Genomic DNA, 115,343 nt, shown 5'->3' with positions numbered 1-115,343 from the left:
ATCGCATCGTCCCTCAGGACGCGTCCAGAATAATTTCTGGTAAAGGAATGCATAATCCACGGGGATGACATCGTCAGACGTACCATGAATGACGAGCACATCACCGCTGAATTTACTAGCCTCTTGGAAAGGCTGGAAGGCCGCCAAAGAATTGAAATATACCGGTGTGAACGAGTAGCCCACGTAATCCGCCGATCCATTCTTCACCGATCGATCATACGCCTCCCGCCCTACGATCTTCACAATATCATTGAAGGGGTAACCCACGGAGGCCCACAGCACGAGATTCTTCACGCGGCGATCACGAATACTTGTCAGAAGCGCAACCGCCCCACCCAGACTATGGCCAATAAGCGTCACACGCTGTGGATCCACATCGGCAGAGCTAATTCCGTAATCAAGAACCGCTCTAGTCTGAGCGATCATCGACTCCATATCCTCACCGCCGTAATTACCGCTGCTCTCGCCGCAGCCCGCATAATCAAATCGAATGACCATATATCCGTCTTGCGCCAGCTCACGAGCTGCTTTGACAAATATCCGATCGACTCCAATCCGGTTACCCACAAATCCATGGCAGATTACAGCTAATGGCAATCTGTCCTTGCAACGTGTGGAAGTTCCCTTCTCTTTACTCGGATAATGGATGCTCGCTGTCAATTCTTCGCCGTTATGCCGAATTACAATATTCCGTTCCATTGCCGTAACCTCCTATATTTAATCATTATTTTAATTTATTAGAATTCCGATTAACTTAGTGTGAATTATATTCTTATTATAAAGATATCGTTCATATTGTCAACAGAAACGGGACAGATCTTAGTAATTTGCAAGAACAAATTCGGAGTATAAACCGGAACGTCAAACAGCCAGTCTCTAATATAATGGAGACTGGCTGTTTTTCAATCGCATGATGAGCTTCCAGGGCCGTCAATCAATCATAGCTGTCGTTAAACATCTCATGGGTTTCTTGACTGCCTTCCCAATCCTTAAGCGCGCCCTCTGTTGCTGGTTCTTCTGTGGAATTCCACATGCTGAATCCATCAGAGCCGCCCCAATCCCCCATTGAATGATTGGGCGTAGGCTCGAAACCGTTGCCCATGACACTGTCCTGTTCTTTCTTGTTCTCATGTTCCATAAAGCTCCCAACCTTTCCCAAAGCTATATTGATCAAGCAACAACATTATCAGTGTTCACTCTTATAAAAGGATTATGCATAGGAAAATAGAAATGCTTGTCCTTGCGCTGACCTGTCAGGCAAACGTATACTCTAGGTTAAAGACTATACCGATTAACACTACTGGAGGTTTACATCCCTATTATGAAAGTGAAAGATATGATTAAGGAAAATAACGCCCTGCGCGAGCAGATGACGCCTTTCAATCGATCCTATTTTGAAGATATGATCCTGACGATGCGGGCCAGTAGGGTAGAGGCTCTCCACGCTGAAGAACTTTTACTGGGTGCAGCCAAGCTGCTTCTGAAAGAACAAAAAAAAGGTAAAAACGCTAAACAGGTGTTTGGCGAGAATCCGGATGATTATTTTAAAGAGATCATAGACAGCGTTCCCACACGCTCAGCACGCAGCAAATGGAACTATTACTTGATGATTCCCTGCGCGGCTCTAACCTGTTTGTTCGGGATCTTTGCTATAGGTGGACTCTTCTTGCAATGGACTAACGGATCACCTGGGATGTTCGGAGAGATTAGCCTCTTCACCCTCTTCGCTGTTGGGGCAGGTTCCATTATCTTGATCGAACTTATTATGAAATGGTTAACCTCCTTGTCTGAGGGGGATGCACCTAAAGCCAAGCCCTTTGATATCAAGGGCCTTGGCGTCTATATCGGAATCGCCGTAGTTGCCGTATTCATTGGCTTGTACTTCGACCGATTGTTTCCGGTCATTACTTTATCCCCGTGGGTAAGCTTAATTGTTTCCCTGATTGGGGCAATTGGACTAAAGTTTATATTTTTTAGAAAATAAAAGTCATGCTCCACCCATATTTCATCCGATAGACAGGGGGAACTTTCATGAATAAGAAGCAATATATTCTCTATTCTGTTCTAGCAGTAACATTGGGACTAGGCGCGGTACCTATAGGAACGATTCAAGCTGAAGGCGCTGCCAGCCCTCCTGTGGGAGGCACTAAGGCAAATGCTTTGACAGCAAACAATAATCATGCGGAGGCTATCTATAAAGCAGCATTGCCGCTGTTGTCTTCCTCTAACAAGTTACCCGAAGCTATTAAATATTTGAACGCCAATATGTATGCGGTAGGTTCGTATCGTGCCACGATAATGACACTGAAGCTTGAGAATTTGCACAAGGCGGCGCTTCCGGCGTGGGAGAGCAAATTCAGTACCAGCAATGTCCAGCGGAAGCTCACTACTATCTATAAGGCTGGCGCTAGTATGAAGACCCTTGCTGATGCCACAGAAGATCTCACTCTGCGCACACTGCTGAAGAGTGCCAGCGAAAATGGATATAAACTGGAGACCGCGGAAGGCACTTTTTTCCCGGTGATCGATTATGAGGCTTACCGCAAATATAAGCTTTATGTCACTGATGATATCAGCGCGTATCTATCCATTATGGCTACGGAGTCTGATCTGCCCTCCTCCAAGGATAACGGGCTGGTCATTGGTTGGACCGATGTAGCTGCACGAGCACTGTCTCAAGAGCAATTTATTCAAAATCATCCGAAATCGAACCGAATTTCAGCCGTGAAATCCTTATATTCTATCTATGTTAACAATACGTTTTACGGCCAGAATAACACGCCCCTTTTCCATTATGACAATCTTGAAATGGACTTGGAGGCGCAGAAAGCCTACTCTAGCATTCTCACCAAGAATAAAGACAACAGCCCATTCCTGCAGAAACTAGATGGCTTCATGAAATTGATGAAGGACAAAGATTATAAACTAACAGATGAAGTCGAACAATACCGTAAGACTGAATTACCTCTCTAGTATGATATACAAAAGGCCCGTCCCCATTCATTCTGGGACGGGCCTTTCTATGTTCATTAACGAAATGATTAAAGTGATGAAAGAAATTAAATAAGGATGTTAAAGAGATTGGAATCCTTATTGATTTCTACATAATCTACACCCTTCTGCTGCATCCGTTCGATAAGTGGTTCATAAGCTTCAATGGACAATAGCTCTATGCCTACAAGCGCGGGACCATTCTCTTTATCATGCTTCTTGATGTACTCGAAACGGGTAATGTCATCCTCTGGACCGAGAATTTCGTCCAAGAACTCACGCAGGGCACCTGCCCGTTGTGGGAAGTTCACCATGAAGTAGTGCTTTAAGCCTTCGTAAATCAGTGACCGCTCTTTGATCTCCTGCATACGGTCAATATCGTTGTTACCCCCACTAATGATACAGACGACCGTCTTCCCGCGGATTTGATCACGGTACTGATCAAGTGCTGCGATAGGTAAGGATCCCGCTGGCTCAACCACTATAGCATTCTCGTTATACAGCTCCAGAATGGTGGTACAAGCCTTGCCTTCAGGTACCATCACGATGTCATCCAGATGCCGGGAACAAATATCATAAGTCAGTCCGCCAACGCGCTTTACAGCCGCTCCGTCCACGAACTTGTTAATTTCTTTTAGCGTTACCACTTCTCCAAGCTTGATCGCTTCAGTCATTGAAGCAGCACCAAGCGGTTCCACACCAATCAACTTAGTAGATGGACTCACCGTCTTCACATAAGTGGCTATTCCTGCTGCCAAACCGCCCCCACCAATCGTTACGAACATAAAATCCGCAGGGTGATCCAGGTTCTCCATCACTTCCATCGCTATCGTTCCATTGCCTGCAATAATTCTCGGCTCATCAAACGGGTGGATCAACGTCATACCATGGTCTATACAAGCTTGCAGCGCTTCATCATAAGCATCATCGAAGGTATCGCCCTTCAGAATGACCTCAACAAACTCGCCACCGAACCGCCGTACTTGTTTGACCTTCTGATTAGGTGTTGTGCTTGGCATATAGACCTTGCCCTTAATTCCAAGTGCCTTACAGGAATAGGCTACACCTTGTGCGTGATTTCCTGCACTCGCGCAGACAATACCTTTGGCTCTATCTTCTGCGGATAGACTACGAATCATATTATAAGCTCCGCGGATTTTAAAAGAACGGACAATCTGCAAATCTTCGCGCTTCAAATATACATCGCAATCATACTTGGCCGATAGTACGGCGTCACGCTGTAGTGGAGTCCGGATGATGACCTCCCGCAGTACGTGATGAGCCCGTACGATATCTTCCATTCCTACGATTCGGTCTTCCTCTTCTCTCATAACCCTCTCGCCTCACTATCATCTATTCATTCTACTTCTTGTAAACATACTCTCCCAAAGACATTTTTTCAAGCATTGTCCGCTGTATGCAATACAATTATTGATGCAAATCTTATACTTTCTTATACATGCAAAAACGCCTTCATCGTCCCTAAAAGGACGGTAAGCGTTTATGCGAGAAATATAAGGTAATTTATAACGTGAAACAAATAAATTCTTATATTTTAAAAAAAGAGACTACAGGAATCTCCCATAGCCTCTTTAAGTTCATGTCCGTCCAAGATCTGAATTCTACTAATCCTGTTGCTTCAGCATCCACTTCAGCAGATCAGGTAGGCTTGTCCACAAACGCGAGTGTACAATAACATATTCGATAGCTTCATTAGCGTCGCCCATTCCCACAAAATCCGGAAGGTTATGCGGCAATCTTTTGATCCCTAACAAATAATCCGGCACATGCTTGTTCACATTCCGCGCTACGCGGTACAACATTTTCAGTTGGGAAGTAATCCCATTCTTCTTATATTCTAAGACCATCCGGTCGTAAGCTACTGTCGCCGCTGCATCATTGCCGAACTTTTCCAGCACCTTTTCTGTCTTCTTGAGCTTGTTGGTGTAGAGATACGCAGCCGTTAAAAGGTAACGCGCACCTGTGTTATCTTCAGGATTCAGCTCTAAAATGTGCTCAAGTACTTTTTGTGCTTCTTCTGCATTTCCGCTAAACCAACAAGAATCGGCGTAGCTTTTGCAAATTCGAATGTATGGACGAGTCTCGTGGAGGTCCCAGAAATGTCCTTTGTTCTCAGCGAAAAAGGCTTCTCCAAGCTCACGTTCACCTGCATCCATCCCTGCTTTTAGAAAAGCACGAGCATCTGCTTCATTCTCTGCTTCCTCAGCCAAAATGAGATACGCATCCGGACTGTCCGGATAAACCTCTAATGCGGCTTCAGCTAACTGTATCCGGCGGTTGGATGAATTGGTTTGCATAGCCTTTTGTAATAGTGCTTGCTCCTGATCCTTCGGACTGCCTGAGATATTCAGCAAAAGTAATTCTTCTTCCGCACCACCCATGCCGTATTCCTCAATGTAATTGAGCATCTCTTTGACTTTTCTAGAGATGGTAGGCGTAGTAACCTCATGTTTGGTAGCAAGATCCGCTTGTGTTAGGGAGAAGCCATATTCCTCAGACAAAATAAATTCGATCGCCGCGCAGAAAGAGCCCATTTTCTTCACAGCAGGCTTAGTCTTACGGGAATAACCATTCCACAGAACTAGAGCTTCCCAAATAAGCTCTCTATCATAGCTTTCTCTCATGCTCTCAATAAGGTGCAGCGCCAGTTGTTCATGTGCTGGATGCTCCCAATTCAGATCACGTGACACTTTTTTTCTGAGCGTAGCAAGAGTTAGCTTCACTTCAGGTTGTGCTACGGGCTCCTGTTTCTCAGCCACAGTCTCGCTAGCTGCCGCTTCTTCCTTGTTTACAAGTTGCATGATGGACTCTACTGCAGAAGTTTCTTTACCAAGGCAGCATTTCTTATATTTTTTCCCGCTTCCGCAAGGACACATATCATTTCTTCCAATCTTACTCAAAACGAATTCCTCCTTAAATCTGTGAGTAGCCATTCGCCATAAGCGTATCGCTAGTATGCACTATAAGTATCATCATTTCCAGGCACGAGGCATCCTTTATAAGGTTACTTCACAAAGTCTGAAGGACTCCGATTTAAAAGGGCCTTCCCATGATCGGAAAGACCCTTATCTGTATATATCCGCACATTTTCCCCCGTACGTGTAGTATTATAGCACTTCTTCTATCACTTGTCAGTCCTTTTTTAGGACTTTAAGCGCAAAAAATGCTAGATACAGTTCTTTATCCTTATACCAAAGCTTTCATAGCGATGTCGCTGCGGCTTTGTTTTCCGGAAAAAGAAATTCCTTCGGCTCTAGCGTAAGCTGCAACACGAGCTTCAGCAATCGTAGCACCTAGGCCTACCACGCCTAGCACCCGGCCACCATTCGTCACCCAGCTTCCGTCTTCACCACGCGCCGTACCAGCATGGAAGATCAGCCCTCCTTGGCTGTCTTCAAGACCTTCAATCGGTACACCCTTTGGATAAGGGCCTGGATATCCTCCCGAAGCGAGAACTACGCATACAGCCGCTTCGTCGCTCCATTCAATGTCGATATCTGCAAGTCTGCCCTCTGTGACCGCCAGAAAGATTTCTAGCAAGTCGCTCTTGAGTCTAGGCAACACGACCTGAGTCTCAGGATCACCGAAACGAGCATTAAACTCAATCGTCTTTGGTTTACCCTCAGGAGAAATCATCAGTCCCGCAAATAGTACACCGCTAAAGGGACGACCTTCGTCCACCATAGCTTTTGCCGTCGGCTTAATGATGGTCTCGATCGCTTCTTGGATAATAGCCTCATCAATATGTGGTAAAGGCGAATAGGTACCCATTCCGCCGGTATTAGGACCTTTATCCCCATCAAATACGGGCTTATGATCCTGGGCAGCAGCCATAGGACGTACCGTCTCTCCATCGACAAAAGCCAGAATCGACATTTCCTGTCCAGCTAGAAATTCCTCAATAACAACCTGAGCGCCTGCCTCACCGAATACCTTAGTGACCATAATATCAGCAAGCGCTTGCTCTGCTTCTTCCAACGAATAAGCAACCGTCACGCCTTTTCCTGCAGCCAGACCATCTGCCTTGATTACGATCGGAAGCGGCTGTTCCCGCAAATAAGTTAGCGCAGCTTCATAGTCGTCGAACTTCTCATAGGCTGCTGTCGGAATATTATATTTATGCAAAAGATCCTTCATAAAGGTTTTGCTGCCTTCGATCTCCGCCGCATTCTTGCGTGGGCCAAACACAGGAATATCCTGTGCTTCAAAAGCATCCACAATCCCAGCAGCGAGTGGATCATCTGGACCGATTACAACAAGACCTATTTCCTTCTCTTTCGCAAAAGCCGTCAGACGATCGAACTCAAATACTCCGATCGGCACACATTCGGCTAACTGCGCAATCCCGGCGTTGCCGGGTGCGCAATAGATTTTACCTGCCTTGGGGCTTTGGGATAGACTCCAAATCATCGCATGTTCCCGGCCGCCGCCGCCAACCACTAAAATATCCATCCGAATATGATCCTCCCAGTGCTCTAGTGTTTGAAATGACGAACGCCTGTGAAGACCATAGCAATACCATACTCATTAGCGACCTTAATTGACTCTTCGTCTTTAATGGAGCCGCCTGGCTGAATCACTGCAGTGATTCCTGCTTTTGCTGCCATTTCAAGCGTATCGCCCATTGGGAAGAACGCGTCGGAAGCGAGTACGGCTCCCTTAGATTTTTCACCAGCTTGTTCGATTGCAATTTTAGCTGCACCAACGCGATTCATCTGTCCTGCACCTACGCCAACGGTCATATCATCAGCAGCCAGCACAATCGCATTAGATTTCACATGCTTTACTACTTTCCATCCGAACAACAATTGTTTCAATTCTTCCTCGGTTGGTTTACGGTCCGTAACGACTTGTAGATCATCTGGGTTCACAGAGTGCACATCGCTCTCCTGTACAACCATTCCTCCATCAATAGAGGTAACTACAAAGCTGCTCTTACGCGCACTAGCCGTACTAAGGTTACCGATTTTGAGCAAACGGAGATTCTTTTTCTTCGTAAGGATTTCCAGTGCTTCTTCCGTAAAGCCTGGTGCCAACACGATTTCGAGGAAAATATCTTTCAGCAGGTTCGCTGTGTCTGCATCAATAATGCGGTTTGCTGCTACAATCCCACCAAAGATAGAAGTTGGATCCGCGTTGTAAGCTTTTTGATAAGCTTCGTATACACTTTCACCCACACCTACACCACAAGGGTTCATATGTTTAACCGCTACGACAGCAGGCTCTTCAAATTCTTTCACGATTTGTAGTGCTGCGTTAGCATCGTTGATATTGTTATAAGACAACTCTTTGCCGTGCAATTGTTCAGCCGCAGTGAGTGTATCCAGTGCCGCCAATGGCTTGCGATAGAACGCCGCTTTTTGATGCGGATTCTCGCCATAACGCAGATCCTGAATTTTCTCATAAGTCACGGTGTAGCGCTCTGGCAGAGGCTCGCCAGTAACGTTAGCCAAATAATCGGAAATCAAGGCATCGTAAGCCGCCGTATGACGGAACACTTTTGCCGCAAGACGTTTGCGTGTTTCTAGCGTTGTATCTCCACCTGCGCGAACCTCTTCAAGTACAGTAGCGTAGTCATTAGCATCCACCACTACACTCACAAAAGCATGGTTCTTCGCCGCAGAACGCAGCATCGTAGGTCCGCCGATATCGATATTCTCGATGGCTTCCTCGTAGGATACGTCAGGTTTTGCGATCGTTTCCGCGAACGGATACAGATTCACAACAACCAGATCGATGTAATCCAGACCAAGCTCCTTCATTTGACGCGTGTGTTCCTCGTTATCACGAACCGCAAGCAATCCACTGTGTACAGCAGGGTGCAAGGTTTTGACACGTCCGTCCATGATTTCTGGGAATCCTGTCACATCGGAAATTCCGATAACTGGAACACCTTCTTTAGCCAAAAGCGTGCTTGTTCCACCTGTAGAGATAATTTCTACGCCTAATGCAGACAACTCGCGGCAAAAATCCACGATACCTTGTTTATCCGATACGCTGACTAGCGCTCTTTTGATACTCACTTTGAATAGTCCTCCTTCAGGTTGTACGTGCCGATTTAATATGAAGAAAACCCACAACGCGACACATAACGCCGCTTATGCAATATTTCCCGAGAAATACCCTGAAACATCTCGGTCTGTCACCAAATGTCGATCCAAAACTTCGAATGGCTGCGGTGCAGCTTACTTTTCGCGGATAATCGTCTTTCTTCCACTCAGTTCCACTTTCCCGCTGGCAAAAGCGCCAACCACTTCGGGATACAGCTCATACTCAACCTTATGAATACGTTCTGCCAATGAATCGGCCGTGTCGTTATCTTGCACAACTACGCTGCGCTGAGCAATAACAGGCCCGGTATCCATACCTCCATCGACAAAATGCACAGTAACACCCGTCAGCTTCACGCCATAATCCAGCGCTTGTCCGATTGCATCTTTTCCTGCAAAAGCAGGCAGCAGCGATGGATGAATGTTAATAATTCGTCCATCATACGGCGTTAAAAGCACTGGCGTAATAAGACGCATGTATCCTGCCAGCACAATCAGCCCGATTTCACGCCGCTGAAGCTCTGCTACAATCTCTGCTTCGTAGAGTTCACGGCTGGCGAAGTCTTTTGGCCGCAGCAAGAGGGAGGGAATGCCCGCATCCTCCGCTCGCTTAGCTACAGGTGCCTCTGGCTTGTCGGATACAAGCAACTCAATATTGCCATCACCAAGCAAGCCTGCTCTCTGTGCATCGATCAGTGCAGCAAAATTACTGCCTTGCCCAGAAGCAAAAACAGCGATTCGACTCCATTGCATCACACTTCAGCTCCAGTAAAGGTTACTTTGCGTTCCCCTTCTGTCACTTTACCAATGATAAAAGCCTCTTCTCCGCTCGCTTTGAGCAGTTCAAGAGCATGTTCTCCATCAGCGCTACTTACTACCAGAACAAGTCCAATTCCCATATTAAAAGTAGTAAACATATCACGGTTGCTTACGTTTCCTTTGTTCTGCATCAATCCGAAGATCGGCAGAATCGGCCACGATCCGTAATTAATCTCCACATCTACACCGTCAGGCAATACGCGCGGGATATTCTCGATGAATCCGCCACCCGTAATATGTGCCATCCCTTTCACCGGAAGCTGCTCCAAGAGCGCCAGCAAAGGCTTCACATAAATCTTAGTTGGTGCAAGAAGTACATCCACAAGCGGAGCTCCAAGCTCCGGAAGCACATCATTCAGGCCATAGCCATCTTCCTCAAGCAAAAGCTTACGCACCAGTGAGAAGCCGTTGCTGTGCACGCCGCTAGAAGCTAAACCAATCACTGTGTCTCCAGCAGCGATGTTAGCGCCTGTTACCAGCTTCGCTTTGTCAGCAACGCCAACTGTGAATCCAGCGATATCATACTCACCCGCTGAATACATGCCCGGCATTTCAGCCGTTTCGCCGCCAATCAGCGCACAACCTGCTTGGTGACAGCCCTCTGCGATTCCTGCTACGATCGCTTCGATTTTCTCCGGTACGACTTTGTCGCAAGCCAGATAATCGAGGAAAAATAGCGGCTCCGCACCTTGCACTACAATGTCGTTCACGCACATAGCTACAGCGTCGATCCCAATCGTGTCATGGCGATCCGCAGCGAACGCGATCTTAAGCTTCGTGCCTACACCATCAGTTCCCGATACGAGCACTGGCTCTTCATATTTATCTTTATTGAGGCCAAACAGCGCTCCGAACCCACCAAGATCCGTCATTACTTCTGGACGGTAAGTACGTTTTACGTGCTTTTTCATGCGTTCTACCGCTTCGTTACCAGCCGCAATATCCACTCCGGCGTTTTTATAAGCTTCCGACACTTGGGACACCTCATCTTTTAATAGTTTAGAGCGCGTTTGGGCGCATTCGGGACCAGTGGTGGTTATTGGAGTTATTCCGAGGAATGTTTGGACTTCCGATCGCTGTTATGTTTGGATTTCCTGATTTAACCGCTCATCGCGGTAGAAATCCAAACATAAAGGCGAACGCTACGCTTCTACAGTTCCAAACTTCCTCTCCATAACTCCCTCTAACCACCAGGTTTCCCCTACTGCAAGCCGCAGTGCGCGCCTTGCGCACGGACCTCAAGACCTCGGTGCATGAGCTGCGCCATGCACCTCCTTAAGCGAAGCGCCGATCTTGGCAAGCCAGTCTCGGCGGTAGCATGCAGACGGAGGGCTAAAACCCTACGCTAGCAGCTGCAGCCGTCTTTCTCTTCCCCGCCAAAATCAACCTGCGTCGGGTAATCATTATCGAAGCAGGAAAGGCATAGCCCGCCTTTGTAATCATCTTTGTTGTGACCACCAATGGAAGTGATTAAGCCCTCCGGTGACAAGAATGCCAAGGAATCGGCATTAATCTCTTCGCACATTTCCGCAATGGACTTGTACGACGCGATGAGATCGCGGCGGTCTGGGGTATCAATGCCGTAGAAGCAAGGATTCTTGAAGGGCGGCGATGTAATCCGCACATGAACCTCTACGGCTCCCGCTTCGCGGAGCAAATTGACGATACGCCGTGAAGTTGTTCCACGCACGATGGAATCATCGATCATGACAACACGTTTGCCATCGACCACACTGCGCACGGCGCTTAGCTTCATTTTCACACCTTGCTCACGCAGCTCTTGGCTCGGCTGGATAAAGGTCCGGCCTGTATACTTATTCTTGATGAGCCCAAGCTCATAAGGAATGCCCGTCTGTTCCGCAAATCCAATCGCTGCCGAGATACTTGAATCCGGTACACCAGTTACGAGGTCAGCATCTACGAAAGCTTCTAATGCCATTCGGCTACCCATCCGCTTACGGGCGGTGTGCAGGTTAGCGCCATTCATATCACTGTCTGGGCGAGAGAAGTAAATATACTCCATCGCGCATAGCGCTTTACGTTTTGGCTCGGTAAAACGGTCCTCTAACAGGCCATTTTTATCAAGCACGAGCAGTTCGCCAGGTTCGATATCGCGAACCAGCTGCGCTCCGATGACTTCTAGAGCGCAAGATTCGGAAGCAAAAATATAGGCGTCGCCGATCCGTCCCATTACAAGCGGACGCAAACCATGGGAATCCGAAGCGACAATTAATTTGTCATTCGTCATAAGCAGAAAAGCAAATCCGCCAACCAGTTGTTTTAGCGCATCCTTAGCCGCTTCAACAAAATCCTTAGACGAACGCGCAATCAGATGCGCCAGCACTTCTGTATCACTTGTGGTTTGGAAGATTGATCCGCTTTGCTCAAGCTGTTTACGAATCAACGGTTCATTTACTATGTTACCGTTCGTAGCAATCGCCAAATCACCGTCACGATATTTGAATACGAGCGGCTGTGCATTGGTTAAGCGGCTGTCTCCGCTGGTGGAATAACGTACATGCCCGATGGACATGTCTCCAACCAGTGAGGCAATTTTGTCCTTGTCGAATACTTCTTTTACTAACCCCATCCCGCGGTGATAGTTGAAATCACGACCATCTGCTACGCAGATGCCCGCACTTTCTTCCCCACGGTGCTGTAAGGCGTGCAAGCCGTAATAAGACATGGACGCCGCTTCCGGGTGTCCGAAGACCCCGAAAACGCCGCATTCTTCTTTTAATGTGTCAAAAATATCTCCCGAGCCCGTTCCTTCATTGTAAAAGTCACCAGTCCACAGGATAGGAGTCTCCTGCTCTTTCCCGGTCTTTATTTCATAAGACATGGAATAGCATCCTCCCAAACGAATTTCAATTCTGCTACAGCTTCATCTAATACGGATGCACCGTCCAGATTTACGCGCAGTCTGTCTCCACCTACAGTTCCAATGATTTCCACTGGAACGCCGCTGGCAGCAATCGCTGCTTTCAGCTCTTCCGCACGCTCAGGCGCTGCCGTCAGCACGATACGTGATTGGCTCTCACTGAACAAAGCTACATCGGATCTAAGTCCATTAGCAGAAAGTTCAACGTTCGCACCAACACCGCCACTGATACAGCTTTCTGCAAGTGCTACAGCAAGGCCGCCTTCGGACAAGTCATGTGCCGAACGCACCAGGCCGCCGCGAATCGAGGTAAGCACTGCGCTCAGCAGTGTTTTCTCAGTAGCCAAATCCAAAGCTGGAGGACGGCCTTCGGTTACACCATGAACAGCATATTGAAATTCACTACCACCAAGCTCAGCTTTTGTTACGCCTAGCAGAAGAATGGAATCTCCTTCTTGTTTGAAGCCTTGAGTCGTAATATGATCCGTATCCGTTACTAAACCAACCATGCCGACAACCGGTGTTGGGTAGATGGATCCCGTCGTATTTTCGTTATAAAGACTGACATTCCCGCCGATAACCGGAGTATCCAGCACACGACAAGCTTCAGCCATACCATCAACCGCACGCTCCATTTGCCAGAACACATCAGGTTTCTCAGGGTTTCCGAAGTTTAGGTTATCGGTAATAGCAAGCGGTTCAGCACCCGAACAAACGATGTTACGAGCCGCTTCGCTGACTGCAATCCGTCCACCCACTTCAGGATCAAGATAAACATAACGCCCGTTACAGTCCGTGGTCATCGCAAGTCCTTTACGTGTACCATGAATGGTAACTACAGCCGCATCAGATCCAGGTCGAACAGCCGTACTAGTCCGAACCATGTAATCATATTGGTTGTATACCCAAGCTTTGCTTGCTACGGTTGGAGATCCAAGAACAGTACGAAGTGCGCCGCCTAGATCTGTAACTTCTGCGTAACGAAGCGTATCTACCGATTCATTTTCTACATAATAAGCAGGAACCTCAGATGGTTTGTTATAGACTGGACACTCATCAACAAGCGCTGTTACTGGCATGTCACCAACAACCTCACCGTGATGGTAGAGCTTCAAACGACCGTCATCCGTAACTTTACCTACCTTACAGCAGATTACACCCCAGCGATCAAAAATCTCTTGCGCCTGAGCTTCATCCTTCGGTTCTACTACGAACAACATCCGTTCTTGCGATTCCGAAAGCATCATTTCATAAGGGGTCATGCCGTCTTCACGTTGTGGCACCTGATCAAGATACAACTCCAAACCATTACCAGCTTTACTTGCCATCTCTGCACTAGAGCAGGTAAGTCCAGCCGCACCCATATCCTGAATCCCAATAACAATGCCGCTGTCGATTAACTCTAGACAAGATTCCATAACGAGCTTCTCCATAAATGGATCGCCTACTTGTACAGCTGTACGTTTAGCTTCTGACTCTTCACTTAGTTCAACGGATGCAAAAGTAGCCCCATGAATCCCATCACGTCCAGTAGGAGGACCTACGTAGAAGACTGGGTTCCCTACACCTTTAGCGACACCGCGCTGGATTTTATCATGATCAATCAGACCAACACACATTGCGTTAACAAGCGGGTTACCGTCATAGCTATCATCGAACATGATTTCGCCGCCCACGGTTGGAATCCCGATACAGTTACCATAACCAGCAATACCCGACACCACATGCTCGAACAAATATTTCACGCGATCGCTTTCCAGCTTGCCGAAACGCAAGGAATTCAGCAGTGCGATAGGTCTTGAGCCCATGGAAAAAATATCACGAATGATACCACCTACGCCTGTTGCCGCACCTTGAAAAGGTTCTACCGCAGAGGGGTGGTTATGACTTTCGATTTTGAATACAACCGCTTGGTTGTCTCCGATATCTACAATCCCTGCGCCCTCGCCAGGTCCCATCAGGACACGTGGTCCAGTAACTGGGAAACGTTTCAACAATGGCTTAGAGTTCTTGTATGCACAGTGTTCGGACCACATTACGCTGAATACGCCGATTTCAGTATAATTCGGCAAACGTCCCATAAAAGACTTGATGAGCTCATATTCGCTGTCCGACACACCGAATTGGCTGTAAATTTTCTGCTCTGCGATCTGTTCTGCGGTCGGTTCCTTAACGGATACTTGCTGCGTCATGACGATCCCTCCAAGTCTTCAGTATAGATGTGAACATTCGTTTGCCATCTTCAGATCCGAGCAAGCTGTTAGCTGCACGCTCAGGGTGAGGCATCATGCCGACTACATTCCCCTGCACATTACTAACACCTGCAATATCAGCTACAGAGCCGTTAGGATTATCGCTATATGTGAACACAATCTGATTGTTAGCTTTCAGTTCTGCTAAAGTCTCTTCATCACAGTAGTAGTTTCCTTCGCCGTGAGCGATTGGGATGATGATTTCTTCATCCTTAGCATAATCAATAGTAAATGGGGTTTCGTTATTAACAACCTTAAGCACTGTATCATGACAACGGAACTTCATGGACATGTTACGACGCAGCGCGCCTGGCAACAAACCAGCCTCAGTAAGAATTTGGAACCCATTGCAAATGCCTAGCACGAATTTCCCTTGCTCTGCTGCTTTAGCAACTTCAGCCATTACAGGAGCAAATCTTGAAATCGCGCCGCAGCGCAGGTAATCACCATATGAGAATCCGCCTGGAACCAAGATGCAATCATACGCCGACAAATCTGTCGCTGTATGCCACACATAATCGACTGGTTCGCCGAGACTGTCCTCTACCGCCTTGTAGCAATCAATATCACAGTTAGAGCCTGGGAAGACAAGTACAGCAAATTTCATGTCGTTTAGTCCTCCAATTCGTAGCGGTAATCCTCGATCACCGTGTTGGCAAGTAGCTTTTCGCACATTTCCTTGAGACGCACTTCTGCTTCAGCACGGTTGTCCGTGTCCAAAGTCAGCTCCATATATTTCCCAATACGCAAACTTTCAACCTCTTGAAAACCTACCGAATGAAGTGCTCCTTGCACTGCTACACCTTGTGGATCGAGAACGCTCTTCTTAATGGTGACATATACCGTCGCTTTTAACATATGCTTGTAGTTCCTCCTAAATTTTTATGTGTATATACTTTCTGAAAGCTGAAACTCTACTAAAAGTAACTCTAGCTTAAAAACATACACTTCATTTATTCCCATGAGTAAACACACAATGTTGAGCTATAGAGACTTGCCAGTAAGACGATGATAAATGTCCAGATAACGGCGCGTTGTTTCTTCAACTACTTCTAGTGGAAGTGGATCAGGTTTGCTATTTTTATCCCAGGAGGATGCAGATAGATACGTACGAACAGGTTCTTTATCCATACTATCAATTTCGATATCAAGAGCGTATTTGTCCTTGGCCCAGAAACGTGAAGCATCCGGCGTAAAAATCTCATCAATCAGAATCACCTTGCCATCCAGCAAGCCGAATTCAAATTTGCAATCTGCAAGAATGATTCCCCGCTCAGCACAATACTCTCTGGCAAAAGAGAACAATTGCAAGCTCTTCTCCTGCAGCTCGAGTGCCAGATCAGCACCGATTAACTCCTGCATCTTTTCAAAAGGAATATCCTCATCATGACCTACATCATTTTTAGCCGCAGGGGTAAAGATTGGCTGTGCCAGCAGCGCATTTTTGCGCAAGTTCTTAGGAAGCTCAATACCATTCACTTTGCCAGTTTCTTGATACTGTCTCCAGCCCCCACCGGTGATGCACCCACGCACAACACATTCGATATCGATGCGCTCTGCTTTGCGTACCACCATAACACGGTTTCTGAGAGCTTCCTTGTCCTTAACGATATCTCCGAGCAGATCCACATCGATATGAACGACATGATTCTCCATTAGCTCTTTGGTCTTTCCGAACCAGAACGCACTCAGACGGTTAAGCACATTGCCCTTTTCAGGTACCGCTGGGTCCAGCACATAGTCAAAAGCAGATATCCGATCCGTGACGACGATCAGTACATTCTCCCCTAAATCGTATAGCTCACGAACCTTCCCTTTGTAGAGCAGCGGCGCATTGATGAGTTCCACTGCTGTGGATACGGCCGACGATGTCATGACCTTTCCTCCCTTGAACTAATGATCTTCCTAAGTTGGGCTGGTCTAGGAGGAAGCACTTCCGAGGAATGTTTGGACTTCCGATCGCTGTTATCCTCAGATTTCTTGATTTGAACCGCTTCTCGCGGTAGAAATCCGAGGATAAAGGCGAACGCTACGCTTCTACAGTTCCAAACTTCCTCTACAGTGCTCCCCCATCCAGCTTTGCATTTATTGCAGCGTTCCTTAGTTCACCACTAACTTATCTTTTTAGGATCTCTAAGGTCTCATTCCGAGGAATTCGTTCCTTATCGACCCAACCATTAACGCACCTATTTTTTAGATAAGCTCTAGCTTGCGGAAGATGGTGTCCACATGCTTAAGGTGCCAAGAAGGGTTAAATGCATCTTCAATTTCTTCTGGGGTAAGAACGTTAGTGATCTCAGGTGTAGCTTCCACGATATCACGGAATTGTTTTTGCTCTTCCCAAGCTTGCATAGCACGCGGTTGAACGGTATCGTATGCTTGCTCACGGCTAAGGCCTTTATCGATCAGTTTGGTCAAGATCCGACCGGAGAAAGGAACACCGAACGTACGGTTCATGTTACGCTTCATATTCTCTGGGAATACAGTCAGGTTCTTCACAATGTTTCCAAAACGGTTCAGCATGTAGTTGAGCAGCATTGTCGCATCCGGAAGGATGATACGTTCCACAGAGGAGTGCGAAATATCGCGTTCATGCCAGAGTGGCACGTTCTCGTAAGCTGTAACCATATGTCCGCGAATGACGCGGGACAGACCGGAAATGTTCTCGCAGCCAATAGGGTTCCGTTTGTGAGGCATAGCGGAGGAACCCTTTTGACCTTTGGCAAAGGCTTCTTCCACTTCACGAATCTCACTCTTTTGCAGAGCGCGGATTTCAGTAGCAAATTTGTCTAACGATGTCGCTACCAAAGCAAGAGCAGCCATGTATTCAGCATGACGGTCACGCTGCAGAGTTTGTGTAGAAATTGGAGCTGGGCTTGTGCCGAGCTTGCGGCAAACGAATTCTTCTACGAAAGGATCGATGTTAGCGTACGTACCAACGGCACCGGAGATTTTTCCGAACTGTACACCGTTCGCAGCATGGCGGAAACGCTCCAGATTACGTTTCATTTCTTCGTACCATAGAGCCATTTTCAGACCAAAGGTAGTTGGCTCGGCATGAACACCATGCGTACGGCCCATCATCGGCGTATCTTTGTAAGCAATAGCTTTATCTTTAAGGATCTCAATAAAGTTGATGATATCCTTCTCTAGAATCTCGTTCGCTTGACGCAGCAAGTAACCCAGTGCTGTATCTACCACGTCAGTAGAAGTAAGACCGTAGTGAACCCATTTGCGTTCTGCGCCAAGGCTCTCGGAAACCGCACGTGTAAATGCGATAACGTCATGACGTGTCTCTTGTTCTATTTCATCAATGCGTGCGATGTCGAATTTAGCGTCTTTACGCAGTTTAGCTGCATCTTCGTGCGGGATAACTCCCAACTCAGCCCATGCTTCACAAGCGCAAATCTCAACTTCCAGCCACGCTTTGAATTTATTTTCCTCCGTCCAAATAGCTCGCATCTCAGGTCTGCTGTAACGTTCGATCATATTCTTTAGTTCCTCCAAAGTTTAGATTGCTCCACCCAGGACAAGCCGTCTCCGGTATCCTTGCAGAGCAGATTGATATGGCCCATCTTTCGGCCGGTCTTACTCTCAGTCTTGCCATATATATGAAGCTTAGGTACAACACCCAGCTTATTATCTTTTTCGCCCTGTGTACAGGTCGCTTTAATGGCGTCATCCAAATGCTGACCTAGTACATTTACCATAACTACAGGTGTCAAAAGCGTTGTATCGCCCAGCGGCAGATTACAAATCGCCCGGACATGCTGCTCGAACTGTGAGGTCGCGCAAGCGTCCATGGTGTAATGTCCGGAGTTATGCGGCCTTGGTGCCAGCTCATTGACGAACAATTGTCCGTCCTCTGTGACGAACATTTCTACTGCCAGCAGTCCAACCGCATCAAGTCCAGCGATTAATGTCTCTGCCAATTCGCATGCTCTCCGCTGAATGTCCTCTGCCACTCTTGCAGGCACAATGGACAGATGCAAAATATTATTCACATGAATATTTTCCGACGGTGGGAAGCTCTTAACCTCACCAGAAGCACTGCGTGCAGCAACAACGGATATTTCACATTTAAAAGCTACAAACTTCTCAAGCACCAGCTCCGGCACAACGGCTCCGGGTGCTACTTGCCGGAAGGCTTCGTCCAGCTCTTCTACCTGACGGATCACGGCTTGTCCCTTGCCGTCATAACCGCCTGTGGCTGTCTTCAGCACACAGGGTAGTCCAAGTTCAGCCGCCGCCACTTTCAGCTCCGCAAGGCTGTCCACCTTCCGGTACGGGGCGACCGGTACGCCTGCCGCCTCGATGGCGGCTTTTTCGCGCAGCCGATGCTGCGTCGTATACAGCAGCGCGCTGCCCTGCGGCACGTACGATTCCTCCGTCAGCAGCGCGGCAACGCCCGCGTCAACGTTCTCGAACTCGTACGTGATGACGTCCGAGCGGCGGGCTAGCTCCCGCGCCGCGTCCCGGTCGTTATACGCCGCTGTAATCTGCGGCGTGACTTGACCGCTAGGCGCATCCGGCGCAGGGTCCAGCGCCACGAAGCGGTAGCCCATGGCGCTGCCAGCCAGCGCCATCATGCGCCCGAGCTGCCCGCCGCCGAGCACGCCGACGGTCGCGCCGGGCAGTAGCGTCCGGACGGTGTCCGTGCCGGACGCATCCATGGCGGCTGGCGAAGTAACGCCGCCAGCCTCCTGCAGCTTCAGCTCCTCCGGTCTCATAAGCTGTCGCTGCTTTCAAGGACTTCGCCCGTGATCGCATCCCGCCGCAGCTGCGCGCGCTGCTGCACTTCTGGATCGAATGCTCCGATAATCTGTGCAGCCAGGAGGCCTGCATTAATGGCTCCTGCCTTACCAATGGCTACCGTTGCCACAGGAATGCCTCCTGGCATCTGCACGATGGAGAGAAGCGAATCCAGCCCATTAAGCGCCTTCGACTGCACTGGTACTCCAATCACAGGCAGGATCGTCTTTGCTGCCACCATACCCGGCAAATGCGCTGCACCGCCCGCTCCTGCAATAATGACGCGAATACCCCGGCCCGCGGCTTCCTCCGCATAGCTGAACATCAAGTCCGGCGTCCGGTGCGCAGATACTACCTTCTTCTCATAAGATAATCCCAGCTCTTCAAGCACCGCACAAGCGTGCTCCATCGTATCCCAATCCGATTTACTGCCCATGATAACAGCTACCTGCACAGACATGATTCGACCTACCTTCCAGTCACTAGTATGGATATCTTTATCTTGTAAATTCGAATAAAAAAAGCCCGATGACCAGACGCATTTTGCTGCGGGAGGATCGGACTAGTAAAGAAATTAGGAAAAAATAATCCGCGTGCCTATCATTAGGCTGCATTAAGCGCGGAAAATGGCATAATGCATCATTCCGTTACCCGGACCGCATTGCCGCATTCTATCATCCTATTTCCTCGTAGTCCGGTAATTTACGGTTCCCGGGTAGAAACTTCCGGGCCATATCCCCGGTTTTATACGAGTTGCTCATGACATCAGTTTAACAATCCCCTACACAGGATGTCAACTCAAACACGAACATTGGTAAATTCCGATTAATAATCGTTCGCTTTTAGGCGTATTTAATTTCTCGATAGCCACTTATTTTGATGATAAAGACTTCTTTCCGTACACTATTAGCTCTAACAACAGATGTTATATTAACTGTAGAATAGGCTTCATGTAGTCATTTCGTTTCTTAATAATCAAGTATAAATGCCTTTGGCGTCCCTGTATGACGGTTAGCGTTTATGCGAGAAATATAAGGATAAAGTATAGTGTGAAACATATACTTTCTTATATTTGAAAAAAGGAACGCCATAAGCGTCCCTTTTAACTTTATATTATTTTACTACTAGCACTGGAATGCGGGCGCTTTGTACTACATTGTGGCTCACACTTCCCAGAACAAACTCACGTATTCCGCCAAGTCCGCGGCTGCCGATAACAATTACATCTATAGCATGTTCTTTAGCATATTTCAAAATCACTTCAGCGGGTGATCCTTGTAATAGCTCAACCTCAGCATTCAAGCCTTCAGCCTCAAGGCGTCCCTTGACTTCTTCCGTAGTCTGCACTGCTAAATCATAATATTCTTTATTTACTGAAGCCGGTAGTGGTGCTAGAGCTTCTCCGATAAAAAATCTTGGAAATTCAAATGCGTGTACGACATGCATCGTAGAGCCCGGAGTTACTTTTGCGAGTTCAATTGCGCGCTCCAATGCTTGATTAGAAGCCTTAGATCCATCATAGGCGAGTAAAATTTTAGAGAATAACATGTACGCCACCTCTTTTTCTAGTTTGTAATCATTAAGACTATCACCTTAAAAAATAGCTGTACAAAAAGATATTCAGCAACAGAAGTAACGGAATTCCGATCCTAAAGGACATATGTCGCGTCTTGTGGCGCTTACGATACATGGCAATCAGCACGCCTAGTGCCCCGCCCATAGCTGCCAGCAGAAAAAGTGTCTTCTCAGGTACACGTTCTCGCCGTTTACGGGCTTTGTTCTTGTCTTCGGACATCACTACATATCCGATAATATTAATTACCACAAACCACAACATTATAACCTTGACCATTCTCCCGGGCTCTCCTCCTTGCTTCCTATCTATCTCTATTATATTCCTCTTTTTCACAAAAAACCAATCATCCTTACACGCTCTGATAACTTCGCTACCTGCCTCTTTCTTTTCAATGCTTCGAATCATTCATCCATATCCATGACAACACCGCAGCCAGCGCCGCCGCAATTCCACCCAGCCAGAACCCTCCGGTCAAGCCATAAAGAGCGCTCATCCAGCCTGCCACGAACGGCCCCGCCGACATACCTATTGCATAAACCGCCTGATAGAAGCCCATAGCTGTTGCACGCTTATATGGATCTACTTCTGACACCGATTTGCCTAGCAACAATGGAAAAATCAGTCCCTGCATAAATCCGTTTCCTACCTGAGTCAGACAGAGCGTCGCTAGCGTCGGCATTGAAGGAATAAGAAGTGTAAACAATGCACTTCCCGCGAAGCCTAAGAGAAGCGTGCCCCGGTCTCCTAGCAGCCTACCAAATGTCCGTGAGCCATAGAGGGTCGCGACAGCATGCGGAATCATAAAAGCGAGCGTCAGCCAGCCCAAGCTTTCTTTACTTGCTCCGATATTCAGAGCTTGGTTTGGCGTATATCCGAACATCGTTATGAATAGCACACAGTGTGCCAACACTGACAACAGAGAAACTCTTACCAGAAGTGGCTCCTTCATAACACCCGCTAAGTCCTTGATCTGGATCGCACTTTGCCGTTTCTCCTGTTTTTGTTCAGGCAGCCGCAGCGCAAGCAGCAGCGCCGCAATCGCTACAAATCCACCAATCAGAAACGGGGTGTTCCAGCCCCAATGCTCCACCATATAGCCACTGATCATCATACTGGTCAATTGGGCAATCACCGTAGTGAATTGCAGCATGCCCATCGCTTTTCCAGCTTCCTCTTTCGGGAAATATCCCGCGAACATCACAGTGTACACAACCCATGCCGAAGCCGCTATACCGGATACCGCACGTGCTGCCAATGCCCACCCAGGCTGTGCTCCCCACATGAAAAGAAAGCAGCTGGCTCCGCTCGCAATCAGTCCCAGGTAGATAAACGGACGACGCCGATTCAAATAATCCGAACCGATGCCAATCGGCAGTCGGAACAGAATCTGCATTAACCCATATACGCCCAGCACCATGCCCACCATAAAATATGATGCTCCCAAATGCTCCACATAAGGGGAAAGCACCGGAACATAAATATAAGAAGAGAACCAAAACATAAATACAATAACGAGAAAGAAAAACTTACTGCCTCCCTGCCCCTCTGGGCTACCTGCTGCTTTTAGTTGATCCACTTGTTGTTCAGCTGCCACCCTAATCACCTGCTCTATGTATTTGCTTAACATTCTAATTCAAAGCCTATCTGTAGACCACAAAAACTTACGTGGACAGAAAAAAGGGCTACTGAGTACACTCAGCAGCCTTTTTATTACGATACATGCGATCCTTTTTACTTATCCTTCTTTTGCCCTTCAAGCGCTGCTTTCAGCAGTTCCCCAAGGTTAGAACCAATGCTTTCTTGCTTACTGTATTGCTGTACCAGCTTTTGCTGTTCGCGTTTATTCACATGCTTATGATCCTTATCCAAGGTTTCTGTGATTCCACAGCCCAAACATTGTACGAACATACCTGCTTTACCCTCTTTGAGCTCCATTTTCTTATGGCACTGTGGACAGCGGCGATTCGATAGTCTTTTCTCTCCGGCACGGGTATAACCACAGTTATCTGCAGGGCATACAAGCAGCTTGCCACGTTTGCTCTTTTTCTCCAGCAGTCTTGTACCGCATTCCGGACAATTACTGTTCGAGACATTATGCGGTTTATATTCTGCTCCACTAGTTTTGACGCCAGTTACCAGCTCCTGTGCCATACTGCGGATGCCTTGCAAGAAGAGCTCCGGCTTGCCTTGACCACGCGCTATTTTCTCCAGCTCGGCTTCCCAGCGCGCGGTTAGATCTGGTGTCCGGAGCTGTGTGGATACCAACTCAATAAGCTGCTTGCCTTTACCAGTCGGATGCAGCAGATTCCCTTGGCGTTCAATGGTGTCGGAGCTAACCAGCTTCTCGATAATATCCGCGCGGGTTGCCGGGGTTCCAAGGCCATGCTTCTCCATTTGCGTCAACAGCGAAGCTTCATTATAACGCTTCGGTGGCTGTGTTCGTCCAGGACGAACCATGCAGCGGCCAATCGTGACAGTTGCTCCTTCGCGCAGCTCAGGTAGCTGCACACTCCCAGCTGCTGGCTCGTCCGATGGTTCCTCGTCATCATCGTTACTCATATCTCCGCCGTACACTTCACGCCAACCGGCATCTTTTACCGTCGTCCCTTTGACATGGAAGCTTTCGCCTTCCACGTTGACGGTGACAGCTACCGCATCATAGCGAGCTGGTGGGTAGAACAAGCTGATAAAACGCCGCACGATCAAATCATACAGCTTACGTTCTTCAGTACTCAAACCATTTAACAATACGGTCTGCTCTGTCGGAATAATAGCATGGTGATCGCTTACTTTGCTATCATCCACGATTCGCTTCGTAATCGGCAGCGGTTTGCGAAGCAGTGGACGTGCCAAAGCTGCATATGGGCCGACAGCTACACTGTCTAATCTTTCCTTGAGTGTGCCCGTCATATCTGATGTTAAGTAACGACTGTCCGTACGCGGGTAAGTGACAAGCTTGTGCTGCTCATATAACCGCTGAAGCACACTGGAGGTCTGCTTCGCGGAGAAGCCGAACTTCCGGTTCGCATCACGCTGCAATTCAGTCAGATCATAAGCGAGTGGATGAGGTTCGCTCTTCTCACTCTTCTGTACCTTAATAATACGGCCGCTGCGTCCAGTAAGCTTATCCTTTAGACTTGCCGTCTTATCCTTTTCAAATATCCGACCATCGCCGTTACTGGCCCGCCATGCCGCTTGGAAATCTCCAAAATCAGCAGTCAGCGTCTCAAAATCAACGGAACGGAAACCCGTAATCTCCTGTTCACGATCCATGATCATCCCTAATGTCGGCGTTTGTACCCGCCCTGCGGAGAGCGGCGAACCGAACTTACATGTCAAAGCTCTCGTGACATTCAGTCCAATCATCCAATCCGCCTCTGCGCGGCACCGCGCAGATTCATACAGACGATCAAAATCGCGACCTGGGCGGAGCTTTGCGAATCCTTCTTTTATCGCTTTATCCGTCTGAGAAGATATCCAGAGCCGCCGGAATGGCTTTTTCCACCCCGCCATATTCATAATCCAACGTGCCAACAGCTCTCCTTCACGAGCAGCATCCGTAGCTACCACAAGCTCCTCAATATCCTGACGCTTCATTAGGTGCTGAACAGCTTTATATTGCTGGTTGGTCTCACGCAGCACCTTCAGCTTTGCCTTCTCCGGCAAAATCGGCAAATCCTCCAAAGCCCAAGTTGCAAACTTTTTATTATAATCTTCAGGCTCTGCCAGGCCGACTAAATGACCCAGTGCCCAGGTAACCACATATTTTGGACCTTCAATATAGCTCTTCTGTTTATTATTACATCCCATGACTCGTGCGATCTCGCGTGCAACAGACGGCTTCTCCGCCAATACTAATGTCTTCATAATGCTCCCCTTTCCACATCAAATTTCATTATATCATTAAATGAATGATAGCAAATATCGTCAGGCCTTACCGGGTCACTCCGTTATACACTAAATAAATTAAACAACGGAAACTCAGTGAGTGAAATCTTCATTCCATTAGAAAAGCCCGTATCTGCTATGCAGACACGGACTTTTTTTGCTTATGGGATTAATAGTTACTCTTGCTCCACCTGAATCGTTTGTTCAAGCTCCGGATAATAATGTTTAACTTGTTTTCCTTCTTCATCTCTTAATGCTTTATGGCTCTCATCAATGGAGTAAGTAAACGGCTTAACTGTAATTGTTTTTGGTGTTTGTGGGAACGGACTGAAATCTTTGTCTCCCATAGGATAGACTATAGCCGGCAAGTTGAATGACCCACTCGAAGAAAATGCATTGCCTAGTTCATCAACAATTTCATAGAACATTTCAGAGGTTGTGTATCCATCCTTTTCTTTCACAGTTGGCGCTTTACCTTCTTCGCTGAGCTGTAATCTGCTTGTGGCTGGAGTTAATTCCAGCTTGGTAATCGTATAACTGAATTCTTCTGCCTCTTTTGTTTGGTTCAGATCAAGCTTGATAATTCCCTCCGTTACTTTTTTCACCGGCACCTTGATTTCAAAAGGCTCTGCGATTTGTGTAACCGGCACAGTGATGCTTAATTCAAATTCATTCCCCAAAGGCTCTACATTATTTAGATTTCTATAATCGTATAAAATAGCATTCTTTTTACCCTCAACATCGCCAAAAGACGACATTTGGCTCTCCAAATTCTTTCCATTCGGCAATTTCACTTCTGCTGAACCCAACAACCCTTTTTCGGACTGGTTCATTGTCACTTTCGCATACTGCTGTTCTTTTAGCGCTGGATCGAATTCAATCGGTTCAATAATCATTTCTGCCATCATCTTATCCTTATCAATGCCTTCCCGTTCAATCGCAAAAGCCAACCGCGAGCCGTCATAATAGGCATCGGTAACCTTCAAGGTCACTCCATCATGGGTAACGCTTTGGTTAGGCGCAGTAGATAATCCTTTTTCTTCAGCAGCATTTAGACCTTTATCGTCAATTCCCTTAAAAATACTTCCTACAACAGGAATCTGTTTTAACGTTTCAGCCATGACTGGGGATATAAATCCGCTACCGATTATTCCCGCACCCAACACTGCTGCTGCCGCGGCAGCCACCAATGATTTTTTCAGAAACTTATTCCCACTTTTTCTTGACGCTCGCTTTTCCATTCCCTCGTCTCCTATTCGCTTCATAATTGAATCGCTGAAACTGTCTACCGGCATTTCATGATTTTGGAATGTTTGACGAATGTGCTCCATCTTCTGACTTTCAGTTGGATCTTGCCATTTCTCCATGAGGGCTTCCTCCTTCATTCATTCTTTGCCGGACTAACTTTTTGCGTAGACGTTCAAATTTCTTGCGTAAAGTAGCTAAATTACAATCCATAATCTGACCCATTTCTTCAAAACTGTACTGCTCTACTACCTTAAGAATCAGAAGATTGCTCTCTTCAGCTGTCAGATCATCCATAAATAACTTCTGCAATGGCTCCTCATCGTTAGGATTATAATAGGCTTTCGGCTGCTGCTCTTTATATAGCGACAACAGACGGTTTCTTCGTTTGCGTTTGCGAACCTGATCCAAACAATGATGATAGGCCACTTTATACAGCCATGAATTAAAAGAGACTCGTTTCTCATAACGTCTGAGTTCCTGATACACTTTTACAAATATATCTTGCACAGCATCCTCTGCTTCTTCATGACTTCTCAAAATATAATAGCAATACGTATAAATCTTTCTTTCATAGGCTTGTATTATAGTTCTATAGGCTTCGCGGTTACCCGCAAGAACCTGATCAATAGCCTCTTCAATTATTGTTTGATTCACTTGGACCCCGGGGCTGCGACGTTCCAAAGAATCACCTCCTTGTTATTGACTACAACTATATAACGATTGTGATCCCTTTAATTGTGACAGGCTCAAAAATTTTTCCAAATATGTTATATACACCATCTGTTTTTCAACAAAAAAAAGCGACTACCCCGATTGATGCTCGGAGAAATCGCTTTTATAATAATATTCCATATTTATAAACTTTTTACTTATTTATATTTTTCAACTCAATACATGCTTCAAAAAATACAATATCACTATTCTGGCCACGGACATATATACCATCATCCGTTACAGCTGAGCGTACAATAGTCAGTTCATCCCCAAACTTAGCTTCTTGTAGATATGTAATCCGGAAGCGTGTGAACTCTGCATTATCCCATTCCGCTAAACTGAGTGCATCACAACATAAATCTCCGTATCGGGCATTATTCAGATGTCCGTTGCTATCCAGCCCACTATATCTTACCTGATACCGATAAGCTTCTTCCATAATAATATCAGTAGGGATCGTTACCTTAACAGGCATATCCCCTACTGAATCGCCATTATAGTGCTTAACCTGAACTGGAAGAGCGTTCGGTCTGAGTATCTTTCTCTTCTCAATATCTACTAAAGCCCATATAGAACGCGCTGTGGCAATCTCTATATGATCTGCATCGAAAATACGATAATCCCGTTGCCATAAAGCCCCTTTAGTACCTTTACTCCAGGTATGTACGCTAAGCACATCATTTGGGCGAGGAATACGCTTAAAATCAAGATCTAACGTAATCATCATCCAGCCCATTCCTGCACTCAGAATTTCTTCCACACTTATCCCCAAATTACCCACTGCGAAGTCTGCCGCACATTGCATGATATCCAGAATAAAGGATAACTTACCCTGTGAACGATAATCCGTGTCGCTCGCATGTACAGAAAAATCTTCTATCCACACAAGATTACTACTGTTGTCCATTGTTTATCCTCCTGCCATGCAAAATATCCTTGCATTTACTTGAAGTATCCACATATACCACTGCTCTATCCACATAAATTGGGGACTACTTTCATTTTTGAATATATTTTATTATTTCATCCACATGTTAGTAACTTTTATTTTTTCGTTATTTCCCCATGACTTATCCACATTATTTAAATTAAGCGATAAAGGGAACAAAAAAGCCATTGTTGATAAATCAACAATGGCTTCGTGTGCTTGGCAACGTCCTACTCTCCCAGGACCCTTCGGTCCAAGTACCATCGGCGCTGGAGGGCTTAACGGTCGTGTTCGGGATGGGTACGCGTGGAACCCCTCCGCTATCGCCACCAAACATGCGTCTGTGAAACAGACGCTGCCGCGTGAAATTCGGTTCATCACCAGAAGTGAGAATGAATTTCTAAGCGTGTTACAGGCTTGATGCCTGAAAACTGAATCCGAATTGAATTTGCGTTTTAAGTATAGGATAAGCCCTCGACCGATTAGTATTGGTCAGCTCCATGCATTACTGCACTTCCACCTCCAACCTATCTACCTCGTCGTCTTCAAGGGGTCTTACTAATTGGGAAATCTCATCTTGAGGGGGGCTTCACGCTTAGATGCTTTCAGCGCTTATCCCGTCCGTACGTAGCTACCCAGCCATGCTCCTGGCGGAACAACTGGTGCACCAGCGGTACGTCCATCCCGGTCCTCTCGTACTAAGGACAGCTCCTCTCAAATTTCCTGCGCCCACGACAGATAGGGACCGAACTGTCTCACGACGTTCTGAACCCAGCTCGCGTACCGCTTTAATGGGCGAACAGCCCAACCCTTGGGACCTACTTCAGCCCCAGGATGCGATGAGCCGACATCGAGGTGCCAAACCTCCCCGTCGATGTGGACTCTTGGGGGAGATAAGCCTGTTATCCCCAGGGTAGCTTTTATCCGTTGAGCGATGGCCCTTCCATGCGGTACCACCGGATCACTAAGTCCGACTTTCGTCCCTGCTCGACTTGTAGGTCTCGCAGTCAAGCTCCCTTATGCCTTTGCACTCTTCGAATGATTTCCAACCATTCTGAGGGAACCTTGGAACGCCTCCGTTACTCTTTAGGAGGCGACCGCCCCAGTCAAACTGCCCGCCTGACACGGTCCCCGTACCCGATTAGGGTACTAGGTTAGAACCTAGATACGATCAGGGTGGTATCCCAACGGCGCCTCCACCGAAGCTTGCGCTCCGATTTCTACGGCTCCCACCTATCCTGTACAGATCGTACCCAAATTCAATATCAAGCTGCAGTAAAGCTCCATGGGGTCTTTCCGTCTTGTCGCGGGTAACCTGCATCTTCACAGGTATTAAAATTTCACCGGATCTCTCGTTGAGACAGCGCCCAAGTCGTTACGCCATTCGTGCGGGTCAGAATTTACCTGACAAGGAATTTCGCTACCTTAGGACCGTTATAGTTACGGCCGCCGTTTACTGGGGCTTCGGTTCATAGCTTCGGGTTACCCCTAACCACTCCCCTTAACCTTCCAGCACCGGGCAGGCGTCAGCCCGTATACTTCGCCTTGCGGCTTCGCACAGACCTGTGTTTTTGCTAAACAGTCGCTTGGGCCTTTTCACTGCGGCCCCCTCGTGCTATTCACACTACCGGGGCACCCCTTCTCCCGAAGTTACGGGGTCATTTTGCCGAGTTCCTTAACGAGAGTTCTTCCGCGCGCCTTAGAATTCTCTTCTCGCCTACCTGTGTCGGTTTGCGGTACGGGCACCTTCTCCTGGCTAGAGGCTTTTCTTGGCAGTGTGAGATCATGACCTTCGCTACTGTAATTTTCGCTCCCCATCACAGCCCAGCCTTAACGATGTGCGGATTTGCCTACACATCAGCCTCACTGCTTAGACGGACATATCCATCAGTCCGCGTCACTACCCTCCTGCGTCACCCCATCGCTCATAGCGGATTACGGTGGTACAGTAATTTCAAACTGTTGTCCTTCGACTACGCCTTTCGGCCTCGCCTTAGGTCCCGACTTACCCTGAGCGGACGAGCCTTCCTCAGGAAACCTTGGGCTTTCGGCGGATCAGATTCTCACTGATCTTTTCGTTACTCATACCGGCATTCTCACTTGTATGCTGTCCAGCGCTCCTTACGGTACACCTTCAACCCACATACAACGCTCCCCTACCCCAGATACATACGTATCTAGCCATAGCTTCGGTGGTGTGTTTAGCCCCGTTACATTTTCGGCGCAGAGTCACTCGACCAGTGAGCTATTACGCACTCTTTCAATGGTGGCTGCTTCTAAGCCAACATCCTGGTTGTCTGTGCAACTCCACATCCTTTCCCACTTAACACACACTTGGGGACCTTAGCTGATGGTCTGGGCTGTTTCCCTTTTGACAATGGATCTTAGCACTCACTGTCTGACTCCCGGCAATAAGTATATGGCATTCGGAGTTTGACTGAGCTTGGTAATCCTTGCGGACCCCGCACCCAATCAGTGCTCTACCTCCACTACTCTTATACCGAGGCTAGCCCTAAAGCTATTTCGGGGAGAACCAGCTATCTCCGAGTTCGATTGGAATTTCTCCGCTACCCCCACCTCATCCCCGCATTTTTCAACATGCGTGGGTTCGGGCCTCCAGTGCGTGTTACCGCACCTTCACCCTGGACAGGGGTAGATCACACGGTTTCGGGTCTACGTCCACATACTAAATCGCCCTATTCAGACTCGCTTTCGCTGCGGCTCCGTCTTCTCGACTTAACCTTGCATGTTAAACGTAACTCGCCGGTTCATTCTACAAAAGGCACGCCATCACCCATTAATAGGGCTCTGACTTTTTGTAAGCACACGGTTTCAGGTTCTATTTCACTCCCCTTCCGGGGTGCTTTTCACCTTTCCCTCACGGTACTGTTTCACTATCGGTCGCCAGGTAGTATTTAGCCTTAGCAGATGGTCCTGCTGGATTCATACGGGGTTTCACGTGCCCCGCACTACTCGGGATCCGTCTCGGAGAGAACACAGTTTAGGCTACAGGGCTTTTACCTCTATCGCGGGCCTTTCCAGACCTCTTCACCTACCATATTCCTTTGTAACTCCATGTGAGACGTCCCACAACCCCTAAGAGCAAGCTCTTAGGTTTAGGCTGTTCCGCGTTCGCTCGCCGCTACTGACGGAATCACTATTGTTTTCTCTTCCTCAGGGTACTTAGATGTTTCAGTTCCCCTGGTCTGCCTCTACATCTCCTATGTGTTCAGAGATGAGTAACTGCGAATTACCACAGCTGGGTTTCCCCATTCGGACACCCCCGGATCAAAGCTTGCTTACAGCTCCCCGAGGCAGTTTCGTTGTTCGCCACGTCCTTCGTCGGCTCCTGGCGCCTAGGCATCCTCCGTGTGCTCTTATTAGCTTAACCTTGATTTTTCCTAAGAAAAATCTCACTAATAACATTTACTTGTTTACACAAGTTGCTAAAAGATGTTCTAAAACGCAAATTCGTTTCGGTATCCAGTTTTCAAGGATCAAGTTTAAAGATGAGAGCTTAAACTCTCAAAACTGAGCAACGAGTGAGTAACAGGCCTAAACCTGAGATTTGGAAGTTTAACTTCCAATTTGAATGTCTTCATTGCAGAAGACTATTCTCCATAGAAAGGAGGTGATCCAGCCGCACCTTCCGATACGGCTACCTTGTTACGACTTCACCCCAATCATCTACCCCACCTTCGGCGGCTGGCTCCCTTGCGGGTTACCCCACCGACTTCGGGTGTTGTAAACTCTCGTGGTGTGACGGGCGGTGTGTACAAGACCCGGGAACGTATTCACCGCGGCATGCTGATCCGCGATTACTAGCAATTCCGACTTCATGCAGGCGAGTTGCAGCCTGCAATCCGAACTGAGACCGGCTTTGATGGGATTGGCTTCACCTCGCGGTTTCGCTTCCCGTTGTACCGGCCATTGTAGTACGTGTGTAGCCCAGGTCATAAGGGGCATGATGATTTGACGTCATCCCCACCTTCCTCCGGTTTGTCACCGGCAGTCACTCTAGAGTGCCCAGCCTTACCTGCTGGCAACTAAAGTTAAGGGTTGCGCTCGTTGCGGGACTTAACCCAACATCTCACGACACGAGCTGACGACAACCATGCACCACCTGTCTCCTCTGTCCCGAAGGCCGCCACTATCTCTAGTGGATTCAGAGGGATGTCAAGACCTGGTAAGGTTCTTCGCGTTGCTTCGAATTAAACCACATACTCCACTGCTTGTGCGGGTCCCCGTCAATTCCTTTGAGTTTCAGTCTTGCGACCGTACTCCCCAGGCGGAGTGCTTACTGTGTTAACTTCGGCACCAAGGGTATCGAAACCCCTAACACCTAGCACTCATCGTTTACGGCGTGGACTACCAGGGTATCTAATCCTGTTTGCTCCCCACGCTTTCGCGCCTCAGCGTCAGTTACAGCCCAGAAAGTCGCCTTCGCCACTGGTGTTCCTCCACATATCTACGCATTTCACCGCTACACGTGGAATTCCACTTTCCTCTTCTGTACTCAAGTCACCCAGTTTCCAGTGCGACCTCAGGTTGAGCCCAAGGTTTAAACACCAGACTTAAATGACCGCCTGCGCGCGCTTTACGCCCAATAATTCCGGACAACGCTTGCCCCCTACGTATTACCGCGGCTGCTGGCACGTAGTTAGCCGGGGCTTTCTTCTCAGGTACCGTCACTCCGATAGCAGTTACTCTACCGGACGTTCTTCCCTGGCAACAGAGCTTTACGATCCGAAAACCTTCATCACTCACGCGGCGTTGCTCCGTCAGACTTTCGTCCATTGCGGAAGATTCCCTACTGCTGCCTCCCGTAGGAGTCTGGGCCGTGTCTCAGTCCCAGTGTGGCCGTTCACCCTCTCAGGTCGGCTACGCATCGTCGCCTTGGTGGGCCGTTACCCCACCAACTAGCTAATGCGCCGCAGGCCCATCCCTCAGTGACAGATTGCTCCGTCTTTCATTCTTTCTTCAGGAGAAAAAAGAAATTATCCGGTATTAGCTACCGTTTCCGGTAGTTATCCCAGTCTAAGGGGCAGGTTGCCTACGTGTTACTCACCCGTCCGCCGCTAAATCATTTTGAAAGCAAGCTTTCAAAATAACTCCGCTCGACTTGCATGTATTAGGCACGCCGCCAGCGTTCGTCCTGAGCCAGGATCAAACTCTCCAATTAGTATTGAAAAGAGCGATATGCTCATTTTGAAACATCTGACGAGAAAATTAATTCTCTAATTTTGGATTTCACTTTCGTGATTTCCTACTCACTCGTTGTTCAGTTTTCAAAGATCAAGTTCTCGTTGGCGCCGTTTAATGTCTCAGCAGCAACTCTTATAATATATCATGTTGTTCTCAGTAATGCAAGCTTTATTTTTCGAAAGCCGTTTATATAACTCTCTCAAACATTGCCTGTACGCTGTCTAACAACGCTTAACTATAATAACCTATCTATTCATAGAAAAGCAACCCCTAATAGAAAAATAAACAACTAGCTTAATAATTAAGCTGGTTGTTTATTTAATAGAGTTATGAATCTAGCGATGCAAATTAATAGTATTTTGCTGCAGTATACTTACTTGAAGCCTTAATAAAATCCGTATTCTTCTTACTCTTCGCTGACGATGCATCTACCGTTGTATCAATAGTAACCCATTTCCCATCCATCAACACTTCATTCCATGCATGGTATTGCGTAACGTAGCTAGTATTCCCCATCACCAATTTAGCAGGCACATCTACACTACGCAGCATTGCGGCAAAAAGAGAAGCATAGTCATAGCAGATTCCTTTTTTAGTATTCAAAGTGTTGTTAATGTTCGGAATGTAATCTGTTGTTACGTTATTAGCAAGAGAATAATCGTATTGTACATTAGCAACTACATAGTTATAGATTGCCTTAACTTTCTCTTCATCTGTTGTTTTGCCTTTTGTAAGCTCTTTTGCCTTAAGGATCGCTTTATCAGAAGGACTCCATTTCACATTCTGTACGGAGCCCAAATATACGGAATTCGAGTCACTCATGGTTACGTCTACTACTTCGGAATATAACGCTTTGTATTTATTGCCGGTTGTGTTCTCAAGAACAGAAACCTTATAAGTACCATTACCTTGTTGTAAAGGGAAGTCCTCAGCTTGTCCAGAAGCATATAAGTTATATGTATAGCTGCTGTTGTCTTTAGTGATCATGAGTTTGATTCTTTTATCTTTCGGAATATCATAGTTAATTCCAATAACACCTTGAGCCACTTTCGATGTAATCAACCAGCTTGCATCTACACTTGCGGCTTGAGCTGCGCTTACCGGAACCGCAGTAATCAGTACGAATAGCGCCACCATCATAAAATAAACCTTTTTCACGGATAAAACCCCTTTCGGTAGCTGGCTGCCATCCTTTCGGGAAGGCCCTTTAGCTTTGCGTCCCTACCTTTCGATAGGTTTGCCGTTATCGTATAAGCTCTATCTGTTCTAATTTCACTAGACAAATTAACAGAATCAGTCCAAGTAGAAATATGAATCTAAGATTCTTATATATTTTATAAAAACAAAAAAAGCCTCTTCATTCGGTAACTGGCTGCCATCCTTACGGGAAGGCCCTTTAGCTTTGCGTCCCTACCTTTCGATAGGTTTGCCGTTTATCGTGTTTAGCTTTTATAGTCTTATACTACCATATTTATCCTCGTAAACAAGAACAAAATTGCTAGATTTACTATTATTTTATAGTTATTTCTCTGTATTTGAATTCTCTTGTTATTTCTCGTCAACGATTAGGAAAGTTTGGCATGAACAATCAAACGATGTGTAGGATCTACTAGTGGGTCACACGTAATTAGAGTAAGAATTTTATCTTTGTTATTCCCGTCTAGAACAGACACATCACTAGGAAGTACAACAGAAATATCATAAACCTCGTAATTATAAGTCTGATCGCTAGTCTTCACCGTAATCGTATCCCCAATCACAACCTCATTCAATCTGTTAAACAATCTGCCCGTAGTTCTAGCTCTATGTGCAGCTATTGCGGCGTTCCCTATTTCTCCTATTGGAGTTGTTTCTTTCATATGGGCCGCGGCATGCTTCATATTCGCTTTAGTAGCCCCTTCTAATACAGGCAGCTTCAGATCGATCTTATCAATCTCAATTAATGCGATAACTTTGCCACCCACTTCAATTTCCGGTTCCGGCTTTTCTGTTTCTTGCGGCTGTGCTTGTGCATCTAAAGCTGATTCCTCCGCTAGTAGCTGAGTGACCTCGGCATATCTGCTCTTCAGATCAGGTGGTGGAGTACTTTCACTGGTGCTCAGTTCAGCCGATTCTAATAGCTTATCCTGCTGCCAGTCGTTATACCATTCGTTAGCTTTTGGATAGAGCATGATAAGGATCCCCGCCAGTATGAGCACATACGAGAATTTACGCATGATTTTCACCTCCGTAGATTGGTTCTACTGAACTTTAGAATACCCATTTACGACTTCCGAAGAAGTTAATAATCACCGTCACAAACGTTACTAATACCTTAGAGATCAACACTTGAATGCCTAGTTTGTCAGTCAACAGATGCATTAGCAACAGCGATATTCCGAGTACTACCAGATTCAGTACGATAAACTTCAGCAACTGCGTCTTATCAAAACCCTCTTTATTGCCACGGTCACGATCCTTGAAGGTTACTTTTTTATTCAAAATAAAGCTATTCGCTGTCCCTGCACTATAAGAAATAACCTGTGCCAACGCATATACCATCCCAAGTGAGTTCAGTAATGTAAAGATTACGAAATCAATGAGGGTATTTACCAGACCTACAGCATTAAATTTGAGAAACTGTATGAAAGCAGTCCGAAAGTTCTTATCTGACATCTTTGTAATCCTTCCGGCGATCCACTTCTTCTTCGTTACGATATCCTATGGTCTCACTGACAATATACAACGGTCTATCCTTAGACTCGTCATAAATCCGTCCAATATACTCACCGATTACACCTAACAGCATCAGAACGATACCGTTAAAGAGCAAATTGACCCCTACAATGGAAGCCCAACCTGGAACCGTCCATGAGGTGAAAAAGATTCTTTGAAACAATACGAAGAATAAATAGAGAAAGCTCGAGAAGGAAAGAAAGAATCCGACATACGTAGCAATCTTAAGTGGCTTATGCGAAAAGGAAGTGATCCCATCCAGCGCAAAACGAATCATTTTCTTAAGAGGATACTTAGTTTCTCCTGCAAATCGTTCTTCCCGCTCATATTCCACCATCGTCTGCTTGAAGCCGACCCAGCTCACTAAACCTCTGACATACCGGTTTTTTTCCTTGAGACCTCGCAAGACATCACATACCTTACGATCAATAAGACGAAAATCACCTGTGTCCGTGGGAATGTCTACACTTGTCATGCTGCTGAGCAATCGATAAAAGATCTTGGCCGTTACCTTTTTGAACATCGTTTCTCCACGGCGCTTCAGCCGCTTCGCATACACAACGTCATAGCCCTCTTTCCACTTCTCGATCATTTGCAAAATGACCTCCGGTGGATCTTGAAGGTCAGCATCAATAACAACAACCGCTTGACCTTCGGCATAGTCCATGCCAGCTGTAATCGCTACCTGATGTCCGAAATTACGCGAGAAGTCAATTAGCTTGACGCATTCATCCCGATCACTGATCTCCCGAATCATCTGGGCCGAACGATCACGACTTCCGTCATTAACGAAGACTAGCTCATAAGTATCGCCGCATTCGTCCATTACTTTTTTCAAACGTTCGTAAGTAACGCTAATTACTTGCTCCTCATTGAACATGGGTACAATTACACTATATCTGGCTTTCACCTTTATTCCTCCTAAAAGCTTTATGGAGCGTTACATCTTTCTGTACTTCATAATAACGCTGTAAGCATAAACTTATTGTTATAGATATTTTAAAAAAATCTTAGAAAACCCAAGATGGGAACCAACGCAGCATATTCTTCACATAATCTCCGCTTATCTGCATCCCTGACAGGACAGGGTAGAACGCGACAAAGAGCAGTAAAGCAACAGCCACATAGACACAACTAACATAACGAGCCTCAGGATATTTGCTATCTAGCAACTTCATTATATATACAATACCAAGAATCATAAAAGGCACCATAGCAAAATAATGGTAGATAAAGGTTTCCCTTGGGACAAGCATCCACGGAACATATTGTGAGAAAAAGGCGATCCAGATCATATAAAGGGTCTTATCTTTGCGTTTCAGTGTAATCCACAGTGTTGCCAGCATTGCGAAAATCCCCGTCCACCAGATAAGCGGATTCCCCATAGTCACTATACTGCTGACCTGACCTTGCGGCAATCCCTCACTGCCACTGAAGAACCAGACGGGTCTCTTCATAAACGGCCATTGCCACCAGGAGGAAGCAAAAGGATGTGTAGCTACAAGCTGACTGTGATAGTTGTACATGTTCTTTTGGGAATCAATCAAGCCTTTTATAGTAAAGCCCTCTGCGGATGCAGATAAACCCGGAACAAAAGATAAACTATAAATAATGACCGGTATGATTACGAAGAATGCAACACAACTAGCTAGCGTAATAATGCTATTCTTCCAGAACGAATTTACGGCTTCGCGACAGGTACCTAGCAATTCCTTGTCTTTGATCTTGCCTTCCGCGAGCAACCGTCCCGATGCTTGGTATTCTCTGTAGCGCTCGAAGAGCGAGATAGCCAGCATAATGGCCAGCCCAGCTCCTCCGTACAGTACAATCCACTTGGAGGCGACACCAATTCCGAAGAATAGACCGGACCAGAACAACGGAGTTAGTGTTTTTCTTAAGGGCTGCCTGAAGAAATTCATAGTGTAATATCGCTGCATGAAATAAAACATTAACATGATGAAGAATACTCCGTATACATCGATCGTAGAGATTCTTGTTTGTGTGAAATGCATGAAATCCAGTGCGAACAACCCAGCTGCAAGTGCTGCGTATTTGCTCTTTTTAAAGAGCCGTAGTGCCATTACATAAATGAGAGGCAGCATGGCAATCCCGAACAATGTTCCGATAATACGCCAGCCGAAAGGATTGACTCCGAACAGTTCCATCCCTACTGCGATCAATAGCTTGCCTAGTGGTGGATGCGTGTTCTCATAAGGCACAATCCCGTGTGTATATTCATAAGCTGTCCGTGCATGGTAGATCTCGTCAAAATAAGTGCTATTCATAAAGTTAGAATATTCAGGGATGAGCGACTGCTCGTCAAACAGATTGGCAGGCTCTCCTCTTTTAGCGACTGCATTAGCATCCGGTGTAACACCGGCTATAGGAAGAGGTACTCTTTCGCCTCCCTGCTCATAGAAGGCCATTTCATTTAAAGTGAACCCTGGAGATGTGACTGTAAACTTCACGTATCTTGCTGCAACGTTCAGAGGTTGGCTTTTCCAGATGAAGACATTCCCAACATCCTCGCTTACATCCAGCGGACTACTCCAGACCTCAGGCGATTCACTGAATTCGAGCTTAAACTTCCCGGTACCTACGCCACCGAAGATATTCACGCGATCCAATTGTTTACTCTGTCCTAGATCTACATAGAAGCTTTCACCGCTGGCAGCTGGCTCCCACAAGGTCTCTGGAGATTTAGTAGAACCTAAATTATATAAAGCAATTGCCGCGTAAACGGCAGTAATGGCAAGAATACATATCCAATCTATACGCTTAAACTTCATCGCTCAATCTCCCTCCCTTCTGGTGCGGTCTTATTTGCTCGACGACTTTAAGGTCTTCTTCATATTTTTCTTCAGGTGTTGGTGGTGCTGGAAGAGGTTTTACTCCCCCACGAACATACACGTCGTAACCAACGTAGAGCATGTATAGCAATAATGATAGGTTAGCAATTGAAGTGACCAAAACGATTCCATCTGCACCTGGATTTACACCTGCATTTAGATGGGTCAACGTATAAGCCACATTGATATACTGCGTTAAGCTGAATCCAAGAAATAAAGATAAAAACCTACGATCCCGACTTGCTATATAAGTGAACATACAGAGAATAACAGCAGGGAACATATAACGTTCATGCATTTTGGTTCCAAGCACAAAAACTACTACAATGAGCGCCATACCGATAAAGTAGGATTTGGATAAATCCAAGCGATCTTTTTTGAAGGAATAAAACGTTGCTATGGCTACTGCCACTAAAATAAATATGAAGCCCCATACACGGTAAGTAATACCTAACCAAGTTAGGTCAAGAGATGACCACATCGGGTCAGTCAATGCATATAGATTAAATGCATTCACAGAAGAATAGGGATAGGAAGATAACGTACTCTTATACAGATTAATAAGGCCAACTAAACCACCGTTATTCCAGAAAAATGGTGCCGCGAGCAATCCGAATATCCCTAATCCATACAAAGCTCCAAATCCAAGCTGCTTCCAAGCACGGTGATGATAGAAAGCAAACAATAATACCGGTGTGAATATTAACGATTGTGGTTTAATTAAAGTTGCTAATGCAAACAAAATCGCGGATTGAACAAACTTTTTGTTCGCAGCGCCATGGATACTGAGCAACAGGAAAATCAGAAAGAACGAATCCGCTTGTCCCCACGCCGCTGAATTAACAAGCACCGCCGGATTAAACAGAAATAATAGCGTTAAGCCAAAAGCGATCCCTGAGCCGAGTTTTTTGCGAGACATTTTGAATATGAAGAAACCCAATACCAAATCAGAAATAATCGCTGGCAGTTTGAATAGCAGATTCTCTCCACCCGAACCATGCGCAAAGCCAAATACACCGCGAATAAAACTAAGAATGTACAAAATGTACAAATAACCAGGAGGATAATCGGCAAAATACCCTTCTTCATAAAACTTGCCTGGACCTAAATCAACCATACGCTGACCCCAAGCTATAAAGGTATTCATGTCGTTCTGATAGCCTTGAGCAGTCAGACCAATCCAGACCCTTAGGATAAAAGCAACCCCGATGGCAATGCTCAGCCATTTGGAATAGACATTCTCAGGTTGCTTCATAAGCTTCTCACTGCGGAATGCCTTGGTATAAAGCACTGCAAAAAATACACTGAAAAGCGCTGAGATCAGCAGCATCTTGGTTGGAGATACCTTATGTGGGGTATCCGCTTTTTTGCCACCAGCATCCTGACTAACTGCTGCACTATCCAGCGAAATGACGTTGGCCCCTTCGGGAGCAGCGTCTAATTTTTCTACAGACAAATCATCAAAATAAGCTTTACCTTGAATCAAGCTAGAGTAGCCTCCCAAACTTGCACCTATGCCGAATTCTTTCTGTTTAGGTCCTGTCTGGCCTATGTATTCAAGATATTGCCACTCTCCTGCCGTATCCGTTACGTTGGGATAACCCCCGCCTACTCCAACGGCAAGTATATTGGCGCCCATTCCCTCGCCTGCGGTACTTACTACTTTGATCCATCCAGAGATTTTATAATAGCTGTCCGGCGTTGCCTTAATCGTCTGCACCCATTTCAAATGATTGGGCTCGATATTCTCAATGACTGCCGCTTTACTACCGGAGTGAACCTCGTCCGATTGGATTGAAAGTATGCCCGAGTTGTCTCCAGAAATCCACATATCCTTAGTCCAGTTAGAAGGAGCGTCCTCTCCTCCCTCCTCAAATCCAGGGTTCTGCAATAGATTTCCGTCTGCATAAATGCTTGTTACAGGAAGCAAAAACAATAACAGCATCAATACAGTCATTGCGGCCGTACGTGTACTCTTGATCATCGTTCCAACCTCACCTCGTCTATATTAATCCAGCCTTTACCGCCTTTAATAAAAATTTCAGTTTGCTCATTCTGACCGATAGATACCATTGGAAGTGTAAGCTCTTGATAAACCTCACTAGCAGGTATTTCAGCCTCCGCCCGCACTACGCCATTAACTCGGACGCCAACCCTTCCTTCTTCTCCACCAGCACTAACCATTATACCAAGCTTATATTCTCCAGGTTCTGCTATTCTGATAGATTGTGTAATCGTTTTGTCAAATCCCGGATCAAGATAGGCCAAATAACTTCCATTATAGGGATTATTGGTTGCCACACCCGTACCGGATGAGAAGCTCCAGCCTGATATCCCCTCTTCAAATCCTCCATTTGTAAATTCCGAGATTCCCTCTACTACCCCAGTCTTAGCGGTCACAACAGTATAGTTGGCAAAACGTTTAACCGAATAATTCTCGCTTTCAGCAGGAGTGGGATCACCATTCCACAAGATATATGTCGCTGTCTCTCCCGGAACTATGCTTGAATATCCAAATCTATATCTCCCAAAGGAAGACACCTGCTGAAATGCACCTCCAGGATTAGAATAATTAACGGTTGCTAAGAAATCATGGGGATTGATCTGCTCATAAAAAAGCACATAAATATAAGGCATATTAACTTTATCAGTCACGTAGATGTTCCCAGCACTCTCTTCAGACGCATATTGTATAGCCTCACCGAAAGATTCATAGAAAGCCGGTCCTATCTCTTTAGGATAATCGCGGAAATAAACTGTAGTGAATAGAACAAAAAATAAGCTAAAGGTTACAGCCGACAGAATTGCTAATACTTTTACTTTCTTGCTTAACCACATAAACCCTGCAACAATCAGCAAAATGATTGGATAGAAAATTACATTCATCCGATTAATGTTTACGTTCGTAACAAAGGTCATCAAAACGGAAACAAACAACCAAAGTAAAATAACGAGCAGTCCAGTCCGCTCACGACCACGGTTCCGTATTGTCGTTAACATAAATATAAGTCCTATAAGTACAAAGGGTAACGCAATAGGATACGCGTATCCATAAGGTGAAATCGAATTCCAAGGCAAACCATCAGATCCGCTAATTAATATCTTCAAAAATTCCCGGAAATTGCTTAATGCTGTATGTAATAGTTGCCCTCCGAATATAGAAGTTACCTGTTCCACACGCGGTGTTGTCAATCTCGGAATTGAGAACAATGGGGTCAAAATCCCCTCTAGCGACAATCGATTGATCATAATAAATAGGAAGATTGGAAGTGACATTAATATAAACAGAGCACAGTTCCATAGAATGGTCCGAAGCTTTAGCGCTCTTGTATAGAATAGAAGAATTCCAGCACCTAAAGCAAATATCGGCACAAAAAAATAGGATGTTCCATAAGCATAAAGTGAAAGGGCAAGCATAATTGTAAATCCATAAGACCACTTCGGAATATGAAATGATTTAAGTAACATATAAACGGAGAACAGAATCAGGGTGGGGAATAAATTAGATTCCAGTGCCCATCTTGACATCATAATATGCCAAGGATTAATTGCTATAAAAAACATCGCCACAATACCAGCAGTTCTGGAAGTAAATAGCTCTTTGGAAAGAAGATAGAATACGAGCATACCCAGTAGACCCATGATTAAGCTAATCGCACGTACAGACATTGGAGTAAGTCCGAACAATAATATGAAAGGCATTGATAAGTAAGCATAAAGTGCATTCTGTCCGCTTCCCCAAGCAATGAGGTGAATAGGTAAATGAATACCATTGCGGTCTATTCCATAATGAAGAATAGCGTAAGCATCATAACCTATAGATGCCTCATCCTGATTCAAGCCACCTGGAATCGAACCAAAGTAAAAAATGCGAATCACAGCCCCCAGCAAAAACAATAAGAGAGGCCAAGGATTACTTTTAAAATAAGAAGACCAATTGCTAAATCTTGTGGACAACATTCATCACCTCTTCAACAATATAATCTAAATATTGGATGATGGAAAGGAAGAACATCCAACAAGTTAAGTAGGAGAATACATAATCCAAAATAAAAAAAACGGCCCCTTCAGTAATGAAGGAGCCCAAGATGAATTTCAGAAATACTGTATATATGTTAGCCCTCGCTACCAAGGAATACATAACGGAGAACGATCAGAATCGCAAGTACCCACATCATCCAGTGAATATCGTATTTCTTCTTACCTGCAAGGTTAGCAACTGAAGCAAGGATTACATAAGTTACGATACCAAAGGAGATACCGTTAGCAATATTATAAGTGAAAGGCATGATTACAAGTGTTAGGAACGCTGGAATTGCAACAACCATATCTTGAAAATCGATTTGACGGATCGATTGTGCCATCAGCACACCTACGACGATCAATGCTGCGGCTGTAGCAGATCCAGGAATAAGAGCAACCACTGGAGCAAGGAACAATGCAAGCAAGAAACATACGCCCGTTGTTACAGCTGTAAGACCTGTACGTCCACCTTCAGCAACACCTGCCGCGCTTTCTACAAAAGCAGTAGTAGTCGAAGTACCCAGTGCCGCACCACCTGCTACAGCAACTGCATCGACAAACATCGCATTACCTACACGTCTATTACCTTCTTCAGGGTTATCCATAATACCTGCGCGTTGAGCAGTACCTACAAGTGTACCAAATGTATCAAACAACTCTACAAATGTGAAAGTTGCAATCGCTGAAACAATACCTGTGTGCAGGATACCATCCCAGTCAAATTGGAAGAAGTTCAATTGTGTGAAATCAGGAACCCAAGGCGTTGCCGGACTGGACAATGCGCTGAAATCAACTACGCCCATCAACATACCAGCGACAGTTGTTCCCAAGATACCGAATAAAATCGCACCTTTAACGTTCAATACCATCAGGATAGAGATTAGAAGAAGTCCGATAATTACCAATTGGACATTGGAATTCTCTAGGCTACCCATGTGAATGATAGTTTCAAAGGAAAGGACATCTGTGAAAGTGTTAGCAGGAATGTCTTTACCGGCTTCAACACCAATCGTCATGAGTCCACTATTCTTAAGACCAAGGATCGTAATGAACATCCCGATACCTACTGTAATCGCATGTTTCAAGCTGTCAGGAATTGCAGTTAGTAAGATCTGTCGCACTCGAGTTACAGTCAGCAAGATAAAGATCAAACCGGAAATAAATACGGCTGTCAGACCCATTTGCCAAGTGAATGGATGCTCTGATGTGGCGGAAGATAGAATTACGGAAGCAAAATATGCGTTAAGTCCCATACCAGGTGCCAATGCCACTGGAAAGTTTATGAACACGCCCATTGCGATGGTGAAAATACCTGCTGCCAGCGCAGTCGCTAGAAATACAGAATACCAGCCCATATCAATACGGCCAAATGCTGTTAAAGTACTCGGATTAACCGACAAGATGTAAGCCATTGCCATGAACGTGGTCAAGCCCGCCATGATCTCTGTACGAACTGTGGTGCCGTTCTCTTTCAACTTGAAAAACCGATTCAAATTGTTCTCCCCCTAAGGTATGTTGTGTGTCTGACAGCAACAAAAAGCCGGTATCTGTTAGACACCGGCTCGAAAAAAAGAGTAGCCTCCCATGACCATAGTCCTAAATTAAGGACAATGTGGGGTTGCTCTGCTCTTCTTAATCGTAGCCAGGTCATTACGGTGACCTCGTAGAAACTTCCAGGCCAATTCCCGGAAATATACGAAAGAATTATGTTGTTGTGCTCTATCATTTTAGGTGGACATCATATAAGTTGTCAATGATAAAAAGCGAACATTTTCGACTTTATTTTTTCCATTGTTCGTAAATCATACATTTTCATGCTTGTATCTACTATCAAACTCGTTCTTGCAATGCAGCTTATTAACTATCCGATCACTTTTTATATGGGTATATTTCACTATGTTTCTAGTTATTGATCTTTAGTGTACTTATAACTATGCCAAGAATTAGCTAAATGCCCTATTGCTAAACAAACTACTGCAATACTCAGCCAAATAGATTTTCCCCAAATCGCTGCCAATCCGAATGCACATACTGGAAGAACTGCCATCGGGATCGGAATAAAAACTAAAGGGTCCCATAATAATTCAAATTGCTGCCCCTTAACTATATATCGAACCCATAGACCATAATAAACAACGATAAACAAGACGATGAAGGCAGCTATCACACCGAATTTCACATGTTGAAAGTTATCCTTTGAGATTGCAAGAATGCCGATACAACCCAATTGTCCTGCTCTCTCCAAGAGGGTATAGATTGGTCCTGCATCTCGCAAACCCGAAGGTACATTTTCAGGTGGAAACTTAATCATTAGCAAACTTGGGGCAAGAAGGATTAATGCCATTAGTGTGCCGAGAAGAGAAAATCCCATGTTAATTTCTCCCTATGATAGATTTTTCCCATTTTATCACATTCATATTGAGCAGCTATATAGCGTCTATCACATTTTTTTGAATACAAAAAAACCTACAGCCCCTTCTTCAATAAGGAGTTGCAGGTGTTTGTTAAGACTCTATCGCAAAAAATCCTTTGAGAAAAATTAGCGAGTGGATGCCCAAAAGGCCAAAGCAAACATTGTCCAGTCATTCATCACGTGCACTATAAACGATGTCCATATATTTTTAGTCTTAAGATATGGATATAGCAGAACGATCCGTGCAATACCAATACCGAGAATAGCTTGGACAATATTCCAATTATACGTTGGTAAATGGTATGCCCCAAATAAAATAGCTGAAACTATGCAGGCTAAAATTATAGCAGACTTTCTACTCATCTTAAGTTTCTTAACTCCAAATGATAGCACGACCAAGAATGGAAGTATCGTGATTAATTCTTCACCAAACAGCATCGGGATCGTTCTCAAGAAGAATGGAATTGCATCAGCAAAATTACCATTGAAACTATCGGTTGCGGGATTAGCGCTCGTACTAAACAATTTCGTAATAAGGAAACCGACAATACCTGTCACAATCAAATTCGCAACGTAAGTTCCAAGAATCAAAAGAATATCTTTAGCTACTAATTTTCTGAATAATGATGTCCATTGACTTCGTGCCACAAAGATTACTGCTGCTAAAGGAAAAATCACATTCATAAAGGGCTGTACATTGGGACCTCCAAACATAATAAGAAACAGAGCAAAACCAACCGCGACAGAAACGAGAAAAATGAGGCTGCTCTTCAAATTTAGACTAGGCGATGACAGTTCACTGTAGAACGGGAAATCATCATTTTTACGCTCAAATCTGAAAAAATCACTTTTATTATTCATAATAAATCAAATCCTTCCAAGGAAATATAAAACTTATGCTTCCATTAATCCATCTAACGTACTTACATCATAATTGCTTTTATGTCCTATTTCGACAAAGGTCTTAAAAATAGGACCTTAAATTGAAGAAATTTCCAACGGATTCGATTTATTTACTAATATTTCCAATCAGCTCAAAAAACCACAATGAGCAGACTTTCAAATATCAAAATTTCGTAATCAAATTAGATTCTCTCTGAAATATAATAAAAGCTCACGATTTCAATAAGAGGGTGGCGAACGAATTGAATACCTACGGTGAGGTTGTTCGAAATATACGGACCAATAAGGGATTAAGTCAAAAAGAAGTGTATTTAGATATTATCTCGAAATCATATGCCATTGAATTTGAAAAAGGAAACCATGAGATCACATTAAGGCTGTTAGAACAAATTTTAAATCGACTTATGATGGGGATTGATGAATTTTTCTACATTTATAGAGGTTATAAACTATCTAAACACGATACATTTACCAACAAATATTCCAAAGCTGGAAACAATAACGATCTCGAAGCATTAATTGAGATTTATCAAGAACTACATCAGAGAGAGGATCTGACCTCAAAAATTCATCTGGCAGAAGTCAGGTCTCGTATAAGATTATTGAAGCACTTTAACTTGACGGGTCAGTTTGAGAAGAATGTCATTTTGACAGAAGATATCGAGACGATCACTAACTATCTCAACAATCTCCAATCCTGGACCCTCCAAGAAATGCAGCTGTTCACAAATACTTTAAATTACATAGATTACGATCAAAGAGATATACTCTTTCAAACGCTTATTAAGTCTATGAAAAAATATGAAGCTCACGAACGCGGACGAGATGTCATATGTGTAATGCTAACCAATATGATTTACGAATTAATTATGATCAATCAAATAAGCTATGCAGAGATCTTACTAGAGAACTTAAATAATATTAGCAGTCCTCAATATCAAACGCTGTTCTTTAAGATTGTATATAAGTATTATAACGGTCTAATTAAAATTAAAAGGAACAGTAAAGAAGAAGGAACGAAGCTTGCTCAATCAGCAATTGATGTATTATATGAATTTGGCGAGCCCTATCAAGCAAAAACATTAGAGTCTATATTGTCACAGATCTTACAATAGAGTTTCTAGAGGGTGGTGATGATTTCTGTTGCATAAGGGAATCTTGACTTTTTTATCATGATTATTTTCTTATCCTGAGACCAGACCTGCTGACCTCCAGAAAAGAAGCAAAGAATAAGGATAAAGCAGATAAGTTTCCTATATTTTTCACTAACCTACTTTTATTATAATGGGGCTATCTGATGTAAGGAGGATTTCCATGATGACAGCAAAAAAATTCGTATGTTCCTCAGCAGAACCCATTGTACAGACCAAAGCTGGAAAAATGAGAGGCTTTCAGGTCAACGGCACTTATACCTTTCACGGGATAAAGTACGCAGATGCCAAGCGCTTCCAGATGCCCACAGAGGTAGCACCTTGGGAGGGAATTAAGGATGCACTCGCTTACGGTTATGTGTCTCCCATGTTAACCCAGGATCAGCCCGTCATGGAAGTGCTGGTTCCTCACCGTTACTGGCCTATGGATGAGAATTGTCAGTATCTGAACATCTGGACCCAGAGCCTTGAACCGCAGGCCAAAAAACCTGTTATGGTATGGCTACACGGGGGCGGTTTCGCAGCTGGCTCTTCTATTGAACAGGTAGCTTATGAAGGAGACAAGCTTAGCGAGTTCGGCGATGTGGTCGTAGTAACCTTAAATCACCGATTGAATATTCTGGGATACATGAACCTGTCTGCTTTTGGAGATAAATACGTCAATTCCGCTAATGCCGGAAATGCCGATATGGTGGCAGCTTTAAAATGGATCCAGGAAAACATTACAGCTTTCGGCGGCGACCCGGACAATGTGACCATCTTCGGACAGTCTGGTGGCGGTATGAAGGTATGGACACTAATGAATACTCCGGCAGCAGACGGCCTGTTCCATAAGGGCGTTATCCAGAGCGGATTAATTGATGGTTTTTTGGACACCCGCAAGACCGATAGCACCGCCATAATAAAGGCACTGTTAGCAGAGCTTAATCTTGGCGAGGACGAAGCAAAAAAATTGGAAGCGGTTCCTTATCCTCAGTTAGCAGCAGCCTATAATAAAGTTGCACCGGCGCTCGCAATGCAAGGGGAATACATTGGCGGCAATCCTATGCCTAATGAATTCTATGTAGGCGATCCAAGAGAGGTGGGCTTTACCGAGCATGCGAAGACCATTCCGGTATTGATTGGTAGCGTATTTGGTGAGTTCGCTTTTGGTCCCGGTGTTCCTAACAAGCAGGACGTGTCTGAGGATGCCACCATGGAGATGCTGACTCAAAAGTATGGCAATCATACGGAGAAGCTGGTCACACAATTTAAGGAAGCGTATCCGGATAAACACTTGTCCGACCTGCTATTCTTAGATACCTTCTTCCGTGTTCCAACCAAGGACTTTATTGAGAAGAAATCCGGACACGAGGAAGCTCCTACCTACTCCTACTTATTTGCTTATGAATTTCCTTTTGAGGGCGGCAAGACAGCATGGCACTGTGCTGAGATCCCTTTCGTGTTCCATAATACGGAACGTGTTCCCGTGTGCCTCATTCCGGGAGTTTCCGATCGGATGGAGGAACGCATCTGTGGTGCCTGGGTAAGCTTTGCACGCTATGGCAATCCTAACATCCCTTCCCTCCCCCAGTGGCCGGCATGTAAACCGGGAGATGAGGCAACCATGATTTTTGACCGCAACTGTGTAGTAAAGCATAATTTTGATCATGCGTTGATGGATACTTTATTGAAAACGAACCCGAAGCTGCCTTTCCTGCCAAGCAATGAAGCCGAAGAAGAAGGATTTATTTTGCATTAAGCAATCCCCCCTCGAAAAACTCTTTGATTCGGGTCAAAAAACTCCCTTCTGTCTGCTAAATATCGCAGATAAAAGGGAGTTTTTCTAATCTATTATTATTGGTCAGCCTTTAGACAAAATTAATTTTAAATTTGAGAACTGCTGTGGAATATAAAATTTAGTATACATTAACGGATAATCTGGCTCTGTTTTGTCGTAAAGGGTTTCTAGTAGTAAAAAGCACTCGTTCTGCCCCATTAATTTATCTTTCCGATCTGCTAAGTTAACGGTATGCGTATATTTTATTTCAATATTCCCATGGTTAGCATCTACATAAGCCTGATTCTCTAGAAAATCCAGCATTCTCTCTTTACTATCAAGATCCAAAGATAACCTCTCAACTGTTTGCATAGACATAAAAGTAAAAGCGTAAGCATGTAGCTCTCCTCCTGCTCTATACAAACGTTCCAAAGCTACAACTGTAGCTGAATCTCTTCTTAATACTTGTTTGGTATGTTCCGTTTGCGGGTCCAGCCGATAATGTAGATCTACTTGGTCAAATGCGCTTATATGACATTTATGCATGGGGTTGCTCAGTTTCTCTAATTGAGTATCCTCTTGTTTAAAAGAAGATTCAAGTACAAAGTTCCCCTTACCACGAACATTTCTTACTAATCCATCATCTTGCAAAAGAACTAAAGCTTGCCTTAAAGTAGCGCGACTAACCCCTAGTTTTTTGGCTAAATCCGGTTCTGAAGGAAGCTGGCTACCTACGAGGTATTCTCCTTTGTTAATCTGAAGAAGAAGCTCATCATATACACTGATATAAAGCGGCCGTTTCAATTTATCTAGTTTATGCGTGTTCATTCATCTAATGTCCTTTTCTCCCCATTATGACACATCATTTTTCAAGCGACAAGGAATGTCATTCTCTGCTTCAATCGCAACGTAAAAACCTCCAAAAAGAAACTTTGGAGGTTTTTATGCGATATCAATTATTTAAGAAATGGCAGGAAAGACTCACCGTTGTCTGGCATATCAACATCAAAGTTATCTGCTATAGTCGCACCGATATCAGCAAAGGTATCATGCTCAGGTAATGCGCCACTGTCCTTTAATTGCTTGGAATAGACTAGGACAGGAATAAACTCACGAGTATGGTCTGTACCAGGGAAGGTTGGGTCATTTCCATGGTCAGCCGTAATGATTAACAAATCATCTTCTAGAATGGAATCGAATACCTCATCTAATCGTTTATCAAATTCCTCTAATGCTCTTCCATAGCCTTCCGGATCACGACGATGACCGTATAAAGCATCGAAATCAACTAAATTCAAAAAGCTCATTCCAGTGAAATCTTTCTTAATTACATCAAGCAGTTTATCCATGCCATCCATATTGTCTTTTGTACGAATGGATTCAGTAACGCCTTCACCATCGAAAATATCATTGATTTTACCAATGGCGATGACATCATAACCTCCGTCTTGCAAGCTATTCATAACGGTTTTATGAAATGGTTTCAAGGCATAGTCATGACGATTGGAGGTTCTCGTAAATTTCCCGGGTTGGCCTACATAAGGTCTGGCAATAATACGACCAATTAAATAGGCAGGGTCTTTGGTGATTTCCCGAACCTTCTCACAAATATCATATAACTCTTCTAATGGGATGATTTCTTCATGAGCTGCAATTTGCAGAACCGGGTCAGCAGAGGTATAAACGATCAGATCCCCTGTTTTCATTTGATGCTCGCCATATTCATCAAGAATAGCCGTTCCACTTGCAGGCTTATTCGCTACTACTTTTCGGCCAGTTATATCCTCGATCTGTTTAATTAATTCGTCGGGGAATCCATTTGGATACACATTAAAGGGTTGATCAATATTTAAACCCATGATCTCCCAATGACCTGTCATTGTATCTTTCCCGACTGATTTTTCCTGTAATTTAGTATAATAAGCAAGTGGTTTCTCAGCTTTCGGAACACCTAAGATTTCTTCAATATTGGACAGACCCAATTTGGCCAGGTTGGGCAGATTTAATCCGTTCATATGTTCTGCAATGTGTAAAAGGGTATGGGAGCCAACATCGTTAAATTGATCCGCGTCTTTTCCTTCTCCAATGCCTACTGAATCCATGACGATCAAATGTACACGTTTAAATTTCTTCATTCTACTCTCATCCCTTATCTAGTAATTAAAAGTAATATAACCGGAACGACTTTACATAATAGGCTTCCAATATCTCATGCTGTATAAACTTTATATCGTTTACATTAGTTTCACATAGAAGGAAAGCATTTACGCTAACTCTAATGCGATCTCCATCATTTTAGTAAATGCAGTTTGGCGTTCCTCCGAAGTGGTCTGTGCTCCTGTAATGAGATGATCACTCACTGTTAGAATGCACAGCGCATTTACACGTGCTTGGATAGCGTTCCAATAGAGGGCTACAGATTCCATTTCAACGCCCAAAATCCCTACATCCTGCCACTTTTTATTAGCTTCCCGATCCGCATTATAAAATATTTCACTGGATAAAATATTACCAATATGAACCTTTTGTCCTTTATCATCTGCTATTTTTTTAGCTTTCTCCAAAAGCTCAAAAGAAGCCGTTAGTGGATATTGTCCAGGTAAATTATATTGATGACCATAATTGGAATCCGTTGCAGCTCCCATACCGAAAATTACATCGTATAGCTCAATGTTTTCTTGCATTGCACCACAGGTACCAATTCTGATTAAATTCTTAACTCCAAATACATTGATTAATTCCCAAGAATAAATCCCCATGCTCGCTGGACCCATTCCCGTACCCATAACAGAGATTTTCTTCCCTTTGTAAGTACCGGTATATCCTAACATTCCTCTTACCTCGTTAAAGCACTGGTAATCTTCTAAAAAAGTTTCCGCAATGAACTTAGCTCTTAAAGGATCACCAGGCAACAGAATCGATTCAGCGATCTCTACCCCGTTCGGTTTAATATGAGGTGTCTCTTTGGTAATAGTCATCAATTTGATTGGCTCCTTTAGTAGAAAATGCACTTATTTGTCTTGTCTATTTTTTAGACAAGTACAATTTATCATAACTTTTCCGGGGTTGCAAGCCCTTTCAACAAACCGTATTCATGAAAGATTTGTGAAAAACGGTGTCTCCAGCACAACCCTTTACTTGAGAAATAAAAAAACTCCCCTTTATTTGCTGGATAACGCAAATAAAAGAGAGTTTTTTTGAAATCTATAGTTGCACCGATCCTATTCCCACTCGATTGTTGCTGGTGGTTTCGAAGTGATGTCATACACTACGCGGTTTACATTCTCAACTTCGTTGACGATACGTACCGAGATTTTCTCAAGAATATCCCATGGGATACGCGCCCAGTCAGCCGTCATGCCGTCGATGGAAGTTACTGCGCGCACACCTACTGTGTAGGAATAAGTACGAGCATCCCCCATAACACCAACACTCTTCATGTTAGGCAGGGCAGTGAAGTATTGCCAAATTTCACGGTCTAATCCCGCTTTAGCAATTTCCTCTTGCAGAATGTAGTCAGAGTCGCGAACGATAGTAAGCTTGTCCTCTGTTACTTCACCTAAGACACGGATAGCAAGACCTGGACCAGGGAAAGGCTGACGCCAAACGATAGCACGTGGCATTCCCAGCTCTTCACCCAGTTTACGAACCTCATCCTTAAACAAGGTATTTAGTGGCTCGATCAAGCTGAATTTCATGTCTTCCGGCAAACCGCCCACATTGTGGTGAGATTTAATCGTTTGTGCCGTAGCTGTTCCGCTCTCAACGATATCCGTATACAGTGTACCTTGTGCAAGGAATGCGAAATCTCCGAGCTTAGCCGACTCTTCGTCGAAGCAGTAGATAAACTCGTTACCGATGATTTTACGTTTTTGTTCAGGATCTTCAACACCTGCAAGCTTGCTCATGAAGCGCTCGCGTGCATCGATTTTCACGACATGAATATCGAATTTACCTACGAAGGTCTCCATAACACTTTCAGCTTCACCTTTACGCAAAAGACCGTGATCAATAAACATACAAGTTAATTGGTCACCGATTGCACGGTGAATAAGCATTGCAACTACGGAAGAATCTACGCCACCGCTAAGTGCGCAGAGTACTTTTTTGTCTCCAACTTGGTTACGAATATCTTGAATAGCTTCATCAATAAACGATTCCATCGTCCATTTGCCGTCGCAGCCGCAAATTTGATACAAGAAGTTCGAGATCATCTCATTACCATGTACAGAGTGACGTACTTCTGGGTGGAATTGAACCGCGAACAATTTACGCTCATCATTGCTCATTGCCGCGATTGGAGCACTTTCAGTTCCTGCCTCCAGCTTGAATCCTGTTGGAAGTTCAACTACATGGTCACCATGGCTCATCCATACCGTCTGACGGCTCTCTAGCCCAGCAACTAGTGCAGTACCATCTTCAAAATCAATATCGGCTTTACCATATTCACGTTTAGCGGAGCGTTCCACTTTACCGTCAAGTTGGTGAGCCATTAGCTGCATACCATAGCAAATACCGAAGATCGGTACTCCTAAATCATAGATCGCTGGATCTACATGTGGAGCATCTTCAGCATATACACTGCTAGGGCCACCAGAGAAGACAATCCCTTTAGGTGCAAGCGCTTTGATCTTGTCTACTGGCGTATTGTACGGCAAAAGTTCGCTGTATACTCCCAGGTCCCGAATTCTGCGCGCGATAAGTTGGTTGTATTGTCCCCCAAAATCGAGAACGACGATAATTTCATTTGGCTTATTCATTACGAGCCTCCCTTGATTATTGGATTCATTATACTCATGGTTAATTCTCATCGTCAAGGAAAGGAGAACACACTTCTCATAATAGGAGAGAGTTAAACTTCATGAAGAACATTCCTTTCCATGGAAGGAATTGTATAGCAGCATCAGCTGTTCTGACCGATTAAGTTAACCGGAAGGTGATGATCAGGCATTCACGTATAAACGCGGACGCATCATGAGTAGTAAGCTCGCTGATCTCTGCGGGTGATGCTGGCGCCGCAGACATTGCAGGGATTGCAGATATCATAGACCTTGCTGACATTCTAGACGTTACAGACATTGTAGGCATTTCGTTCACGAGTTCGGCTGCGACGATGGCTGAAGTCGCAGGCGCGTACGCCAGGGTCTCCCACTGGCGTACGAACTGCCGGACGGCTTCGCTTAGTCCGGCATCGTAGATCTGCAGGGAGTCCACATACTCCCTGCCAGTGACACCGGGCGGCGGCGGTCCATACCGCTCCGCCAGCCCGTGCCAAGCTAGAGAGGCAGCGCGCAGCTGCCTCTCGCGGCTCATGCTGCTGGCGCTGCGCGCGGCCAGCAGCAGAGCCAGGCTACGCCGCCAGCGCCAAGCGGCGGCGGGAAGCAGCGCCGCGGCAGCGAGCGGCGCGGCAGAGGTCCCGCCCGCCATCGGCAGGGCGGGCAGGCCCGCGCTTCGCGCAGCTTGCGGCGCGAGCGAGGCTGTAGCAGGCAGCGCCGGCGCGGCGAAGCCGGCGGCAAGGGCGGGGCCAGGCGTTGGGTCGAATGGGACCCAACCGGCGCCGGCGAAATAGACCTCCACCCAAGCATGGGCATCGCCCTGGGTGACTAAATACTTCGCCGGCATAGTATCGTCCTGCAAGGTCCCAGGCCCAAAGCCTTGAACATAACGAGCAGGAATTCCTGCACTGCGCAGCAGTACGGTCATAGCTGTTGCAAAATGAACACAGTAGCCTTGTTTTGTCTCAAATAAAAAGTGATCCACAAAATCAGATCCGGATGGTGGAACCGTTGTGTTCAACGTATAGGAATATCCATGTTGTAAGTAATCCTTAATGGCAGTTACGGAGTCATAGCGGTTACCTGAAGAAGCTGTAAGCATCTCCGCCAGATCTCTCACTCGTACGGGTAACAAATCTGGCAATTGCAAATACTTGCCTATAACTTCCTGGGGATCGTTACTGCTTAAACCACGAAGCAGTACTGGATCGCTTTCAGGAAGTAAGGACTCCACTGAATATTCTATGATCCGTGCAGAGCCTATTGAATCAGGCAGACGAAAACTCTCTCTGTCTATGTTAGACAGCACATATCCCAGTTTACTTCCGCCCAAGAGTTCAACCGACTCAACATCAGTTATTATTCCCGCATTAAATAAAGGAATTCCCCCGGAAGAAGGGGTGGCAAATTGTATCCGCTGTTGAAGTGTTCGTTTCCTAGTTTCATCGCTTAGCATCAATGAAGGATTCTTTGGAATACCAGACAGATTAAGCGGCATAAACTCTTCGCCCCCCCTGATCCATCGGCGACCATCGTAGTAAGCAATGCTCTCACCTCGCCAGTAAGTACGCTCGCTAGTTATAGCTGTAAAGACTGGTTCAGTATTGCGGGATAACGGAGCACCGAGTTCACCGTCATTCGAACTATACCCTGTTGTTCCTGAAGCATTAGACGCCTTTTCTTCTGGCAAATGGCCTGAAGCCCAAGTCTGCAGCTTCTGAAATGTCGATTGCAACGTAAGCTCGCTGGTTGGTCTTGCCCCGAGCAGCTGCCCACCGAACCATGCTGTTGCCATCACGACAATGGCTGTCGCCAAAGTCAGCCCTCCCCAACGCGCATAAGGCAGTGCAGTAACTCCCTCACGTTCTTGAAGACGCAGGAGACCACTCATCGCGTGCATCCAAAAAATAAGACCCATTGATATCACAATATCCATTGTGGTATTGACGTCAAAGCCCATATCCAAGATCAGCAAGTAAATGATTGTAACTGCAGTGAATAGCACAGTACTCCCTCGGAAGAGTGCAAGCTGCTGTACTGAGGATACCAATAGCCCCCAACCTACAATCAATATCAAAAGCCTGCTGATCTCGCTTAACTGAGAAACATGTCCAGAAAGAAGCAGAATGAGATCATTCGGAATTTCGTCCGCATAAATCCCTAACCACCCTATGCCTTCGCCCCCACTGCATAAGTAAAGCCATGCTGAAACAGTAATAAGAAATTGAATACTTAGCAGTAGCCACCCCGGAATCTGAAATATCCCCCATAACAGCAACACTGCCGCCAATACCATTAGAACTTGTAGCATCTTGGAGGTATCTTCTAATAAAGCAGACCTATATAAAGGGAGTAACCATTCAATAAATAGCCCCATAATGGCCAAAGAGAACAGCAAACGATAGTACAGAGGCACTTTTCTCTGCTTACCGGCATGTCTGTTCTCTATTTGCCCCAAATTGAACTGAAAGCCATTCATAGCCAGTTCTGTATCACCCGATTTTCCCTTACCGTAGTGTTGGTTTTCCGGATGATTCATGGAACTCTACCTCCCTGAATCTGAATGCTGGCAATGCATCATCCAGACAAAACATTCGTGCTCCAAGACGAGCCAAACTATCTCCGACAGTTCCCCTTCCAGGCTGGCGAGCCTCCCCTGGCTTCGGTGCTGATTGGTCCCAAGCATAATAAAGCTCCACCTTCACACCTTGCATCAAGAACTTGGCAATCACCTTGGCAGATTCCTCTTCTAGTCGTCCCGTGATAATGGCTACTGTCATCCCCGGAATCCAGCCTCGGGAAGCATCATCAAGCAGCAGCGACAGGTTTCTAGTGCCATCCAGAGAAATTTCAGTCAGAATATCCAGCACTCTCCCTGGGATTTTACCCAGACCTTCATGTCTAGCCATACCTTCTGGCCAACCGCCGCTAAACAACTGAACATAAGCACCTGAACGCTCAGCGGAGAGCATCAGCCCCATCGCTGTCGACACCGCTTTCTCAAATGCTGGAGGCGAATCGTCTCGGCTCCCACGAGGTTTAAGCGCATCTGTAGGAACCTCGTAGCTGAACGGGTCATTAGCCAATACGATACAGGTCATTCTTGCCTTTTCCCGTTCTGGAACTTTGCTCTGCAGTGCTCCCGTTCTTGCACTATTCTTCCAATGAATTCGGCTAAGTGGATCTCCTGGCTCATAATCCCTGGATTCCAAAGCCTCATCACTGATGCTTCTTCCCCGTCTAGAATACAAGGTGTCACCCGTCATAAATCCGCTATCTGGTACAGTTCCACCAAAGTATAAAGGCGCTGGCAGCACCTTAAAACTCTGTCCTCCATCCGGTTCAGATCTTCCCGTGAACCAACCCGGAAAATCTCCCCAAGTTACTCTACAGCCCAGCAGATGATGATTGCCGCGAGATAAATTTTCAATCGTGTATGTGTATGAAAAAGAACGTTTGAATCCAGGAAATAGCAGCTTCTGATGATGGCTATCGCCCCAATAATCGGCAATGGTCATCCAAGGGAGAGGCAACCGAGAAGAGAAGCTCAGCTGTACCTTCACATGAAGTGTATTTCCAGCCATCGGTCTCGCAGGAGTAATCGTACGAACTAGCTTAATCGTCCGTGGACCAGAGAGCTGAAGCATAAGTCCACCGAGCATAATAACTCCAACAACGATCAGGAGAAACAGCAAAGACGGACCTCCTCGCCAAACATATAAAGCACCTATAATTCCAGCCACAGTTAGCATCCTTAACCATTCCATCAGAGCACTTCGGCTACGCGGATAAGAGAAGCTTTTGACACTTCCGGCATCTTTCTTCAATTGATCAATTAGTGATGAAGAGGACAATGGGACACCCATCCTTTGGTCATAGACTTGTTCCCAGCTCAGGAACTTATTACTATCTATTCTTCCCATGAAAAAGGGTGCCCAGACATTTGTTTTTTCTTTTTACTAGACAGCCTCAGCTCTTCTTTCAGAATGTTTTTACCCGGCGTTCTACTTCAGTAACGCTTATATTAAGCGGAGGATGACCTGTTGTCTCCAGCAGTTCTCGTAGCGATACCCAGATCGATCCACCAATCATTTCTACCCTCGCATCGATTGTCTTTTGACCGTTATCAGGATGGTTTAGAATCAATTGTTTGTTCATTACATCGGCAATGACCGCTTTCCCGTTCCAATCTATTTCTCCACTTCGGCTATTCACATCCCAGCTAACTCGCCCTCCAAGCCGTTCAATTACAGCACGAAGCGGAACCATATACTGTCCATTTCGCACGGAATATTCCCCGGGATTCAGCTTCGTCTCCAACTTTCCGACCTCCAGAATCAATGGCTTTCCAGGCGCAAAGAGCTCCGCATTCGGTGTGATATTTGAGGCGACCCAAGCTTCTGAAGGCTTTTTCCGCCCCAAATTAGTGGCTTTTGCAGAGACTCTAAATTGTACAGGTTCTACCGTTTCATCCAATAGGCCAAAGTCATATCCAGCCGCCTTATAGCGTGCAATAATGTCCGGCAGCGCTTTGACGCTCTCTTGATGACCGCCACCATCATGTAGTAGTAAAATAACCTGGGAAGACTTCATATCCATTGTGGATTCCTTCAAAATTTCTGAGGCTGGCACGCCTTTCCGTTTAGAATCGCCGCTATCCACCGTCCAATCCATCACCTTATAACCTGCTTGCTTCAATAAATTGAAATAGGTATTATCAAAATGATCATAGGTTCCACCTGGGGCGCGGATAAGCTGTGGCCGAACCCCTGTAATCCCCTGAACAATCTCTTCAGTCTGTTTAATTTGATTCCAAAATTCCGTGAATCCACTATATAAATCATGGTAATTATGATTATAGGTATGATTGCCAATCGCATGGCCCTGTTCCCATATGGAGTCGATGAGCTCAGGATGGCTTTTCGCTTGATTACCAAGAACAAAAAAGGTTGCCTTCACACCTTCCTGATGTAAAGTTTCAAGTACATTGAAGGTGTTATCGCTAGGTCCGTCGTCAAATGTAATATAGACTGTTTTTTTAGATTTTTTGGCTGCTGTGATTGCAGAACTCGTTGTCGAAACCTTGGATATTTTCTCTACCCCATTAGCTTGAGGGAGTTGAGTCACAGTAAGGGCCGCACTTGAAGAGGAGTGAACTTCCGGAGATGCAGAAGCGAGTGGTTCTACTGCAGATGGCAAATCTTGCATCGTCGCTGCGGTAAGCTTATTCTTAACAGATACAGACTCGGCGCTAGCGGGCTGCAAGGATCGGAGCTCCCATGAATTCAAGTTTTTCCCTATACTCCATCCGAGCATTACGATGAATATTACAACCATAACGAGCAATCCGCTTATCAACTTTCGGCGGCTGTGTGCGCTTTTATTACCCTTCATCTTCTCTACCTCCAGCATTCTATTGGCTTAAAAGCCATTTGGTAGATTGTATGAAGACAAGCTGTAAAATAGAATAAGGCAACTGCCTCTTGGAGAGTGACAATCTTATGGAAATGCTGAGTTTTATACAAGAATTATTCACCAAATATGGATATAGCGTATTATTCTTTGGATTACTTCTCGAGTTCGTTGCCCTGCCCTTTCCCGGAGAGACCACTATGGCGTTTGCCGGTTTCCTTTCCTATACTGGGAGACTTGATTTCTTTACGCTAATTGTAGTTGCTTTTGCAGGCACCACAGCTGGGATGACCCTCACCTATTTTGTCGGATTAAAAGCCGGTATGCCCTTTATCCAGCGATATGGAAAATGGTTTCTATTCTCACCTACTAAGCTAGAAAAAACACAGAAATGGTTTGAGAAATACGGAAGCTTTCTAATTTTTATCGGTTATTTCATTCCAGGGGTACGGCACTTTACAGGTTATTTTGCTGGTATTATCGCGCTTCCCTTCCGTAAATTCGCCCTATATGCTTATAGTGGAGCCGTATTCTGGGTAGTACTGTTTCTTAGCATCGGAAAGGTGTTTGGTCCACAGTGGATGGGCATCTTCCATTTGTTCGAGTCATATGCGCTTTGGATTATTTCTGGTGGTGCAGTAATAGCAGCTCTTGTGATCATTTACCGTTATCGCAAAAACATTGGTGCCCGCCTCTTCCCTGGCAAAGCTGCCACTCGGATTCAGGCCCAGATTAAAAAACCTTCCAAGGAGCGGTGAATTCACCGCTCTTTTTACTACGTATCAACGCATACCCTGCCAATAGTATAGCAATTATAGAGAACCCTGCTCCCCCAGCAAAACCCAGCGCCCGAGGCTCCATCCATTCTAATAACCACCCCGCGACCAGCATGGATAACCCAAGCAGCGTATTTCCTACTGCCGACAAGAGTCCAAAAATAACAGGTTGCATAGCGGAAGGCGTCTCTCGCATAACCAGTGTATCCAGGCAAGCATTCCCCGTCCCTCCGGCAAAAGATAATAAAATATATAACATAAAAACCATCGTAAAATGATTGCTAACACTGATGCTCATCAGCAGTAATCCTTCGATCATAAGCCCACCAATCGCAACACCCAGTAGCCCTTTTGTTACATATCGTCCGGCAAAAAAACTGAGACTAAGCCCGATTCCGAGCGCTGCATAAAAAGCCCCTACTCCAATATCTCCCGCTTCAAATTCCTGTACTGCATATACACTAATCAGTACATTATCCAGACCATTCAGCATCGGAACAAGCAGCTCATACCCGAAAATAACCTGTAACGTGATACTCCCGCTGATTAAAATCCACAGCGCACGCGTTTTACTTGTCTTTTGCTGACGGTCTACTTTAGTTTTGAGTTTATCCGGAGAACCTATCTTTCTCTTATCCTCATTTACCCTATTAGTATTTTGTGGAATATCGATACCGTAGATTAAGAGCGCTGCGACCATAAAGGATATTGCATTCATCACGAATGCTGCCTCTGGGCCGAACCACATCGAAACTACACCCCCACTTAATGCACCCAATATAAGTACACAGCCACTCATAAGCTGCTCTAGTCCATTAACGGTCAGTAAAGAGTCTTTGGTCACCAACAAAGGAATGGAGGATTTACGAACAGGACTGTAGATCGCTTCCCCCGCCGCCAGCAAAAAACTCGCTATATATAACAGCCATAGCTTATCTTCCCCATCTACCCACAAAAAGGTTAGTGCAACCGGAACCCTAAGCACATCCGTAGCGATCATAATGTATTTACGAGGGAATTTGCTGCCAAGTACACCTCCAAGCGGTGCCAGAAACAAATAAGGAAGCAGCCGCACACCTAGCGATATCCCCACAGCCATCCCTGACCCCGTTAATTGCAGCACCAATGCCAACACGGCAACACTAGTAAAACGATCACCGATTCCATTGATTAGTCCGGCTGTGAACAGACGTGAATATCCCTTTTGAGCTTTAAAAATTGCAATAGCTGTTTGGTTACTCATTATCGTAAACCTCGCTCCATCTATTTATATGAACATCTAATTAGATATTAATCGAATTATTATTTTATGACAATGCTTTATTTTCAAGAATTTGCTAAGATGTAGTACATCATTACATAACGAAATTATCCGAAAAGGAGGGCTCTACCTTTTGAAAATTGATCGATTGCTCTCTATCGTCATTCTACTAATGAACCGGCGTCTCATTCAGGCGAAGGAGCTCGCCGACATGTTCGAAGTGTCCGTGCGTACCATTTACCGTGATATTGAAAGTATTAATGGGGCTGGAATTCCTATCGTCACCTATCAGGGATCGGGCGGTGGTATCGGCCTTATGGAAGGCTACCGGTTAGACCGCAATGTATTGACCGACCGCGAGCTGGCTGATATTTTCTCCGCTCTGCAAAGCGTCTCCTCTTATGGCGGAACTGAACACACTCTGCTCATGGAGAAGATCAGTAGCGTAATCCCGCCCTCACAGACCGCCGCTTTCCGAAGCAAAACGACCCAGCTTATCATCGATTTCTCTCCTTGGGGTCTTCAGCCTATCCTAGAAGAGAAGATTGCAACTCTAAAAGAGGCGCTGGAAGAAAACAGAACTGTGGCCTTTGATTATGTCAATGCCGAGGGGCAGTCCAGTCAGCGTTCTGTCGAGCCCTATACTTTAGTCTTAAAAGGACAAGCATGGTACTTGTATGGTTACTGCCTGCAACGCCAGGATTTCAGATTATTCAAGCTGCATCGTATGAAAGGACTCGTTAAAGAAAAACGGGAGTTCATTAGAGAAGATAGGGACATGCATGAGCTGCCCTGGAGCACTGATTATCAGCGAGTGACTTCTGCCTCAGTAGTGTCGCCAATCCTTCTGCACTTCACAGCTGAAGGCAGACATCTAGCGGAAGATCGCTTTGACTCCACTGAGCTTCAACCGGACGGACATGGTGGATATAACGTGTCCATCCATTATCCCGAGGACGGATGGCTCTATGGTTTCTTGCTCAGCTTCGGAACGGCTTTAGAAGTGCTAGAGCCGGAACATATTCGTCAGAAGCTTGGAGAGTTAGCTCTTGGGGTTGCCAAAAAATATGCAACCTCGCTTTAAACCTGACGGTATGTCGTCAGATTCATAGTTCTATAATGTACTTAAAGCGAGTGCTCATAAGCTTCGCATACTTTTAAAAGGAGTGCTGTATATGAATCAAGAGCATGTAGGGCAAATGCAAGGCGAACCGAAATTTTGTCAAAGCTGTGGGATGCCTATGCCTACGGAAGATCTACTTGGAACGAACAAGGAAGGGCAAAAGATCGAGGATTATTGTGTATACTGCTACGAAGATGGAGCATTTAAACAGCCTGATATTACGCTGCAAGAAATGTCTGACATTTGTACAGGCTACTTGGTTCAAGAAGGAATGGATGAGGCTGTCGCCCGCAAATTACTCGCCGAACAGCTGCCTCATCTGAAACGATGGAGAGGCGTAGCCAGCTCTCCTTCAACAAACTAATAATCAGCACAAAAAAGCGGACCAAGTGAATTCTTGGTCAGCTTTTTATAGGCACTTCTTCTATATGTTACCTTTTTAAGCTCAGGTCAAACTGTAGGAGCCTTCAAGTAGGGGCTGCTGCAGCGATTTAAGTGATGGTTCTAAATCAGACACAACATTCCCTTCATGACTGCTAGCAATCGACATCATCAGCTTGATTCGATTCGCTTGGTTAACTACACTAACTCCAGCATCATAATCAATGGCGACGATATTCGCACCTGGATACAACTCCTTAAGGCCCTTAATCATCCCACGCCCGGTAATATGATTGGGCAAGCAGGCGAACGGTTGAATACAAGCAATATTATTCACACCATTATCCAGCAGATCCATCATTTCTGCAGTCAGGAACCATCCCTCACCCATCTGATTTCCTACGGATACCAGTCGGCTGGCCTTCTCAGCAAGACCATAAATATTTTCCCGTCCTTTAGCCAGTCCAGCATCCTCAAGAGCTACCTTTATCGGCTTGCGATAAATCTCCAGATAGGAGATCAACATCGGATTAATATATCCTAGCCGTTTACTTTTACCGAATTGCTCGGCTTTGTAGATCGGATTATACACGCAATAAAAGATGAAATCTAAGAAGTCTGGCATTACCGCTTCTCCGCCCTCTGCCTCAATCATCTCGATGATGCGGTTGTTGGCGTCCGGATGAAATTTAATCAGGATCTCTCCAACAATGCCTACTCTTGGTTTAGTAGCACCTGTAACGGGCAGCTTACAAAAATCAGCTACAATTTCACGAATCAGACGTTTATATTCTCGGAACGAGAAGTTGACTAGGCTGACCTTACAGCGCTCCATCCCCTTACGGAATAAACGCTCAGCACTCTGTGGAACGACCTCATACGGCCTAAAATGATTTAGCAACCGCATCATTAGATCACCATAGCAAGCCGCAGCGATCAGCCGATTTGCCAGCTTAAGACTGATTCGGAAGCCTGGCTGGTTCTCCATTCCAGAAGCATTCAGCGAAATCACAGGAATCTGTTCGAGGTCTGAATCCTTTAGGGCTTTGCGGAGCAAAGAAATATAATTCGTCGCCCGGCAGCCACCGCCCGTCTGTGACATGATTACAGCGGTACGATTCGGATCATAGTCCCCACTCTTCAGTGCCGACAGAATCTGCCCTATCGTTACAATAGCGGGATAACATGCATCATTGTTAACGTATCTAAGGCCCTCTTCCGTCTCTTCAGGCCCAGTGGTTTCAAGGATCTTGAGACGGTATCCCGCATCGCGGAAGACCTGTTCAAACAATTCAAAATGAATGGGCGACATCTGCGGCGCAAGGATCGTGTACGTTTCTTTCATTTCCTTCGTGAATGCTACATTAGCCTGTATTTTAGGCGGCTTCTGTGGCAGCACCTTTCCTTTTTCCCGTTCGCGCATCGCTGCCAGCAGTGAACGCAGCCGAATGCGCGCAGCGCCAAGGTTGCTAATCTCATCGATTTTGATCAGCGTATATACTTTGTTATGCCTTTCCATAATGTCTTGTACGGCATCACAGGTGATCGCATCAATCCCACAACCGAAGGAAGTCAATTGAACAAGCTCCAGGTCGGTTCGGACTGCGGCAAGGCGGGCTGCGCGGTACATTCGGGCATGATAGGTCCACTGATTAACTACCGCCACATCCCCTTCACTTCGGTCCAGATGGCAGACAGAATCTTCTGTCAGCACGGCGAGTCCCATACCGGTAATCATATCTGCAATGCCGTGATTAATTTCAGGATCCGCATGATAAGGGTGACCACAGAGAAGTATTCCCTTGTTCCCAGTGCTGGCAAGATACGCAAGCGTCTCTTCACCTTTGGTACGCACATCACTTTTGGCGCGGTCAGCTTCAGCAAGTCCTGCCTGCACAGCATTCGCAATCTCTTCTCTCGGAATCCCTGTAAATGTCTTCACGAGTCCCTTAGTCAGCGCAGATCTATCGTCGAAGGTCAGAAACGGACTGACCAGCGTGATTCCATTATCCTTTAGCCCATCCATATTGTTGCGAATGACCTCAGGGTAAGAGGCGACCACCGGACAATTGAAATGATTATCCGCTGCTTCATCTTCCTTCTTCTCATACACTACGGCAGGATAAAAAATAAAATCGACGCCTTTACCGATCAAGCTCTGCACATGTCCGTGCGCCATCTTTGCAGGATAGCAGATCGATTCTGAAGGAATCGTATCCATCCCACTTTCATAGAGCTTCTTGCTTGATTTAGGAGAGAGAATTACCCGGTAGCCAAGTTTGGTGAAAAAAGTGTGCCAGAACGGGTAATTCTCGAACATATTCATCGTACGTGGAATACCGACAGTGCCCCGTGCTGCACCTGCCTCAGGTAATGCTTCATAGTCAAAGAAACGTTCATACTTATACTGCATCAAATTTGGCAGTACATTCTTCTCTTTCCTGCCTCCTGCACCACGCTCACAGCGATTGCCTGTAACGTAGAAGCTCTTGTCCGGGAACCGACTGATCGTTAACGCACAGTTATTTCCACAGCGGCCACAGCGACCTGAAGATACCTCGTACTTAAAGTTGGCTATTTCCTCCGGTCCAAGCAGTGTACTTTTTCCGTCAGCCCCTGCTTGCTCACGGGCAATCAGTGCACAACCGTACGCTCCCATAACGCCAGCAATATCCGGTCTGACTACCGTTCTCCCCGTTAGGCGCTCAAAGGCCCGCAATACGGCTTCGTTATAGAAGGTGCCGCCCTGAACAATAATATTCCGCCCTAAATCCTCAGGGTTGCGAATTTTAATTACTTTTTGCAGGGCATTCTTAATTACGGAATAGGCAAGACCTGCCGAAAGATCAGCCAGCGACGCACCTTCCTTCTGAACCTGCTTCACTTTAGAATTCATGAATACCGTACAGCGGGAACCCAAATTAACAGGTTTGACTGCTTCCAGCGCTGACTTGGCAAACTCCTCGATACCTAATCCGAGCGCAGAAGCAAAGCTCTCCAGAAAAGAGCCGCAGCCTGCCGAACAGGCTTCATTGAGCATTAGACTGTCGATAGCACCGCCGCGGATCTTGATGCATTTCATGTCCTGTCCGCCGATATCCAGAATAAAGTCTACCTCCGGCATGAACTTAGATGCGGCCTTGTAATGAGCAACCGTCTCCACTTCACCGCCGTCCGTCCATAAAGCGGCTTTGATTAACCCCTCTCCATAACCTGTTACATAAGAACCTGCAATATAACAGCCTTCCGGTAGAACCCGATACATTTCCTTCAGTGCCTCACTGACAGAATACAAGGGATTCCCCTTGTTGCTGCCATAAAAGGTATGTAGAATTTCGTCAGCAGAGCCGGTCAATACGAGTTTGGTTGTTGTTGACCCCGCATCGATCCCCAGATAACAAGGGCCACGATACACAGCCAGGTCTGATCTGGCAGCAGAAGCTTTACCATGGCGCTGACGGAACGCAGCAAGCTCTTCGGGGTTCTCAAACAGCGGTGGTAATTCAGCATCCGCTGCCCGATCCGCTGTAAAATCCACAGCCGCTATTCGCGCGATCCAGCCTGAAAGCGGCAAAATAGTAGGATCCGCTTCAGAGAGTGCTGATCCAATCGCTACGAAATACTGCGACCGCTCGGGGAAAAGAATATCTGACTCCGCAAGTTCAAGCGTCTCCGCAAAACGCTGACGCAGGGCTGGCAGGAAGGTTAGCGGTCCGCCAAGGAAAGCCACCCGTCCGCGAATCGGACGTCCGCAAGCGAGACCGCTGATCGTCTGATTAACAATACTCTGAAAGATTGAAGCCGCCACGTCCTCCCGGCGGGCCCCCTCGTTTAATAGCGGCTGCACATCGCTTTTGGCGAATACACCGCAGCGTGAAGCGATAGGATAGATTCGCTCATGCTTCTCTGCCAATGCATTTAAGCCCGCTGGGTCGGTCTGTAGCAGTGATGCCATCTGATCAATGAATGCTCCCGTTCCTCCCGCGCAAGCCGTATTCATACGCTGCTCAATGCCGCCTCGGAGATAGATGATCTTGGCGTCCTCACCACCCAGTTCAATCGCCGTATCGCATTCTGGAATCAGCTCGCCAATCGCCTTTGTACAGGCGATCACCTCCTGAACGAACGGTACGCCTCCCAGTTTGGATAAAGATAAGCCTGAGGAACCGCTTACAGTAAGGGCTGCGCCTCTCTCAGGAAATCTGCTCTGTACATCAGATAGAAGAGAGAGGGCTGCTTTTTTTATATCGCTATAATGTCTTACATAGTCCTGATAAACAATAGTGTTACGCTCTATAACAACCACTTTCGCAGTAGTTGATCCGATATCAAGGCCAATACGCAGCATTATCACTACACCACCTCGTCTTGCTCCAAATTTGAAGCAATTATGAGGAAACTATATCATGACAACACCTTATGAAAGCTGTTAAAAATGTAACAGACTTTTACAAAAAGTTATTAACAAACTTTATGATTTGGAAATCCCTGCTATGGCAGATGCTACATGACCCTTCACTCGTACTTTCCGCCATTCTTCCACTAAGATCCCCTGCTCATCGATCAGAAAAGTAGAACGTACAATGCCCATGAATTCTCTACCATAGAGCTTCTTAAGCTGCCATACACCGAACATTTCACTGACCTTATGATCCTCATCAGACAACAGTGGAAAGGGTAGACTGTTCTTCTCCGTAAATCTCATATGCGAAGCCAAAGGATCTGGACTGATGCCTAAAACAACCGCACCAAGCGTAGTAATCTGATCATGGGCGTCCCGGAATTCACAGGCCTCCTGCGTACAGGCTGGTGTCATATTTTTAGGATAAAAATATAAAATGACCTTTCGGCCCAGGTAATCACTTAAACTAACCTCTTGCCCGTTGGAAGACGGAAGAGTGAAATTCGGTACTTTTTGTCCAATAGCTACTACGTTCAAGTTATATCCACTCCTTCTTGATATTGGAGGATCGAGCATGAATTGCGCGTATCCCCAAAAGAAATTATAATGTAGAGAATGTGAATGCGAAAGGAAGAACGAGAAATGCCACCTAGAAAGAAAAGGCACGCAAAGACTAATAAGTCAAAAAAGAAACCGCTGCTTTGGATACTGGCCATTATACTCCTACTTATTATCGGTGGGGCCACTTACTACTTCACTTCCATTGTCAATGAGCTTGGCAGCATGTCGAACACCGAGAATTCACCATTCAAGGATGCTGAGACCGTTGATGTTGACACGCCAGAACCTCCAAAATGGGAAGGTACAGAGCCTGTTAATATACTACTAATGGGCGTGGATGCCCGCGGTGTCAAGAAGGGGGAAATTCCTCGTTCCGATACAATGCTTGTCGCCTCACTTGATCCCGTGAAGAAGAAAATCAGCGTATTCTCAATTCTTAGAGACACTTACGTTCCGATTCCAGATCACGGCGAAAAACGTATTAATTCAGCTATCATTTATGGACCTAACACGGCGATGCAGACTGTAAGCGATCTGCTCGGCATCCCGATTCAATATTATGTCTACACGGACTTCCAAGGATTCATCAAGCTAGTAGATGCCGTTGGTGGTGTAGATTATGAAGTCGAGAAAGATATGGTGTACAAGACCATTGCAGATGGTCCGGAGTATGACATTGATCTTAAAAAAGGATATCAGCATCTCGACGGTAATAAAGCTCTGCAATATGTACGTTTTCGACATGACGCTACCTCCGACTTCACTCGGACCGAGCGCCAGCGTGCATTTCTCAAGGTTGTGGCTGACAAGCTGATCCAGACCACATCCATAATCAAGCTACCGAATATCCTGTCTCAAGTTACGCCTTATATCGAAACCAATCTGACAGTAAATGATATGTGGAAGCTTGCAACCGTCGGGTACGATAGTACCATGGGCGGTAGTGAGCAAATTCCGCCAATGGATCTGCTCAAAGAGGAAACTACAAGTGACGGATCGCAGGTTATAGGCATTCGCAGTGAGAAGAAATTAAAGGAATTTGTTCAGGATACCTTAAATGGCCCTGAGCCAACGCCTACACCTTCAACTTCACCAGAGACTACTTCAAATAGTAACACTAGCGCAACCCAATAAAGATCTGACAAGCAACGTTCACAAGTAGACACTACAAGCAATGGTATAATACGGGCGGACAGCGGAAACACCGTTGTTCGCCCGTTGCCATGAGCACCAACAATCGAAAGGATGATCACATTATGAATCGTTCCACATCTGAGCAACTTTATCACGAAGCCCTTCAACATATCGTTGGAGGTGTAAATAGCCCTTCCCGCTCTTTTAAAGCTGTTGGAGGCGGAGCACCTGTATTTATGAAGCGTGCCAGTGGATCTCACTTCTGGGATGTAGATGGCAATGAATATATCGACTATCTCCAAGCCTATGGACCGATCATTACCGGCCATGCTCACCCACATATAACGAAGGCAATTACCACTGCAGCTGAGAATGGTGTTCTTTACGGAACCCCAACAGAGCTCGAAATTAAGCTTGCTAAAATGCTTAAAGAAGCTATTCCGTCTATGGATAAAGTCCGGTTTGTCAATTCCGGCACAGAAGCGGTTATGACTACCATTCGTGTCGCTCGTGCTTATACAAAGCGCAGCAAAATCGTAAAATTCGCTGGCTGTTATCACGGCCACTCTGATCTAGTGCTCGTAGCAGCAGGATCCGGGCCTTCTACGCTTGGTATTCCAGATAGTGCCGGCGTGCCTAGCAGTATTGCACAGGAAGTAATCACTGTTCCTTTTAATGATCTGGAAAGCCTGCAAGAGGCACTAGAAAAATGGGGCGAAGATGTCGCCGCTGTAATGGTTGAACCGATCGTCGGTAATTTCGGTATGGTGATGCCGAAGCCGGGATTCCTCGAAGGGCTCTGCAAGCTGGCTCATGATAACGGCTCACTCGTTATTTATGACGAAGTCATTACGGCCTTCCGCTTCCACTATGGTTCCACACAGACATATGCAGGACTGGATAACCATGAAGACATTACTCCTGACCTTACAGCACTCGGCAAAATCATCGGCGGCGGCCTACCGATCGGCGCGTACGGCGGACGTAAGCATGTGATGGAACAAGTAGCCCCACTAGGACCGGCATACCAAGCGGGAACAATGGCGGGAAATCCTGCTTCCATTTCCGCAGGGATCGCCTGTCTGGAAGTGCTGAGCGCAGAAGGCGTATACGATGAGATGGAACGGCTTGCGATCCGCCTTGTCGACGGTCTTCAGGAATCTGCTGACCGTCATGGCATTCCACTGACGATCAACCGCATCCGTGGTTCATTCTCTACTCATTTCTGTAAGCATCCAGTTACGAATTACGATGAGGCACAGGATACAGATGGCGAATTGTTCGGTAGCTTCTTCCGTCACATGTTGAACCGAGGGATTAACCTCGCCCCTTCGAAATATGAAGCTTGGTTCCTAACGACAGCACATACCGATGCAGATATCGACGCTACGCTGATTGCAGCAGAAGATTCATTCCGCGCTATGGCGGCTGAGAAATAAGACGATATTTACAGCCACTAAACATACTAAAACCTACCACCAAGCTTCTGGTGGTAGGTTTTTTTGCATAGGCACTATTCGAAGTCAATTTGCTTGTCCAATATAATCTCTGTCATGGAAGGCCGAAACATTTGGTCTCCTCCGGGTATTAAGGCAAATTGAACCGTATCCAGATCCACTGGCAGCGGTGGCGAGACCAAGAACTGCATTTGTGTATGAGCTCCCCCTCCGTGACCTCCATGCTGCTGGATTTCATAGGCTGCCTCGCTCAAAATCTCCAATGTTAGAGCCGGTTTAAGATAAACGCGCTCCACTGTTTCTTTTAAATACTTAATCTCCACAGTAACTATACTGAGCGTTTCATACTGCATAGCATGTGTAAGTGTATACTCGCAATCTTCGAGGACTGTCCGCTTCACAATTGGAAGTACGCCGAGCAGTAAACCGGGCTCTTCCCAATATTTCCGTCTGGGCACAGCCTCATTCAGACTGTGTATATACTGTACAATCTGAGAAGTGTCCATCTCGAATCTAGTTGACCATTCCTCAAGGAGCTCACTTTCGGGGGAGAACCGTTTTTTGCCTGTTATAGCTTTACGTTCCTGAATCAGAGTCAAAATCTGCTCATCAATCTTCTTAACCTCATCATTATATTCGTTGACCACGCCTCTTATTGGCATTCTACCCCAACCCATTTAATAACCTCCTTCTGATAATAAAGTTAATTTCTACCCATTAGCTACATGGTACCTCCTGTGGATTAATTTGTAAAATATTCGAAATCATTCAATCTTGCAGATAGCAAAAAAAAGCATGCGCCCTTCAGCTTTATGCTGCAAGACCACACGCTTTATGATTCAGAGATTTTCTTTTACTCGTACAAGTTACGGATTTCCACTCCCTGAGGAAGCTTGAATGGATTTTCCTTGTTGATTCGGTCGTAGAACATGATCCCATCGAGATGATCAATCTCATGCTGGATGATGATGGCTTGGTAGCCCTTAAATTTAAGGACCACTTCCTTCCCCTCAAGATCATATCCCTTTACCTTCACAGATTCATAACGAGGTACAAAACCATGCACCGGTCGATCAACGGACAGACACCCCTCGCTCTCCGGTAAGTACACCATGGTTAGTGAGTGACTGATGATCTTAGGGTTAACCCAAGCATGCTCTACAATCCTCCCTCTCTCGTCCGTAGAATACATCACGAACATACGCTTCAACAGTCCGATTTGATTCGCCGACAGACCTACGCCAGAGCGTAAATTGTATTCTTCGGAAATCTCCGGGTCCTGGCTGTTCTTCAGAAACTGAAGCATACATTGCAGAGTCTCACGATCCTCCTTATGTAGAGGAAGCTCCACTGGTTGAGCTACGGTACGAAGCACGGGATGACCTTCCCGTACAATATCATCCATAGTGATGATATATTCAGCACTAAATTTTGAACTAGACAATATTCCATCCACCTTTGCCTTACGGGCTTAATTTAAAATACCTATGATATAGTATGCAGATTTATGGATTTATGAAAGCCGTTCGCAGTTTGCTACTATAATTAACATCAAATCCAAGTCCGGTCGCCAATGCGGCAAGGGGAAGATAAGTTTTATCTTCTTTGCCTACCTTTTGCAGAAAAGCAGGGGTATCAATGGCTACATTCTGTCCATTCACCTTAATAAATTTGCTACCGATCGTGATTACAACCGTCCGGCCACCGTATTCAATAGTCGCACTGGAGGTCTTATTATCCCACTTTCCATTAGCGCCTACGGCATTTAGAATATCTTTAAGCGCCAAGAAGTTCTGACCATTCTTAAGGATGGGCTTATTCGGCGTATTTAACTCTACACCCTTTACAACAATCGACATCGGTAAAGTATCCGTAGCCATCGCGGCTACAGTGGGAATGCGGTATTCCCCCCATTGTAATTCAGCAAATACTTTTGCAATGGTCTCGTATCCTAGCTGCGTAGGGTGAAAATCCGCTTGTCCTGCCCCGATAATATGTGTGAGTGATCCCTCTGAGCCGGCAAACTTTGCCGCTACATGAGCTACTACTACCTTTGCTCCCTCTTGATTCATACTTGCAGCCACACGATCTGCCGAATCCGTAAATTTCGCTGCTGCGGTCATCAATTTAGTGTACATCGCACCAAGAGCGATCTTAGGAGCAGGCTGGTATTGGTCAGCCAAAATAATTGTTGCTTGAGGATTTATCGCACGAATATTCTCAAGACTCGCCTTCACATTCGTATTGTAATCCGCTAGCTTCTGCTCCAGCTGAGATTCAAAATCTGTATCTGTCAGCTCCTTCACCTGTAAGAAAAGACGGCTTACATCATTCCCGCCAATTGTAATCGTAATCAGATCGGCTTCCTTCAGCTCTGATGCGATCTGCGGGGTTAACTTTACGAATTGGTCAATCCGCGGATCTGGAAGACCTGACTGAATACCTTCAGCGGTAATCGCTGAGCCGTCCTTGATGGCTCCAGTGTAATTACGTAATCCAGCAGTGGTCAATCCAAGAATACCATAATTGGTAAGCTCGCTCCGGCCATGATACCACCCCTGCTCCAGTAGTCGCTCCGCATAACCGTAAGGCTTGGTATTCACATCCGTCATTCCCGGCTCGTATCCGGCAGTAATCGAATCGCCAAGAGCTACGATGCGAAAGACATCCTGACTTGCATCTTGTGTTGTAGACGTGTCAGCTGCATTTGCCGATCCGGCACCTACGCCAATCAGCACAGATAACAAAAGCATACTGCTTGTGCTAGCTGCTAAAATTCTTCTCCACTTGCTTAGCATCGTATCCCTCCCAAAATGTTCTAATTCTCATTCTACCATCCCTGATAGCAACGCAAAAGAGCGGCCTCCCATATTCGGGAAACCGCTCTGAACATCACAATTATTATCACAGCTAGAAACGAATGTCTTATTCTTTATTTGAATCCTCTTGTGAATTCAAATGTTTCCCGGCACGTTCCAGATATTTATCATAACGATCGTCTAGTTCATGTCCAATCTTACGATACCGCAGCGTCTCCTCCACAATAGGATCCATTGTGGTCTGGATACGAATTTCATACTTCGGAGAGATCTCACGGATTTCTTTAGCTATACGGTCACCCTGTTCCATCTCACCATCAACCAACATTTCGCTTAGCTTGCGTTCCAGATCATCCTTCTCGCTCATGATGCATCGTCCTCCCTAAAGCTTATATCCTGTTGCTTCAGCATTCTTCAGTGACGAAACCAAATATTCGTGAATATGACCATTACTTGCTACTATATGACGAGTGCCAATATCGTATGGACGCCCAAGCGTATCCGTAATTCTGCCCCCTGATTCAAGCACTAGCAGCACTCCTGCTGCACAATCCCAAGGGCTTAAGCCTACTTCCCAGTATCCATCTACTCTACCTGCTGCCACATAAGCCAAGTGTAGAGCTGCTGAACCTCCTGCACGAATACCACGAATCTGCGGAAGAATGCTCTGCAGTCCTGCCATATTCACAGGTTGCGCAAATTCACGGTCCGGTGGAAAGCCCATTGCAATCAAGCTGTCTCCAAAAACGTCCTCTGTAGAGACTGCGGTAGGAACACCATGCATGTAGGCTCCCTTACCTTTTTCTGCAACGAACATTTCATCACGAATCGGATCGTAAATTACCCCCACCGTTAATTCTCCACGAATCACTAAAGCAATGGAGACACAGTAAAAAGGAAATCCGTGTACAAAATTTGTCGTACCATCTACAGGATCTACAATCCACAGATATTCATGCTCACGAGCTTCTTCCAATGCAGCGGTTGCTGCTGCTGCTCCCGGGGAAACGCCTTCCTCACCGAGGATCGCATGATCTGGATAATGTGTCAGGATCAACCTGCGAATCATCTGTTCAACGCCTTTATCTACTTCCGTGACCAGATCCTGTGCTGATGTCTTTGTATTAAGTTCCTTCACCAGGCCCTGTCTGCTTTTTATCCATTCTCCTGCTTTGGCAGCAGCATTAATGGCTACCGCCGTATGTCCCTTGCTTGTTACTACATAGGGTTCACGTTCTTTCTTACCCTCTGGTTTTAAAGGACTCATATCTTCACTCCGCTTCCTTGAACATAATCGCCATTGGCATGAAATTTAAAGCAATCCTATTCACAATACCGTTCAATACGCCAAAACGTTCTCAAAGTTCCGCCATAAGGGATACCCATTTCTATGATCCCTTGAATGTTAATCGTAATAAAGTTTCATTCAACGTACCCTATTTCAAGTTACATATCAAGTCATGATAGGGCCCGTATTCGGGACCTATCGCCTTATTTTCATTGTTTAAGGTTCGATATTCACACTTGCCCCATTTAATACAGAAATTCCGTTACCGGCATCAGCCAGCTCCTTCATTGCTTCCATCAATCCAAATAACGCACCATCTTTAAGTTTTGCCTCAATCATAACATCAATAGCAGGGGTATCTGCAGCTATCCGCTTTAAAAAAGCTACTAATGGCGCAGGCTCCACACCATCTGCATGGCTGCGTGGATCAGACGGACTGCGCGGACTAGATACATGAATCTTAGGCGGGAAAAGCTCTCCAGACGGAACATCCTTCTGCGCAAGCTCGCTTCGCCATGTCTGCTGAATATCAGGCCACAGCTCCCAAGGGAGCTCTCCTTCATTATTCACCCATTGATGGTGAATATCCAGCACCATCGGCAGGCCTACGTTCTGGCAGACTGCCAGTGTCTCCGGGGCTGTGAAGGTCTTATCATCATTCTCCAGCGTAATACGTGCCTGCAGCGCTGCTGGTAGCTCGCGGAAATGCTTCTCAAACCGCTTGGCTGCCACCGGCTTGTCCCCATAGGCTCCGCCAATATGAATGTTGTTCTTCGCCATGGCAGGAAGTCCCATGGCATTCAGCATGTCCGTGTGGTGCTGCAAATCCCGGATGGAACTTACTAGCACCTCAGGACGGGGTGTACTAAGCACTGTAAAGTGATCTGGATGAAAAGACACCCGCATCCCATGCTTTTTCACATATTGCCCCACTTCCGCGAATTCCTCAGCGAGCGCAGCAAACGGATTCCAATCCTGTAAATCAGGATGCGTCGCCAAAGGAATCAACTTGGAAGTGAGACGGTACACGAAGATGTCCGAACCCACATTATGCTTCATTAGTCGCAGCGTATTGTGCAGATTCATCCGAGCGAGGTTCTCCAAACGCCGAAGTGCCGCTTCACGGTCATCCAGCTTCTTGAAGGAGGCCATCGTCATAGTCTTGGATGGTGAGCAGTCTTTGATAACGGTGGACATCGCTACATATCCAAAACGGACAATCATCCCTGCGCTCCAAAAAACATTTCATCTGCTAGTGCAGTTTGCACTTTTGATTCTTCTTCATTCAATTTACGCACGAGTTCCATTTCGACCGCTGTAACCTCATGCCCCTGAAAATTAATCTCTGCGATCGAGGCTGAGATTTTGACGATCGCTACAGCTACATTCTCAGGTGTGTAGGCAATCACCTTCTGACCCGTCGGATACACGCGAAAGCCCTGCTTCACCATTTTGGTACGCCCATACTCCAGCAGCTCGTACAGCTCTTGTTCATTCTTGAACTTACAGACGGAATTGAATTCAGTTTGAAAACCCATATTTCGTCGCCCCTTTCCAGTCGGGATGAACCCGCTAGTAGCTTCAATTACTCATTGTCATACTTAAGACCTTGTTTGAAATTATAGCGCTCTAAGGCTAACTCAATCATACGGTCTAACAGAGCTCTATAGGATACACCTGTCTCACGCCACAATAGCGGATACATGCTGTAAGGAGTGAAGCCAGGCATCGTATTCACTTCGTTAATTAGAATTTTACCATCCGATCTCCGCAGGAAGAAATCCGCCCGGGTAATCCCGCTACCCTCAATCGCTCTAAAAGCGGTTATCGCGGACTCCCGCAAACGATCAGCAACTTCAGAATCTACTGGCGCAGGAATCATCATTTGCGATTTACCGTCCGTATATTTAGCTGCGTAGTCATAATATTCTCCAGAAGAAACGATTTCACCCGGAACAGAGGCCTCTGGCTCATCATTTCCGAGCACACCGACCTCTACCTCACGAGCATCCACGAATTCCTCAATAATGACTTTGGTGTCATAACGGAAGGCGAAATCTATAGCTTTTACAAGACTTTCCTTATCAGAAGCCTTAGAAATACCTACACTTGAGCCCAGATTAGCAGGCTTTACGAATACTGGATATCCCAGTTTATCCTCTACACCCACAATCAACTCATGGCTTTTTCTTTTCCAAGCGCTGATGTTAAAATAACAATATTCACATTGATCCAGACCTGCATCAGCGAATAGCTTCTTCATAACAACCTTATCCATCCCTGCCGAAGAGGCAAGAACACCAGCCCCAATATAAGGAATATTCGCCATTTCGAACAACCCTTGAATTGTTCCGTCCTCGCCATACGTGCCGTGCAGCAGTGGGAACATAACGTCCACCGCTTTATCCGCACCGGATAGTCCACTAAATACTACATTCAGGGCTGTGCCCATATCTTCCGTTGCATCTGAAAGCTTGAGCTGCTCTACCTCACTATAAGGTGCCGATAACGTCTCTCCGACTTTCCACAAGCCCTGTTTTGAAATATAAAAAGGGATAATCTCATATTTATCGTAATCAAATGAGTTCATCACGGCAAAAGCCGTCTGTAGCGATACCTCATGTTCTCCGGATTTGCCCCCGTACACCAGCCCTACGGTTAGTTTTGCGTTCCCCATACCTTTACAACCTCTTTCTGTCTTATAAATAGTCGTTAATATGAAAAAAACGGTATTTCGTTTGTTCCGTCCATGCGTAGGAATCACGATAGTCCCAGAAGCGATGACGACTGCTAACTGTACGTGCATTCACAAGCGGCATGCCACCAGCATCAAAGGCTGTGACGATCGTGCTGTGCTGATATTGCCCGTTACCATCCCAGTCATATTGAATGATATCGCCCAGCATCAATTGCTCCGGCCGCTCCATGACTTCCGCACGCAAGCCGCTGCTCCGGCTAACGCTCAAATAGCGCTGCAGACTGTCTGATACAGCCCAGCTATAACTCCACCATTCTTGTTTTCCTTGGTAGCCTTTGTACCACCAACCCGTTTCTCTTTTACCAGTATAGTTGATAGGCGCGCCCCCTGCAAAGAGGCATTGGGAGACATAATTCGTACAATCTACCTCAAATGTTTCGAACTCCGGATTCCCGTCTTTCCACCAACGATCGGCATAAGCCACCGCTTCTTCACGGTTGTAGCGAACCTCTCTTGAGCCCGAGATCTCCCCAAGAATATTCCGGTTTAGAAGGGGCTGTGATGGCAGCGGAGCAGGCAAAGCTTCCCCCCATTTGGACAACCTGCCTGATAACTCCACCTCAGCTCTATGAACTATATTCCTTTCGGGAATGGTTCGTTCTATAGCAGCGATTTCCCAACCCCCTCCGTCCCGCACAAAAGTCAACCGCTCCAGCTCAACCCTATCCTCGCGGTGGTTAACGCCTCCTTTTTCATAATAGAGTGCACTATGCAGCGTAACCTCTGCTACCACCTCAGTCGGAGTCTGCCGGACGGTCCGTAAAGTCTTTACACCTGTTTCCCCACGCAGCGGAGTGATCCCACGAGCGGTATACCATTCAGCGATACGGCGTGAACGTTCCCCTTGCTCCACCAGAAAACGTGGATCTTTAACGGATACGGAAACTGTTTGCGATGAGGACTTAGGTTCCACCCTGGCCTTATTCACTTGATCTACATATACATATAGACTCTGCTTCCACTGTTGTTCCATTATACTCGCACCCCTTCATTCCCTTTTAACTACTGCTCTATGTATATGAAAGGAAACAGGCCGCTATACAGATCGCTTCAATTTACATGGTAGGGCATATGCTTTGCTTATAGCTTACGTTTTAGAGGTAACTCTAAATGGTTTCAGAGATGCGATATTCGGGCTTTATATATAGGAAAAAAAACTTTACTCCCCTCTTTGTAACCGTTATAATTAAATAACATGCAATGTGAAATTGAGTTTCAATAGATGAAACAAGGAGGCGCACATATGCCAAGCAAGGATCATTTCTCGTTGGCCCGCACCCTGGAATCAGGTGGCAAATCTTATCGCTATTATGATCTTAACTCCCTTGAGGAACAAGGATTGGGCTCTATCTCTTCCCTTCCTTTCTCGATCAAAGTATTACTTGAGGCGGCTGTTCGTCAATTTGACGGACGGGCGATTACAGAAGAACATGTGAAACAATTGGCTGATTGGTCAGGCGACATTGATCGCAATAAAGAAATTCCGTTTATCCCTGCTCGTATCGTACTTCAGGACTTTACCGGTGTTCCGGTAGTCGTAGATCTGGCAGCTATGCGTGACACCGTAAAGAAAGCCGGCGGAGATCCTAAACAGATCAACCCGCTCGTTCCCGTTGACCTTGTAATTGACCACTCTGTTATGGTTGATGCTTTCGGTACGGCAGACGCTTTGGAATACAATATGAACGTGGAGTTTGAGCGCAACGAGGAACGCTACCGTTTCCTTCGCTGGGCACAGACCGCTTTCAATAATTTCCGCGCAGTTCCTCCAGCTACCGGTATCGTGCATCAGGTGAATTTGGAGTATTTGGCTTCCGTAGCCACCACTAAAACTATCGATGGTGAAACTGTCGTTTATCCAGATTCCCTTGTTGGAACGGACTCCCACACTACGATGATCAATGGACTTGGTGTTGTGGGCTGGGGTGTAGGCGGTATTGAAGCTGAAGCAGGTATGCTCGGACAACCGCTCTATTTTGTTACACCAGATGTAGTGGGCTTCAAGCTTACAGGTAGTCTTATCGAAGGGGCTACAGCAACAGACTTGGCACTGACAGTGACTGAAATGTTGCGTAAAAAGGGCGTAGTCGGCAAATTCGTCGAATTCTACGGTCCTGGTCTTGCTAACATCAGTCTCGCTGACCGGGCAACGGTTGCTAACATGGCGCCAGAATACGGAGCAACGATCGGTTTCTTCCCTGTAGATGAAGAGACACTTGCTTATCTTCGCAGCACAGGTCGTCCAGATGATCTGGTAGAGCTCGTTGAATCTTATTACAAAGCACAAGGCATGTTCCGCACTTCGAATACGCCAGATCCTGAGTTCAGCGATGTAATTGAACTTGACCTAGCTTCTGTCGTTCCAAGCTTGGCTGGACCAAAACGTCCGCAAGACCGGATCGAACTTACGCATATGAAAGAAAATTTCGAAGGTATTATCCGTACACCTGTAGACAAAGGCGGTTACGGTCTCAGCGATGAGAAAATCGCCCAAGTTGTAGAAATAGAACATAAAAATGGCACCAAAAGCAAGCTAAGCACAGGCGCGGTCGTGATCGCAGCGATTACAAGCTGTACGAATACTTCCAACCCTAGCGTTATGCTAGGTGCAGGTCTTTTGGCGAAAAAAGCTGTGGAACGTGGTCTGACCAAACCAGCATACGTTAAGAGCAGCTTGACTCCAGGATCATTGGTTGTTACTGAATATTTGGAAAAAGCAGACTTGCTGAAGCCACTTGAAGCACTGGGCTTCTACTTGGCGGGATATGGCTGTGCTACTTGTATCGGTAACTCCGGTCCATTGCCTGAAGAGGTTAGCCAAGCCATCACTGATAACGATATGACCGTAGCTGCTGTAATCTCCGGTAACCGTAACTTTGAAGGCCGCGTACATGCTCAGGTCAAAGCAAACTACTTGGCTTCACCGCCGCTCGTAGTTGCTTACGCACTGGCTGGCACTGTAAATATCGATTTACAGACTGAACCGCTTGGATTTGATCCACAAGGTGAACCTGTATTCCTGAAGGATATTTGGCCAACTACTGCTGAAATTCGTGAAGCAATCGGTCTCTCCCTTAGTCCGGAGATGTTCCGTCGTAAATACGAGAATGTATTCACTGCTAATGAACGTTGGAATTCTATCCCTGTTCCACAAGGCGAGCTGTATGAGTGGGATGATAATTCCACGTATATTCAGAATCCGCCATTCTTTGAGCATCTGGCAGACGGTCTGGGAGACATCAAGGATATCAAGGATGCACGCGTTCTGGCGTTGCTTGCTGATTCCGTAACGACCGACCATATCTCACCTGCAGGTAATATCTCTACCTCTGGTCCTGCCGGCGAATATTTACGCGATCATGGTGTAGAACGTGCAGACTTCAACTCCTACGGCTCACGCCGCGGAAATCATGAAGTCATGATGCGTGGTACATTCGCTAATATTCGGATTCGTAATGCAGTAGCTCCAGGTACAGAAGGCGGAGTTACAACCTTCCTGCCAAGCGATGAAGTCATGTCCATCTATGACGCTTCCATGCTGTATCAGGACGCTGGACAGAATCTCATCGTTATCGCCGGTAAAGAATACGGCACAGGAAGCTCACGTGACTGGGCTGCCAAGGGCACGCTTCTGTTGGGTGTTAAAGCTGTTATCGCTGAGAGCTTTGAGCGGATTCACCGCAGCAATCTGGTTGGTATGGGTGTGCTTCCACTGCAATTCCAGGAAGGCCACGGCTGGAGCAGCTTGGGACTGACCGGACGTGAGACCTTCAACATTACAGGTCTCGATAACGAGGTGACGCCAAGCCAAGATCTAACTGTTACCGCTACCCGTGAAGACGGTACTCAATTCGACTTCCCTGTTACTGCACGACTCGACAGCACGGTTGATATTGATTACTATCGCAATGGTGGTATTCTACAAACTGTACTTCGTCAAATGCTGGCGGATGCCACAGATTCTTCGGCTGTATCGGTAGAATAGGTTTATCGCAAGACGCACAAGGGAGTGCCCTCTGGCCATTAAGGCTAGAGACACTCCCTTGTCTTATTATATTTGGATATTAAACGGCCAGCCTCCGATCATCCGGAGACTGGCCGTTTTTCTCATGTTGGGCTATGGAATCATCATGCCCATTTCACTTGCTACTTCCTTCAAGATGGCGGCATACTCCACTAACGTATCCCTAGACAGGCGGCTGACCGGCCCTGACAGCGATAACGCCGCAATCACATTTCCACTACGGCCTGTGACAGGTACCGCCACAGCGGCCGCACCAGACTCACGTTCTTCGAAACTCGTGGCATACCCCAGCCGGATGATCTCATTAAGCTGATCTTTGTATACACTCTTCTCAACGTAATCCGGCCACTCCGAACTCTCCAGTAGCTCTCTCAACACCTCAGGTGGTGCATACGCTGCTAACACCTTACTCGACGCCCCTACGGATAATGGCAGCCTCGCACCGATCTGTGCGACTCTACGAATCGCCTGCTGGCTCTGTACCGCCTGAATACGTACGCGTTCAATACCATCCCTTAAGTAAAGACTTACCGTCTCTCCGAGTCGATCTCTCAGCCGTTCCATAGATGGCAGCAATACCGCTGCCGACTCGTCAAAAGCAGGCAGATGCGTAGACAACTCCCAGATTCGTATACCCAACCTATATTTTTCTGTCGCCGGATTGCGAATAAGAAAGCCCTTTTCCTCTAGTGTTGCCAGCAATCTGTGGACTGTACTCTTATGTAAGTCAATCTTTGATGCGATCTCCGTTAACCCTAAATCACTGTCCTGCGTAAAACAAAGTAATATGTCGAGCGCACGTTCTACCGCGCGTACCGTTAGCTTTCGGTCCTCCACAGTAATCCCCCCTCGTGTTTCATCAAATGAAACGCGGTTACATTATAATTAACTCTATCTTAGTGCAAAACTCTACGGAAAGTCCAGTATATTCACTGAGCCGATAAAGACTGGTCCGCACTTTACAGTTACATTACAAAACGGTCTAATTCATTGACTTTGTAAGTGCTTCAACTTACGATAAACATATTAAATAGACTAATGCTTTAGTATCATTTTCGACAAATTATCCTAGGCACTAGTACTCACATCATACTTAGGAGGGGACCTTATGGATCTGACAACCAGCCGAGCCGGCACGTCAGTCTCCCGTCGTCCTAAACTACCTAAACAGGGCAGTTCATCACGACTATCGCTGCGGATGATCCGTGTTAAGCATATTATCGTTGCATTGCTATTATCTATATTTTTCTTTTTAGCATTTTGTTTTGTCTCGCTCCATGGCTACATCGCTTGGGTACTATCCAATCCAACCGTCGCGCCACTGTACTCCAATCCTATGATGGCCAAAGGCCTCGCCTACGAGGATGTAACTTTTCCCGCTAAGGATGGCAGTCGCATGATGAACGGCTGGTATATTCCAGCCAAGGATGCCACTAAGACTATCGTGTTCAGTCATGGCTATGGTGCCAACCGCGAAGAGTCTTGGGTACCTATGTACGATCTCGCTCACTATGCACACAGTCTGAATTTCAATGTCGTAATGTTTGATTACGGATTTGCTGCCCAAGGTAATAAGGATATTGCAACCGGCGGCAAAAAAGAATCCCAGCAGCTTCTAGGCGCCATTGATTTCGCAAAGGAACGCGGGGCTAAAGAGCTCGTTGTTTGGGGCTTCTCCATGGGTGCTGGCACAGCACTGCAAGCAGGATTAGTATCTGAGGACATCGACGCGATGATTCTGGACAGCACCTTTTTGTTAGAACCAGACACGCTGTATCATAATATCAAGCAGAATATCGATCTGCCGCGCCAACCTTCCCTGGCGATCATGGAAATGCTGTTCCCGGTACTGAACGGTACGGGACTAGATCAGATTCCTTATGCAAAGGTTAAATCCAAAGATTATCCTTTCCCAATCCTTTTCATGCATGGAACCAAAGACGATAAAGCCCCTTATCCTATTGCCGAAGAACTAGCAGCAAATCAGAACAATCCGTTCTCTGATTCCTGGATCATTGAAGGTAGTCATCATGAGCTGTTGTTCCGCGAGCATCCCCGTGAGTATTTGCGGCGGGTCTCCGCTTTTTTAGGGAATGTCCATCTGGCCAAAAATAATAATGGCGATCAGCCGGCGATGGCAAGTAATTAACTAAGCGCTAATAACCATACGAACAGCCTCTTCCAGGGACAGAAAGAAATGTATCCTAGGAAGAGGCTGTTTTCATCCCCTGGAAAGAAAGAAGCCAAAGAGGCACTCTAAGTTTATGTTCTTCATAACCTTCCAAGACCGTTCATATAATGGACTGATAAAGACATATCACGGGAGGTTTTCTTGGCATGCTATATGTATACGGGCCGATGCTGCCAGTACGTATCCTGGAAGAAATCGTATTTTGGAAAACACAAGAGAAAGAGCATACCGAAGTCATCAAAGCGATCGTACCTAAATTAGAGGACCCTTATGTGAAACTCCTTGATGAATGGGCCGTTGTTTTTGGTGCAACTGAGCAGGCGGCACAGCAGCTATTGAATGCTGCCCTTTCCGCTTCTCCTCCACCACAGTCAGAACTCACTGCGGAAACGGAGAAACTGCTACATATCTCCTGCAATCAATCCCAAGAGTTCGTCCGGCAGCTCTTTGCCATCATGGAGAGTAGCGCAGCGGTCAAAGCCGTCCCCCTTGCAACTACTGTGATTCTGCATATTATTCGCGAATCAGAATACTTCTTAGCCGTACTGCAGACACTCAGCTCGCCCGGAAAGCTATCACAAGTCATGCGCGATTACACAGAGGATTATGTCGTAAACATCGATACAGACGATACCATGCGGAATGATGGATTTTCTACTTTTACTGACACTGTTCCTGATATCCGCGATAAAAACGACGTAGTACCCATTGGCGGCCATACGCTACCTCCCTTGCCTTACGCCTATAATGCACTAGAACCTTATATTGACGAAAAGACGATGAGAATTCATCACGATAAGCACCATCAAAGTTATGTAGATGGATTAAACAAGGCTGAAGTTAAATTAGCAGATTCCCGTAAGAACGGTGACTTCGATCTCGTTAAACATTGGGAGAGAGAATTAGCCTTTAATGGTGCAGGCCACTATCTTCACACGATCTTTTGGAACGTGATGTCTCCGCAAGGTGGGGGCCGCCCAACAGGTGCTTTACTAGAAGCTATAGAACAAAGCTTTGGAAGCTATGACAGCTTCAAGAAACAGTTCACCGAAGCTGCGAATAAAGTAGAAGGTGGCGGCTGGGCCATTCTCGTCTGGAGCCCACGCAGCCATAGACTAGAAATTCTCACTGCGGAAAAACATCAAAATTTATCGCAATGGGACGTTGTTCCGCTCTTGGCCTTGGATGTATGGGAACATGCCTACTATCTGAAACATCAGAATAATCGTGCGGATTATATTAACGATTGGTGGAAGGTCGTCAACTGGCCATATGTGTCAGAGCGTTATGCCGCTGCCAGTAAACTGGCATGGAAGCCTTACTGATCTCTTACCACTTCGTAGAAGACATCACTTCTATTCGCTTATATTGACCCAAAAGGACCCATCGTTCACAAAAAGTGAATGATGGGTCCTTCTAATTTCGAGGTATAGACACCTCTATATACTATTCTTTAATCAAGCTCAGAAACTCCGCACGAGCGGCGGCATCCTCCCGGAAGACCCCTCTAGTAGACATGGTTACCGTCTTACTTCCTGGCTTCTTCACTCCACGTGCGCACATACAAAGATGTTCACCTTCCACAACGACCATAACGCCGTGAGGGCTTAGTACCTCCGTCATAATATCCGCAATTTGCGTCGTAATGCGCTCTTGAACCTGTAAACGCCGACTCACTGCTTCAACTAGGCGAGCTAATTTGCTGAGTCCAGCAATCCGTCCGCTCGGAATGTATCCAATATGCACTTTACCGAAGAATGGAGCCATGTGATGCTCACATTGGCTGTAATAGACGATATCCTTCACGATCACTAGCTCTTCATGAGACTCATCAAAAGTAACACCGAGCGCCTCGCGGGGATCTATCGAATAACCGCCGAATATCTCCTCGTACATCCGCGTAACACGTGCTGGTGTTTCAAGCAGTCCCTCGCGGCCGGTATCTTCACCGATTAATTCTAATATTTTCTCAACGTGATACTCGATTTGCTCACGGTTCTCTGATACTTTACCGTTCACGTATTCATTGATGTTCCCCATGATGTCTCCCCCTTCCGCACCCGTATAATTTCTATCCGGACCCGGTTACTTACTTCTACGTTTATTCCCTTTAGCTGCTCCTGGTCGGGCGCCTGTCTGGTTCTGATTCTTCATCATCTGTTGGGCACGTTGCATTTGTTTCCCATTCAGGTTATAACCCATTTGTTTCGCAACCTTTTGCAGCATTTCAGGATCATTCTGCATAGTTGTCATTTGTCTGCGCAGATAATACACACCGATAAAAAATCCACCGATGAGACCTACGACCAATGTAATAATAGGTAATGCGATATTCATCTAAAGCCCACCTCTACACTCTATTGTCTGCATCGCCATATGGCACGCGAATCTATCATAGCATTTCGAGAACTGGACAGCAATTGGGAATATGCAACCTGTCTATGATCTTTTTCCTTCATTAAACATCGCTGTCCTCTCGTGCCTGCTTCGCAGTAAGGAGCACATCCTGTGCCCGGCTCAGCATTTCTTTTACCGTGTCATGCTCTTCGCGCTCTAAAGCCGATTCAACAGCAGCTAGAGCCTCCTCACCACCGATGCGTCCCAGCGCCCAAGCAGCAGTGCCTCGCATCTCAGGCCGCGACTCTTTCAGAACAATTTCTGTTAGCTTTGGCACCGCTTCTACTTCCTTGAAATTACCGAGAGCGATGATCGCATTTCGTTGCATCGGCTTTTTGCCTCTCCAGGCAGCAGAGCTATTTCCGAATCTCTCTTTGAATTCACGGTTGCTAAGATTCAGGATTGGCATTAACAATGGCTTCACGATCTCAGGATCAGGCAGCATCTGAGGGCGATGATTCCAGTTCTTCCCTCGATTCTTGGGACATACAATCTGGCAGGTGTCACAGCCGTATAGACGGTTGCCAATCTTGGTCATGTATTCATCACTCAGAAATCCTTTGGTCTGCGTCAGAAAAGAAATACAAGCCTGCGCGTTAAGTTGACCCGGACCCACCAGCGCGCCGGTTGGACAAGCATCAATACACTTGGTACATTCCCCACAGCCTTCTTCAACAGGCTCATCCGGAGCAAAAGGAATGTTCGTAACCATCTCCCCTAGATAAATCCAAGATCCCCATTTGGGCGAGATGATGGAACAGTTTTTGCCGCTGAAGCCTATTCCTGCTCTTTCCGCAACCGCTCTATCTACCAGCACACCGGTATCGACCATACTTTCCAGCACAGCCTCCGGCACACGCTCATGAATAAAGTCCTCTAACTTACTTAAGGCCTCCCTCAGCACATGATGATAATCCCTGCCCCATGATGCTCGGGCGAGAATACCTCTTCGTGCACCTGGCTCAGATTTTGGAGGATTCTCCATTTTGGAAGGATAGGCCACAGCAATTGAAATAATAGATAAGGGCTTGTCCCCAGAGCTCAGAGCGGGGATTGTCCTTTTATCCAGATCCGGTTCCTCGAAACCAGATTCATATCCTTTGTCTCGGTGGTCTTGCAAAATATTTTTCAGATATAAAAAAGGCTCTGCTGTAGTAAACCCGATATCATCAATACCGAGTGACGTCGCAGCCTCCTGAATCTCCGCTTTAAGCTGTGCCCACTTGGAAGGCGGGGGTGCATACGGTGACTGAAATGTATTGTTCATTTCCGCCTTCTCCTTTTCATGTTATCGATAAAATTCTTATAACCCTTTCAGTTTAGACAGCGGCCACCAGATATAATCCGCCCTGCCTACAATCATGTCCTGTGGGATGGAGCCGAAATAACGACTATCTTTGCTTGCTGAAGCATGACGGTTATCTCCCATGACAAAATAGTTTCCGCTCTCCACAGTTAACGCCGCGAAATCCGGGTCTTCAATCTCGGTATCTATATACGGCTCATTCACTATTTTTCCATTCACATATAACTGGTGATCCTTCACTTCTATGATATCTCCAGGTATGCCAATGACTCGTTTTACTAAAAAGTCCTTCCGACTTGGTCCAGTGCTAGGATCATGAAGAATGACGACATCCCCGTGTTTTGGGTTTACAAACATCAATGAAAGCTTATTAATAAAGAGCCTCTCACCTTCCACAAGCGTTGGCTGCATAGACTGACCTTTAACCGTTGATATATTGAACACAAAAATATTAAGAACCGACATTACCGCAAATACAACTACCGCTGTAAGCAACCAATCCTTCAATTCCGCGGCCAAACGACCACCAAAGCCTTTCTTTGATCTGGAGGATCTATGTCTTTGCTTCCGATTACGCATGAACTCTACTTGGGACTCCTGACTCAATATGTCACCTCTTATTCTCAATTATTGATGTCTATACTTGCAGATATTATAACAATAAAAAAGCATATCTCCCAGCCATTAGTAATGGACTTCTGGAAAATACGCTTGAGTATGAGTGAAACAGACTATATCATCAACTATAGTTCTATATTTAGTAAATGTTTCCGCTTACGCAGCTGAGTGATCAAAATTACCCAACAATGCTCAGCTTCCGGACAGATTTAAAAATTTGATTCTCGCTATATCCCATAGCTTCATACAATGGCAATGCAAAAGAATTATGCTCATCGACGGCTACGTAGATACCACTAACCTTACGAGCTTGAAACCTGGATTCCATAGCCGATACCAGACTTCTACCGACTCCTCTGCGGCGATAATCAGGATGTACAGCAATCCGGAAATAACAACCGTGGTTTTTCTCAATCGTACCAATCAGTGCTCCAACAATTTCTTCTTCATCTTCCGCAACTACAATGAGATCTGAATCCCATGAAAGCTGCCTGGAGAAAGGCTCGATAGTGTTCTCGAAACATTCTTCCGATAATGCTGTTTGCAGCAAATCAGTCACAGGGCTAACGTCGCTTAATTGAAAGGAACGAACGTGCATTCTTTAAAATCTCCCTTGTCTATGGCTTATGAATTTAACAAAAAGAAGGGGTTCCCTTAACATTGAGAAAATAAAAAAAAGCATCAAATACCGAGGAATACCTGCTTTTAAATCTATTAAAGCACACTTTTCTCGTGATATCATCATTTTTCTTTTGAAAGCGCTTAATATCAAGCGTTTACATTTTGGTTGAGATTCATTGTTTCATTATAAGGGTAATTATACAGAGTTATGTCTATGGGGTGACGGCTCTTTATTTTAACATTTTAAATACAATTGATGATCCTGTTTACACTCCCAACATACTTTATAAACATTTATGTTTGTTTAGTGTTGCATTATTGATCCAGATACTGTTTAATTAAAGTATCCTATTGGGAGATACCCTATAGTACATATCAACAATAAAGAATTTTGACGATAAACCGCCGAAGTTCTTTATCTATACAAATTCTAATATACTCAGGAGGGATTTTTCCATGGCATTTCAATTACCAGCACTTCCTTATGCAAACAACGCACTCGAACCACACATCGACGCTTTGACGATGGAAATTCACCATGATAGACACCATAACACATATGTGACTAATCTGAACGCAGCTTTGGAAAAGGCACCTGAATTGCAAAGCAAAAGCATCGAAGAACTTCTTACAGATCTGAACGCTGTACCAGAAGCTATCCGCACTGCTGTTCGTAACAATGGTGGCGGACACGCTAACCACACCTTGTTCTGGGAAGTTATCGGACCAAACGGCGGCGGCGCACCAACTGGCGCACTTGCAGCAGCTATTGACAGCGAACTGGGCGGATTCGAAAAATTCAAAGAAGATTTCGCAGCAGCAGCAACTACTCGTTTCGGCAGTGGCTGGGCTTGGCTAGTTGTTAAAGATGGCAAACTGGCAGTAACAAGCACACCTAACCAAGACAACCCAATCAGCGAAGGCGCTACTCCAATCCTCGGACTTGATGTATGGGAGCACGCTTACTACCTGAACTACCAAAACAAACGCCCTGATTACATCAAAGCGTTCTGGAACGTAGTAAACTGGGAAGAAGTTGGCAAACGTTACGAAAGCTCGAAATAAGGAATTAAATTCGGCTTGAGCTTATAGCTTAATAGCCAATTTAAAAAGGTATCCCCTGGCCTAATAGGCTGCGGGATACCTTTTTTTATGTTGCTCTACTGGGCAGAGTCCCCAAATAGCCTTCGTCTTACTATAATTAGGGAAAAACTCCCTAAAATTCAGCGATATTCTCCATAAACACTAGTAATAAGGGAAAACTTCCCTAAAAACCAGCGGTTCTGGAGCATAAATAAGATATTCACCGAATTTTTAGGGAGGTTTTCCCTAAAATGATTAAAAATAGGCGGAAAGGGCATGATTTCAGGGAATAATTCCCTAAAAACAATTTTGATCACTCTTGAGGTCATAAAACAACAGAAGCAATTAGATGTAAGCATAGTACATTCCATACTTTGCTTACATTCCATACTTCTACATCAAACATTCTCTACTTCCCCGACTTCGCCAGCTCTTCCTGCTCATCGAAATAAAGATTCAGCAGCTTCAAGAAGACATTAGGAAACGCATAATTAGCCATGTCCTCACGACTGATCCAGCGAACAGCTCCGCCATCCTCTGGACTAGCATTACCATCCTCAAATTTCTCGATGGGCACGCTGCTGTCCATCTCTGGGAACAGGCCTGCATCCGCGGTGTAGGCTGCCCGTCCTTCTGCCGCTATTGGCAGCGGAAGGGCGTCCTCCTCCCTGCAGCGATACACCTGCAGGGTCCACACAATATGGCTGAAGATATGCTCAGCAGCCATCCAGTGCTCCTCAGGCCGGGCGGAGATCCCGGCCTGCCGCAGTGACCGGCGCAGCCGGTCCAGCGCCGCGGCCTCCGGCAGCCGCGCGCTCTTAGCGCCGCCTTCCGCTGGCGGCGCCTGCCAATGCGGCAGCTCCCACATGCGGGCTAACAGCCCGCTTTGTGGCCGCTGCCGGATGAGCACTTGGCCCGCGTGGGCACCGCGGCCCTCGATTAAGGCCGCCAGCCGCTCCTCTGGGCGCGGCGGCTTGGCCTTGGTCTTGACGGGCAGCGAAGTCTCGCAGCCCGCCAGGCGCGCAGCACAATGCTCCATCACCGGGCAGGTTAAGCAGCTCGGTGATTTCGGGGTGCATACGAGCGCCCCGAGCTCCATAAGCGCCTGATTAAATGAGGCAGCTTCCCCCTCCGGGATCAGCTCAGCCGCCAGGCGCTCCATTTTCACGCGGGTGGGTCCCTTAGCTATATCATCCTCGATGAGGAAGTATCGGGACAACACCCGCATTACATTACCATCTACCGCTGGCTCTGGCCGATTAAACGCGATACTGAGAATAGCCCCTGCTGTGTAAGGACCCACTCCCTTTAAGCTGAACACCGCATCACGGTCATTCGGCACCTGTCCCCCATAAAGCTCCTTTACCTGCTTGGCTGCATGCTGTATATTACGTGCGCGGGAATAATACCCTAAGCCTTCCCAACACTTAAGCACGTCTTCTTCAGGGGCGTCAGCGAGTGACTCTACCGTCGGAAAGCGCTCAATAAAACGATTAAAATAAGGGATTACCGTATCTACCCTTGTCTGCTGCAGCATGATTTCAGAAATCCAAATATAATAAGGATTGCGATGCCTGCGCCATGGCAAATCCCGCTTCTGCCCTTGATACCACTCTAGCAAATGATAACTGAAATATTGCTTGACCTCTCGCAGCTCCTGATCTTGTTTATCTTGTCCTTCTTTAAAATCCAGCTGTTTTGGTCGTTCATCTTGATCTTGCAGATCTTGTCCTTTTTTTAACTCTCGTCCTTCTTCTCGTTCCTGCAAATCCTGTCGTTCTTGTTGTTTCATTGTAACTCTCCTTGCCCTTCTATAATCACGGTTCAATTCATGAACCTAGCTCCTCCACCACCGCAAAAGCTGAAGCCAAATCACGGCCATGCGTTATCGTAAGATGAATGGTATACTTCTGTCCTTCAGGTAGATCTAGTCTGCTCCAGGCTTCGCATGATAAGGTTACTTCCGGCTTACCTTTACGGTCAGGTAATATCTCAATATCCTGAAAACCAACCACATTGCCAATGCCACAACCTAAAGCCTTCACAACGGCTTCCTTGGCAGCAAAGCGCCCGGCTACGAACTCAGCCAACCTTCCACCTCGTTGCTCAGCAAGCTGGTACTCTTGCTCCGTTAGGATGCGCTGGTTGAATTTCTTGCCCTGTCCCCTGCGCATTACCTCTGAGATTCGCTCAATTTCTAACACATCATGTCCGATTCCGTAAATCAAAATTTCACGCTCCTTATGGACGTGTATCCTATACTACTTCAATAATGGTATGATCATTATACAGGTCATTCATTTCAATTTTAAATTATAGTCCTATAAGATTCTTTCTGCTATCTTAAAAGAAAATGGTTTGGAAGTCTATCTAGGCGCCTTCGTGATGGACTTGCTGATTTACTTCATTTATATATAGAGAGAGGGGATTACCCTATGCAGCATCGTAATTTCGAAATACCCGCAGGTGAAGACGCTGTTCTCCGCTGCTCACACTTTCCTGCCCAAGAAGTACCTAAGAGCCTTATCGTTATTGCACACGGCTACAAGGGCTTCAAAGATTGGGGGATGTTTCCTTACATAGCCACTACTCTCAGCCAAGATCATGAAGTGATCACCTTCAACTTCTCTCATGCTGGAATCGGAGAGGATCTGCTGCATTTTACCGAGCTTGAAAAATTCGCCCGCAACACCTTTCGTCGCGAGCTGAAGGACATGGAAATACTGTTGTCCTACCTTAGCCAGCACCCGAAATTCGGCAGCTTACCCTTATTCCTTCTAGGACATAGTCTTGGAGGGGGAATTTGTCTGGTCTACACGCTTGACCATCCCAGTGAAGTTAGCGGGGTCATCTCCTGGAACGGGGTTACGAAGCTCGATTTGTTGACGGAAGAACAAAAGCAGGAGATGAAGCAAACAGGACGAACCCATGTCCTTAATGCACGCACGGGCCAACAAATGCCGCTGGATGCTGTTATTTTAGAAGATATGGAGAACCAACAAGAACGTTATAACATCCTTGATCGCATGAAGACAGCGTCCTTCCCAGTTGTTCTTATTCAAGGCAGTCTGGATGGAGTACACCTCCGGCTAGGATCTGAGCAGCTCATTGAGCTCCGACCCGATATTAACTGGGTTCATATTCCTGAGGGTAATCATACCTTCGGTACTGTGCATCCTTTTTCCGGTACTACCCCACAATTGGAGCTTGCGATTGCTTCGACCACTAATTTTATCGATCAAACGCTGGCTAACTAAGATTCTTGTAGCTTATCCATCTCACAAAAAACCGCCACGAGAGCTGCTACAACGCAGACCCGTGGCGGTTTCTACTTCTACCTATTCTAAATTCCAGGAATGACATTGCGCTTATGCGCCGTTCTCCGGTAATAATTCTCGAGTTTCTCCGCTACCTCAGGGTTAACCTGTTTGCCTTCCAAATAATCGCTATTATCGTCATAAGTAATGCCCAGCTCGGTTTCATCCGTCTGCCCCGGCCATAAGCCTGCCGTAGGTGCTTTAGTAACAATATCCGCAGGCACACCAATATGAGCAGCTAATTGACGAACCTGACGTTTGTTAAGTGTGGATAGAGGTGTAATATCTACAGCACCATCCCCCCACTTGGTGTAGAAACCCGTAATGGCTTCTGAAGCATGATCCGTCCCTACTACAATCAGATTGTTCTCAAAAGAGAGCGCATATTGCATAACCATACGTGTTCTCGCTTTAACATTCCCCTTGCCTTGATGGGTCATATGACGATGTTGGCCCAAGGACTTCAGGCTATGCTCAACTTCAAGCGCAATCTCATTTACAGCTTCCTCAATGTTTGTCTCCACGGTATGGGTCAGATTAAAAGCTTTTGCGACATCATAACTGTGCTGGATATCCTCTTGAACACCATATGGCTGGTATACGCCAAGCGTAATATACTCTGTGCCTTCTTGAGCCGACAGCTCGTCCGTAGCCTGCTTACACAGACCCGCAGCTACCGCGCTGTCCACCCCGCCGCTAATGGCGATCAATAATCCTTTGGCACCTGCCTTCAGCACGTACGACTTTAAGAAATCAACCCGTTTGCGTACCTCTGCTTCTACATCAATCGTTGGCTTCACACCAAGATCTGCAATAATTTCTTCCTGTAAACTCACAAACCACACCCCGTTCCATCAGAAATGGTTCCATATCCATCAAAATATCCATACCAAGTGAAGCTCTATGCTTCTAAGTATATTCTATCCCATTATCGCTCTTATATTTTGAAAAATCCCGCAACAGCCGAATTACCGACTAATGCGAGATTATATGGAATAACTTTTTTACTTGCAAAAACGATCAAAAACTTCTTTCAACTCAGCAGCAATTTCAGCAGCCGAACGATTCTCAACACTATGGCGTTCAATAAAATGAACGAGCTCTCCATCCTTCATCAATGCGATGGAAGGGGAAGATGGCGGATAAGGAGCAAAATATTCACGCGCTTTAGCAGTAGCTTCTTTCTCTTGACCTGCAAACACTGTGAACAAGTGATCCGGAGCGATCTCATTTTGCAATGCCTGAGCTACACCAGGACGGCATTGTCCAGCGGCACAACCACAGACCGAATTCACGACTACAAGCGCCGTACCTTTTGCGGTAGGAAGAGTGGCTTCCACCTCTTCTGGAGTCATAAGCTCCTGAAACCCAATGCTTGTAAGGTCATCACGCATAGGCTGAATCGAATCTCTCATATATTGATTAAAAGACATGGACATTTCTCTGCACTCTCCTTCACTGATTACTGTTTTGTCAGATAACATTACAGCAGTACTTACTAACTTTATTATACATTCATACTCTGTGAAAGCAAGAGATGCTACAGTAACCTGATTCAATCCGCAAGCATGGCTTCGCTATATTCTTCCTTTACTAAAGGGAATGAGATGGTAAATACTGTACCCTCTCCTTCTACAGAATCTACAGTTATTTTACCGTTATGCCGTTCCACAATACTGAGACACAAGGATAACCCTAGACCCGTTCCCTCCCTTTTTGTTGTGAAGAACGGGGAAAACAACTTCTCTCGTTGACTGTCCGACATACCGATTCCCCTATCCCTTACAATCAGCTCCACTTGTTCCTGAGTACTATGTGTTTCCAGTGTCAGAATCCCCTTGGATCCCATAGCCTCCATGCCGTTTCGGCCTAAATTAAGGATAAGCTGCTTGATTTCCCGAACGTTTAACTCCAATTCATGGATGGATGCGTTCAGCTTTAGCTCAACACTTTGACCACGAAGATTAGCATCCGCCCACAGCAGCGGACTGACTTCTTCTATAACTCGGTGTAATAGCACTTTCTCCTTATCGGATATCCGGCTTTGCGCCAGCGATAGAAAATCATTAATAATGCTATTCGCCCGATCCAGCTCCTCTAATACGATCTGATAATAAGAATCCAAATCATCCGAGCTCTTTTCTCTCATTAGCTGTAAAAATCCGCGAACTACCGCCATAGGATTACGAATCTCATGGGTAATTCCGGCAGCCATCTGCCCTACTAAGCTCAAACGTTCCACATGATCCAGCTCTGAGCGGAGTTTCACTTCATCCGTAATATCCTGTGCAATGAGTACCACTCCACTCGTTAATCCTGAGTTCTTATGCATTAGTGGTGCTGAATAAATTTGATAGATCCGCGTTCCATGAATCATTCGCTCATGGGAACGCCGTTTATGCTGAATGTTATCCCGTACCCTCATATATGCATCAACATCCGCTGAACCATTAAAAAATTCCCTAACCGGCTTGCCAATAATATCTTCCCTTCTCAAATTGGGATAATGAATTCGTGTCATTCCCAACATACAATCATTGAGGTCGGTCACAACTCCGTGATCATCCAGGGACATAATACTCAGAGGTACTACATTTGTAATCTGCTGCAGCTTCTCAGACTCCCACTGGAAATTATCACTTATACTTTCCATATGTATTTTAGCCCGCCAACTACTCCAGACCATTTCAACAAAATAAACAAAAATACCGCCTAGTGCGATGCTGAAAAATAGATACAAAGTAATCAAAAGTGACTCGCCAGAATGAGCCTCATATATATTTTTTCCACCTATAATAGGCACAAGTGCAATGAACAACATATTCGGACAAAGAACCATCCATAACATACCTATCTTCTCTACCACTGTGCCTTTCTTAAAAGGCTTAGCCAGCCCAAACAGCAACGGATATAATAATATTCCTGAATTTAATATCATATTACTTATTCCTGCTGGCTCTGCAATGAATATATTACAGACAAGCAAAAAGATGGACAGCAGAACGCCAGAACGTACAGTTCCATATAAAATACCGATATAAGCAGGAATCATTCCTAAATTCAAATAAGCAATACCGAATAAAGTCGTCGAAAGAAGAGAGCATAACATAAGACTTAACGCACACGCCAAAACCAAAAAAGTTTGATTATCCGGGAAACTACCTTTTTTTCGAGCCACAAGCCCTCGGTCCACCCACCACTGAATCAGAAATAGAAAGGAGCATGCTGCCGATATTTGCAATAATATATCCTTAATTGCGCCAATAATTACAATCACACCCCAAAATGGACAAATTCCCCTACATGACTAGATTAAAGCACAGGATTACTCTCCTGACAACGATTATAACCAAGTGATCGGACAAGACTGGTTACATGACAGTCAGAATGGTATGATTCCGTTAGGAAAACACGAAGTAACACCCGTGTCTTAACATGTAAAGGAGTAAAATTTCATGAGCAACTTCGATGTGATCGTCATAGGTGGCGGCCCTTCGGGATTAATGGCAAGCGTGGCCGCAGCAGAACACGGGGCATCCGTACTACTGATCGACAAGGGAGCTAAGCTAGGACGAAAGCTCGGGATATCTGGTGGCGGACGCTGCAATGTAACGAACGTCAAGGAGAGAGATGAGTTAATCTCCCATATCCCGGGAAACGGGCGGTTTTTGTATAGCGCCTTCGACCATTTTAATAATCAAGATATCATTGCCTTTTTTGAAGGCTTAGGCATTGCATTAAAGGAAGAAGACAACGGACGGATGTTTCCCGTCTCCGGTAAGGCCTCCAGCGTCGTCTCCGCCTTAATCAACAAAGTACGGGGTCTAGGTGTGCAGATTATGACGGATAGTCCTGTTTCACGTGTAATATATGAAGAAGGGGCCGTTAAGGGCGTTCAGCTGGGCTCGGGCAAAACGATTTCCAGTGCTGCCGTAATCATCGCCACCGGAGGAAAGTCCGTTCCTCAGACCGGCTCTACTGGAGATGGGTACCCATGGGCTGAAGCCGCAGGCCACACCATTACTGAGCTATTTCCGACAGAGGTACCGATTATTTCACGGGAAGAGTGGATTAAATCCGGTGAGCTGCAAGGATTGTCACTACGCGATGTGGCACTTACTGTATGGAATCCAAAAGGAAAGAAGGTCATTTCTCATCGCGGAGATATGATCTTCACCCATTTTGGATTATCAGGGCCAATTGCACTGCGCTGCAGCCAATTTCTGAGACAGGTCCAGCGTAAATCAGGGAATGACACGGTTGAGATGTCCATCGATCTCTTACCTGATCTGAACTCGCAAGAAGTGGAATCATCGCTGCAGGACAAGCTGGACCAGGAGCCGAAGAAAGCGATCCGCAATTCACTAAAGGGGCTGCTGCCAGAACGTCTCATTCCCCTCTTGTTAGCTAAAGCTGACCTGGATGGAGATATTACGGGTCATCATGTATCCAAAAATGGATTGCTTGCGCTAGCAGGTATCTTGAAAAGGATGCCCGTTAATGTTCATGGTACCCGCTCCCTGTCCGAAGCCTTTGTTACGGGCGGCGGCGTAAATCTGAAAGAGATCGATCCCAAAAGAATGGAATCTAAGCTTATGCAAGGGTTATTCTTCTGTGGAGAGGTACTCGATATCCATGGCTACACTGGTGGCTACAATATAACAGCAGCGTTCTCTACTGGATATACAGCAGGCAAACATGCTGCTGACCTTCGCCTTAGTTAATACGTTGCAACTAAAAACAGCGTGACTTGAGAGGTTTCTCAAGTCACGCTGTTTTTTTATCTATCTATCAATCTTTGCCCAATCGGAACGTACCAAATATTCTGCTGATAAAGAGTCCAACCATGTATCCAACCGGTACGAACAAGATGATCCCCCACCATCCATATAAAGAGAGACAGATTAGTGCGGAGGTAATCATTGTAAAGGGAAGTAATAAAATAGGGACCGCATGCATACCCGCTTCAGCCTTTTGTTCTTTCGTAAATGGAAGTATCCCGATGTAATCATCCCCAACAAACAAAGACCAGAACGAAAACAGCCAAAAAGTCATAAGCGATGTTAATACTACAAATCCTAGCCATTTAAATCCCGATGGAATGATAAGGATCGCTACCGCGGACACGGCAGTGAAAGCCAAGTAAAGCTTTAAATGGGCCGGATTCCGTACGAGTGCCTTAATCGCTGCCGCAGAGAAACGGCTCTCGGCAGTCTTTGATTTAAGCAAAGGCTGCGACTTCCGGAAAATCCATGGCTTATGGCGAGTCGGGCGAGGTTTATCCAGAACATGGCGGAGCAGTATGGCCGCTATCTTCATTCGCTGCTTGTAGTCCTCGCGCACATCGTTCATAAATGTCCCACGCATCAATAAGCGCCACCGGAAAGCAAATATTGCAACGACTGTGAATACAACCGCACTCAGCAATATGATGAGCGGGCGATCATTCCAAAGGCTAGCTACTCTGAAATAAATAGCGTTCGGGACGGAGATCGCCAGAAATAGCCATAACCAGCGACGCCAACCTTGCTTTTGTACTTTTACAAGATGTCCAAGTAACTTAACACACCAACTGCACGCCAAGGTCAGAGCGAACAGCGCCCATACCTCCGATGACGTCATCTCAAATCCCCGAATCAGAAAAGGCAGTAACAGTGCAAAAGCTACACAGAACTTCAGCGAGGTTACAATCAGGCTGTAGAGCAACCCGCGAAATAGGATCGTATTCATCCATCGTTGCCGTTGTCTAAGAAATAATAGATCGCCTTCCTGCAATAACAGTACCAAGCCCCCGTTGCAGATCAAGAGCACTAATAATGAAGGAATGAGCATAAACGGCAAATTCACACTCCAAGCCGGTAGCGCCTCATTCCAGAACCCATAATACAAACGCCCTCCCAATAATCCCCCGGGAATAAGGATATATAATAGAACGGTCCAATCAGCCGCCGTACGGATAATAGCGGATTGCTCACGCCAATGAGAGAATAGCCGCCGTCTGAATAGTTGTTTAGCGTTAGAAAAAGCAAACGCCCGCTGTCCCTGCTTACTCATGTTAGTTCGTCGAAGCAATCAAACAACGACGCCTCCGGCAGTCCAGCATAATCACGTATATCTTCGAGTGTTCCTGAGGCGGCAACCTTTCCCCCGGAGATCAATACGAAATCATCGCATATCTTCTCTGCTGTATCCAGTACATGCGTAGACATTAATACACCAGCTCCGCGCTTCCGCTCCGCTTCTAGCAGCCGCAGGAAATCTTTAGTGGCGCGAGGGTCTAAACCAATAAATGGCTCGTCCACAATATAAACATCCGGCTGTACCAAGAAGCCAAGCATTAGCATCATTTTTTGTTTCATGCCCTTAGAGAATCCAGCTGGAAGATCATTGCGCACATGGCCCATACCAAACTGCTTTAACAGTCTTTCAGCAGTTTCTTCGAACTGTTCGTACTTCAGTCCATAGGCAGCGGCCGCTAAATCCAAGTGCTCCCACAATGTCAAATCCTCATAAAATACAGGTTGCTCCGGTACATAAGCGTAAGATTTATTAACTCCACTAAAAGACACCTTAGCCTTGGTATTCTTCAACAAACCAAGCAGGGTCTTAATGGTTGTACTTTTCCCAGCACCATTAGGTCCGATCAGTCCGAGCAGTTGACCTCGCTTCACTTGAAAAGAAATATCGAATATGCAAGGATCTCCCGCTTCATAGCCAGCTTCATCGATCTCAACATCGAGCACAATGTCGTCATAGCTCTCGGTATCCACTGTAGTTTCTTCTTTTTCCATACTCTCCATCTCCTAGTACTTCTAATAAATACTATTATAAATTGCATTCCCTATTGCGTATATGAATGATATTCAAATGATCAACAGAGGCAATCGTAACTTATCTAATCGTACTATATATTTTTCCTGAAAATAATCAAGCTGCTTTTTTCACAATAATAACTTAAGCCCTGCGCAATAGCGAATAAAAGAAACCTCCCATCAAAGGGAGGTCTGTCCTACAAGGTCCATGTTATTCGTCGCAGCTATTCCTTCCTGCTTCTTGATCGCCGCTTCATCCCTGCGCTCGATTTTACCACGCAGCATTAACAGCCCTAGTCCTAGCAATCCTGTATGCAAACCAGATAGAATAAAGGCAGATACCGGCCCCGATGCTGTCACTAAGGCTCCACCGGCTACAGGTCCTAGAATAACAGCTGCGCTTGTCAGGCTGCCTATGGTTCCAAATACACGACCCGTGTATTCCGCAGGTGTCCGCTGCTGGAGCATTGAATTGAAGGGGATAAACGCTAGTCCTGCACCCACACCCGCAAACATGAAGGACCCAAACAAAGCAATGTTCATCCAGATTCCGGCTTGACCATGAGCAGTTACGATCCCTGCACTTGAGAAGACAACGCCCATGATTACAGCCCCTAATCCCATAAAAATAAGCGGATGCTTACCACTGCCTAATCGGCTTACAAGCAGTGCAGATAGCAAGGTTCCAAAGCCACTGGCTGCTACACACCACCCCAGCAGATCTCCGTTCACACCTGGAATCTCCCGGAATAACGTTACAATCTGAGAGTCTCCGATCTGTAGCATTAGCAGCACCAGTACCAGCATAACAATGCCACACAGCACTACAGGCATTCCTGCAATCACATGCAGACCTGCCGACATTTCTTGGCGGAAGGAGTTACGCACCTCCGTATCCCCCCTGCTTGTTTCCGTATCTTTCTTCTTAATCGCAGCTGTACGCGGTAATCCAAGCAAAATAATCGCCGATAAAACGAACGTAGCAGAATCGATCATATAACAAACAGATATGCCGAAGGCTGCAACTAACAATCCACCAAGAGCTGGACCCACAATTTTAGTTATCTGCTCTATAGATGAGCTAAGCGCCATTGCTTTATCCATCTGAGCCGCAGGAACAAGTTCCTTAATCTTTCCGCTTTTGGCCGGAGAGAACAGCACATCCATACATCCCTTAGCCAGCAGCAGCACATAAACCTGCCACAGCGAGCCTGCAAATACCAAGCAAATAACAACCGCTGCACGGGCTATATCCGAACCAATCATTAGTGCCTTGCGGTTAAATCGATCACTTAAGTAACCTGCAAACGGTCCTCCTAAGAGCAAAGGCACTGCCATACATAAAGATATAGCCGTAATTTCCCACGGTGTGGCATTCCATTTAAACCCTACCATTGTCAGTAGCGCTAGTATATGCAACCAGTCTCCTACATTCGATACAAGCTGTGCCGCAATAAGCAGCATGAATGGCTTATTTGCGGTTAGCTTACTTTCTTTTAAATCATCAATATGATGTTCCTCCATCCTTCCTTCACTCCCCGTTACTATTTCTCAATGAAATAATAGTAAAATATTGGGGATTGTCATTCATCCGTCTGGAGGCGTAAATAACACTGAACCGGGGGATGAAATTGATATCCTTTCAGAGACTGAAGTAAAAAAACATTCAATTTCAGCTTCTTCAAAAAATTGTTTGATTTTTAATAATTAAAAGTTGCTCATTGTGACAAATCACATGTTCTTCATTCGATCTTTCACGTATTCTATTGTTATCTCAAAGTTCGTTGCACAGGTAAACCGTGCACTAATTAATATGATTACAGACGTGCGACGAGTTCACATGATTAACGATAGAGGGTGGAGAAGCATGATACAATCTTATGAACGTGATACACAATTAACACTACATTTGTACCGGGTATTTGCCAAATCATTCAAGAGTATTAATGAGCATGCTGTTACCGGCAGCAAAATTGAAGGTTTTAACCCTACTGCCTTTGCCGTCATGGAAGTGTTGTACTATAAGGGACCACAGCCCATTCAACAAATTGGTGCCAAACTACTGCTACAGAGCGGCAACGTGACTTACGTTATCGACAAGCTCGAAGAACGCGGCTATTTGCAACGCAAGCCTTGTCCAAGTGATCGTCGTGTGATTTTCGCAGAGTTGACCGCGGAAGGCGAACGTCTCATGAATGAGATGTATCCGAAATACTCAGAGCGTCTTCATCTTGCTTTCAGCGGACTGAATGATGAAGAGAAGGAACAAATGATCACTCTGCTCAAGAAGATGGGTCTGCAAGCTGAGAAGCTTTCCCCTCTTCCCCGTAAGTAGAGCTAGAGGCTAGGCTGCTTTTTACTTCATATGTGTTAGACAAGCTGTTATTGCACGAAGAAGCCCGACCGGTAAATACCCGGTCGGGCTTCTTTATGTGACTTAGAGAATGAGTTATGCCTTTTTTAATGACGACGTAGCATCCTCTACCGAAGGTACACCCTTGCGCAAACCCCAAGATATAACTAGTGACAAGACTGCGAAAACTGCCATTACAATAAATAGTGAATGGAGTCCCCCTTCTAGTGCACCACGTAAACTGTTTGATACTTCGCCGGAGAGGTTAGTGCCTGTATGCGAGCCTAGCAGCTTATTAATATCATCACCTGTAACGTTTGAATCCGGTTGTTTTCGCAACAGCTGATCAATATTCAAGTTCAGCCAGGAACCGAATATAGCCACCCCAATGGTCTGACCTAGTGACCTTGTAAATGCATTAAGTGCTGTGGACGCACCTCGTTGATCATACGCAACCGACGACTGAGCGATAATCGTGAAGACCGTAGAGGAGTATCCGAAGCCTACCCCACAGACCAGCATCAAGCATAAGAGGATTACCTGTGAAGACTCTCCAGTCAAGAAAACCAGACCAATAGCTCCGGCAGCAATCATCATCAATCCAAGCATTGCCGTTCGGCGAGAACCCGCTCGCAGAATCATCCGTCCGCCTGCGATTGACCCAAACATCCAGCCTACAGACATTGGCGCAAGCAGCAAGCCTGAGATCGCAGCGCTTTTTCCAGAAACGCCCTGAACCCATAAAGGGATATACGTAGAAAGTCCAATAATTAATGTGCTTACAAGCAGGTTAGCACCCGTTGATACTGCGATATTACGATTTGAGAATAGGTTCAGCGGAAGCATTGGCTCTGGTGCACGGCGCTCCACAAACAGAAATAGGATTAGCAGGATAACCGCTGCACCCAGTGTTGCGAGTAGTAACGGAGAGGTCCATGCCAGGTTCTGCCCTCCCGTGGAGAGTCCAAAGAGTAGAGCACCCATGCCTGCTGCGAACAGAAGAACGCCTGGCACATCGATCTGTGTCTTCCGACGCACCTTTTCTTCCTTCAGGTAGCGCGCAATAAATACCATTGCCAACACGCCAAATGGCAGATTGAATACAAATACCCAGCGCCAGCTTAAATAATCTACCACATAGCCACCAAGCAGTGGCCCTACCAAAGAGGAAATCCCCCATACAGAGCTTAGCAACCCTTGTGTCTTTGCTCTTTCTTCAATGCTGTAAATATCACCGATAATGGTAAAGGTCATTGGAATAAGTGCACCCGCACCGATCCCCTGTATCGCGCGAAACAGGATCAGCTGTTCCATACTTTGAGATATGCCGCATAATAATGAGCCTAGTAAAAAAACAGCCGCTCCCCACATGAATACAGGCTTGCGTCCGAACAGATCACTGATTTTGCCGAAAATAGGTGTAGTAATAGCCATTGCCAGTAAATATGAAGTAAATATCCAGCTCAGCCACTGCATTCCCTGAAAGTCGCCTACAATCGCCGGCCCGGCTGGTCCTGTTACAGTTCCCTCAATAGCCGCCAGAAACGTGGCCAGCAGTACCCCTGTTAATATTAGTTTACGTTCTAAATCCCCTGTTGACTTCAATGTTCCAAACCCTCTCTTTATGTATTAAGTGGATTGCCACTCCTCGCGCAGTAGAGCATGGAGAGCAGTATCCTGAAAGCCAGAAGCGATCTGCCTGTATTGACGCAATACGCCTTCCTTCTGAAATCCAAGCGTATGAACCAGCCTCTCCGCACGGATATTATCAGGATGACAGAGCGCTTCAATCCGATTCAAGCCCATAGTATTGAAACCAAAATGGAGTACAAGCCCAAGTGCTTCTTTCATATATCCAAGCCCCCAAAAGGTAGGCGACAGATCACAGCCAATTTCACCACGGTAAGCTCCCTGAAGCTGCCAATGGTTATATCCACAGCTACCTATGACTTCCTCCCCTGGTCCAATAATACTCCAACGTAAGCTCTCCTCTTCCTGAGCCATCTGTGATAGAAGGTCGATAAGCTGCTTCGTCTCTTCTATAGAGGATAATGCCGGTGCACCCAGCCAGAGAGAAACTTCCGGATGAGACCAAACCTGAAATAACGCTGAAGCATGCTCAGTAGTCATAGCACATAATTTTAATCTTCTACCGATCAGTGTAGGTGTCACTCCATTGCATAGATACAATTCTCCGCTCCCCCTTCAACTTATCAATTATACATCATTCAAGAGTATATCCTTAAGCTAAAAGTTCTAATTTCTTTAACTTTGAAAAGAACAAATTGTATCCTCTCACGTAAAAAGCGCCTGCATCAGAAGGTTAATTCTCCCTTGATACAGACGCTTTTATGGAACTTTGCTTTAAATGATTTCAGTCTGCTCCCTGAATAACTTCACTACACAGCACCTGAAGTTTGGCTCGAATATCCTTGAACTCTTCAATACCCGTGCCAGTAATACTGTACCCTTCACTATGTGCAGTCAGAAAGTTGTCCAGCGTCAGCTTTTCCAATTCCTGTTTCACTTCGCGTTCTCCTACACGATACCCCATGTCTTCCAGTCCGAGCAGCATCTCCGAGATCGTCACATCTTTATCATGAGCACAATAAAGCATGTGAATTCCTATGAACAAGTTCTGTACATCAGCGCGCATATTCCACTCCTTCTGGCAACAAAGCCTTCGGTATTTACTCTTGCATTACCCTATGACAGTTCATTGGAAACATCATCACAAGGGTTCAGCGCTACAGAGGGATCATAGCCCATCCCAAAATATTACAAAACAATGTTGTGTCTTGACGTACCCCTCATAGCTGTACTATGTTGTTAGTTACAGTTATGGTTTCATATTGAATTTAAAGTACAGGAAGGTGATGCTTCATGTTTCAAGCTATGCCATATGATGGAACGCGCAGCGAGCAGTTTGAAGCCGTTCTAATCCAACTCGAAGCATTGATAAAGGACGAACCAAGTGCTACAGCCAATCTAGCTAATGCTTCGGCACTACTTAAACACGCTCTACCGGATACGAATTGGGCCGGTTTTTATTTATTTGACGGCAAGGAGCTAGTACTTGGACCTTTTCAAGGCCTCCCTGCATGCATTCGAATTCCGCTATCTCGCGGGGTGTGCGGAACGGCAGCCGCCGAGCGGCGCACACTTGTAGTAGGCGATGTGCATGCATTCCCAGGTCATATCGCCTGTGATGCAGCCTCCAACAGCGAGATTGTTGTTCCTTTAATAAAGGATGATCGCTTGCTTGGCGTACTTGATATCGACAGTCCGCTCAAGGATCGCTTTGATGATGAAGAACGCCGGTTTCTGGAGCGGTTCGCAGCTTTAGTATCGGAAGCTATCTAAAAATTTCTTCGTTTTATATCCCATAAGAAAAAAGGCTGTCTTATTTGTAGGGGTTACCTACTTATAAGACAGCCTTTTTATGTTGATCCTACAGTCGAACTGGACTAATGTTCCAAATCTCAGCTGCATAGCGACTAATTGTGTTATCGCTGGAGAATTTACCGGAATGACCAATATTAATAATGGACTTCTTCAGCCATTCTTGCCGGTTGCGATATGCCCGATCAATTTCGACGTGCGTCTCAACGTAACTAGCGAAATCCTTCAGGACAAAAAACTCATCGTTATTATCCAGAAGTGAGTGGAAAATGCTCTCAAACTCCGTAGCGTGACAACATATAGGTCCTGGTTTGATTAACTGATCCAGCACTTCTTTCACACGACTATCCCCGTTGTAAATATCACGCGCATGATAACCGCCATGCTGGTAGTAATCCATGACCTGCTCAGCACGAAGTCCGAACAGGAACATATTGTTGTCTCCCACCATTTCATGCATTTCTACATTTGCGCCATCCATCGTTCCTACCGTCAATGCACCGTTCATCATAAACTTCATATTCCCGGTACCGGATGCTTCTTTGCTGGCTGTAGAAATCTGCTCACTGATGTCCGCTGCAGGAATGATCTTTTCTGCTAGGGATACCGAATAATTTTCAAGGAAAAAGATACGAATCTTCCCTTTAACATCCGGATCTTTATTGACTACCTCCGCAACTGTATTAATCAGTTTGATAATCCGCTTCGCCAGATGATAACTTGGCGCTGCCTTTGCTCCGAATATAAACGTGCGTGGAACCATATCCATCGAAGGATTATCTTTGATTTGATTGTACAAATGCAGAATATGCAAAATATTAAGCAACTGGCGCTTGTAGGCATGTAGACGTTTCACCTGTACATCAAAGATAGAGTCAGGATCGACATGTACTGAATGCTTACTGTAGATGTACTCTGCAAGACGAAGCTTATTCTGGCGCTTAATACTGGCTACTTGTTCCTGGAAGGAAGCATCCTCACAATATTTAATCAAGCCAATCATTTCTTGAGGATGGCTCACCCAACGGGTTCCTATCGATTGATTGATCAAATTAGCCAGATCTGGATTGGCATGCAGTAACCATCGCCGATGGGTAATTCCGTTCGTCTTATTATTGAAACGGTGTGGATACATTTCATTAAAAAGTCGCATCTCGCGCTTCATTAATATTTCTGTATGCAGCGCCGCTACTCCATTGACACTATGGCTCGCTACAATCGCCAAATGAGCCATCCGAACCTGATCATCATGAATAATCGCCATCTGCGCAATTCGATCCTGATCCCCCGGATAACGACTCATAAGCTCGCCACAGAAACGCGCATTGATCTCTTCAATGATAAGAAAAATACGTGGCAGTAGCTCCCTAACCATTTGAATAGGCCATTTCTCAAGCGCCTCGCTCAGAATAGTGTGATTAGTGTAAGAGACCATACGCGTCGTGATACTCCATGCCTCATCCCATCCTAAACCATGTACATCCATCAGAATCCTCATCAATTCAGGAATCACCAACGTTGGATGTGTATCATTAATATGAAGAGCAACCTTGTCTGGCAGCGATTCTATAGGAATCCCAAGCTTGGCATAGGTACGCAGAATACTTTGCAGCCCCGCGCTACAGAGGAAATACTGTTGCTTCAGGCGAAGCAGCTTGCCTTCGTATTGAGAGTCATCTGGGTAAAGGAACTCCGAAATGGATTCTACTGAACGCTTATACTCCAGAAACTTATGATAGTCCGTCCCGGCAAAAGAACCAAAGGTTCTAGAGGGCTGGGTGATGGATTCTGCACTCCAGTTACGCAGTGTATTCACATGCCGGCGATCAGCACCAATGATAGGGACATCGTAAGGCACTGCACGAACAGCCTCATATTGCGTATGATCAAATATGAGCCGTCCGTTCTCTTCGCGGGTCTCAATAGTCCCCCAGAACCTAACTTCAACCTGCTTGTCTTCGCGGCGCACTTCCCATACATTATCATTCTGCAACCAGTAATCAGGAAGTTCCACTTGATACCCATCAACGATCTTCTGCTCGAACAGGCCATATTTATACCGTATACCACAGCCATGTCCCGCATATTGCAGGGAAGCGAGTGAGTCCAGGAAGCAGGCGGCCAAACGACCGAGACCTCCATTCCCTAACCCAGCGTCCGATTCCTCCTCTTCTATATCCTGCAAACAAAAGCCAAGGTCCGCTAAACCTTCACGTACTACTTCCAGTACACCCATATTCAACAGATTGTTCCCCAGAAGCCTACCGATCAAGAACTCCATTGAAAAATAGTAAACCTGCTTATCTTTATCAAGCTTATATTTCTGGTTCGTTTCCGCCCAATTTTTCCCGGCGTTCTCACGAATCATGTTGCCCAGTATTTTATAGACATCGGCATTCGAGGCTTCCTCAAGCGGTTTACCTAATTTACCAATGAGGGTCTCACGGAATGCCTGTTTGAAAGATTCTTTATCGTTAAACAACAGTAGGTCCTCCTGACAAATGCTTTTATTAGAAGTGCAGCAGACTGTGCCATTAGATCAGATAGGTTAATACTGCTTTGTTCATCTAATCCAGTCGTTAGATCTTGCTGCTCTTGGCGATGACGAATGGACGTTTGCTATCTCCAACAAGAATTCGATTCTTACTCAAATGTACGTCTTTATCCATGATTACATTCTCAATGACCGCATTTTCTTCGATGACGCATTTTTGCATAATTACTGAGTTGATGATCTTCGCTCCCTTACGTACCTGAACCCCCCGAAAGATCACGCTATTCTCTACCGTTCCAGCTATAATGCAGCCATTAGCCACCAACGAATTACTGACATTAGCACTTTCCAAGTATCGGGTTGGAGCCTCGTATTTAATCTTCGTCTGTACCGGGCTTTCTTTGAACAAACTGAAGTAATTCTCCTGCTGGAGCAGTTCCAAACTGTTCTTATAATAACTCTCTAATGAATTAATTACGGCATGATAGCCATGATATTCGTATGCGGCGATATTAAATTTGTGTCGGTTCTTCTGAACTACATCTCGGAAAAAATAACTCTCTCCATGCGCAATGCAATGCTCCACCTGCTCCAAGAACAGTTTTTTCTCCATAATGAAGATATCCAGATATAAATTAGGATGGTCTTTCTCATGATGGATATTAGTCACCTTATTCTCTTCGTCTACTTCAATACGCTGGCATAGATCATGTTCTGGCTGCAGTTCTTCAATCTTTTTATACACTACTGTAACGTCGGCACCCTTCTCCAGATGGTAACTGTACAAATCCTGAAGATCGATCGTATTGATATGCTGGCTGCCGGAAAACACGATATATTTTGCAGATCCCCGTTTAAAAAGATCCAGATTGTTATGATAATGCTGTAAGTCCCCGAGAGAAGTATCCGTTGGATCGTTCCAGTCTGGAGGCAAAATGAATAATCCCCCATGCTTGCGGTTCATATCCCACGATTTCCCGTCACCCAAATGGTCCATTAGAGAACGGTATTTACGGCGGACGAACAGGCCAACGCTCTCCAGGTCTGCACGCATCATATTTGAAAGCACGAAATCAATCAACCGATAACGACTGGCAAAAGGTACGGCTGCACCACAGCGGAAATAAGTGAGTTCATTTAGTTTGTCGAGTTCATGATCCAGATTAATTACACCCATGAGTTGCTTCATCGGAATCCACCGTCCTCTTATAATTTATAAGAAAGTATAAGTTTCACGATATACTTTATCCTTATAAATCTCGCATAAACGCTTACCGTCCCTAGAAGGACGCCGAAGGCGTTTTAGCTTGATTATATGGTTTTGGCCACAGCTGATTTACGTTTTTTGCTTTTATTGTCGATCAGCAGAATTTCGTTCTCGTTCTCCCGTTCGATGCCTATTTCCATATAATCGTCGATTACCGTATTCTCACTAATAATCGCTTTATGAATGCGTACGTTCTTGCCAATCTTGACCTTAGGCATAATCACGGAGTCCGTAATTACACTTCCTTCACCCACTTCTACACCATAAAAGAGAACCGAGTGATTTACTTCTCCGTGCACTATGCAGCCTTCATTAATAATGCAGCCTGACACTTTCGCCCCAGGGGCAACATATTGGGCAGGTTGATTCGGATTACGTGTAAAAATGCGCCAGCTGGGATCATTTAGATTAAGTGGCGGAGTATCGCTTAGCAAATCCATATTTGCTTCCCATAAGCTAGTTACTGTACCTACATCTCTCCAGTATCCTTCAAAAGGGTACGCAAATAAGGAGTTTCCGTCCTCCAGCATCAAAGGAATGATATCCTTGCCGAAATCGTGGGATGATCCTACATTCTCCCCATCCTCTAGTAAATGCTTGCGGAGAACCTCCCATTTGAAGATATACACACCCATAGAAGCTAATGTGCTTTTTGGCTGAGCGGGCTTTTCCTCAAATTCGTAAATTTTTAGATCGTCCTCCGTATTCAAAATTCCAAATCGGCTTGCTTCCTCCAGCGGAACGTCAATGACAGAAATTGTGCAATCAGCGTTTCTTTCCTTGTGGTATTGAAGCATAGCGTGATAATCCATTTTATAAATGTGATCACCGGACAGAATAAGAACATGCTCTGGATCAAACTGATCCACAAACTTAAGATTCCGATAAATCGCATCGGCTGTTCCCCGATACCAGCTGCTTCCATTCTCACGTTCATGCGGTGGCAACACGAATACCCCACCGTTCTTACGGTTCAAATCCCAATCACTGCCTACTCCGATGTAAGAATGCAGTATGAGTGGCTCATATTGAGTCAGCACACCAACTGTATCAATACCTGAATTGGAGCAGTTACTTAAAGGGAAGTCGATGATCCGATAGGTCCCTCCAAAATAAACAGCGGGCTTGGCAAGCGATTTGGTTAAACCTTTCAATCTTTTGCCTTGGCCTCCAGCCAATAGCATGGCTACCATTTCCTTTTTCTTCATGGAAAAGCCTCCCTTGACTTATGGGTAATATGAAGTTCAGCAAGCACAGGTTGAATGAACAGAAGTTCCAAAAAGAAATGAATGAACAAGAAATACACTTGAAAGAAATGAGCCTTGATAGGAAGATGGACAAAGATGAGAAAAACGTGGAAGGAAATGTAACACGGTCGAATGATCTTTCCTAAAATGGGTAACTTTCACCAAAATCAGGAGATTATCCTTATTGTAAAGTGTTCTATATCCGCCGTCAAAACCCTTTATCACATTTTCGAAAATCCGAATTTTTTAACCTTGTTTGTTATTAAACACATTAATATTACTTATAACTAAATTAACCGCTTTGAATCATCATGAAATAAGAAAAGGCTCCTTTAATCGTAAAGCAAAGGGACTCATCTTCAGCAAACATTCAACCGAATATGTCATAATGTAGCTATCTAACACTGATTTGGAGGTACCTATGATGAAAGCAGCTCAAGGCGTTCGACTACTGCTCGTAGATGATGAGCCTCATATAATACAATTTCTAGAGTTGGGTCTCCTTAACGAAGGATTTGAAGTCAGAACCGCACCCGACGGAATCACAGCCATCTCGGTCGCTGCTGAGTTCAAGCCACATGTAGCCATCCTAGATGTCATGATGCCTGGCATGGATGGATTCGAGTTATGTCATTACCTTCGCTCGGAAGAGACGGAACTAGCCGTTATCATGCTAACTGCAAAGGATGAAGTGGACGATCGAGTCAAGGGTCTCACTATTGGTGCTGACGATTATATGGTCAAGCCCTTCAGCTTCGACGAATTGCTTGCCCGAATTCAAGCGCGGCTACGCAATCAGTTTCCAGGTCTGCTCGGCGAGGTACGCTGCGGTCCATTCCGAATTGATAGCCGTAGAAAAGAAATTCGCTTCAAGGAAGAAGTCCTTGAACTCTCACCCACGGAATACGAGTTATTACAGTATCTCGTTATTAATCACGGCCTTGTACTAAGTAAACCCATGATTCTTGATAAAGTGTGGGGCTATGACTTTGGTGGTGAGGAAAATATCGTTGAGGTCTATATCCGTTCGCTTCGCGAGAAGCTCGGGGATAAGGAGCACCGTATTATCCGTACCCTGCGGGGAGCAGGCTACCGGGTAGATCTATGAGTACGCGCTTCTCTAAATGGTTTCGTAAGCTGCCCGCACCACGTTCTCTACGCAAACAGCTGCTAGCCATTTCGCTGCTCATTCTATCAGGATTGCTTCTTCTAATCGGAGTATTACAATATATACTCATGCGGGATTTCATATATAGCAATAGAGCAGAGTCTATGGAAGCGCAAATACGTTCAGTTCCCCGTGAGATGTTTTTCAACTTTTTCAATTCCTATGACGAGGACACCACAACTCCGAATGAGGGAAACACCGAGTATAACGGCAATTTGCCGGGGGAAAGAAACGGCGAGAATAAAATCCCAAATGGTCAAAGAACCGGTGAGAATAGGCGTCCACTCCTGCTGGATGCCCATACAACCCTCGCTATTTATAGCTCAGATGGCACCTTCAGGGACTTACAGCAAATGACTTTATCTGATTCAGCCGCGCCTAGATTAACGAATGAGCAATACAATAATCTGCTCATTCATACCACGGATAGAGCAACAGGAAATTACAAGCTCATAGAGGCCGATGACGGCACTGAACATCTGGCTATATTCGTGAATCTCTATAGACCTGGAAATACTCGATTGCTTCTCCAAATGAGCGTGAATACCGGACCTCTTACGGATGTAATCTTACAGCAATTGATGATCTACGCAGGTTTGTCAGTGATTGCTTTATTGGCTGGCTTCTTCCTATACTTGCCTGCCCTTCGAAAGACGCTGGTCCCTCTTTCAAATATGGGAGAGTCCGCCGAGATCATTGATGCCGGTAATCTGGATATCCGATTTCCAATTAACCAAGGCCAAACTGAGATCGACAAGCTGGCCCATTCATTCAATGGTATGCTCGAGCGTCTCGAAATATCCTTTCATAATGAACGGGAAGCCAAGGAACAGATGCGCCGCTTCGCTGCCGATGCTTCTCACGAGCTGCGAACGCCGCTGACCTCAATCCACGGTTTTTTGGAGGTCTTACTGCGTGGCGCTGCGGACAACAAAGAACAGTTATACAATTCATTGCGAAGCATGCATGGCGAATCGAAACGGATCAATAAGCTGGTGGAGGATTTGCTGCTGCTCGCTCGGATGGACGGCGCCCCTCAACTGAGGATGACGGATCTGCTGCTCGGTGAGGTCATTTCCGAAATGAAGCCGCATCTGCTCTTGTTAGCGGATCAGCGTAAGGTTACTTTTGATATCTCGTATGGCATCCATGGTAAATATGAACCCAATAAAATCAAACAGGTGATTCTGAATCTATTCCACAATGCAGTTCAGCATACGGATACAGAATTTGGCACCATTCATCTCTCTTTACATGCTAGAGGAAATGAGGCCATTCTAACGGTGCAAGACAACGGCTGCGGGATTTCTCCAGAGCATATCCCACATATCTTCGATCGCTTCTACCGCAGCGATTCTTCTCGTACACGAAAATATGGTGGATCTGGACTCGGCCTTTCTATTACCAAGTCTATCGTGGAGGCACATCACGGTAAGATAAGTGTAAGCAGCACTCTCGGTGAGGGAACAACGTTCAGGGTTACCCTTCCTTGCGAGGAAGGATTAGCCAAGAGAGAGTAACAACCGTTATAATAGATGATAGACTTAAGCCTATGTCTACGATGCCAGTTTTGCTATGTTGTCCATTCTAAGGAGCATCGCTCCGCAAAACTTAAGCCTATGCTTTCGATGCGAGTTTTGCTTCACAAAACTTTTAGGAGGTCAAAAAATGTACGAAATCGCCGTAATTGGAGCCGGTCCTGCCGGTGCAAGCGCAGCCCTGTTCGCCGCCAAGGCGGGCAAAAAAACGCTGCTGATCGACAATGATAAAGGCATGACCCGTAGAGGATGGTTTGAGAACTTTTATGGAATTTCCGAAGTAGGCGGTCCTGATCTCGTAGAAACCGGACATAAGCAAGCCGTCAAATTCGGCGCTGAGCTGGTAGCAGAACAAGCTATTAACCTCACTTCCAGCGGCAACGGATTTGTCATTGAGACCGAAGATGGAATCATTTATGAAGCCAAACATGTTATTCTTGCAACAGGCGCCCTTACCGATCTAGCCGCCAAAGCAGGCGTGGAAACTAAGGATGGTACAGAGCCAAGAATCAAGACAGTTGTCGCTGTTAATCCAGAAGGCAAAACAAATATTGAAGGCATTTGGGCTGCAGGTACCGTTGCCGGAGTAAGTGTACATGCCATTATTACGGCAGGCGATGGCGCGAAGGTAGCCATTAATGTGATTAGCGAGTTAAATGGTGCGCGTTACGTGGATCATGATGTACTAAAGGCTTAATCAATGACTGAAAATATAGATCCGGAGACGATTCTTAGGAATCTGTCCTCCGGATTTTTTATATCGCAAAAAATAACTGCACTTGGTGCAGCTATTTCATACTTCATCCCCTCTATGACTCTTTTAAGTGTAGTTGATGCAACTAAAAATAGATGGAAAGAGTATTTCCATTGGATTATGAAGAAATAAGTGTATCAAGTGCAACTAGGTCGATACATAGCAGTCTGATGCGCTTTTTAATTGTATAAAGTACACTTATTTGTTCATCCCCAACTGCCCTGTAAACGCCCCACGCGCAAAAAAACTGCCCCAAACATCATCCCACCGCCGCCGAAGACGATGTTAGGATCGTTTGGAACAGTCTCCTTCAATCACTAGCGTGTACCCCAAGGTAACGCCCCCACTTCTTCACTTTCCTTCAGACTAGCAGCCAGTTTCTGCAAATACGGAACCAGTAATGGACGCAACTCCTCCCGCATCAATCCGACCTCCAGCGTAGCCTGAATGTAGCCGAATTTATCACCAATATCATAACGTTTGCCGATCAAATCCAGGGCCAGCAAACCTTCATTACGACATACCTCATGCAATGCATCAGTCAGTTGATATTCACCACCTGCTCCCCGTTCAAGGTTAGCCAGCACTGAAAATATCGAAGACTCCAAAATGTAACGTCCCATAATCGCATGCTCTGAAGGTGCCGTATCCGGGGAGGGCTTCTCCACCAAACCTTTAACTTCATGGACGCCTTGTAGAGAACCGCTTGATGAAATAATTCCGTATTTATGAACATCCTGCCGTGGTACCGACTGAACACCGACGATGGTCTTCTCCTCTTGTTCATATAATCGCATCATTTGCAGCAGCGCCGGGTCCTCCGAGACCATGATATCGTCACCGAGCAGAACAGCGAAGGGCTCATCGCCAACGAACTGTTCCGCACAAAGGATGGCGTGACCTAGTCCTAGCGGCTCTTTTTGCCTAATGTAATGAATGCTGGCCAGTTCGCTAATCGCTTGGACTTCACGAAGCAGCTCCTCTTTTCCTTTTTCCAAAAGCGTCTGTTCCAGTTCCACTGATTTATCAAAATGATCTTCAATCGACTTCTTGTTGCGGCCCGTCACGATAATGATGCTTTCAATACCGGATTGAACAGCTTCTTCTACGATATATTGAATCGCCGGCTTATCCACAATGGGCAGCATTTCCTTGGGCTGAGCCTTAGTTGCAGGCAGGAAACGAGTGCCTAAACCCGCGGCGGGAATAACCGCTTTTCTAATCTTCACAACGAATCCCTCCCCTTTCATTTATTGACGATGTAGAACTTGCTGCTCACGAACATCCTGCTGTTTCTTACCTTCATAGAACTCTTGAACAATATAGAGCGGACGTCCCTTGGTCTCATCATAAATCCGACCGACATACTCACCCAGAATCCCTAACATAATGAGCACAAAGCCATTAAAGGTCAGTGTGATTCCGATCATCGATGCCCAGCCCTTAACGACTGAATCCGTAAAAAC

95 protein-coding genes, 3 rRNA genes, 1 pseudogene and 4 riboswitches (2 of these 103 cut by a window edge) are annotated in these 115,343 nt (G+C 45.8%); of the genes and pseudogenes, 21 read left to right on the top strand and 78 right to left on the bottom strand.

Features of this window, described 5'->3' with window-relative positions:
• Nucleotides 1–699 carry the 5' portion of an alpha/beta hydrolase family protein gene (locus NST34_RS03355; RefSeq protein WP_042124053.1) on the bottom strand. 132 nt of this gene lie to the left of the window's left edge, so 699 of the gene's 831 nt are visible here — the first part of the coding sequence; the start codon lies at nucleotides 697–699; the stop codon falls past the left edge of the window.
• A gap of 235 nt (nucleotides 700–934) precedes the next feature.
• Nucleotides 935–1,138 (bottom strand): hypothetical protein, encoded by a 204-nt coding sequence (locus NST34_RS03350; RefSeq protein WP_042184766.1) that lies wholly within the window; start codon nucleotides 1,136–1,138, stop codon nucleotides 935–937.
• A 183-nt stretch (nucleotides 1,139–1,321) separates the two neighbouring features.
• Here NST34_RS03350 and NST34_RS03345 point away from each other — a divergent pair, with 183 nt between their 5' ends.
• The gene (locus tag NST34_RS03345; RefSeq protein WP_341127123.1) at nucleotides 1,322–1,984 is read left to right on the top strand and encodes a DUF1129 family protein; all 663 of its coding nucleotides are present in this window, start codon (nucleotides 1,322–1,324) and stop codon (nucleotides 1,982–1,984) included.
• 47 nt (nucleotides 1,985–2,031) lie between these two features.
• Nucleotides 2,032–2,973, top strand: a complete 942-nt coding sequence (locus tag NST34_RS03340; RefSeq protein ID WP_341127122.1) for a hypothetical protein — start codon at nucleotides 2,032–2,034, stop codon at nucleotides 2,971–2,973.
• 86 nt (nucleotides 2,974–3,059) lie between these two features.
• Here NST34_RS03340 and ilvA read toward each other — a convergent pair whose 3' ends face one another.
• From ilvA to NST34_RS03165, 35 genes are all read right to left on the bottom strand, one after another.
• On the bottom strand, nucleotides 3,060–4,322 hold the full coding sequence (ilvA, locus tag NST34_RS03335; RefSeq protein ID WP_042184762.1) for a threonine ammonia-lyase IlvA: 1,263 nt from the start codon (nucleotides 4,320–4,322) through the stop codon (nucleotides 3,060–3,062).
• A gap of 294 nt (nucleotides 4,323–4,616) precedes the next feature.
• The gene (locus tag NST34_RS03330) at nucleotides 4,617–5,912 is read right to left on the bottom strand and encodes an SEC-C metal-binding domain-containing protein (protein ID WP_076286939.1); all 1,296 of its coding nucleotides are present in this window, start codon (nucleotides 5,910–5,912) and stop codon (nucleotides 4,617–4,619) included.
• 286 nt (nucleotides 5,913–6,198) lie between these two features.
• Complete coding sequence (gene purD / locus NST34_RS03325; protein ID WP_341127121.1) at nucleotides 6,199–7,464, bottom strand: phosphoribosylamine--glycine ligase; 1,266 nt, start codon at nucleotides 7,462–7,464, stop codon at nucleotides 6,199–6,201.
• A gap of 23 nt (nucleotides 7,465–7,487) precedes the next feature.
• Nucleotides 7,488–9,035, bottom strand: coding sequence for a bifunctional phosphoribosylaminoimidazolecarboxamide formyltransferase/IMP cyclohydrolase (purH, locus tag NST34_RS03320; protein ID WP_076121669.1), 1,548 nt, complete (start codon nucleotides 9,033–9,035; stop codon nucleotides 7,488–7,490).
• A gap of 162 nt (nucleotides 9,036–9,197) precedes the next feature.
• Nucleotides 9,198–9,815 carry a phosphoribosylglycinamide formyltransferase gene (purN, locus tag NST34_RS03315; RefSeq protein WP_341127120.1) on the bottom strand — a complete coding sequence of 206 codons (618 nt, stop codon included), beginning with the start codon at nucleotides 9,813–9,815 and terminating at the stop codon, nucleotides 9,198–9,200.
• Complete coding sequence (gene purM, locus NST34_RS03310) at nucleotides 9,815–10,855, bottom strand: phosphoribosylformylglycinamidine cyclo-ligase (protein ID WP_042184751.1); 1,041 nt, start codon at nucleotides 10,853–10,855, stop codon at nucleotides 9,815–9,817. The genes purN and purM overlap by 1 nt, the downstream gene beginning before the upstream one ends.
• A gap of 371 nt (nucleotides 10,856–11,226) precedes the next feature.
• Entirely contained in the window at nucleotides 11,227–12,723 is a 1,497-nt protein-coding gene (gene purF, locus NST34_RS03305; protein ID WP_341126289.1) for an amidophosphoribosyltransferase, read from the bottom strand.
• Nucleotides 12,708–14,954, bottom strand: coding sequence for a phosphoribosylformylglycinamidine synthase subunit PurL (purL, locus tag NST34_RS03300; protein ID WP_341050385.1), 2,247 nt, complete (start codon nucleotides 14,952–14,954; stop codon nucleotides 12,708–12,710). The genes purF and purL overlap by 16 nt, the downstream gene beginning before the upstream one ends.
• Nucleotides 14,932–15,621, bottom strand: coding sequence for a phosphoribosylformylglycinamidine synthase subunit PurQ (purQ, locus tag NST34_RS03295; protein WP_042124034.1), 690 nt, complete (start codon nucleotides 15,619–15,621; stop codon nucleotides 14,932–14,934). Before purQ ends, purL begins: the two co-directional genes overlap by 23 nt.
• Nucleotides 15,622–15,626: 5 nt before the next feature.
• Nucleotides 15,627–15,872 (bottom strand): phosphoribosylformylglycinamidine synthase subunit PurS, encoded by a 246-nt coding sequence (gene purS / locus NST34_RS03290; RefSeq protein ID WP_036680912.1) that lies wholly within the window; start codon nucleotides 15,870–15,872, stop codon nucleotides 15,627–15,629.
• A 126-nt stretch (nucleotides 15,873–15,998) separates the two neighbouring features.
• On the bottom strand, nucleotides 15,999–16,889 hold the full coding sequence (locus NST34_RS03285) for a phosphoribosylaminoimidazolesuccinocarboxamide synthase (RefSeq protein ID WP_076286947.1): 891 nt from the start codon (nucleotides 16,887–16,889) through the stop codon (nucleotides 15,999–16,001).
• A 318-nt stretch (nucleotides 16,890–17,207) separates the two neighbouring features.
• Entirely contained in the window at nucleotides 17,208–18,503 is a 1,296-nt protein-coding gene (gene purB, locus NST34_RS03280) for an adenylosuccinate lyase (RefSeq protein WP_042124027.1), read from the bottom strand.
• 5 nt (nucleotides 18,504–18,508) lie between these two features.
• Nucleotides 18,509–19,630 (bottom strand): 5-(carboxyamino)imidazole ribonucleotide synthase, encoded by a 1,122-nt coding sequence (purK, locus tag NST34_RS03275; protein WP_341129501.1) that lies wholly within the window; start codon nucleotides 19,628–19,630, stop codon nucleotides 18,509–18,511.
• Complete coding sequence (locus NST34_RS03270) at nucleotides 19,533–19,784, bottom strand: hypothetical protein (protein WP_341129625.1); 252 nt, start codon at nucleotides 19,782–19,784, stop codon at nucleotides 19,533–19,535. Before NST34_RS03270 ends, purK begins: the two co-directional genes overlap by 98 nt.
• The gene (purE, locus tag NST34_RS03265) at nucleotides 19,741–20,226 is read right to left on the bottom strand and encodes a 5-(carboxyamino)imidazole ribonucleotide mutase (RefSeq protein ID WP_042124025.1); all 486 of its coding nucleotides are present in this window, start codon (nucleotides 20,224–20,226) and stop codon (nucleotides 19,741–19,743) included. Before purE ends, NST34_RS03270 begins: the two co-directional genes overlap by 44 nt.
• A 210-nt stretch (nucleotides 20,227–20,436) precedes the next feature.
• Nucleotides 20,437–20,538: riboswitch (purine riboswitch) on the bottom strand.
• A 341-nt stretch (nucleotides 20,539–20,879) separates the two neighbouring features.
• Nucleotides 20,880–21,314 carry a universal stress protein gene (locus NST34_RS03260; protein ID WP_042184737.1) on the bottom strand — a complete coding sequence of 145 codons (435 nt, stop codon included), beginning with the start codon at nucleotides 21,312–21,314 and terminating at the stop codon, nucleotides 20,880–20,882.
• Nucleotides 21,315–21,354: 40 nt separating this feature from the next.
• Nucleotides 21,355–21,618, bottom strand: coding sequence for a DUF1294 domain-containing protein (locus NST34_RS03255; protein WP_042193264.1), 264 nt, complete (start codon nucleotides 21,616–21,618; stop codon nucleotides 21,355–21,357).
• Between the two features lie 112 nt (nucleotides 21,619–21,730).
• A complete protein-coding gene (locus tag NST34_RS03250) occupies nucleotides 21,731–22,936 on the bottom strand; it encodes an MFS transporter (RefSeq protein ID WP_341127119.1) in 1,206 nt (401 codons plus the stop codon).
• 137 nt (nucleotides 22,937–23,073) lie between these two features.
• Nucleotides 23,074–25,209: a DNA topoisomerase III gene (locus tag NST34_RS03245; protein ID WP_341127118.1), complete on the bottom strand. Its 2,136-nt coding sequence runs from the start codon at nucleotides 25,207–25,209 to the stop codon at nucleotides 23,074–23,076.
• 197 nt (nucleotides 25,210–25,406) lie between these two features.
• Nucleotides 25,407–26,597, bottom strand: a complete 1,191-nt coding sequence (locus tag NST34_RS03240) for a DUF4179 domain-containing protein (protein WP_341127117.1) — start codon at nucleotides 26,595–26,597, stop codon at nucleotides 25,407–25,409.
• Nucleotides 26,572–27,159, bottom strand: a complete 588-nt coding sequence (locus NST34_RS03235) for an RNA polymerase sigma factor (protein WP_341127116.1) — start codon at nucleotides 27,157–27,159, stop codon at nucleotides 26,572–26,574. The genes NST34_RS03240 and NST34_RS03235 overlap by 26 nt, the downstream gene beginning before the upstream one ends.
• A 184-nt stretch (nucleotides 27,160–27,343) precedes the next feature.
• Nucleotides 27,344–28,099, bottom strand: coding sequence for an acyl-[acyl-carrier-protein] thioesterase (locus tag NST34_RS03230; protein WP_341127115.1), 756 nt, complete (start codon nucleotides 28,097–28,099; stop codon nucleotides 27,344–27,346).
• A 238-nt stretch (nucleotides 28,100–28,337) separates the two neighbouring features.
• Nucleotides 28,338–28,454: ribosomal RNA gene (rrf, locus tag NST34_RS03225) — 5S ribosomal RNA — on the bottom strand.
• Nucleotides 28,455–28,582: 128 nt separating this feature from the next.
• Nucleotides 28,583–31,511: ribosomal RNA gene (locus NST34_RS03220) — 23S ribosomal RNA — on the bottom strand.
• Nucleotides 31,512–31,744: 233 nt separating this feature from the next.
• Nucleotides 31,745–33,302 (bottom strand): 16S ribosomal RNA (locus tag NST34_RS03215).
• Together the 16S, 23S and 5S rRNA genes form the textbook arrangement of a ribosomal RNA operon.
• A gap of 371 nt (nucleotides 33,303–33,673) precedes the next feature.
• Nucleotides 33,674–34,483 (bottom strand): transglutaminase-like domain-containing protein, encoded by an 810-nt coding sequence (locus NST34_RS03210; RefSeq protein ID WP_341127114.1) that lies wholly within the window; start codon nucleotides 34,481–34,483, stop codon nucleotides 33,674–33,676.
• A 13-nt stretch (nucleotides 34,484–34,496) separates the two neighbouring features.
• Nucleotides 34,497–34,577, bottom strand: a riboswitch (cyclic di-GMP riboswitch).
• 108 nt (nucleotides 34,578–34,685) lie between these two features.
• A riboswitch (cyclic di-GMP riboswitch) is annotated at nucleotides 34,686–34,766 on the bottom strand.
• A 124-nt stretch (nucleotides 34,767–34,890) separates the two neighbouring features.
• Nucleotides 34,891–35,541, bottom strand: a complete 651-nt coding sequence (locus NST34_RS03205; protein ID WP_042184724.1) for a class D sortase — start codon at nucleotides 35,539–35,541, stop codon at nucleotides 34,891–34,893.
• A gap of 34 nt (nucleotides 35,542–35,575) precedes the next feature.
• A complete protein-coding gene (locus tag NST34_RS03200; protein WP_042184722.1) occupies nucleotides 35,576–35,980 on the bottom strand; it encodes a GtrA family protein in 405 nt (134 codons plus the stop codon).
• A complete protein-coding gene (locus tag NST34_RS03195; protein ID WP_076285851.1) occupies nucleotides 35,970–36,950 on the bottom strand; it encodes a glycosyltransferase family 2 protein in 981 nt (326 codons plus the stop codon). Before NST34_RS03195 ends, NST34_RS03200 begins: the two co-directional genes overlap by 11 nt.
• Before the next feature lie 100 nt (nucleotides 36,951–37,050).
• Complete coding sequence (locus tag NST34_RS03190; RefSeq protein WP_341127113.1) at nucleotides 37,051–38,829, bottom strand: phospholipid carrier-dependent glycosyltransferase; 1,779 nt, start codon at nucleotides 38,827–38,829, stop codon at nucleotides 37,051–37,053.
• A complete protein-coding gene (locus tag NST34_RS03185) occupies nucleotides 38,819–40,873 on the bottom strand; it encodes a glycosyltransferase 87 family protein (protein ID WP_076285853.1) in 2,055 nt (684 codons plus the stop codon). Before NST34_RS03185 ends, NST34_RS03190 begins: the two co-directional genes overlap by 11 nt.
• Complete coding sequence (locus tag NST34_RS03180) at nucleotides 40,870–42,849, bottom strand: hypothetical protein (protein ID WP_341127112.1); 1,980 nt, start codon at nucleotides 42,847–42,849, stop codon at nucleotides 40,870–40,872. Before NST34_RS03180 ends, NST34_RS03185 begins: the two co-directional genes overlap by 4 nt.
• A 155-nt stretch (nucleotides 42,850–43,004) precedes the next feature.
• A complete protein-coding gene (locus tag NST34_RS03175) occupies nucleotides 43,005–44,405 on the bottom strand; it encodes an NCS2 family permease (protein ID WP_042184716.1) in 1,401 nt (466 codons plus the stop codon).
• A gap of 126 nt (nucleotides 44,406–44,531) precedes the next feature.
• Nucleotides 44,532–44,631: riboswitch (purine riboswitch) on the bottom strand.
• Between the two features lie 187 nt (nucleotides 44,632–44,818).
• The gene (locus tag NST34_RS03170; protein WP_341127111.1) at nucleotides 44,819–45,283 is read right to left on the bottom strand and encodes a hypothetical protein; all 465 of its coding nucleotides are present in this window, start codon (nucleotides 45,281–45,283) and stop codon (nucleotides 44,819–44,821) included.
• A gap of 168 nt (nucleotides 45,284–45,451) precedes the next feature.
• Nucleotides 45,452–46,186: a CPBP family intramembrane glutamic endopeptidase gene (locus NST34_RS03165; protein WP_042184712.1), complete on the bottom strand. Its 735-nt coding sequence runs from the start codon at nucleotides 46,184–46,186 to the stop codon at nucleotides 45,452–45,454.
• Nucleotides 46,187–46,458: 272 nt separating this feature from the next.
• On the opposite strand from NST34_RS03165, the gene NST34_RS03160 reads away from it, so the two are divergent.
• Both NST34_RS03160 and NST34_RS03155 read left to right on the top strand, forming a co-directional pair.
• Entirely contained in the window at nucleotides 46,459–47,343 is an 885-nt protein-coding gene (locus NST34_RS03160; protein WP_339244676.1) for a helix-turn-helix domain-containing protein, read from the top strand.
• A gap of 199 nt (nucleotides 47,344–47,542) precedes the next feature.
• Complete coding sequence (locus NST34_RS03155) at nucleotides 47,543–49,120, top strand: carboxylesterase/lipase family protein (protein WP_341127110.1); 1,578 nt, start codon at nucleotides 47,543–47,545, stop codon at nucleotides 49,118–49,120.
• A gap of 102 nt (nucleotides 49,121–49,222) precedes the next feature.
• Here the strand turns inward: NST34_RS03155 and NST34_RS03150 are convergent, their stop codons facing one another.
• The 7 genes from NST34_RS03150 to NST34_RS03120 form a co-directional block, all read right to left on the bottom strand.
• Nucleotides 49,223–49,966 carry a GntR family transcriptional regulator gene (locus NST34_RS03150; RefSeq protein ID WP_076285857.1) on the bottom strand — a complete coding sequence of 248 codons (744 nt, stop codon included), beginning with the start codon at nucleotides 49,964–49,966 and terminating at the stop codon, nucleotides 49,223–49,225.
• 128 nt (nucleotides 49,967–50,094) lie between these two features.
• Nucleotides 50,095–51,273, bottom strand: a complete 1,179-nt coding sequence (gene deoB / locus NST34_RS03145; protein ID WP_076285858.1) for a phosphopentomutase — start codon at nucleotides 51,271–51,273, stop codon at nucleotides 50,095–50,097.
• 129 nt (nucleotides 51,274–51,402) lie between these two features.
• Nucleotides 51,403–52,116 carry a purine-nucleoside phosphorylase gene (deoD, locus tag NST34_RS03140; RefSeq protein WP_341127109.1) on the bottom strand — a complete coding sequence of 238 codons (714 nt, stop codon included), beginning with the start codon at nucleotides 52,114–52,116 and terminating at the stop codon, nucleotides 51,403–51,405.
• 243 nt (nucleotides 52,117–52,359) lie between these two features.
• Nucleotides 52,360–53,898: a glutamine-hydrolyzing GMP synthase gene (gene guaA / locus NST34_RS03135; protein WP_341127108.1), complete on the bottom strand. Its 1,539-nt coding sequence runs from the start codon at nucleotides 53,896–53,898 to the stop codon at nucleotides 52,360–52,362.
• 160 nt (nucleotides 53,899–54,058) lie between these two features.
• Nucleotides 54,059–56,452, bottom strand: coding sequence for a DUF4129 domain-containing transglutaminase family protein (locus NST34_RS03130; RefSeq protein WP_341127107.1), 2,394 nt, complete (start codon nucleotides 56,450–56,452; stop codon nucleotides 54,059–54,061).
• Nucleotides 56,421–57,836: a DUF58 domain-containing protein gene (locus NST34_RS03125; protein ID WP_081383094.1), complete on the bottom strand. Its 1,416-nt coding sequence runs from the start codon at nucleotides 57,834–57,836 to the stop codon at nucleotides 56,421–56,423. The genes NST34_RS03130 and NST34_RS03125 overlap by 32 nt, the downstream gene beginning before the upstream one ends.
• Nucleotides 57,837–57,894: 58 nt before the next feature.
• Nucleotides 57,895–59,307, bottom strand: a complete 1,413-nt coding sequence (locus NST34_RS03120; RefSeq protein ID WP_341127106.1) for a polysaccharide deacetylase — start codon at nucleotides 59,305–59,307, stop codon at nucleotides 57,895–57,897.
• A 107-nt stretch (nucleotides 59,308–59,414) separates the two neighbouring features.
• Between NST34_RS03120 and NST34_RS03115 the strand changes: the two genes are divergently transcribed.
• Nucleotides 59,415–60,083, top strand: coding sequence for a DedA family protein (locus NST34_RS03115; RefSeq protein ID WP_076285863.1), 669 nt, complete (start codon nucleotides 59,415–59,417; stop codon nucleotides 60,081–60,083).
• Here the strand turns inward: NST34_RS03115 and NST34_RS03110 are convergent.
• Nucleotides 60,058–61,344, bottom strand: coding sequence for an MFS transporter (locus tag NST34_RS03110; protein WP_341127105.1), 1,287 nt, complete (start codon nucleotides 61,342–61,344; stop codon nucleotides 60,058–60,060). The two genes, NST34_RS03115 and NST34_RS03110, sit on opposite strands and share 26 nt — an antisense overlap.
• A 151-nt stretch (nucleotides 61,345–61,495) precedes the next feature.
• On the opposite strand from NST34_RS03110, the gene NST34_RS03105 reads away from it, so the two are divergent.
• Both NST34_RS03105 and NST34_RS03100 read left to right on the top strand, forming a co-directional pair.
• Nucleotides 61,496–62,446 (top strand): helix-turn-helix transcriptional regulator, encoded by a 951-nt coding sequence (locus NST34_RS03105; RefSeq protein ID WP_076301085.1) that lies wholly within the window; start codon nucleotides 61,496–61,498, stop codon nucleotides 62,444–62,446.
• Between the two features lie 91 nt (nucleotides 62,447–62,537).
• Nucleotides 62,538–62,849 (top strand): zinc ribbon domain-containing protein, encoded by a 312-nt coding sequence (locus tag NST34_RS03100; RefSeq protein ID WP_231573377.1) that lies wholly within the window; start codon nucleotides 62,538–62,540, stop codon nucleotides 62,847–62,849.
• An 81-nt stretch (nucleotides 62,850–62,930) separates the two neighbouring features.
• Here the strand turns inward: NST34_RS03100 and NST34_RS03095 are convergent, their stop codons facing one another.
• Together NST34_RS03095 and bcp are read right to left on the bottom strand one after the other, a co-directional pair.
• On the bottom strand, nucleotides 62,931–67,214 hold the full coding sequence (locus NST34_RS03095) for an acyl-CoA dehydratase activase-related protein (protein WP_341127104.1): 4,284 nt from the start codon (nucleotides 67,212–67,214) through the stop codon (nucleotides 62,931–62,933).
• Nucleotides 67,215–67,337: 123 nt separating this feature from the next.
• Nucleotides 67,338–67,805, bottom strand: coding sequence for a thioredoxin-dependent thiol peroxidase (gene bcp / locus NST34_RS03090; protein WP_042184684.1), 468 nt, complete (start codon nucleotides 67,803–67,805; stop codon nucleotides 67,338–67,340).
• Between the two features lie 105 nt (nucleotides 67,806–67,910).
• Between bcp and NST34_RS03085 the strand changes: the two genes are divergently transcribed.
• Complete coding sequence (locus tag NST34_RS03085; RefSeq protein ID WP_341127103.1) at nucleotides 67,911–68,963, top strand: LCP family protein; 1,053 nt, start codon at nucleotides 67,911–67,913, stop codon at nucleotides 68,961–68,963.
• Nucleotides 68,964–69,085: 122 nt separating this feature from the next.
• Nucleotides 69,086–70,402: a glutamate-1-semialdehyde 2,1-aminomutase gene (locus NST34_RS03080; RefSeq protein WP_341127102.1), complete on the top strand. Its 1,317-nt coding sequence runs from the start codon at nucleotides 69,086–69,088 to the stop codon at nucleotides 70,400–70,402.
• Between the two features lie 74 nt (nucleotides 70,403–70,476).
• Here NST34_RS03080 and NST34_RS03075 read toward each other — a convergent pair whose 3' ends face one another.
• The 9 genes from NST34_RS03075 to NST34_RS03035 form a co-directional block, all read right to left on the bottom strand.
• A complete protein-coding gene (locus NST34_RS03075) occupies nucleotides 70,477–71,097 on the bottom strand; it encodes a hypothetical protein (protein WP_341127101.1) in 621 nt (206 codons plus the stop codon).
• Nucleotides 71,098–71,273: 176 nt separating this feature from the next.
• Nucleotides 71,274–71,825, bottom strand: a complete 552-nt coding sequence (gene def / locus NST34_RS03070; protein WP_076285953.1) for a peptide deformylase — start codon at nucleotides 71,823–71,825, stop codon at nucleotides 71,274–71,276.
• 100 nt (nucleotides 71,826–71,925) lie between these two features.
• Nucleotides 71,926–73,218: a stalk domain-containing protein gene (locus NST34_RS03065; RefSeq protein ID WP_341127100.1), complete on the bottom strand. Its 1,293-nt coding sequence runs from the start codon at nucleotides 73,216–73,218 to the stop codon at nucleotides 71,926–71,928.
• Between the two features lie 127 nt (nucleotides 73,219–73,345).
• Nucleotides 73,346–73,606, bottom strand: a complete 261-nt coding sequence (locus NST34_RS03060) for a hypothetical protein (RefSeq protein WP_076285870.1) — start codon at nucleotides 73,604–73,606, stop codon at nucleotides 73,346–73,348.
• A 15-nt stretch (nucleotides 73,607–73,621) separates the two neighbouring features.
• Nucleotides 73,622–74,506: an inositol monophosphatase family protein gene (locus NST34_RS03055; RefSeq protein WP_042184672.1), complete on the bottom strand. Its 885-nt coding sequence runs from the start codon at nucleotides 74,504–74,506 to the stop codon at nucleotides 73,622–73,624.
• A 237-nt stretch (nucleotides 74,507–74,743) separates the two neighbouring features.
• On the bottom strand, nucleotides 74,744–75,751 hold the full coding sequence (gene uvsE, locus NST34_RS03050) for a UV DNA damage repair endonuclease UvsE (protein WP_339244634.1): 1,008 nt from the start codon (nucleotides 75,749–75,751) through the stop codon (nucleotides 74,744–74,746).
• Nucleotides 75,748–76,065, bottom strand: a complete 318-nt coding sequence (locus NST34_RS03045; protein ID WP_042123954.1) for a hypothetical protein — start codon at nucleotides 76,063–76,065, stop codon at nucleotides 75,748–75,750. Before NST34_RS03045 ends, uvsE begins: the two co-directional genes overlap by 4 nt.
• Before the next feature lie 47 nt (nucleotides 76,066–76,112).
• The gene (locus tag NST34_RS03040; protein WP_076285873.1) at nucleotides 76,113–77,204 is read right to left on the bottom strand and encodes a D-alanine--D-alanine ligase; all 1,092 of its coding nucleotides are present in this window, start codon (nucleotides 77,202–77,204) and stop codon (nucleotides 76,113–76,115) included.
• 22 nt (nucleotides 77,205–77,226) lie between these two features.
• Entirely contained in the window at nucleotides 77,227–78,258 is a 1,032-nt protein-coding gene (locus NST34_RS03035) for an amidase domain-containing protein (RefSeq protein ID WP_445667650.1), read from the bottom strand.
• A 270-nt stretch (nucleotides 78,259–78,528) separates the two neighbouring features.
• Here NST34_RS03035 and acnA point away from each other — a divergent pair, with 270 nt between their 5' ends.
• Complete coding sequence (gene acnA, locus NST34_RS03030; RefSeq protein WP_076285875.1) at nucleotides 78,529–81,270, top strand: aconitate hydratase AcnA; 2,742 nt, start codon at nucleotides 78,529–78,531, stop codon at nucleotides 81,268–81,270.
• A gap of 132 nt (nucleotides 81,271–81,402) precedes the next feature.
• Here acnA and NST34_RS03025 read toward each other — a convergent pair whose 3' ends face one another.
• On the bottom strand, nucleotides 81,403–82,146 hold the full coding sequence (locus NST34_RS03025; protein ID WP_341127099.1) for an IclR family transcriptional regulator: 744 nt from the start codon (nucleotides 82,144–82,146) through the stop codon (nucleotides 81,403–81,405).
• Nucleotides 82,147–82,417: 271 nt separating this feature from the next.
• Here NST34_RS03025 and NST34_RS03020 point away from each other — a divergent pair, with 271 nt between their 5' ends.
• Nucleotides 82,418–83,458, top strand: coding sequence for an alpha/beta hydrolase (locus NST34_RS03020; RefSeq protein WP_076285877.1), 1,041 nt, complete (start codon nucleotides 82,418–82,420; stop codon nucleotides 83,456–83,458).
• 188 nt (nucleotides 83,459–83,646) lie between these two features.
• Complete coding sequence (locus NST34_RS03015) at nucleotides 83,647–84,825, top strand: Fe-Mn family superoxide dismutase (RefSeq protein WP_341127098.1); 1,179 nt, start codon at nucleotides 83,647–83,649, stop codon at nucleotides 84,823–84,825.
• A 121-nt stretch (nucleotides 84,826–84,946) separates the two neighbouring features.
• On the opposite strand, the gene folE is transcribed toward NST34_RS03015, so the two are convergent.
• The 5 genes and pseudogenes from folE to NST34_RS02990 form a co-directional block, all read right to left on the bottom strand.
• Nucleotides 84,947–85,540 carry a GTP cyclohydrolase I FolE gene (gene folE, locus NST34_RS03010; RefSeq protein WP_042123940.1) on the bottom strand — a complete coding sequence of 198 codons (594 nt, stop codon included), beginning with the start codon at nucleotides 85,538–85,540 and terminating at the stop codon, nucleotides 84,947–84,949.
• A gap of 45 nt (nucleotides 85,541–85,585) precedes the next feature.
• Nucleotides 85,586–85,837, bottom strand: a complete 252-nt coding sequence (locus NST34_RS03005; RefSeq protein ID WP_042123938.1) for a YneF family protein — start codon at nucleotides 85,835–85,837, stop codon at nucleotides 85,586–85,588.
• A 130-nt stretch (nucleotides 85,838–85,967) separates the two neighbouring features.
• Nucleotides 85,968–87,164 (bottom strand): annotated as a pseudogene (queG, locus tag NST34_RS03000) (tRNA epoxyqueuosine(34) reductase QueG); the annotation flags it as partial.
• A 36-nt stretch (nucleotides 87,165–87,200) separates the two neighbouring features.
• On the bottom strand, nucleotides 87,201–87,809 hold the full coding sequence (gene lepB, locus NST34_RS02995) for a signal peptidase I (RefSeq protein WP_076285881.1): 609 nt from the start codon (nucleotides 87,807–87,809) through the stop codon (nucleotides 87,201–87,203).
• 190 nt (nucleotides 87,810–87,999) lie between these two features.
• Nucleotides 88,000–88,419 carry a GNAT family N-acetyltransferase gene (locus tag NST34_RS02990; RefSeq protein ID WP_036676822.1) on the bottom strand — a complete coding sequence of 140 codons (420 nt, stop codon included), beginning with the start codon at nucleotides 88,417–88,419 and terminating at the stop codon, nucleotides 88,000–88,002.
• 479 nt (nucleotides 88,420–88,898) lie between these two features.
• Here NST34_RS02990 and NST34_RS02985 point away from each other — a divergent pair, with 479 nt between their 5' ends.
• Nucleotides 88,899–89,507 carry a superoxide dismutase gene (locus tag NST34_RS02985; protein WP_076285882.1) on the top strand — a complete coding sequence of 203 codons (609 nt, stop codon included), beginning with the start codon at nucleotides 88,899–88,901 and terminating at the stop codon, nucleotides 89,505–89,507.
• A gap of 427 nt (nucleotides 89,508–89,934) precedes the next feature.
• Here the strand turns inward: NST34_RS02985 and mutY are convergent, their stop codons facing one another.
• Nucleotides 89,935–91,317, bottom strand: a complete 1,383-nt coding sequence (gene mutY / locus NST34_RS02980) for an A/G-specific adenine glycosylase (RefSeq protein ID WP_341127097.1) — start codon at nucleotides 91,315–91,317, stop codon at nucleotides 89,935–89,937.
• 37 nt (nucleotides 91,318–91,354) lie between these two features.
• Nucleotides 91,355–91,753, bottom strand: coding sequence for a holo-ACP synthase (gene acpS, locus NST34_RS02975; RefSeq protein WP_076300164.1), 399 nt, complete (start codon nucleotides 91,751–91,753; stop codon nucleotides 91,355–91,357).
• A 207-nt stretch (nucleotides 91,754–91,960) separates the two neighbouring features.
• Between acpS and NST34_RS02970 the strand changes: the two genes are divergently transcribed.
• Nucleotides 91,961–92,782: an alpha/beta hydrolase gene (locus NST34_RS02970; RefSeq protein ID WP_341127096.1), complete on the top strand. Its 822-nt coding sequence runs from the start codon at nucleotides 91,961–91,963 to the stop codon at nucleotides 92,780–92,782.
• An 86-nt stretch (nucleotides 92,783–92,868) separates the two neighbouring features.
• Here NST34_RS02970 and nadE read toward each other — a convergent pair whose 3' ends face one another.
• The 3 genes from nadE to NST34_RS02955 form a co-directional block, all read right to left on the bottom strand.
• Nucleotides 92,869–93,678, bottom strand: coding sequence for an ammonia-dependent NAD(+) synthetase (gene nadE, locus NST34_RS02965; RefSeq protein ID WP_042184646.1), 810 nt, complete (start codon nucleotides 93,676–93,678; stop codon nucleotides 92,869–92,871).
• A 168-nt stretch (nucleotides 93,679–93,846) separates the two neighbouring features.
• Nucleotides 93,847–94,281: a BrxA/BrxB family bacilliredoxin gene (locus tag NST34_RS02960; protein WP_042184644.1), complete on the bottom strand. Its 435-nt coding sequence runs from the start codon at nucleotides 94,279–94,281 to the stop codon at nucleotides 93,847–93,849.
• Between the two features lie 116 nt (nucleotides 94,282–94,397).
• Entirely contained in the window at nucleotides 94,398–96,119 is a 1,722-nt protein-coding gene (locus NST34_RS02955) for a two-component system sensor histidine kinase NtrB (RefSeq protein ID WP_341127095.1), read from the bottom strand.
• Nucleotides 96,120–96,297: 178 nt separating this feature from the next.
• On the opposite strand from NST34_RS02955, the gene NST34_RS02950 reads away from it, so the two are divergent.
• Nucleotides 96,298–97,566, top strand: coding sequence for a BaiN/RdsA family NAD(P)/FAD-dependent oxidoreductase (locus NST34_RS02950; protein WP_341127094.1), 1,269 nt, complete (start codon nucleotides 96,298–96,300; stop codon nucleotides 97,564–97,566).
• A gap of 67 nt (nucleotides 97,567–97,633) precedes the next feature.
• Here the strand turns inward: NST34_RS02950 and NST34_RS02945 are convergent, their stop codons facing one another.
• The 3 genes from NST34_RS02945 to NST34_RS02935 all read right to left on the bottom strand — a co-directional run bounded on the left by NST34_RS02945 (nucleotide 97,634) and on the right by NST34_RS02935 (nucleotide 101,178).
• Nucleotides 97,634–98,896: an ABC transporter permease gene (locus tag NST34_RS02945; RefSeq protein ID WP_223178910.1), complete on the bottom strand. Its 1,263-nt coding sequence runs from the start codon at nucleotides 98,894–98,896 to the stop codon at nucleotides 97,634–97,636.
• A complete protein-coding gene (locus tag NST34_RS02940) occupies nucleotides 98,893–99,633 on the bottom strand; it encodes an ABC transporter ATP-binding protein (RefSeq protein WP_042184638.1) in 741 nt (246 codons plus the stop codon). Before NST34_RS02940 ends, NST34_RS02945 begins: the two co-directional genes overlap by 4 nt.
• Before the next feature lie 201 nt (nucleotides 99,634–99,834).
• Entirely contained in the window at nucleotides 99,835–101,178 is a 1,344-nt protein-coding gene (locus NST34_RS02935; RefSeq protein ID WP_341127093.1) for an MFS transporter, read from the bottom strand.
• Between the two features lie 343 nt (nucleotides 101,179–101,521).
• On the opposite strand from NST34_RS02935, the gene NST34_RS02930 reads away from it, so the two are divergent.
• Nucleotides 101,522–101,989, top strand: coding sequence for a MarR family winged helix-turn-helix transcriptional regulator (locus NST34_RS02930; RefSeq protein WP_042123913.1), 468 nt, complete (start codon nucleotides 101,522–101,524; stop codon nucleotides 101,987–101,989).
• A gap of 114 nt (nucleotides 101,990–102,103) precedes the next feature.
• Here NST34_RS02930 and NST34_RS02925 read toward each other — a convergent pair whose 3' ends face one another.
• The 3 genes from NST34_RS02925 to NST34_RS02915 form a co-directional block, all read right to left on the bottom strand.
• Nucleotides 102,104–103,612, bottom strand: coding sequence for an MDR family MFS transporter (locus NST34_RS02925; protein ID WP_076285887.1), 1,509 nt, complete (start codon nucleotides 103,610–103,612; stop codon nucleotides 102,104–102,106).
• Between the two features lie 24 nt (nucleotides 103,613–103,636).
• Entirely contained in the window at nucleotides 103,637–104,197 is a 561-nt protein-coding gene (locus NST34_RS02920) for a GNAT family N-acetyltransferase (protein ID WP_341127092.1), read from the bottom strand.
• A gap of 184 nt (nucleotides 104,198–104,381) precedes the next feature.
• Nucleotides 104,382–104,663, bottom strand: a complete 282-nt coding sequence (locus tag NST34_RS02915) for a hypothetical protein (protein ID WP_076285888.1) — start codon at nucleotides 104,661–104,663, stop codon at nucleotides 104,382–104,384.
• Nucleotides 104,664–104,890: 227 nt separating this feature from the next.
• Here NST34_RS02915 and NST34_RS02910 point away from each other — a divergent pair, with 227 nt between their 5' ends.
• The gene (locus tag NST34_RS02910) at nucleotides 104,891–105,370 is read left to right on the top strand and encodes a GAF domain-containing protein (RefSeq protein WP_042184630.1); all 480 of its coding nucleotides are present in this window, start codon (nucleotides 104,891–104,893) and stop codon (nucleotides 105,368–105,370) included.
• A gap of 88 nt (nucleotides 105,371–105,458) precedes the next feature.
• Here NST34_RS02910 and NST34_RS02905 read toward each other — a convergent pair whose 3' ends face one another.
• The 3 genes from NST34_RS02905 to NST34_RS02895 form a co-directional block, all read right to left on the bottom strand.
• Nucleotides 105,459–107,891, bottom strand: coding sequence for a glycogen/starch/alpha-glucan phosphorylase (locus NST34_RS02905; RefSeq protein WP_076285889.1), 2,433 nt, complete (start codon nucleotides 107,889–107,891; stop codon nucleotides 105,459–105,461).
• A 97-nt stretch (nucleotides 107,892–107,988) separates the two neighbouring features.
• Nucleotides 107,989–109,092: a glucose-1-phosphate adenylyltransferase subunit GlgD gene (glgD, locus tag NST34_RS02900; RefSeq protein WP_042184625.1), complete on the bottom strand. Its 1,104-nt coding sequence runs from the start codon at nucleotides 109,090–109,092 to the stop codon at nucleotides 107,989–107,991.
• Between the two features lie 122 nt (nucleotides 109,093–109,214).
• The gene (locus tag NST34_RS02895) at nucleotides 109,215–110,378 is read right to left on the bottom strand and encodes a glucose-1-phosphate adenylyltransferase (RefSeq protein ID WP_042184623.1); all 1,164 of its coding nucleotides are present in this window, start codon (nucleotides 110,376–110,378) and stop codon (nucleotides 109,215–109,217) included.
• A gap of 463 nt (nucleotides 110,379–110,841) precedes the next feature.
• On the opposite strand from NST34_RS02895, the gene NST34_RS02890 reads away from it, so the two are divergent.
• From NST34_RS02890 to NST34_RS02875, 4 genes are all read left to right on the top strand, one after another.
• Nucleotides 110,842–111,525: a response regulator transcription factor gene (locus NST34_RS02890; RefSeq protein WP_341129499.1), complete on the top strand. Its 684-nt coding sequence runs from the start codon at nucleotides 110,842–110,844 to the stop codon at nucleotides 111,523–111,525.
• Entirely contained in the window at nucleotides 111,522–113,105 is a 1,584-nt protein-coding gene (locus NST34_RS02885) for a sensor histidine kinase (protein WP_341058896.1), read from the top strand. The genes NST34_RS02890 and NST34_RS02885 overlap by 4 nt, the downstream gene beginning before the upstream one ends.
• Nucleotides 113,106–113,253: 148 nt before the next feature.
• Nucleotides 113,254–113,820: an FAD-dependent oxidoreductase gene (locus tag NST34_RS02880; protein ID WP_042184618.1), complete on the top strand. Its 567-nt coding sequence runs from the start codon at nucleotides 113,254–113,256 to the stop codon at nucleotides 113,818–113,820.
• Nucleotides 113,821–113,823: 3 nt separating this feature from the next.
• Entirely contained in the window at nucleotides 113,824–114,009 is a 186-nt protein-coding gene (locus tag NST34_RS02875; protein ID WP_042184616.1) for a hypothetical protein, read from the top strand.
• Between the two features lie 185 nt (nucleotides 114,010–114,194).
• Here NST34_RS02875 and galU read toward each other — a convergent pair whose 3' ends face one another.
• Nucleotides 114,195–115,106, bottom strand: a complete 912-nt coding sequence (gene galU / locus NST34_RS02870; protein WP_076300159.1) for a UTP--glucose-1-phosphate uridylyltransferase GalU — start codon at nucleotides 115,104–115,106, stop codon at nucleotides 114,195–114,197.
• Nucleotides 115,107–115,127: 21 nt separating this feature from the next.
• Nucleotides 115,128–115,343, bottom strand: the 3' portion of a protein-coding gene (locus NST34_RS02865; protein WP_341127090.1) for a glycosyltransferase family 2 protein. It continues 765 nt past the right edge of the window; the window shows 216 of its 981 coding nt (coding positions 766–981); its start codon lies off the right edge, out of view; the stop codon is at nucleotides 115,128–115,130.

Origin of the sequence: Paenibacillus sp. FSL H7-0714, from assembly GCF_038003765.1 — a bacterium.
Classification (GTDB): domain Bacteria; phylum Bacillota; class Bacilli; order Paenibacillales; family Paenibacillaceae; genus Paenibacillus_AQ.
Note: the sequence above shows the minus strand (reverse complement) of the source record. Positions and strands in the feature narration are given on the sequence as shown.

Excerpts from the sequence above, each read along its gene's own strand:
- NST34_RS03035 (WP_445667650.1), bottom strand. The coding sequence starts at position 78,258 with ATGGAACAACAGTGGAAGCAGAGTCTATATGTATATGTAGATCAAGTG.
- NST34_RS03080 (WP_341127102.1), top strand. The coding sequence starts at position 69,086 with ATGAATCGTTCCACATCTGAGCAACTTTATCACGAAGCCCTTCAACAT.
- NST34_RS03205 (WP_042184724.1), bottom strand. The coding sequence starts at position 35,541 with ATGCGTAAATTCTCGTATGTGCTCATACTGGCGGGGATCCTTATCATG.
- NST34_RS03065 (WP_341127100.1), bottom strand. The coding sequence starts at position 73,218 with ATGCTAAGCAAGTGGAGAAGAATTTTAGCAGCTAGCACAAGCAGTATG.
- NST34_RS03115 (WP_076285863.1), top strand. The coding sequence starts at position 59,415 with ATGGAAATGCTGAGTTTTATACAAGAATTATTCACCAAATATGGATAT.
- folE (WP_042123940.1), bottom strand. The coding sequence starts at position 85,540 with ATGGGGAACATCAATGAATACGTGAACGGTAAAGTATCAGAGAACCGT.
- uvsE (WP_339244634.1), bottom strand. The coding sequence starts at position 75,751 with ATGATTGTCCGTTTTGGATATGTAGCGATGTCCACCGTTATCAAAGAC.
- NST34_RS03200 (WP_042184722.1), bottom strand. The coding sequence starts at position 35,980 with ATGTCAGATAAGAACTTTCGGACTGCTTTCATACAGTTTCTCAAATTT.
- NST34_RS03155 (WP_341127110.1), top strand. The coding sequence starts at position 47,543 with ATGATGACAGCAAAAAAATTCGTATGTTCCTCAGCAGAACCCATTGTA.
- NST34_RS03260 (WP_042184737.1), bottom strand. The coding sequence starts at position 21,314 with ATGTTATTCTCTAAAATTTTACTCGCCTATGATGGATCTAAGGCTTCT.
- NST34_RS03125 (WP_081383094.1), bottom strand. The coding sequence starts at position 57,836 with ATGGGAAGAATAGATAGTAATAAGTTCCTGAGCTGGGAACAAGTCTAT.
- NST34_RS02960 (WP_042184644.1), bottom strand. The coding sequence starts at position 94,281 with ATGTCCATGTCTTTTAATCAATATATGAGAGATTCGATTCAGCCTATG.
- purB (WP_042124027.1), bottom strand. The coding sequence starts at position 18,503 with ATGATCGAACGTTACAGCAGACCTGAGATGCGAGCTATTTGGACGGAG.
- NST34_RS03345 (WP_341127123.1), top strand. The coding sequence starts at position 1,322 with ATGAAAGTGAAAGATATGATTAAGGAAAATAACGCCCTGCGCGAGCAG.
- NST34_RS03110 (WP_341127105.1), bottom strand. The coding sequence starts at position 61,344 with ATGAGTAACCAAACAGCTATTGCAATTTTTAAAGCTCAAAAGGGATAT.
- def (WP_076285953.1), bottom strand. The coding sequence starts at position 71,825 with ATGGATGATATTGTACGGGAAGGTCATCCCGTGCTTCGTACCGTAGCT.
- NST34_RS02985 (WP_076285882.1), top strand. The coding sequence starts at position 88,899 with ATGGCATTTCAATTACCAGCACTTCCTTATGCAAACAACGCACTCGAA.
- NST34_RS03100 (WP_231573377.1), top strand. The coding sequence starts at position 62,538 with ATGAATCAAGAGCATGTAGGGCAAATGCAAGGCGAACCGAAATTTTGT.
- purN (WP_341127120.1), bottom strand. The coding sequence starts at position 9,815 with ATGCAATGGAGTCGAATCGCTGTTTTTGCTTCTGGGCAAGGCAGTAAT.
- NST34_RS02885 (WP_341058896.1), top strand. The coding sequence starts at position 111,522 with ATGAGTACGCGCTTCTCTAAATGGTTTCGTAAGCTGCCCGCACCACGT.
- NST34_RS02910 (WP_042184630.1), top strand. The coding sequence starts at position 104,891 with ATGTTTCAAGCTATGCCATATGATGGAACGCGCAGCGAGCAGTTTGAA.
- NST34_RS03005 (WP_042123938.1), bottom strand. The coding sequence starts at position 85,837 with ATGAATATCGCATTACCTATTATTACATTGGTCGTAGGTCTCATCGGT.
- NST34_RS02875 (WP_042184616.1), top strand. The coding sequence starts at position 113,824 with ATGACTGAAAATATAGATCCGGAGACGATTCTTAGGAATCTGTCCTCC.
- NST34_RS03185 (WP_076285853.1), bottom strand. The coding sequence starts at position 40,873 with ATGATCAAGAGTACACGTACGGCCGCAATGACTGTATTGATGCTGTTA.
- NST34_RS03350 (WP_042184766.1), bottom strand. The coding sequence starts at position 1,138 with ATGGAACATGAGAACAAGAAAGAACAGGACAGTGTCATGGGCAACGGT.
- NST34_RS02950 (WP_341127094.1), top strand. The coding sequence starts at position 96,298 with ATGAGCAACTTCGATGTGATCGTCATAGGTGGCGGCCCTTCGGGATTA.
- NST34_RS02915 (WP_076285888.1), bottom strand. The coding sequence starts at position 104,663 with ATGCGCGCTGATGTACAGAACTTGTTCATAGGAATTCACATGCTTTAT.
- NST34_RS02895 (WP_042184623.1), bottom strand. The coding sequence starts at position 110,378 with ATGAAGAAAAAGGAAATGGTAGCCATGCTATTGGCTGGAGGCCAAGGC.
- NST34_RS03340 (WP_341127122.1), top strand. The coding sequence starts at position 2,032 with ATGAATAAGAAGCAATATATTCTCTATTCTGTTCTAGCAGTAACATTG.
- NST34_RS03170 (WP_341127111.1), bottom strand. The coding sequence starts at position 45,283 with ATGGGATTTTCTCTTCTCGGCACACTAATGGCATTAATCCTTCTTGCC.
- NST34_RS02930 (WP_042123913.1), top strand. The coding sequence starts at position 101,522 with ATGATACAATCTTATGAACGTGATACACAATTAACACTACATTTGTAC.
- NST34_RS03075 (WP_341127101.1), bottom strand. The coding sequence starts at position 71,097 with ATGGGTTGGGGTAGAATGCCAATAAGAGGCGTGGTCAACGAATATAAT.
- NST34_RS03040 (WP_076285873.1), bottom strand. The coding sequence starts at position 77,204 with ATGGGGAACGCAAAACTAACCGTAGGGCTGGTGTACGGGGGCAAATCC.
- NST34_RS02880 (WP_042184618.1), top strand. The coding sequence starts at position 113,254 with ATGTACGAAATCGCCGTAATTGGAGCCGGTCCTGCCGGTGCAAGCGCA.
- purF (WP_341126289.1), bottom strand. The coding sequence starts at position 12,723 with ATGTCTTATGAAATAAAGACCGGGAAAGAGCAGGAGACTCCTATCCTG.
- NST34_RS03190 (WP_341127113.1), bottom strand. The coding sequence starts at position 38,829 with ATGAAGTTTAAGCGTATAGATTGGATATGTATTCTTGCCATTACTGCC.
- NST34_RS03165 (WP_042184712.1), bottom strand. The coding sequence starts at position 46,186 with ATGAATAATAAAAGTGATTTTTTCAGATTTGAGCGTAAAAATGATGAT.
- NST34_RS03255 (WP_042193264.1), bottom strand. The coding sequence starts at position 21,618 with ATGGTCAAGGTTATAATGTTGTGGTTTGTGGTAATTAATATTATCGGA.
- ilvA (WP_042184762.1), bottom strand. The coding sequence starts at position 4,322 with ATGAGAGAAGAGGAAGACCGAATCGTAGGAATGGAAGATATCGTACGG.
- NST34_RS03015 (WP_341127098.1), top strand. The coding sequence starts at position 83,647 with ATGCTATATGTATACGGGCCGATGCTGCCAGTACGTATCCTGGAAGAA.
- NST34_RS03045 (WP_042123954.1), bottom strand. The coding sequence starts at position 76,065 with ATGGGTTTTCAAACTGAATTCAATTCCGTCTGTAAGTTCAAGAATGAA.
- NST34_RS03230 (WP_341127115.1), bottom strand. The coding sequence starts at position 28,099 with ATGGACAACAGTAGTAATCTTGTGTGGATAGAAGATTTTTCTGTACAT.
- purL (WP_341050385.1), bottom strand. The coding sequence starts at position 14,954 with ATGACGCAGCAAGTATCCGTTAAGGAACCGACCGCAGAACAGATCGCA.
- NST34_RS03270 (WP_341129625.1), bottom strand. The coding sequence starts at position 19,784 with ATGCGATCACGGGCGAAGTCCTTGAAAGCAGCGACAGCTTATGAGACC.
- NST34_RS02970 (WP_341127096.1), top strand. The coding sequence starts at position 91,961 with ATGCAGCATCGTAATTTCGAAATACCCGCAGGTGAAGACGCTGTTCTC.
- deoD (WP_341127109.1), bottom strand. The coding sequence starts at position 52,116 with ATGACTATTACCAAAGAGACACCTCATATTAAACCGAACGGGGTAGAG.
- NST34_RS03240 (WP_341127117.1), bottom strand. The coding sequence starts at position 26,597 with ATGGAGAAATGGCAAGATCCAACTGAAAGTCAGAAGATGGAGCACATT.
- NST34_RS02940 (WP_042184638.1), bottom strand. The coding sequence starts at position 99,633 with ATGGAAAAAGAAGAAACTACAGTGGATACCGAGAGCTATGACGACATT.
- guaA (WP_341127108.1), bottom strand. The coding sequence starts at position 53,898 with ATGAATAAGCCAAATGAAATTATCGTCGTTCTCGATTTTGGGGGACAA.
- NST34_RS03055 (WP_042184672.1), bottom strand. The coding sequence starts at position 74,506 with ATGAGTCCTTTAAAACCAGAGGGTAAGAAAGAACGTGAACCCTATGTA.
- NST34_RS03095 (WP_341127104.1), bottom strand. The coding sequence starts at position 67,214 with ATGCTGCGTATTGGCCTTGATATCGGATCAACTACTGCGAAAGTGGTT.
- NST34_RS03020 (WP_076285877.1), top strand. The coding sequence starts at position 82,418 with ATGGATCTGACAACCAGCCGAGCCGGCACGTCAGTCTCCCGTCGTCCT.
- NST34_RS02990 (WP_036676822.1), bottom strand. The coding sequence starts at position 88,419 with ATGCACGTTCGTTCCTTTCAATTAAGCGACGTTAGCCCTGTGACTGAT.
- purQ (WP_042124034.1), bottom strand. The coding sequence starts at position 15,621 with ATGAAATTTGCTGTACTTGTCTTCCCAGGCTCTAACTGTGATATTGAT.
- NST34_RS03150 (WP_076285857.1), bottom strand. The coding sequence starts at position 49,966 with ATGAACACGCATAAACTAGATAAATTGAAACGGCCGCTTTATATCAGT.
- purE (WP_042124025.1), bottom strand. The coding sequence starts at position 20,226 with ATGTCTGTGCAGGTAGCTGTTATCATGGGCAGTAAATCGGATTGGGAT.
- mutY (WP_341127097.1), bottom strand. The coding sequence starts at position 91,317 with ATGAAACAACAAGAACGACAGGATTTGCAGGAACGAGAAGAAGGACGA.
- NST34_RS03180 (WP_341127112.1), bottom strand. The coding sequence starts at position 42,849 with ATGTTGTCCACAAGATTTAGCAATTGGTCTTCTTATTTTAAAAGTAAT.
- NST34_RS02890 (WP_341129499.1), top strand. The coding sequence starts at position 110,842 with ATGAAAGCAGCTCAAGGCGTTCGACTACTGCTCGTAGATGATGAGCCT.
- purS (WP_036680912.1), bottom strand. The coding sequence starts at position 15,872 with ATGTTAAAAGCGACGGTATATGTCACCATTAAGAAGAGCGTTCTCGAT.
- NST34_RS03285 (WP_076286947.1), bottom strand. The coding sequence starts at position 16,889 with ATGACATCGTCGGCCGTATCCACAGCAGTGGAACTCATCAATGCGCCG.
- NST34_RS03085 (WP_341127103.1), top strand. The coding sequence starts at position 67,911 with ATGCCACCTAGAAAGAAAAGGCACGCAAAGACTAATAAGTCAAAAAAG.
- acnA (WP_076285875.1), top strand. The coding sequence starts at position 78,529 with ATGCCAAGCAAGGATCATTTCTCGTTGGCCCGCACCCTGGAATCAGGT.
- NST34_RS03245 (WP_341127118.1), bottom strand. The coding sequence starts at position 25,209 with ATGAAGACATTAGTATTGGCGGAGAAGCCGTCTGTTGCACGCGAGATC.
- glgD (WP_042184625.1), bottom strand. The coding sequence starts at position 109,092 with ATGAAGCAACTCATGGGTGTAATTAATCTGGATCATGAACTCGACAAA.
- NST34_RS03120 (WP_341127106.1), bottom strand. The coding sequence starts at position 59,307 with ATGAAGGGTAATAAAAGCGCACACAGCCGCCGAAAGTTGATAAGCGGA.
- deoB (WP_076285858.1), bottom strand. The coding sequence starts at position 51,273 with ATGAAGAAATTTAAACGTGTACATTTGATCGTCATGGATTCAGTAGGC.
- NST34_RS03130 (WP_341127107.1), bottom strand. The coding sequence starts at position 56,452 with ATGAATCATCCGGAAAACCAACACTACGGTAAGGGAAAATCGGGTGAT.
- purD (WP_341127121.1), bottom strand. The coding sequence starts at position 7,464 with ATGGATATTTTAGTGGTTGGCGGCGGCGGCCGGGAACATGCGATGATT.
- NST34_RS03060 (WP_076285870.1), bottom strand. The coding sequence starts at position 73,606 with ATGAGCGAGAAGGATGATCTGGAACGCAAGCTAAGCGAAATGTTGGTT.
- NST34_RS02945 (WP_223178910.1), bottom strand. The coding sequence starts at position 98,896 with ATGAGTAAGCAGGGACAGCGGGCGTTTGCTTTTTCTAACGCTAAACAA.
- NST34_RS02935 (WP_341127093.1), bottom strand. The coding sequence starts at position 101,178 with ATGGAGGAACATCATATTGATGATTTAAAAGAAAGTAAGCTAACCGCA.